Annotated in this window: 96 protein-coding genes, 2 tRNA genes, 1 other RNA gene and 1 pseudogene (1 of these 100 running past the window's edge); 30 read left to right on the top strand and 70 right to left on the bottom strand. The window is 57.9% G+C overall.

The window, feature by feature from the left end:
• The 3 genes from GE107_RS03585 to GE107_RS27375 all read left to right on the top strand — a co-directional run.
• Positions 1-319, top strand: the final stretch of a protein-coding gene (locus GE107_RS03585) for a sugar phosphate isomerase/epimerase family protein (RefSeq protein ID WP_219638123.1). 455 nt of this gene lie to the left of the window's left edge; 319 of the gene's 774 nt are visible here — the last part of the coding sequence; the start codon falls outside the window, past its left edge; its stop codon occupies positions 317-319.
• A 31-nt stretch (positions 320-350) separates the two neighbouring features.
• Entirely contained in the window at positions 351-1,373 is a 1,023-nt protein-coding gene (locus GE107_RS03580) for a Gfo/Idh/MocA family protein (RefSeq protein ID WP_219638122.1), read from the top strand.
• Positions 1,374-1,596: 223 nt separating this feature from the next.
• Positions 1,597-1,824, top strand: coding sequence for a YczF family membrane protein (locus GE107_RS27375; RefSeq protein WP_483298232.1), 228 nt, complete (start codon positions 1,597-1,599; stop codon positions 1,822-1,824).
• Between the two features lie 11 nt (positions 1,825-1,835).
• Here GE107_RS27375 and GE107_RS03575 read toward each other — a convergent pair whose 3' ends face one another.
• The 4 genes from GE107_RS03575 to GE107_RS03560 form a co-directional block, all read right to left on the bottom strand.
• Entirely contained in the window at positions 1,836-2,933 is a 1,098-nt protein-coding gene (locus tag GE107_RS03575) for a GerAB/ArcD/ProY family transporter (protein ID WP_219638121.1), read from the bottom strand.
• 41 nt (positions 2,934-2,974) lie between these two features.
• Positions 2,975-4,171: a Ger(x)C family spore germination protein gene (locus GE107_RS03570; protein WP_219638120.1), complete on the bottom strand. Its 1,197-nt coding sequence runs from the start codon at positions 4,169-4,171 to the stop codon at positions 2,975-2,977.
• Positions 4,161-5,660, bottom strand: coding sequence for a spore germination protein (locus tag GE107_RS03565; RefSeq protein WP_219638119.1), 1,500 nt, complete (start codon positions 5,658-5,660; stop codon positions 4,161-4,163). Before GE107_RS03565 ends, GE107_RS03570 begins: the two co-directional genes overlap by 11 nt.
• Positions 5,661-5,887: 227 nt before the next feature.
• Positions 5,888-5,974: transfer RNA gene (locus tag GE107_RS03560), tRNA-Leu, on the bottom strand.
• Positions 5,975-6,204: 230 nt separating this feature from the next.
• Here GE107_RS03560 and udk point away from each other — a divergent pair.
• A complete protein-coding gene (gene udk, locus GE107_RS03555) occupies positions 6,205-6,846 on the top strand; it encodes a uridine kinase (protein WP_219638118.1) in 642 nt (213 codons plus the stop codon).
• Positions 6,847-6,916: 70 nt separating this feature from the next.
• On the opposite strand, the gene GE107_RS03550 is transcribed toward udk, so the two are convergent.
• The 3 genes from GE107_RS03550 to GE107_RS03540 form a co-directional block, all read right to left on the bottom strand.
• Positions 6,917-7,120, bottom strand: a complete 204-nt coding sequence (locus GE107_RS03550; protein ID WP_219638117.1) for a hypothetical protein — start codon at positions 7,118-7,120, stop codon at positions 6,917-6,919.
• A 79-nt stretch (positions 7,121-7,199) separates the two neighbouring features.
• The gene (locus GE107_RS03545; protein WP_219638116.1) at positions 7,200-8,585 is read right to left on the bottom strand and encodes a (Fe-S)-binding protein; all 1,386 of its coding nucleotides are present in this window, start codon (positions 8,583-8,585) and stop codon (positions 7,200-7,202) included.
• A complete protein-coding gene (locus GE107_RS03540; protein WP_219638115.1) occupies positions 8,578-9,993 on the bottom strand; it encodes an FAD-binding oxidoreductase in 1,416 nt (471 codons plus the stop codon). The genes GE107_RS03545 and GE107_RS03540 overlap by 8 nt, the downstream gene beginning before the upstream one ends.
• Positions 9,994-10,115: 122 nt before the next feature.
• Here GE107_RS03540 and GE107_RS26965 point away from each other — a divergent pair, with 122 nt between their 5' ends.
• The gene (locus GE107_RS26965) at positions 10,116-10,823 is read left to right on the top strand and encodes a FadR/GntR family transcriptional regulator (protein WP_219638114.1); all 708 of its coding nucleotides are present in this window, start codon (positions 10,116-10,118) and stop codon (positions 10,821-10,823) included.
• A gap of 252 nt (positions 10,824-11,075) precedes the next feature.
• On the opposite strand, the gene GE107_RS03530 is transcribed toward GE107_RS26965, so the two are convergent.
• From GE107_RS03530 to GE107_RS03510, 5 genes and pseudogenes are all read right to left on the bottom strand, one after another.
• A tRNA-Leu gene (locus GE107_RS03530) sits at positions 11,076-11,162 on the bottom strand.
• Between the two features lie 258 nt (positions 11,163-11,420).
• A pseudogene (locus tag GE107_RS03525) lies at positions 11,421-11,744 on the bottom strand (carboxymuconolactone decarboxylase family protein); the annotation flags it as partial.
• Between the two features lie 59 nt (positions 11,745-11,803).
• A complete protein-coding gene (locus GE107_RS03520) occupies positions 11,804-12,019 on the bottom strand; it encodes a hypothetical protein (protein WP_219638112.1) in 216 nt (71 codons plus the stop codon).
• Between the two features lie 83 nt (positions 12,020-12,102).
• Positions 12,103-12,429 (bottom strand): hypothetical protein, encoded by a 327-nt coding sequence (locus GE107_RS03515; protein ID WP_219638111.1) that lies wholly within the window; start codon positions 12,427-12,429, stop codon positions 12,103-12,105.
• 97 nt (positions 12,430-12,526) lie between these two features.
• On the bottom strand, positions 12,527-13,099 hold the full coding sequence (locus GE107_RS03510; RefSeq protein WP_219638110.1) for a xanthine phosphoribosyltransferase: 573 nt from the start codon (positions 13,097-13,099) through the stop codon (positions 12,527-12,529).
• Between the two features lie 136 nt (positions 13,100-13,235).
• Between GE107_RS03510 and GE107_RS03505 the strand changes: the two genes are divergently transcribed.
• Positions 13,236-13,751, top strand: coding sequence for a DinB family protein (locus GE107_RS03505; RefSeq protein WP_219638109.1), 516 nt, complete (start codon positions 13,236-13,238; stop codon positions 13,749-13,751).
• A gap of 111 nt (positions 13,752-13,862) precedes the next feature.
• On the opposite strand, the gene GE107_RS03500 is transcribed toward GE107_RS03505, so the two are convergent.
• Positions 13,863-14,300 (bottom strand): HIT family protein, encoded by a 438-nt coding sequence (locus tag GE107_RS03500; protein ID WP_219638108.1) that lies wholly within the window; start codon positions 14,298-14,300, stop codon positions 13,863-13,865.
• A 203-nt stretch (positions 14,301-14,503) separates the two neighbouring features.
• Here GE107_RS03500 and GE107_RS03495 point away from each other — a divergent pair, with 203 nt between their 5' ends.
• Positions 14,504-15,571, top strand: coding sequence for a YkvI family membrane protein (locus GE107_RS03495; RefSeq protein ID WP_219638107.1), 1,068 nt, complete (start codon positions 14,504-14,506; stop codon positions 15,569-15,571).
• On the opposite strand, the gene GE107_RS03490 is transcribed toward GE107_RS03495, so the two are convergent.
• The 3 genes from GE107_RS03490 to GE107_RS03480 are packed head-to-tail and all read right to left on the bottom strand — an operon-like array spanning position 15,489 to position 21,350.
• Positions 15,489-18,845, bottom strand: coding sequence for an AAA family ATPase (locus tag GE107_RS03490; RefSeq protein WP_219638106.1), 3,357 nt, complete (start codon positions 18,843-18,845; stop codon positions 15,489-15,491). The genes GE107_RS03495 and GE107_RS03490 overlap by 83 nt on opposite strands.
• A gap of 33 nt (positions 18,846-18,878) precedes the next feature.
• Complete coding sequence (locus tag GE107_RS03485) at positions 18,879-20,162, bottom strand: metallophosphoesterase family protein (RefSeq protein WP_219638105.1); 1,284 nt, start codon at positions 20,160-20,162, stop codon at positions 18,879-18,881.
• Between the two features lie 18 nt (positions 20,163-20,180).
• Positions 20,181-21,350: a glycosyltransferase family 4 protein gene (locus GE107_RS03480; RefSeq protein WP_219638104.1), complete on the bottom strand. Its 1,170-nt coding sequence runs from the start codon at positions 21,348-21,350 to the stop codon at positions 20,181-20,183.
• A 109-nt stretch (positions 21,351-21,459) separates the two neighbouring features.
• On the opposite strand from GE107_RS03480, the gene GE107_RS03475 reads away from it, so the two are divergent.
• The 3 genes from GE107_RS03475 (at position 21,460) to GE107_RS03465 (ending at position 24,364) form a co-directional block, all read left to right on the top strand.
• A complete protein-coding gene (locus tag GE107_RS03475) occupies positions 21,460-22,644 on the top strand; it encodes a GGDEF domain-containing protein (RefSeq protein ID WP_219638103.1) in 1,185 nt (394 codons plus the stop codon).
• Positions 22,645-22,682: 38 nt separating this feature from the next.
• A complete protein-coding gene (locus GE107_RS03470; protein WP_219638102.1) occupies positions 22,683-24,068 on the top strand; it encodes an RsmB/NOP family class I SAM-dependent RNA methyltransferase in 1,386 nt (461 codons plus the stop codon).
• Positions 24,069-24,262: 194 nt separating this feature from the next.
• Entirely contained in the window at positions 24,263-24,364 is a 102-nt protein-coding gene (locus GE107_RS03465) for a sporulation protein YjcZ (protein ID WP_219638101.1), read from the top strand.
• A gap of 67 nt (positions 24,365-24,431) precedes the next feature.
• Here the strand turns inward: GE107_RS03465 and GE107_RS03460 are convergent, their stop codons facing one another.
• From GE107_RS03460 to GE107_RS03430, 7 genes are all read right to left on the bottom strand, one after another.
• On the bottom strand, positions 24,432-25,226 hold the full coding sequence (locus tag GE107_RS03460) for a Cof-type HAD-IIB family hydrolase (protein ID WP_219638100.1): 795 nt from the start codon (positions 25,224-25,226) through the stop codon (positions 24,432-24,434).
• A complete protein-coding gene (locus tag GE107_RS03455; RefSeq protein WP_219638099.1) occupies positions 25,223-26,050 on the bottom strand; it encodes a pseudouridine synthase in 828 nt (275 codons plus the stop codon). The genes GE107_RS03460 and GE107_RS03455 overlap by 4 nt, the downstream gene beginning before the upstream one ends.
• A 30-nt stretch (positions 26,051-26,080) precedes the next feature.
• On the bottom strand, positions 26,081-27,577 hold the full coding sequence (locus GE107_RS03450) for an RsmB/NOP family class I SAM-dependent RNA methyltransferase (RefSeq protein ID WP_255570154.1): 1,497 nt from the start codon (positions 27,575-27,577) through the stop codon (positions 26,081-26,083).
• A gap of 104 nt (positions 27,578-27,681) precedes the next feature.
• Positions 27,682-28,143 carry a hypothetical protein gene (locus tag GE107_RS03445; RefSeq protein ID WP_219638098.1) on the bottom strand — a complete coding sequence of 154 codons (462 nt, stop codon included), beginning with the start codon at positions 28,141-28,143 and terminating at the stop codon, positions 27,682-27,684.
• 88 nt (positions 28,144-28,231) lie between these two features.
• Positions 28,232-28,612: a DUF309 domain-containing protein gene (locus GE107_RS03440; RefSeq protein WP_219638097.1), complete on the bottom strand. Its 381-nt coding sequence runs from the start codon at positions 28,610-28,612 to the stop codon at positions 28,232-28,234.
• A gap of 51 nt (positions 28,613-28,663) precedes the next feature.
• Positions 28,664-29,467: a GTP diphosphokinase gene (yjbM, locus tag GE107_RS03435; RefSeq protein WP_219638096.1), complete on the bottom strand. Its 804-nt coding sequence runs from the start codon at positions 29,465-29,467 to the stop codon at positions 28,664-28,666.
• Between the two features lie 3 nt (positions 29,468-29,470).
• Complete coding sequence (locus tag GE107_RS03430) at positions 29,471-30,583, bottom strand: quinone-dependent dihydroorotate dehydrogenase (RefSeq protein WP_255570152.1); 1,113 nt, start codon at positions 30,581-30,583, stop codon at positions 29,471-29,473.
• A gap of 177 nt (positions 30,584-30,760) precedes the next feature.
• Here GE107_RS03430 and GE107_RS03425 point away from each other — a divergent pair, with 177 nt between their 5' ends.
• Positions 30,761-30,901 carry a hypothetical protein gene (locus GE107_RS03425; protein ID WP_219638094.1) on the top strand — a complete coding sequence of 47 codons (141 nt, stop codon included), beginning with the start codon at positions 30,761-30,763 and terminating at the stop codon, positions 30,899-30,901.
• Here the strand turns inward: GE107_RS03425 and GE107_RS03420 are convergent.
• The 10 genes from GE107_RS03420 to GE107_RS03375 all read right to left on the bottom strand — a co-directional run bounded on the left by GE107_RS03420 (position 30,898) and on the right by GE107_RS03375 (position 49,617).
• On the bottom strand, positions 30,898-32,376 hold the full coding sequence (locus GE107_RS03420) for a L,D-transpeptidase (RefSeq protein WP_219638093.1): 1,479 nt from the start codon (positions 32,374-32,376) through the stop codon (positions 30,898-30,900). The two genes, GE107_RS03425 and GE107_RS03420, sit on opposite strands and share 4 nt — an antisense overlap.
• A 57-nt stretch (positions 32,377-32,433) precedes the next feature.
• Positions 32,434-32,802 (bottom strand): response regulator, encoded by a 369-nt coding sequence (locus GE107_RS03415; protein ID WP_219638092.1) that lies wholly within the window; start codon positions 32,800-32,802, stop codon positions 32,434-32,436.
• A gap of 14 nt (positions 32,803-32,816) precedes the next feature.
• Positions 32,817-33,347: a chemotaxis protein CheX gene (locus GE107_RS03410; protein ID WP_219638091.1), complete on the bottom strand. Its 531-nt coding sequence runs from the start codon at positions 33,345-33,347 to the stop codon at positions 32,817-32,819.
• Positions 33,337-35,901 (bottom strand): ATP-binding protein, encoded by a 2,565-nt coding sequence (locus tag GE107_RS03405; protein ID WP_219638090.1) that lies wholly within the window; start codon positions 35,899-35,901, stop codon positions 33,337-33,339. The genes GE107_RS03410 and GE107_RS03405 overlap by 11 nt, the downstream gene beginning before the upstream one ends.
• 135 nt (positions 35,902-36,036) lie before the next feature.
• On the bottom strand, positions 36,037-40,230 hold the full coding sequence (locus GE107_RS03400) for an InlB B-repeat-containing protein (RefSeq protein ID WP_219638089.1): 4,194 nt from the start codon (positions 40,228-40,230) through the stop codon (positions 36,037-36,039).
• 115 nt (positions 40,231-40,345) lie between these two features.
• A complete protein-coding gene (locus GE107_RS03395; RefSeq protein ID WP_255570203.1) occupies positions 40,346-44,077 on the bottom strand; it encodes a cadherin-like beta sandwich domain-containing protein in 3,732 nt (1,243 codons plus the stop codon).
• 164 nt (positions 44,078-44,241) lie between these two features.
• Entirely contained in the window at positions 44,242-45,819 is a 1,578-nt protein-coding gene (locus GE107_RS03390; protein ID WP_219638087.1) for a stalk domain-containing protein, read from the bottom strand.
• A 98-nt stretch (positions 45,820-45,917) separates the two neighbouring features.
• The gene (locus tag GE107_RS03385; protein WP_219638086.1) at positions 45,918-47,789 is read right to left on the bottom strand and encodes a CHASE2 domain-containing protein; all 1,872 of its coding nucleotides are present in this window, start codon (positions 47,787-47,789) and stop codon (positions 45,918-45,920) included.
• Between the two features lie 181 nt (positions 47,790-47,970).
• Positions 47,971-48,207 (bottom strand): ferredoxin, encoded by a 237-nt coding sequence (locus GE107_RS03380; protein WP_219638085.1) that lies wholly within the window; start codon positions 48,205-48,207, stop codon positions 47,971-47,973.
• 138 nt (positions 48,208-48,345) lie between these two features.
• Positions 48,346-49,617, bottom strand: a complete 1,272-nt coding sequence (locus GE107_RS03375; RefSeq protein ID WP_370636229.1) for a DNA polymerase IV — start codon at positions 49,615-49,617, stop codon at positions 48,346-48,348.
• Positions 49,618-49,775: 158 nt separating this feature from the next.
• Between GE107_RS03375 and cimA the strand changes: the two genes are divergently transcribed.
• Complete coding sequence (cimA, locus tag GE107_RS03370) at positions 49,776-51,392, top strand: citramalate synthase (RefSeq protein ID WP_219638470.1); 1,617 nt, start codon at positions 49,776-49,778, stop codon at positions 51,390-51,392.
• Positions 51,393-52,230: 838 nt separating this feature from the next.
• Here cimA and GE107_RS03365 read toward each other — a convergent pair.
• Positions 52,231-52,818 (bottom strand): TlpA family protein disulfide reductase, encoded by a 588-nt coding sequence (locus tag GE107_RS03365; RefSeq protein WP_219638084.1) that lies wholly within the window; start codon positions 52,816-52,818, stop codon positions 52,231-52,233.
• Positions 52,819-52,984: 166 nt separating this feature from the next.
• Here GE107_RS03365 and GE107_RS03360 point away from each other — a divergent pair, with 166 nt between their 5' ends.
• Positions 52,985-54,295 carry an MFS transporter gene (locus tag GE107_RS03360; RefSeq protein WP_219638083.1) on the top strand — a complete coding sequence of 437 codons (1,311 nt, stop codon included), beginning with the start codon at positions 52,985-52,987 and terminating at the stop codon, positions 54,293-54,295.
• Between the two features lie 55 nt (positions 54,296-54,350).
• The gene (locus GE107_RS03355) at positions 54,351-54,797 is read left to right on the top strand and encodes a M67 family metallopeptidase (RefSeq protein WP_219638082.1); all 447 of its coding nucleotides are present in this window, start codon (positions 54,351-54,353) and stop codon (positions 54,795-54,797) included.
• On the opposite strand, the gene GE107_RS03350 is transcribed toward GE107_RS03355, so the two are convergent.
• From GE107_RS03350 to GE107_RS03340, 3 genes are read right to left on the bottom strand one after another with little or no spacing between them, the layout of a single operon-like run.
• The gene (locus tag GE107_RS03350) at positions 54,794-55,537 is read right to left on the bottom strand and encodes an exonuclease domain-containing protein (RefSeq protein WP_219638081.1); all 744 of its coding nucleotides are present in this window, start codon (positions 55,535-55,537) and stop codon (positions 54,794-54,796) included. The genes GE107_RS03355 and GE107_RS03350 overlap by 4 nt on opposite strands.
• A gap of 6 nt (positions 55,538-55,543) precedes the next feature.
• Positions 55,544-56,623, bottom strand: a complete 1,080-nt coding sequence (locus tag GE107_RS03345) for a DUF294 nucleotidyltransferase-like domain-containing protein (RefSeq protein WP_219638080.1) — start codon at positions 56,621-56,623, stop codon at positions 55,544-55,546.
• A gap of 48 nt (positions 56,624-56,671) precedes the next feature.
• Positions 56,672-58,033, bottom strand: a complete 1,362-nt coding sequence (locus tag GE107_RS03340; RefSeq protein WP_219638079.1) for an ammonium transporter — start codon at positions 58,031-58,033, stop codon at positions 56,672-56,674.
• A 389-nt stretch (positions 58,034-58,422) separates the two neighbouring features.
• Here GE107_RS03340 and GE107_RS03335 point away from each other — a divergent pair, with 389 nt between their 5' ends.
• Together GE107_RS03335 and GE107_RS03330 are read left to right on the top strand one after the other, a co-directional pair.
• Complete coding sequence (locus GE107_RS03335) at positions 58,423-58,878, top strand: MerR family transcriptional regulator (protein ID WP_219638078.1); 456 nt, start codon at positions 58,423-58,425, stop codon at positions 58,876-58,878.
• Between the two features lie 43 nt (positions 58,879-58,921).
• Positions 58,922-59,611, top strand: a complete 690-nt coding sequence (locus GE107_RS03330; protein WP_219638077.1) for a zinc metallopeptidase — start codon at positions 58,922-58,924, stop codon at positions 59,609-59,611.
• 77 nt (positions 59,612-59,688) lie between these two features.
• On the opposite strand, the gene gltC is transcribed toward GE107_RS03330, so the two are convergent.
• Positions 59,689-60,591 (bottom strand): glutamate biosynthesis transcriptional regulator GltC, encoded by a 903-nt coding sequence (gene gltC, locus GE107_RS03325; protein WP_219638076.1) that lies wholly within the window; start codon positions 60,589-60,591, stop codon positions 59,689-59,691.
• 150 nt (positions 60,592-60,741) lie between these two features.
• On the opposite strand from gltC, the gene tpx reads away from it, so the two are divergent.
• A complete protein-coding gene (gene tpx, locus GE107_RS03320; RefSeq protein ID WP_219638075.1) occupies positions 60,742-61,254 on the top strand; it encodes a thiol peroxidase in 513 nt (170 codons plus the stop codon).
• A gap of 98 nt (positions 61,255-61,352) precedes the next feature.
• Here tpx and GE107_RS03315 read toward each other — a convergent pair whose 3' ends face one another.
• The 4 genes from GE107_RS03315 to cshA all read right to left on the bottom strand — a co-directional run bounded on the left by GE107_RS03315 (position 61,353) and on the right by cshA (position 64,456).
• On the bottom strand, positions 61,353-61,736 hold the full coding sequence (locus GE107_RS03315) for a DUF1499 domain-containing protein (protein ID WP_219638074.1): 384 nt from the start codon (positions 61,734-61,736) through the stop codon (positions 61,353-61,355).
• A gap of 87 nt (positions 61,737-61,823) precedes the next feature.
• Positions 61,824-62,007: non-coding RNA, 6S RNA (gene ssrS, locus GE107_RS03310), on the bottom strand.
• Between the two features lie 43 nt (positions 62,008-62,050).
• Positions 62,051-62,818 (bottom strand): YesL family protein, encoded by a 768-nt coding sequence (locus tag GE107_RS03305; RefSeq protein WP_219638073.1) that lies wholly within the window; start codon positions 62,816-62,818, stop codon positions 62,051-62,053.
• 33 nt (positions 62,819-62,851) lie between these two features.
• Entirely contained in the window at positions 62,852-64,456 is a 1,605-nt protein-coding gene (gene cshA, locus GE107_RS03300) for a degradosome RNA helicase CshA (RefSeq protein WP_219638072.1), read from the bottom strand.
• A 180-nt stretch (positions 64,457-64,636) separates the two neighbouring features.
• Here cshA and GE107_RS03295 point away from each other — a divergent pair, with 180 nt between their 5' ends.
• Both GE107_RS03295 and GE107_RS03290 read left to right on the top strand, forming a co-directional pair.
• Entirely contained in the window at positions 64,637-65,476 is an 840-nt protein-coding gene (locus GE107_RS03295) for a YitT family protein (RefSeq protein ID WP_219638071.1), read from the top strand.
• A 202-nt stretch (positions 65,477-65,678) separates the two neighbouring features.
• Positions 65,679-66,869, top strand: a complete 1,191-nt coding sequence (locus tag GE107_RS03290; RefSeq protein ID WP_219638070.1) for a putative glycoside hydrolase — start codon at positions 65,679-65,681, stop codon at positions 66,867-66,869.
• Between the two features lie 593 nt (positions 66,870-67,462).
• Here GE107_RS03290 and GE107_RS03285 read toward each other — a convergent pair.
• The 13 genes from GE107_RS03285 to GE107_RS03225 all read right to left on the bottom strand — a co-directional run bounded on the left by GE107_RS03285 (position 67,463) and on the right by GE107_RS03225 (position 80,305).
• A complete protein-coding gene (locus GE107_RS03285) occupies positions 67,463-68,425 on the bottom strand; it encodes an ABC transporter permease (protein WP_219638069.1) in 963 nt (320 codons plus the stop codon).
• Between the two features lie 4 nt (positions 68,426-68,429).
• Entirely contained in the window at positions 68,430-69,506 is a 1,077-nt protein-coding gene (locus tag GE107_RS03280; RefSeq protein WP_370636228.1) for an ABC transporter permease, read from the bottom strand.
• Positions 69,503-71,029: an ABC transporter ATP-binding protein gene (locus GE107_RS03275; protein ID WP_219638068.1), complete on the bottom strand. Its 1,527-nt coding sequence runs from the start codon at positions 71,027-71,029 to the stop codon at positions 69,503-69,505. The genes GE107_RS03280 and GE107_RS03275 overlap by 4 nt, the downstream gene beginning before the upstream one ends.
• Before the next feature lie 144 nt (positions 71,030-71,173).
• Positions 71,174-72,334 carry a BMP family lipoprotein gene (locus GE107_RS03270; protein ID WP_219638067.1) on the bottom strand — a complete coding sequence of 387 codons (1,161 nt, stop codon included), beginning with the start codon at positions 72,332-72,334 and terminating at the stop codon, positions 71,174-71,176.
• Between the two features lie 135 nt (positions 72,335-72,469).
• A complete protein-coding gene (locus tag GE107_RS03265; RefSeq protein ID WP_219638066.1) occupies positions 72,470-73,303 on the bottom strand; it encodes a purine-nucleoside phosphorylase in 834 nt (277 codons plus the stop codon).
• A gap of 12 nt (positions 73,304-73,315) precedes the next feature.
• On the bottom strand, positions 73,316-74,644 hold the full coding sequence (locus GE107_RS03260) for a pyrimidine-nucleoside phosphorylase (RefSeq protein WP_219638065.1): 1,329 nt from the start codon (positions 74,642-74,644) through the stop codon (positions 73,316-73,318).
• A gap of 46 nt (positions 74,645-74,690) precedes the next feature.
• Positions 74,691-75,362 carry a deoxyribose-phosphate aldolase gene (deoC, locus tag GE107_RS03255; protein ID WP_219638064.1) on the bottom strand — a complete coding sequence of 224 codons (672 nt, stop codon included), beginning with the start codon at positions 75,360-75,362 and terminating at the stop codon, positions 74,691-74,693.
• A complete protein-coding gene (locus GE107_RS03250) occupies positions 75,359-76,324 on the bottom strand; it encodes a DNA-binding transcriptional repressor DeoR (RefSeq protein WP_219638063.1) in 966 nt (321 codons plus the stop codon). Before GE107_RS03250 ends, deoC begins: the two co-directional genes overlap by 4 nt.
• A 224-nt stretch (positions 76,325-76,548) precedes the next feature.
• Entirely contained in the window at positions 76,549-77,097 is a 549-nt protein-coding gene (locus GE107_RS03245) for an NADPH-dependent FMN reductase (RefSeq protein ID WP_219638062.1), read from the bottom strand.
• Between the two features lie 536 nt (positions 77,098-77,633).
• The gene (locus tag GE107_RS03240; RefSeq protein ID WP_219638061.1) at positions 77,634-77,852 is read right to left on the bottom strand and encodes a DUF3906 family protein; all 219 of its coding nucleotides are present in this window, start codon (positions 77,850-77,852) and stop codon (positions 77,634-77,636) included.
• A gap of 16 nt (positions 77,853-77,868) precedes the next feature.
• Positions 77,869-78,837, bottom strand: a complete 969-nt coding sequence (gene pfkA, locus GE107_RS03235; protein WP_219638060.1) for a 6-phosphofructokinase — start codon at positions 78,835-78,837, stop codon at positions 77,869-77,871.
• 30 nt (positions 78,838-78,867) lie between these two features.
• Positions 78,868-79,944 (bottom strand): tetraprenyl-beta-curcumene synthase family protein, encoded by a 1,077-nt coding sequence (locus tag GE107_RS03230; RefSeq protein WP_255570150.1) that lies wholly within the window; start codon positions 79,942-79,944, stop codon positions 78,868-78,870.
• 22 nt (positions 79,945-79,966) lie between these two features.
• Entirely contained in the window at positions 79,967-80,305 is a 339-nt protein-coding gene (locus GE107_RS03225; protein ID WP_219638059.1) for a hypothetical protein, read from the bottom strand.
• A 197-nt stretch (positions 80,306-80,502) separates the two neighbouring features.
• On the opposite strand from GE107_RS03225, the gene GE107_RS03220 reads away from it, so the two are divergent.
• The 3 genes from GE107_RS03220 to GE107_RS03210 all read left to right on the top strand — a co-directional run bounded on the left by GE107_RS03220 (position 80,503) and on the right by GE107_RS03210 (position 83,738).
• Positions 80,503-81,822 carry a multi antimicrobial extrusion protein MatE gene (locus tag GE107_RS03220; protein WP_219638058.1) on the top strand — a complete coding sequence of 440 codons (1,320 nt, stop codon included), beginning with the start codon at positions 80,503-80,505 and terminating at the stop codon, positions 81,820-81,822.
• A gap of 38 nt (positions 81,823-81,860) precedes the next feature.
• Complete coding sequence (locus GE107_RS03215; RefSeq protein WP_219638057.1) at positions 81,861-83,021, top strand: MFS transporter; 1,161 nt, start codon at positions 81,861-81,863, stop codon at positions 83,019-83,021.
• A gap of 69 nt (positions 83,022-83,090) precedes the next feature.
• Positions 83,091-83,738, top strand: a complete 648-nt coding sequence (locus GE107_RS03210) for a nitroreductase family protein (RefSeq protein ID WP_219638056.1) — start codon at positions 83,091-83,093, stop codon at positions 83,736-83,738.
• 64 nt (positions 83,739-83,802) lie between these two features.
• Here GE107_RS03210 and GE107_RS03205 read toward each other — a convergent pair whose 3' ends face one another.
• The 7 genes from GE107_RS03205 to GE107_RS03175 form a co-directional block, all read right to left on the bottom strand.
• Complete coding sequence (locus tag GE107_RS03205) at positions 83,803-85,431, bottom strand: glycosyl hydrolase (RefSeq protein ID WP_219638055.1); 1,629 nt, start codon at positions 85,429-85,431, stop codon at positions 83,803-83,805.
• Positions 85,432-85,454: 23 nt separating this feature from the next.
• Positions 85,455-86,738, bottom strand: a complete 1,284-nt coding sequence (locus GE107_RS03200) for a DHHW family protein (protein WP_219638054.1) — start codon at positions 86,736-86,738, stop codon at positions 85,455-85,457.
• An 18-nt stretch (positions 86,739-86,756) separates the two neighbouring features.
• Complete coding sequence (locus GE107_RS03195; protein WP_219638053.1) at positions 86,757-88,157, bottom strand: MBOAT family O-acyltransferase; 1,401 nt, start codon at positions 88,155-88,157, stop codon at positions 86,757-86,759.
• A gap of 419 nt (positions 88,158-88,576) precedes the next feature.
• Positions 88,577-88,738, bottom strand: a complete 162-nt coding sequence (locus tag GE107_RS03190; protein WP_219638052.1) for a hypothetical protein — start codon at positions 88,736-88,738, stop codon at positions 88,577-88,579.
• 72 nt (positions 88,739-88,810) lie between these two features.
• Entirely contained in the window at positions 88,811-90,151 is a 1,341-nt protein-coding gene (locus GE107_RS03185) for a hemolysin family protein (RefSeq protein ID WP_219638051.1), read from the bottom strand.
• 267 nt (positions 90,152-90,418) lie between these two features.
• Positions 90,419-91,741 carry a replication-associated recombination protein A gene (locus GE107_RS03180; protein WP_219638050.1) on the bottom strand — a complete coding sequence of 441 codons (1,323 nt, stop codon included), beginning with the start codon at positions 91,739-91,741 and terminating at the stop codon, positions 90,419-90,421.
• Between the two features lie 96 nt (positions 91,742-91,837).
• Complete coding sequence (locus GE107_RS03175; protein ID WP_219638049.1) at positions 91,838-92,896, bottom strand: CotH kinase family protein; 1,059 nt, start codon at positions 92,894-92,896, stop codon at positions 91,838-91,840.
• Between the two features lie 431 nt (positions 92,897-93,327).
• Between GE107_RS03175 and GE107_RS03170 the strand changes: the two genes are divergently transcribed.
• Positions 93,328-94,140, top strand: coding sequence for a hypothetical protein (locus GE107_RS03170; RefSeq protein ID WP_219638048.1), 813 nt, complete (start codon positions 93,328-93,330; stop codon positions 94,138-94,140).
• Positions 94,141-94,194: 54 nt separating this feature from the next.
• On the top strand, positions 94,195-94,851 hold the full coding sequence (locus GE107_RS03165) for a DUF2642 domain-containing protein (RefSeq protein WP_219638047.1): 657 nt from the start codon (positions 94,195-94,197) through the stop codon (positions 94,849-94,851).
• A gap of 175 nt (positions 94,852-95,026) precedes the next feature.
• On the opposite strand, the gene GE107_RS03160 is transcribed toward GE107_RS03165, so the two are convergent.
• Genes GE107_RS03160 through hisS form a run of 4 tightly spaced genes read right to left on the bottom strand, consistent with a single transcriptional unit; the run spans position 95,027 to position 99,571 of the window.
• Positions 95,027-95,686, bottom strand: coding sequence for a YdeI/OmpD-associated family protein (locus GE107_RS03160; protein ID WP_219638046.1), 660 nt, complete (start codon positions 95,684-95,686; stop codon positions 95,027-95,029).
• Positions 95,679-96,443 carry a tRNA threonylcarbamoyladenosine dehydratase gene (locus GE107_RS03155; RefSeq protein WP_219638045.1) on the bottom strand — a complete coding sequence of 255 codons (765 nt, stop codon included), beginning with the start codon at positions 96,441-96,443 and terminating at the stop codon, positions 95,679-95,681. The genes GE107_RS03160 and GE107_RS03155 overlap by 8 nt, the downstream gene beginning before the upstream one ends.
• A gap of 21 nt (positions 96,444-96,464) precedes the next feature.
• A complete protein-coding gene (gene aspS, locus GE107_RS03150; RefSeq protein WP_219638044.1) occupies positions 96,465-98,291 on the bottom strand; it encodes an aspartate--tRNA ligase in 1,827 nt (608 codons plus the stop codon).
• Positions 98,288-99,571, bottom strand: a complete 1,284-nt coding sequence (gene hisS, locus GE107_RS03145) for a histidine--tRNA ligase (protein WP_219638043.1) — start codon at positions 99,569-99,571, stop codon at positions 98,288-98,290. The genes aspS and hisS overlap by 4 nt, the downstream gene beginning before the upstream one ends.
• Before the next feature lie 697 nt (positions 99,572-100,268).
• Here hisS and GE107_RS03140 point away from each other — a divergent pair.
• Both GE107_RS03140 and GE107_RS03135 read left to right on the top strand, forming a co-directional pair.
• A complete protein-coding gene (locus GE107_RS03140; RefSeq protein WP_219638042.1) occupies positions 100,269-101,300 on the top strand; it encodes a LacI family DNA-binding transcriptional regulator in 1,032 nt (343 codons plus the stop codon).
• Between the two features lie 242 nt (positions 101,301-101,542).
• Positions 101,543-106,066, top strand: a complete 4,524-nt coding sequence (locus GE107_RS03135; protein WP_219638041.1) for a carbohydrate binding domain-containing protein — start codon at positions 101,543-101,545, stop codon at positions 106,064-106,066.
• 39 nt (positions 106,067-106,105) lie between these two features.
• Here the strand turns inward: GE107_RS03135 and GE107_RS03130 are convergent, their stop codons facing one another.
• The 4 genes from GE107_RS03130 to GE107_RS03115 all read right to left on the bottom strand — a co-directional run bounded on the left by GE107_RS03130 (position 106,106) and on the right by GE107_RS03115 (position 110,677).
• Positions 106,106-107,638 (bottom strand): coproporphyrinogen III oxidase, encoded by a 1,533-nt coding sequence (locus GE107_RS03130; protein WP_219638040.1) that lies wholly within the window; start codon positions 107,636-107,638, stop codon positions 106,106-106,108.
• Positions 107,639-107,678: 40 nt separating this feature from the next.
• Positions 107,679-107,861 (bottom strand): hypothetical protein, encoded by a 183-nt coding sequence (locus GE107_RS03125; RefSeq protein WP_219638039.1) that lies wholly within the window; start codon positions 107,859-107,861, stop codon positions 107,679-107,681.
• A gap of 155 nt (positions 107,862-108,016) precedes the next feature.
• Positions 108,017-108,460 carry a D-aminoacyl-tRNA deacylase gene (gene dtd / locus GE107_RS03120; RefSeq protein ID WP_219638038.1) on the bottom strand — a complete coding sequence of 148 codons (444 nt, stop codon included), beginning with the start codon at positions 108,458-108,460 and terminating at the stop codon, positions 108,017-108,019.
• A gap of 15 nt (positions 108,461-108,475) precedes the next feature.
• The gene (locus GE107_RS03115; protein WP_219638037.1) at positions 108,476-110,677 is read right to left on the bottom strand and encodes a RelA/SpoT family protein; all 2,202 of its coding nucleotides are present in this window, start codon (positions 110,675-110,677) and stop codon (positions 108,476-108,478) included.
• Between the two features lie 214 nt (positions 110,678-110,891).
• Here GE107_RS03115 and uraA point away from each other — a divergent pair, with 214 nt between their 5' ends.
• From uraA to GE107_RS03095, 4 genes are all read left to right on the top strand, one after another.
• On the top strand, positions 110,892-112,181 hold the full coding sequence (uraA, locus tag GE107_RS03110) for a uracil permease (protein WP_370636226.1): 1,290 nt from the start codon (positions 110,892-110,894) through the stop codon (positions 112,179-112,181).
• Between the two features lie 323 nt (positions 112,182-112,504).
• A complete protein-coding gene (locus GE107_RS03105; protein WP_219638035.1) occupies positions 112,505-113,302 on the top strand; it encodes an ABC transporter permease in 798 nt (265 codons plus the stop codon).
• A gap of 6 nt (positions 113,303-113,308) precedes the next feature.
• Positions 113,309-114,124, top strand: a complete 816-nt coding sequence (locus tag GE107_RS03100; protein WP_219638034.1) for an ABC transporter permease — start codon at positions 113,309-113,311, stop codon at positions 114,122-114,124.
• A gap of 21 nt (positions 114,125-114,145) precedes the next feature.
• A complete protein-coding gene (locus GE107_RS03095; RefSeq protein WP_219638033.1) occupies positions 114,146-115,132 on the top strand; it encodes an ABC transporter ATP-binding protein in 987 nt (328 codons plus the stop codon).
• Positions 115,133-115,343 lie beyond the last annotated feature (211 nt).

Raw genomic sequence — 115,343 nt, 5'->3', positions numbered from 1 at the left:
GACGCCGGAAGCCGTTCAGGTCGAGATGGACGTATGCTGGGTGCAGTTCGCGGGCGAAGATCCTCTCGTCTACATTCCGAAGTATGCCGGCCGTTTGCCGCTGCTCCATCTGAAGGATTACGACAAGGACGAAGAAGGCAAGATGCTCACCTTGGAGCTGGGCAAGGGCGTCGTCGACTTGCCGGCCGTCATTGAAGCGGCTTCCGGCGCAGGCGCTGAATGGTTGATCGTCGAACAGGACAACTGCCAAATCCCGCCGCTGGAAAGCGTCGCGAACAGCTATCAATGGGTCAAGCATAACTATTTGAACCGGTTTTGATCTCATCCGAACGATAAGGAGACCTATGCCCATGAGCAAAATAAAAGTAGCCGTCTTCGGCTGCGGCGCGATCGCGCAGCGAAGACACATTCCCGAGTACGCGGAAAATCCGAACGTCGAGTTGATCGCGTTCGCGGATCCGGTAATCGAACGCGCGCGGGAAATGGCGGAAACCTATGGCGGCAAAGCCTATTCCAGCTATGAAGAGCTGCTCGCAAACGAGAAGCCGGACGCGGTGAGCGTGTGCGCTCCCAATGATCTCCATGCGCCCATGTCGATCGCGGCGGCGAACGCGGGCGCGCACGTACTGGTGGAGAAGCCGATGGCCGGCACGGAGGAAGAAGCGAAACGAATGATCGAGGCCGCGGCGGGCAACGGCGTGTATCTCATGGTCGCGCACAATCAGCGCCTGATGCCCCCGCACGTGAAAGCGAAGGAATTGCTCGATTCCGGCAAGCTGGGCCGCGTGCTTACGTTCCGCACCGCCTTCGGCCACCCGGGTCCCGAGGGTTGGAGCGTGGACGGCCGCGACAGCTGGTTCTTCCGCAAGAAAGACGCGATCATGGGGGCGATGGGCGATCTTGGCGTCCATAAATCCGACCTGATCCGTTATTTGTTGGGCGACGAAGTGGCGGAAGTGACCGGCTTCATCGGCACGATCCATAAAGAAGGAACGGACGTGGACGACAACGCGGTTTGCATCCTTCGCATGAAGAGCGGCGCGATCGGCACTCTCACGGCCAGCTGGACGCAATATAAAGGCGGCGACAACAGCACGGTGCTGTGGTGCGAGAACGGCGTGCTGAAAATCGGAACCGTGAACGGCGACGAAGTGATCGTGGAGCTCACCAACGGCAGCGTGGAAACCTATCAAGTCGGCGCCATGGCGACGAACGAGAAACAAGTGCCGAGCGGCATCATCGACGCTTTCGTCGAGTCGATCGTGACGAAGACGCCTCCGAGCATCTCCGGCGAAGAAGGCTTGCGTTCCTTGAAGGTGATCCTGGCCGCTTTCGAATCCCAAGCAATGGGGCAAGTGATCCAATTAGGCTAAGCGACTGCCCAAGTAAAACGTCTGTCCGTCGTTTTCGGACGGATAGACGTTTTTTCGGAGGCGTTTCAGAAATAGATGGCCGATTTTATACTGTCTGAATCACGGATAAGGGCAAGGGGATCCCCCTTCGCTCTTTTATTTTCCGCCGAAGCTGCGATCCCGCAACGATAGGTATGAAACGGTTCCCGAATCCCAAAATAAACGTATCGGCGAAATTCGGGAGGTGGATTTTCGTTTGCTGAAATGGTTTCTTGTTTCGATTCTCTTCGTCTTGAGCGTTTGCTTTGTGTTCGTCATGGATCTTTTGCTCGGCTTACAACCGAATACGTCCATCCATACGATGCTTTCCCCTTTCCTCTTCATGCGCAAGAGTGAGGTGGTTGTCATCGTATTGATACTCCTCATTGTCTCAGCCTTGGAATGGGGCGATTTAGGAAGAAGGAAACCGTAAAGCTTGGCCTTTCATGGCGATTGCCGCAATGCCTTGCGTATCCAAGCCGCTCCCCACAACACAATGGGAATGACGACCCCGAACAGAAGAAACACGGTCATCAAAGCGAAGTTTCCTTCCTCGATATGTTCCGAAAAGTTAGCGGCGATAATGGCCGAGATGAACAAGATGATCAACCCGATCGGATAAACCAGCCTTCGATGGTCCCGGATACGGAATATATCGGTTGCCCCCTGCACAGCAGCGTAATAGAAGACAGCCACCTTGAAAAAATCTCCGATGATCAATGTCATGACGACAAGCACGTCCATCCGTTGAATGAACTCCTTGATATTGACCAGGCTGACCGCCATCAGAAGCGGGAACGTCGCCCTCCCGGCGATATCGACTCCCAGCACGGCAATGTCCATGGCTGAACTGAAACTGAGGACAAGACCGCCGGCCAATAAAGTCATCATCCCTAACTTGATCCCTTTGGCGGGCCTGTTCAGATAGGGAAGCAGCATGGTGAAACAAATCATTTCGGCGAATGGGAATTCGAACGATTGCGTGAGCGTCGTCCGGATGACGGGGCTCCATCCTTTTTCCAGCACGGGCAGAAGCCGGTCGATATCGATCACGCCGGATACGGCAAGCAGAAAATTGCTTAGCACACCCAGTATGATCAGCACGGCAAAGTAAATCTGGGCCGTTCTTGCCAGCACTTCGATTCCTTTATGCAGTACGTACCCCGTCGTCAGGATCATGATGGAGCTTACCGCGATCATCGGCGTTTGATCCAACACCGAGCTGATCAGCAGGTCCGCACCGTCCCGAAGATCTCTTGCAGCCCCGTAAATAAAAAACAGCACGTAAAGCAGGCCCAGAGGCCACCCGATCCATCTCCCCAAAATTATCCTTACGTAGGATGTTAATGGATGATCCGGGAATTGGCGGTAAAGCGAAACGTATACGCCAAACAGCCCCATACCTCCGGCCAAGCCCAATAGAATGGCAAGCCAGGCGTCTTTTTCGGCCTTCAATCCCAGGCTGACAACAAGCGCCGTTCCCATTTCGAACAAAAAAATCAATGCCGCCAATTGTCCCGGACTGATTTTCGCTTTCTCCATCCTGCCTCCACCGCATGAGCCTTGAACTGAACTGCCCCGCGCTATTTGCTGGACATGCTGGGTTTCGTCCTCATGCCCGTACGTAAAATTGAAGTCTCGGCTCTGACCACCACCTGGACCTCCGGGAAAATCATACTCCATTTGTCCTCGATTTTTTTCCATAGCTTTGGCTCGTCTCGTTGTACCGTTTCTCCGAATTCGAGAGCATCGCTGCCCATGTGTTGAACTTTCTCGATCGCCTTCTCCACTTCAAGCTTCGTTACTTTCTCCCACAATTTCTCAAGCTTCCGGATTTCGGCGGATTTCGTCAGATCGACTGGGCAATCCGCTTCTCCGACCTTTCCCGTTTGGCGAATGTCAATCTCGATCATCGGTTTCCCGTTTCGGATACGGGCTTTTTTCTTCGTTTTCGAATGGTAGGTCTCGATCGCGATGTTCCCCGGATTCCCGGCGCATTCCAGATTGACCACGGTGCTCTTCAGCTTATTGTTCGTCCATGATAGCCCGCGCGCGTCTTTGCCATACAGCCATCCCGTCAGCTTGCCATTATGAAATAACGCCATCCCCGCAACCGTAATCTTCGTCAACGAATCCGTCTGCTGCAAGTTGCTTCTATTTTCCCCGATGTCGGCATCACCCATAATCTTGAGGCCGCTAATGGCGAACCCGCCATTCTTCCGGTAAATGCCATGGATCGCGCTGGCGAGATCGACTTCGTAATTTTCCCCCAAGACCCTTTCCGAAAGCTTGATCTTGCCGAGGATGGCATTGGCCGGAATTTGATCGAGGGGAGTCAGTATTTTGAGAACTTGTTCCGAGTCGCTGCCCTTCGCGATATATACCCGGGTCGTCAGACGGGATTCATGATCGCGTTCCAATAAATCGAACAATTCCTTTACCCCTCCCCTTGCCAGCTCTTCCCCGATAACCAGATCCCTCAAATGCTGAAGATTAATCCGCCGGGAACCTTTCAGCGTGACATTGCGGATCGCTTCAAACATCGTTTGGCCTGTCCCGGTAAAAACGACGACCGGCACGCCACTTCCAGCCACATTACGTCCGGCAGCCTCTTTGGGGTTGACGACTTGCATCGCGACGCGATATCCGCCGGCATCCGTTTTATCGACTCCCATCGCCATCGCCAGCGAGAGCTCGTTCAGCTCCCGATAATCCCAGCAACCGGCAAGGATGACGGCACTGATCGACAACAAACTCAAAGCCCTGGCGCTACGTTTCATGACGTTCTCTTTCCGAATCGCCGCGGGCAGTTCCTTGTTTCATCGTGAGGTCAGGGCGTGTACGGGCCGTTTTGAGAGGAGAACGCCATATCGTATCCTTCTGACGCCATGGATCGTACGGCGAGAATGGATACAAATACGGAACGCCAAAGGATTTCAGGCTCGTCATGTGCGCGACCAGGAAAATCATCCCCATCATGAGGCCATAAAAGCCGAAAGTGGAAGCGAGCAGCATCATGGGAAACCGGATCATCCTTACGGCATTGCTCAAGGCAATGCCCGGTGTGGCAAAGCTGGCGATCCCCGTAAGGGACACGATGATGACCATCATCGCGGTGACCACGCCCGCTTCCACCGCGGCCGACCCCAACACGATGGCGCCGACAATCGAGACGGCCTGCCCGACAGCCCGCGGCATTCGGACCCCCGCTTCCCGCATGATCTCGAAAGCGGCTTCCATCAGCATCGCTTCGAAGAAGGCCGGGAACGGAATGCCTTCGCGCTGAGCCAGCAAGTTGATGACCAGGACGGTCGGAATCATCTCGTGATGAAACGTAGTCAACGCGATGTAGCTCGAAGGAAGCAGGAGCGTAACAAAAAAGCTGAAGTACCGGATGATTCGCATGAAAAAGCCAAAATCGAACCGTTGATAATAATCCTCCGTCGTCTTGAAAAATTGCGAGAAATTGGTAGGCGCAATCAAGATAAACGGCGTTCCGTCGACAATTACCGCTACCCGTCCTTCCAACAAATTCGCGACCGCCATATCCGGGCGTTCGGTGTTGAAAACCGTTGGGAAAGGAGTGAAGGTTTGATCGCGGATCAGTTCTTCGATATTTCCGGAGCCTTGGATCGCTTCGATTTTGATATCCGTCAGGCGATTTCTTACTTCCTGCACCAGAAGGTTATCCGCAACTCCATGGATATACAAGATGGCAACATCGGTTTTGGATATCCTTCCGATCGCAAACGTTTCCAGCCATAAATTGACGCTCTTCAGACGCCTTCTGACCAGAGCGATGTTCGCATCGATCGACTCGATGAAGGAGTCTTTAGGGCCTCGGACCGTAACCTCGGTCGTAGGCTCTGCGACGGCCCTCCCTTCGAATTTGCGCAGATCCGCGACAATGGCCTCGCCGCTGCCATCCAACAAGATGACAATATCGCCCGATAACAAGGCGTGCATGATGAAGTTCCAGTCGCCGCAAGCCTTGGCATCCCCCACCGTCGACGTTCTTTTTAAAACGACCTCAAGTACGCCGCCCTGGTTGTCCATCGAACGCAATTCTTCCTCCGAAGGCGCGAGCAGCAGCGATTGCGCTACGAATTCGTTGATTTTCCCTTTATCCGTCAGTCCGTCAATGTGAACGACCGCCATCCGGACCCCCGGATGGCTCCCCAACTGAAGGATGCGGACAATCACGTCAGGACTTCCGCCGAACGATTGTTTTACATAGTCGAGCGCATCGCCAATATCCAGTTGAAGCATCACAATCCCTCGTCGATTTCATTGATTCCTTTCCATTTCCATTGTTTTCATTTTTCAAAGCGGGTATTCACGCAAGCGGAAACCGTCCGGCTGTTGACGCAAAATAAAAAATCCCTCTTCGTGATTAACACGAGGAAGGAACACCTTGGAAAAACGATTCAAATATGAATATGCAAAAAAGCTCATAAATCACGTTTCCGTCATTTACGAGCCTGTCGTTGGTAAGATGGTGCGGTCGAGAGGACTCGAACCTCCACGGCTGTTACACCACTAGAACCTGAATCTAGCGCGTCTGCCAATTCCGCCACGACCGCATATTGAGCGTTGTTTTCTCAACGTCAATGATCAATATAGTACCATGGCGGATAGGACGTGTCAATCGCAATTTATGGCAAGCCCTCTTAAACATGATCATCCGTCCTGGGGACTTCGGCGCACATATCCAACGCGGCGGAGGAAATAATATGCGTCGATTTGCTTCGGATTTGTGTTACAATACAAGCTTGGAACCTGCAATCATCATGGGGAGGTTTAAGGAACCGCAATGCTCATCATCGGCATCGCCGGCGGCACCGGCTCCGGCAAAACGACGGTCGCGCGCTCCGTCATCGACCGCCTGGGATCGGACAAGGTCACGTTCATCTCCCAGGATAACTATTACAAAGACAATACCCATCTTAGCATGGAGGAACGCGAGAAGATCAATTACGACCACCCGCTCGCTTTCGACATGGAACTGCTTGTCCAGCACCTGCATTTGCTGAAAGCGCGCCGATCGGTGCAGGCGCCGCTGTACGATTTCACCATTCACACCCGCTCCGCCACCGAAACCGTCGCGCTAGAGCCGAACAATATCGTCATTCTGGAAGGTCTGCACGTGCTGTTCGACGAGAAATTGCGGGAAGTACTGGACATCAAGGTTTTCGTCGATACGGATCCCGACGTGCGCATCCTCCGCCGGGTCGTCCGGGACATCGAAGAGCGAGGACGGAGCATCCAGTCCATCCATGACCAATATTTGAACACGGTGAAGCCCATGCACGAAGCCTTCATCGAACCCTCCAAGAAATACGCGGACCTCATCATTCCCGAAGGCGGCTACAATCAGGTCGGGATCGAGCTTCTGTCGATCTTGACCGAGAAATATTTGACCGGCGACCGCGCGGCCGCGGGCATTAAGGAATAAGGGAAGGGGAAGACAGCGTTTCTTCCGCTCATAAGGAAGGCCTTCGACCGGTGTCGGAGGCCTTTCCGAGTTATTCCTGCGGTAACGGAGGCTGCTGCGCCATCTCGGCATAAGCGACTTGCGGGGATGCCGGGTCCAGGTCGGATTTGTTGTTCAGATTACGGAGCACCATGGGCATCTTCGCGCCCGCTTCTTTCGCTTGCTCTTCGCGCGGCTTGTCATGCGGGTTGGCCGACGTAAATCTCGCGGCGTCCATTCCGTCCATGATGTTCATTCGGGCGTCCCTCCCCCGGATCTGCGAATCGCTATTAGATTACCCTGAAGAGAGAGATCTCATGCCCATCCTGCGTGTTTCAGTCCGGCGGGCCGGACAATCTCCCGTACAGGAAATCGACGATATGCATCGCTTCCATGCCGGAGCCGTTCCCGTGTTTCATGACGCCCAGCCTCATCTGCAGCAGGCAGCCCGGATTGCTCGTGAGCAAATAGCGGGCTTTCGTCGCGTTCGCGTGCTCCATCTTATGCTCCAGGATTTGTCCGGCCATTTCCGGCTGCGTCACGTTATAGATGCCCGCCGAACCGCAGCAGCGGTCCGCTTCGCGCATTTCGGCAAACGTGACGCCCGCGACCCGCTTCATGAGGTGCCTAGGGGCGTCCGAGCTTCCCATCACGTTGCGCAAGTGGCACGAATCCTGATACGTGACGGTAGTCGTCTCCGCGGCCGATCCTGCGCCGGTTTCCGCGAAATCAAGCAGGCGGCCGCGTTCGGCCAGCAGCCGGCTGACGTCGATGACGCGCGATGAGAACGATGCGGCCAGCTCGCGATATGAGGGATCTTGCTGCAGCAGATGGTCGTATTCCGCCAGCAGAGCGCCGCATCCGCCTGCATTGGATACGATATAGTCGATACCGGCATCCTTGAACGCTTCGAGGTTCCGGCGGGCGAGGTCTCTCGCCGTCTCCAGCTCGCCGCTGTGCGCATGCAGCGCCCCGCAGCAAACCTGATCCCGCGGGATGACCACCTCGAAGCCGGCCTCCGCAAGCAGCTTCACCGTATGGACGTTCGTTTCCGCGAACAGCACGTCCATGACGCATCCCCGAAACAGCGCGACGCGCGCCACCTTCTCTTTGTTTGCCGGGTAGAAGGTCCCGATCCGCTCGATCACGCCCCTGCCGGTGGCCTCCGGCAATATCGACTCCATCTCCCGCAAATGCTCGGGGAACAGCTTCATCATACCGCTGCTCCGAACGAGCCGTCGCAGTCCGGATTTCTGATAGAAGGCGAGCGCTTTCCCGAGCAACCGAAGCCGCCTGCGGCTCGGGAAGATCCCTTGGAACAACAGCCGGCGGACCCCTCGGGCGGCAATGCCGCGTTCGGCGTGATCTTCAATGGCGTCACGGGCCTGTTCGATCAGCTGCCCGTATTTGACGTCCGCGGGGCAGACCGGCTCGCACGCCCGGCAGCCGAGACAATGGTCCATCTGGTCCCGAAACGCTTGATCCGGTTCCATCAGACCGTCCGCGACGGCCTTCATGAGGGCGATGCGCCCCCGAGGGGATTCCGGCTCCACGCCGGTTTCGCGAAAAGTGGGACAAGCCGGCAGACAAAATCCGCAGCGCATGCAATTGGTCAGCTGATCGTAATCCAGCTTGGCGAGCAACGTCCTGGACAGCGGATGGGCGTGGTCGATCGCCGGTTTCTTCGGTACCGCAGATGCGGCGGCCTTCGCCTCAGCCATGATCGATCACCACTCGTTTCCTCGCGGCTTTGGCGAATACTTTGCCGGGATTGAGCAGCTGATGCGGATCGAACGCGTTTTTGATGCCCCGCATGACCTCAATGCCCGCCGCGCCGACTTTCCATTCCAGAAAAGGGGCTTTTACCACGCCCACGCCATGCTCTCCGGTAATCGTTCCTCCGAGCTCGATCGCCGCTTCGAAGATTTCCTGGAACGCCTGTTCGACGCGGTGAATCTCTTCCCGGTCCCGGGCGTCGGTCGTTGCCGTCGGATGCAGATTGCCGTCTCCCGCGTGGCCGAACGTGGCGATCGAAACCCCATGCTTCCCGGCGATCTCGTTGATCCGGAGCACCATGTCCGCAATCCGCGAACGGGGAACCGTCGCGTCCTCCAGAATCGTCGTCGGCCGGATCCGGGCCAGCGCCGTGAACGCGCTGCGCCGCGCCGTCAGCAGCTTCTCCGCTTGCTCCCGGTTCTCCGCCACCTCGATCCGGTCGGCGCGCTCCGACTCGCAGATTTGCCGGATCCGTCCGATGTCGCGTTCGACCGTTTCCGGTTCCCCATCCTGCTCGATCAGGAGAATCGCCTCCATGTCGCGCGGGAGTCCCAGCTTCGCGAAATCGTCCACCACCCGGATCGTCGGGTTGTCCATGAACTCCAGCGTTGCCGGGATGATCTTCGCCTCGATGATGCGGGATACGGTCCGGGCTGCCCCGTACAAATCCTTGTACATCGCGAGCATCGTCTTCTTCGCGGCCGGAGGCGGCACCAGCTTCAGCGTCGCTTCCGTGATGATGGCGAGCGTGCCTTCCGAGCCGACCAGCAGCTTCGTCAAATCGTAGCCTGCCGCGTCCTTCATCAGCTTGCCGCCCGTGCGGATGATTTCGCCGCTGGCGAGCACGGCCTCGAGGCCGATCACGTAGTCTTTGGTCGTGCCGTATTTCAGCCCCCGGAGCCCGCCGGAGCCTTCCGCGATGTTGCCCCCGATCGTTGAAATCTTCATGCTGCTGGGATCCGGAGGATAGAAGAGTCCGAGCGATTCGACATGGGCGTTGAACGCGGCCGTGATCATCCCGGGTTGCACCGTGGCCGTCAGGTTCTCCAAGTCGACTTCCAGCAGCCGGTTCATCCGGTGCATGACCATGACGACGCCCCCTTCGACGGGAACCGTGCCCCCGCACAGGTTGGACCCCGATCCCCGGGCAATCAACGGCACTCGATGCTCCGCAAGGGCTTTCATGATCTCCGACACCTGCGCGGTATCCGCGGGATAGATCACCCCGTCGGGCAAGCTCTGGAGCATGGGCGTCCCGTCGTAGGAGTGGGCGACCAAGGCTTCCGGATCGTCCCGGTAGTGCTTCTCGCCGACGATTTGCCGCAGCCGCCTCGTAAGCGCCGCGTCGAGCATGGATAACTCCTCCCCCAAAATAGATCAGGTCATCTGATGACTTTGGCAACATTATAGGATAAACTTATGCTACTGTATAGATAAGATGGAGATATTTACAGGATCGGGAGGCTTTCTTTTCCGTGAAAATCGAAACCCAAAAAGGCCACGAAATCGTGGCGGAACATCTTCTCCGCCGGATTCGCGAGGGAGAATGGCAAGCCGGACAGCGGTTGCCTTCGGTCGTGGAGCTCGCCGAGAGCTACGGCGTCGGTCGATCCACGATCCGGGAAGCCGTGAGCGCCTTGAAGGCGACGGGCTGGCTGGACGTTCGCCAGGGAGGCGGAACGTTCGTCAAAACCGTTTTGCCGAACGAGGCGAGAACGGGAGCCGATCTTCTTTTCCAAGGCGCCGAATCTTTGATCGAATTGCTGGAGGTCCGCAAAGCGCTGGAGGTCGAAGCCGCGAACCTGGCAGCAGGCAGGCGAAGCGCAGTGGATTTGCGCCGGTTGCGTGAGCTGCTTGCGGTGATGGAGCGAAGCTTGGAGGGCGGGGATACGTCCGAGGGAGAACGTGCCGATGCCGACTTCCACATGGCCATCGCCGCGGCATCGGGCAACTCCCTCCTGTTGCAGTTGATGGAGTCCTTGTCGGAACGTTTCGCCGGGTCGATCCGGCAAACCCGCGAATTGTGGTTTTACGGGGAAAAGGCGACCGCTTCGCGTTTGCTCGGGGAACATCGGATGATTTACGAGGCGATCGAGAAGCAGGACGGAGCTCTTGCGGCAGAACGGATCTCCGGCCATCTTCTCAAGGTGGAGCAGGTTCTGAGAGGCGTTTTGACGAGTTAGAGACAACGCTGTCCATGCACTTGTCGATGACGCGGCACGGGCATTGACTCATCCAAAACGAATACAAATCGTTGTGAACGCATGCATATGAAATATTGCCATGAAACAAGTAAAAACGACTTCGTCGTCCTGCAGGGACATAGAATGTCGTTTTTAACGAAGATCATTCGGAAATGAATAGGCGTGAAACTTATAAATTCTGAATTATCAAAAAAGAAGCCTTGAATATCAAGGCTTCCGGAAACTTATGTATGGTGCGGTCGAGAGGACTCGAACCTCCACGGCTGTTACACCACTAGAACCTGAATCTAGCGCGTCTGCCAATTCCGCCACGACCGCATGCCACTTGTGAAGGCGCTCGGCAGAACCTGTCGCAATCACGAGACTTATCATAGCATGGGCCGAGAAGCCAAGTCAAGCCGGATCCGAAAGTTCAAATTTTCAGTCATCTGTCTCTCAATAGCTGGGAGAAACCGCGCCTTCCGAGCCGTATTCGACGTTCATCCGCCCGATTTCCCCGGCGAATTCCGTGTCCTGCAAATAATCCTGCATTCCCCCGAAGGACGGTTCCGGAGCCGCATGCCTTGCGTGCCCCTCCAACGCCCCCTGAACGCGAATCACGCCTTGCGACATCGCGTGCCCGCTTGCCGCGGCTGCCGCGACGGCCGCCGCCTCCATGATTTGCCGGTCTGTCGCCCCCTTGGCCAACGCTTCCTGCACATGATAATAAGTGCATACCTCATTGTTGGCGAACATGGAGATCCCAAGCGCGATTAACTGTTTCGTCCGTTCGTCCAGCTCCCCGGCGGCAAAACATTCTCCCGTGAATCCGTGGTACGCTTCGGCCACGTTCGGGAGCGTGCCGGCCAGCGCCGTCACTTCGTTTTTGTATCGAACCACTTTGTCCGTCGAAACCTCCATGCGGCAATCCCCCTTCCTTGACACCTAATCTTCCACAAGGAAGGGCCGGCCATACCCGGTTATTCCCCGATATCCCACGTCCGGGGCTCGTCCGCCGGCAGAATCCGGTATTTGCGCTCCACCTTCACGACGCGCCGGTTGGGACGCCTGATGAGGACGCTCGCGTCGTCCCACGCGACCACGATCCCGACGACGTCGTTCTGCTCGAGGGCGTCGCGGATGACCCTGACTTTCGTGCCTTCGATCCTGAATTGATCCAATTGCGCTTCGTCCATTCGAGTCCCTGCCTTCCCAACAAGTTAAAAGCCCGCGGAACGGAGGTTCCACGGGCCTTAAGCAACTGCAGCGTCCTGGATCATTACCCGACGTGCTCCATCGAATCGTTCGTCTCGTACCAATCGTCCAGCACTTTGCCGGACATGACGCGCCCGCGGACGTACTCCGCCTGGCGCTCGGTGAAGCGCTCCGCCCAAGGAATCTCGAGCTCCTCGCACATCTTCACGACGGTGAGCAATTCCGACCACGCGACATAACGTTTGTACCAGAAAAATTGCGGGTGTTCGATCATGTAAGGATACAGATCGTCGAACTCCGTATGTTTGCAGTCGAGCGCGCGCTCGAAATGGACTTTGGCGTCTTCCAACTTATGCGCGAAAAATTCGACGGACGGCTGAATGTTTCCCATTTGCTGCTCGCCTCCCCCTGCAAGTTCCCCTCTATTATACGTGATCCCGAGCGGAACGAAAAGGGTGTTTCACCCCGGACGGGTTGAACGATGCCTCTTATTCGCCGAACGAGATCACGCCGTTGTCGAGCGACTTGATTTTCACCAGCGTCTCGAGCCGGTAGCCGAGCTCCCGCAGCGTTCGTCCACCCGCCTGGAACGATTTCTCGAGCACGATGCCGATGCCCGCCAGTCGCGCGCCCGATTGCTCGACGATCCGGATCAAGCCGCGCGCGGCGTCTCCGTTCGCGATGATATCGTCGATGAACAGGGCGGAATCGTCCGGTCCGAGCAAGTGGCGGGAGACGATTAAATCGGTTACGATCCCTTTCGTAAAGGAAGGCACCCGTTCGCAATACGCGTCCGGCTCGCCGAGCAGCGTCCTCTTGCGGCGCGCGAAGACGAGCGGCACGCCCAGCTCCAGCGCGGTCGCGAACGCGACCGGAATGCCCGACGACTCCACCGTGATCACTTTCGTCACGGTTTCGCCGGCATACCTGCGAGCGAATTCCCGGCCCATTTCCATCGTCAGCTGAGGATCGACGCCGTGATTCAGCAGCGAATCGACCTTAAGCACGTCGGCATTCAGGACGCTGGCTTCCTTCAGAAGCCTCTCCTTCAAAATGTCCACGGTTCCACCCCGCCGTTCTTTTTCCGTTTAACGTACCATATCCTGCTTGAGTTGCGCAACCGTTTGTACCCGATCTTGTCCGAACCGCGGGGCGGGTGCTATAATTTTCTAAATCTTCGAAGGGGGCTGTAAGCTCATGAACGAACGTCCGAAGCCGGAAGAATATGGAGGGCATTTCGGCACTTATATCGGCTTGGTGCCGGAAGGGAACATCCTTGACATCTTGGCCGGGCAAGAGAAGGAATTGGCAGAGCTGCTGTCCTCCTTGTCCGAGAGCCGCGCGGATTACCGGTATGCGGAGGGGAAATGGTCGATCAAGGAAATCATCGGCCATGTTACGGATACGGAGCGCGTCATGGCGTACCGTCTGCTCCGGATCGCGCGGGGGGACAAGACGCCGCTCCCGGGTTTCGACCAGGATCTCTTCATGGAGCACTCTCCGTTCGGCAATTGGAGCCTGGAGCAGCTTGCGGATGATTATCGGGCGGTGAGGCAGGCGACGTTGACGCTGCTTCGCGGTTTGCCTGAAGAAGCCTGGTCCCGCAAAGGTACGGCCAACAACATCGGCATGACGGTCCGCGCGTTCGCGAACGTGATCGCCGGCCACGAGAAGCATCATGTCGCGATCATTCGGGAGAAATATTTGAAGTAGACGGAGTATCGAAATGACGGAAGGCGTTTAAATTGGCAACCAATTTGAGCGCCTTTTTTGTTTGCTATGAACCTAAGGCTTCGTAAAGGCGGTCGATTGATTTGGGGAGCGTTACGCGTTACCGTTTAGCTGATTCAACGAAGTTGACAGAACTTCCGCCGTTTCCTTTAACCTATCTTTGGCTTTTGTAGAGTCGATGGGTTCTACCCAGCTAAAACCGTCGGCATGATAACGAGGGAAGACATGCATGTGATAGTGGGTCAAATCATTAAATACACCATTATTTTGGATGATCGTGATTCCATCAGGCTTGTACTGCACTTTTAGCAACTTAGAGAGCATCTTGGATGCCTTCATGATTTCACTAGCCGTTGCTTCATCCAAATCATCGACATCATGATAGTGCCGTTTCGGAAGTATTAGAATGTGCCCTTCATTCAATGGCGCAAGATCAAGAATACAAGCAACGAATTCATTTTCATAGACAGTGTGCGTGTCAATCTTTCGATTTGCCAGCTTACACCCTAAGCATGGAGTCTCCGTCATCATATTTCCCCCTAGATTGCGTCATGATTCGAAGAGGCGGATCATGACATCCTTTGCGCACACCCCGAAAACTTATTCATATAAATAAAGGAGACGGAATTCGCGTTGACGCGGTTTCCGTTCCTTGCCGTTTGGATGGCATGTCCGCAGCAAGCGCCTCATATCTTGTTAGGAAGAGCGGACAAGACAAGGGGGAGCCTGCGGACGTGAAAACGTGGTGGCGAAGCTTGCAGGTGGCGTTTACGTTTATCGGAACCGTCGTGGGCGCCGGATTTGCCTCCGGCCGGGAAGTCATGCAGTTTTTCACGCGATTCGGCGAGTGGGGGCCGCTGCTGATTCTGCTTGCCACGCTGTTCTTCGTCTGGATCGGCTCGAAGGTCATGCTGCTGGCGGCGGAAATGAAAGCCGCTTCCTATGAGGATCTGAACAAGCATCTGTTCGGCGACAAGGGCGGCCGGCTCGTCAGCCACCTGATGCTGTTCCTGCTGCTCGCGGTCAACGCCGTCATGCTGGCGGGGGCCGGCTCCATTTTCTCCGAGCATCTGAACCTGAACTACCAAACCGGCCTTCTGCTGACGATGTTCGCATGCTTCATGCTGCTGCGCAGGGGCATATCCGGTATCTTGACGATTAACACCCTCGTGGTTCCGATCATGATCGTGTTCACCGCCGTTTTGATGACCGACACGCTAATCAGCCCTGGAAACGGCCGCTGGTTGTCGCTTTCAACGGATGCGTCTCCGTGGGCCGCCGGTTTGTCCCCTTTCTTGTACGCGGCCTTTAATCTCTCTATGGCTCAAGCCGTCCTTGTCCCGGTCGGCTCGCAGATCGGCGATCCGAAGATCCTGCGGCGCGGCGCATGGCTCGGCGGAATCGGCATCGGGCTGCTGCTGCTCGCCGGCCACCTGACGTTGTCGGCCCGCATGCCCGGGATCGCCCGGTTCGACATTCCGATGGGCGGAATCGCGCTCGAATTCGGCGCCTGGATCCATTGGACGTATATCCTGCTCATTTTCTTCGAAATCTTCACCACGCTCGTCGCCGACATCTACGGCCTGACGACCCAGCTGCGGGAGAGAACCCGCATTCCGGAATGGATGCTGACGGCCGGTTTGCTGATCGTTTGCTTCTTCGTGGGACAATTCGGTTTCGGCCCCTTGCTGTCGACGCTGTATCCGCTGTTCGGCATGCTCAGCCTGGGCTGGCTGTTCCTGATGAGCCGGGACCGCGCGCTTCGGAACGGGGCTCCTCCCGCCGCGCCTCCCAGTCGATGACGCGCGCGGCGGGCAAATCGCGGCGAACGGCTTCCGCGACATGGCGGTGGCAAGTGAACAGGATGACCTGCCGGGTTCGCGAAATTTCCGCCAGTACCGGCACCGTTTGACGAAGTCGCCGCTCGTCGAAATGGACGAACAAATCGTCGAGAAGAAGCGGAAGCGGCACGTCCTTCGAAGCCGCGTCCGCCAAGGCGAAGCGCATGGCCAGGTACAGCTGCTCCTGGGTTCCGCGGCTGAGATAAGCGCTGTCGATCCATTGGCGGTCCGTTGTCTCCGCGAGTACGGAGGGCGTATCCGCCGGCACTGCGATCCGGGTGTAGGCTCCTCCCGTCATCGCCGCGAAATAGCGGGACGCCAGCCGAAGCACCTCGGGCTGCCGTTCTTCCTCGTACACCGCCTTCGTCTCCTGCAGCAGCCGGTCGCTGACGGCCAAGACGGCATATCGTTCCGCGAGCCGTTCCAGCTTGCCTTCCCATTCCGCCAACCTCAGCAGCCGGTCTTCCGAATCCGCATCTTCTCGCAGCCGCTCGAGCTCCCGGCCCAAACGGCCCTTGCGGTCGAGCAGCTCCGTGCGTTCCCGTTCCGCGGCCTGCCAAGCCTCTTCGGCATTCCGGCATAACGCCGACAACGACGCTTCGTCATGACTCTCGAGCAGCCCGTACAGGGAGGCCGCCGCCTCTGTCGTTCGCCCCGCTTCGATCCGCAGCTCGATTTCCCTTCTCTCTCTTGTCAACGCCCGCCTTCGCTCATCGATCCGAAGCCGCTGCGCGTATTCAGCCTCGTCCGCCGCGCCCGCTTGCCGGAGTACGGCGAGCATTCCGGCTTCCGCTTCCCCGCAGGCGAGCCGGGCTTCCGTCTCCTCCGCTTCCGCTTCCCGGAGGGCTCGATCGGCGCGTTCCGCCTGTTCCTTCACCGCCCGCTGCTCTTCCGCAAAGCGATACAGCCAGCTTACCGCAAGCACGGGATCGGATGCCAGGGAAGGCGGCGGCGGATAGGCGGCGAACAAAGCCGCCCCCGTCTCCCGGAAGGCGGACTGGTACTGCTCCAAGGCGTGCCGGCGCTCCACCGCTCTTGCCCGGCGGCGCAATGCCGTCTGCGCTTGTTCGGCGAGCCCGAGCAGCTCCGGCAGGCTGTCCGGAGCAAGAGAGAGCGGCAGTTTGTACGTTCGCACCCACTCCGTCCACTCCGCCTGCAGCTCTTCCGACCGGGACGCGTTCCGTTCCAAATCCATCCGCAAAGCTTCGAACTCCCGGTCCAATTCGGAGAGCCTGCGCTGCCATTCTTGCTCGCGTACGGCATCCAACTCGCTGCGCTCCAGCGCGGCGAGCTTGTCTTGAACCGCCTGACGCATACGCCTCCACGCCTCGTCGGACAACGGCTCCGCTGGGTCCGGCTCTCCTCCGAACAGCGCTTCCGCCGCCTTCACGGGATCCGCGAACAGCTCGCGGAGACGCTCCTCCGCGCGCCGGCGGGATTCCGCCGCCCGCTCGGCCAGCCGGATCTCCCCGGCCGGCGAGGAAGGCCCCTTCCCTTTCTTGCTTCCCGTCCAGCCGGCTGCGGCGGAGAGAGCCGCCATCGCGGCGGCCCCCGCCAGGAAAGCCGGAGCGGCTGCGGAGGTCGGGAACCCGAGCATGGCTCCAGTCACCAGCAGAATCGAAGCAGCTCCCGCCAAGATCGATACCGCGATTCGAACGATTCTTCCGGAAGCCTGCGCGCTTCCTGCTCCGCGTGCCCCCGCTGCGCGTCGGCGTTCCGGCACTCGGGCTCCCCCGTACTCGGCGGAAGCGGAGGACGGGACTTCGACCCCGGACAGCATCGCATCGTAACGTGCCCGCGCGAGCATACGCACTTCGTCCTCAAGCGCATTCCAGGCGAGCTGGAGCGATTCCCGCGATTGCGGGCGGAAAGGACCGAACGGGCTCGCTTCCGCTTCGGATTCGAGACGATGCGAAGCTCGCGCGGATCCGCCCTGCCGCGACGACTTCATCTCGGCACGCAGGGCTTCGCGCTGCCGCCGGATCCGCCCAGCATCCGCTTCCAACCGTTCGTGCGCCCGTCCGGCTTCCTCCCAGGCCTGCTGCAGCCGACGAAGCGGCTCCCGCTCCGCGGTTACGGCCGCGAACGCTTCCAAGTCCGTCTCATGCCAGTCCGGCGACAGCCTCCGCAACAGCGTTTCCAGGGCATCGTCCAGCAGCCGGAGCTCGGAAGCGACGGATTCGCTCTCCTCCGACCTGGCCGCGGCCGCTTCCCGCATCGCCTCGAGCTTGTCCAGCTCGCCTGCGTGCGTCAGCAGGCGTTCGTCCCACCGGAGCCCTTCCCGTTCCTTGCGGCGCTCCCGGACAAGCGCTTCCGTCTTCCGGAGCCGCGCGTAAGCCGTCTCCTTCCGCTCCAGCCAGACGGCCCATTCCGCCGCCGCTTCTTCCGGCAGCGGAGGAGCGGCCGGGTCCGGCAGGCGGAGAGCCCATTCGCGCTCCTCGGCCAACAGCACCCGAAGCCGCAGCCAGAGCTCGCGCGCGTCCAAGGCGCCGCGCGCTTCGGCTGTCTTCTCCGCGAGCCGGGGAATGGCGATGTCCAGCTCTTCCAGCCGCGCACGCACCCTCGCAATTTCCATGGAGGCTTCCTGAAACGCCGCGACCGCGCCGCGGCTTTGCCGGATCTCGGCCTCGATCTCCTGGATGAGGGCGAGCAGCCGGTTCATTTCCTGGTTTGTGCCCTTCGGACGGTAGAGCTTGTCCATTTCCCCGGCGAGCTTGCGCCTCGCTTCCGCCAGCGAAGCCCCTCCGGCCAGGCCGGCATGGTACAGGAAATTGCCGATCTCGTCCCCCTGCAGCGTCAGCAGCTCGTGCAGCTCGTCGAGCGACACCGAGAACAGCTGCCGGAACAGGCGTTCCGATACGCCGCCTAGGACATGCCGCTCCCACTCGGCTTGCGTCCACCGCAGCTCGTGCCCTTCGGCGTCACGGACGAGTGGTCCACTCGGCGCTCTGCGCCCTCGTCCGCTGCCGTCCGCGTACCGTTCCACGGCCAGCACCCGTCCGTCCCGGGCCAGAACGGACATCCGGCCGCCGTGCCGACCGCCGTTAACGGGCTCGCCCCTTTCGACCGGGTCTTTGCGCGTCGGGATTCCGTAGAGCATGCTGCGGATGAAACGAAGCAGCGAGCTTTTGCCCGCTTCATTGGGACCGAACACGACCGTGACCGGCGTTTCGAAGGTTACGGCTGCGTTCCGCAGCGGGCCGAACCCTTCCGCTCGAAGCTCGCGTATGTACAAAGTCCGCTCCTCCTTCCCCGCCCGCGGGCTTCTTCATTCCGCTTCCCCGTTCCGAAGCATCGAGACGGCCAGTTCGGTCGCCCTGCGGACGACCGCCGCGCGTTCCGCGTCGCTTCGCGAAGCGAGCCATTCGCGGATTCTCGGCAGGCGGCGCAATGCTACCAACGCTTCTTCCTCCAGCATCCGGGCGACGGCGGGATCGGCCTCCGCCCGCAAGCCCCGGCGCACCAGCTCGCCCAGGAATCCGTCCTCGCCCGACAGCGCCGCCAAATCCACGGCTCCCGCCGTATGGACCGCGATCGATTCGGGCCACACCCAATCGTCCCGCTCTTCCGGGGAGCCAAGCCACTCCCGCAGCTCCTCAAGCCACTCGTCCGCGACGGACGCTTCTAGCAACGTCTCGTGAAGCGCGCCTCTGCCTGCAAACCGGAGCCGCAGGATGACCGGGCGTCCCGACGAACCGGCCCGGGCTTCTTCCGCGGCTTGAAGGAGCCGCTCCTTCAGCTGCTGCTCCCTTCCTATGCCTTCGATCGAGACGGTTGTCTCCATCCAGAGCACCTCCGCCGTGTCCCGGAAAGACAAGGAAACCTCGCCCGCTTCGGAAACCCGGACGACGTAAGCGCCTTTCGGCCCCGTTTCCCGGATGCTCCGGCCCTGGATATTCCCCGGATAAACGACATGCGGATATTCGTGCAGCACGCGTCTGTCGTGCACATGACCGAGCGCCCAATAGTCGAAGCCGGCACCGACCAGTTCCGTCAGCCGGCAGGGGGCGTAATTGTCGTGCCCGGGATTCCCGTCCACATTCCCGTGCAGCAGGGCCAAATGAAAAGGCGCCCCTTCCCGCTTCGAGAAACGGAGCGCCAAATTATCCGTCACCGCGGGCGTCGGATACGAGATGCCATATACGTAAGCAGCCAGCCGGCCGTCCCGGCGGTAAGCCTCCGCGCACCCTGCCTCGCCCGATTCGAAAACGCGCACGCCGGGCGGCCAATCCAACCTTGCCTGGCGCCCGCTTTCCGGATCGTGGTTGCCGTGCACGACGAACACGCCGATTCCTTCGCCGGCCAGCTCGGACAGCATCCGCTGCAGGCGCAGCTGCGCCCGGAGAGAGCGGTCGGCCATGTCGTAGAGATCTCCGGCCAGCACGACGAAATCGGCCCCTTCGCATATGGCGGTCTCCACGAGGCGGCGAAACGAACCGAACGTCGATTCCCGGAGCCGGTTCCTCACGGCGTCCGGCACTTTGGCCAGCCCCTTGAAAGGACTGTCCAGGTGCAAATCGGCCGCATGGACGAACGTAAACGGTACTCCCATCGCTCGTAAGCCCTCCGTTCAGCCTTCCGCGGGATCGGCCGCCGGTTCGGCCGCCGCCGTCGACCCGCCGAAGGAGACGTAGATTTGCTTCAGCTCGCCGATGACCCGGTTCAGCGAATAGGTCTTCTTCGCTTTGTTCCAAGCGGCGCGCGCCATCTCGTACCGGAAATGGGGATCCGCGATCACCGTTTCGAGCGCGTCGGCCAGCGCCGTCGGATTCTCGGGAGGAACGAGCAGGCCGTTCACGCCGTGGTCGATCTGCTCGGATATCCCGCCGACGTCCGTGCCGACGAGCGCAAGCAAGCACAGCGCGGCTTCGGCGAAGACGGAACCGAACGCTTCCGCGCGCGAAGGCAGCACGAAAACGTCGAAGAAAGGCATAAGCTCCTCGGGATGGAGCATGTAGCCGTAAAAAATCGTATCGTCGTAAATGCCGAGCTGCTTCGCCATCCGCTCCAGATCCTCGCGGATCGGTCCGTCCCCGATGATATGAAGGACGAAAGGACGGTTCCGTTTACGGAGCTCCGCGCAGGCCGCAAGCAGGATGTCCAGCCCTTTGGCCGGAACGAGCCGGCAGACGGTGATCAGCTGCGCGACCGCATTGTCGTGGGAAATCGGTTTGAACCTCTTCTCGTCGTAGCCGTTGGGGATCACCTTGATCCGCTCCGGATGCCGCATGTACTGCCCCAAATAAGAAGCGAAGGAATGGGACACCGTCATGAGCAGGTCCGCATGCCGCTCCAATTCCCCGTAGATCGACGTCAGAAAACGGTGCTCCGGCCCGTCCGCCGGGATCCGCCCGTTCAGGATCAGCTCTTTTTCGAAACTGGAGTGTACCGTCATGACCACCGGGGTATCGGGAAACACCCGCTTCATCGCCAGCGCGGCGATCGGATGGTGGGCATGGATCAGATCGTATTTCTGTCCCGTCAGCCGCAGCTTCGTCCACCAAATGTAATCCTTGAACGTCTGCACGTATTTGTCGACGACCGCATGGCCCTCGTACGGCCGCCAATCGAACGTTTCGAACGCGATATCATCATGGCCTTTGTTGCGGATTCGTTTCGGCAAGGAAAAAAGCTCCATTTCCCAACCGATTTTGCGGAACCGCTCCCTGATATAAGGAACCATGGACGAGACGCCGCCCGGCTGTTCCGGCGGGAAAAACAGCGCCTGCAAGATGTTCATGGGCGATTCCTCCTCTGCTTGCCGACCTACTCGGTCTATGGAAAATATGATATATTAGAACATATGTTTCTGACAAGAAAGGTTCAATTTCCGGCCAAAAGGAGCCCCTATGCCCTCAATCGACGTTTCCGCGCACATCCCGGGTCTTCTGTTCTCCTCGACCGTTTCCGTCGTCGTCCTCGGCCTGATGCTGTTCATGGCCTTCCGCTTATATGCCGGCAACCGGAGGCGCGCCTATCGGACGCTCCTCGTTTCGCTCGGTTTCATCTTTACCCATCACTCTCTGCAGCTCGCGTATTCGGCCGGCTGGCTGCCCGAAATCCCGGGACTGGGCTTCGCCGGCAAGCTGCTCCGGGTGTTCGCGTTCATCGTCCTGAACTTCGCCGTTTTCGAACTGTACTTCAAGCGGCGTCCCCGCACGAGAGTATGGTTCTACGGGCTGCTCGCCTTGGGCGTCTTCATCGCCGCCTGCGACTTGTTCCCCGGTCCTGCCGGGAACGCGTCTGCCTGGGCCGACCGGCTGGCGCGCACGCCCGCCCTCGACGGCTACCAGCTGCTGCTTCCTCCGCTGTTCGCGCTTATGTTCGGCCCTCATATCGGCCAGCGCCGCAAGTACGCCCTGGGTCTCGGCTGCGCGTTCGCGGCACAGGTTTGCGCGATCCTCGGCCAATACGGGCCGTCCAGCCGGGCCGGATTCGCCGCTCTTGCGGAAGTGCTTCATGTCGTCTATTACATCCTGCTGTTCATGCTGCTGTTCGAACGGGTCGTCGAGCTGCTCATGTCGGCGTACCGGTCCTCCATCACCGACGGGCTGACGAATCTGTACAACCGCCGGTACTTCTTGAGCCAACTGGAACGAGCTCTCCGTTCGGGCAAGCCGGTCGGGGCCATCTTCTGCGACATCGATAATTTCAAGCGGCTGAACGACACCCACGGCCATCACCGCGCCGACGGCGTTTTGAAGCAGGTCGCCTCGATCCTTGCGGAGGAAGCGGAGGGCATCGGTGTGGCCGGCCGTTACGGCGGCGAAGAGCTCGTCGCGTTCGTGGCGGGGCCGGCTCTGAAAGTCCTGCAAGCGGCGGAAGCGATCCGCGCGCGAACGGAGAAGGAGAGCATCGTCACGCTCAGCGTCGGCGTATGCGTTGCCGAGCCGGGCTCGGGCATCGCCGCGGAGGCGCTGCTCAAACAGGCGGACCAAGCCATGTACCACAGCAAGAAGACGGGGAAAAACAAAGTGACCGATTATGCCGGGATGCCTCTGACGGATAGGGCGCCGGCTGCGATGAAACGCTAGACGAAGGATGAGAGCAAGCCGGAAGGAGATTCGCACGCATGCCCGTATTGCCGCCCGATTTCGTGCGGAACATGACCCGCCTGCTCGGCGGGGAGACCGACCGTTTTCTGCGCAGTTACGACGAACCTCGAAGCTATGGCCTTCGCTTGAACCGCTTGAAGCTGGATGAACGCCACTCCTTGATCCCGGCGTTGACCGGGCTGTTCGGGCTTCGTCCCGTTCCCTGGTGCCCGGACGGGTACTTCTACGAAGCGTCGGCCCGCCCCGGCCGCCATATTTACCATGCCGCCGGGCTTTATTACATCCAGGAGCCGTCGGCGATGATCGCAGCCGAGCTGCTGGATCCCGTTCCGGGAGAAACGGTGCTCGATCTGGCTGCCGCCCCAGGCGGCAAAACGACGCAGCTGGCCGCCAAGCTGCGCGGGGAAGGCTTGCTCGTCGCCAACGAGATCCACCCCGCCAGGGCCAAGATATTGTCCGAAAACGTCGAACGCCTCGGCATCCCGAACGCGATCGTGACGCAGGCAGCGCCCCAGGAGCTGTCCGCCCGTTATCCGGAAACGTTCGACCGCGTGCTGCTGGATGCCCCTTGCTCGGGCGAAGGCATGTTCCGCAAAGATCCGGAAGCGATCGCGGAATGGTCGGAGGAAGCCGTGGAAACCTGCGCGCAGCGTCAGCGGGACATCCTTCCCCATGCGGCCGCGATGCTGAAGCCCGGCGGCACGCTGGTCTATTCCACTTGCACGTTCAACACGCTGGAGAACGAAGAGACGGTCGCCGACTTCCTCCAGCGCTTCCCGGAATTCCGTCTGCTCCGGGAAGAGAGGATGTGGCCCCATCTCGGACAAGGCGAAGGCCATTACGCGGCCCTGCTGCGCAAGGATGACGTTTCGCAGGAACAAGGTCGCCGTCCTGCCGGGATGCCGGCCCGACGCGAAGGGGGCAAACCCCGAAAAGGCAAAGGCGCCGAACCGCCCGAAGCCTCCGCCCTATCATCTTATGTCGCGTTCGCGCAAGAATCGCTTCCCGGATTCCGGCTGCCTCCGCACGGTCAGCCGCTCGTATTCGGGGACGCTTTGTTCTGGCTTCCGGTGCCGCCGGGATCGGCCGTTACGCCCGCATCGCTGCGCGGACTCAAGGTGCCGCGGCCGGGGCTGCACCTCGGGGACATCCGCTCCGGCGGACGATTCGAGCCGAACCATTCGCTCGCGATGGCGATTCCGGCCGAAGCCGCGCGTTTCGCCGCCGACTTTCCCGCGGGTTCCGCGGAGGCCGCCGCTTACTGGCACGGCGAATCCCTGCCGGCTCCCCCTGGCGCCAAAGGATGGGGGCTGGCCGCCGTGGACGGCTTCCCCCTCGGATGGGTGAAAGCCAGCGACGGACAATGCAAAAACCGTCTCCCCAAGGGACTGAGGTCGCCGTAAGGAGGCGATCCGGCACCGAGTAAGAAGGCCCGTCTACGCCCCTGCCCAAAATCGGACGGATCGGGGTAAGTGTCCAATCGGTGACCGACCTTCCTCATAGTATAAAGCAGACCGAAGTAAGGAAATGCCCGCGGATCCGTCCGACGGGCCTGCTTCGGCACTTGCCAACACTAAATCCTGAAGGAGGAATTGCCATGTCCGGTGTTGTCGGCGGCTACGGTTACGGCGGAGCTGCAGCCTTCGTCCTGGTTCTCTTTATCCTGCTCGTGATTATCCTGCGCGCTGGCATCTGGTAATCGGGAATCCGATAATTCCTTCCGCGCATAAAGCAAGACCGGCTGGTTCCAGCCGGTCTTGCTCTTGTTAGAAGATTCCCAATCGTTCCAGCGCGGCGGCGACGCCGTCTTCGTTGTTGGACAGCGTGACGGAATCGGCTTCCGCCTTCACCTCGGCGGGAGAGTTGTCCATCGCCACCCCGTGTCCCGCGAACGCGAGCATTCCGATATCATTGTAATAATTGCCGATCGCCAGCACCTGACCGCGGGGGATTCCCCGGATAGCGGCCAGCTTCTCGAGCGACTTTCCTTTGGAGGCATGGGGATGCTGAACGTCTATGAATTCGTCCCCGCTGCGGATGTATTGGAGGAGCTCGCGGTCCAACTCCCGCCATTCCCGTTCGACGCCGTCAAGCGCGACTTTCGGCGCGTATACCGACAGCTTGACCGTGTGTTCCGGCAGCCCTTCGGAGATCTCGCGAAGGATCGGTCGGGCATGCATCGCGGCGTACATCCGGGCCGCCTCGTCCCCGAGCCGGTTCACGAACAGATCGAAGGACGTATTCATGTCGAAATGGAGTTGCCGGTCCCGCAAATAAGCCAAGTACGGTTCTGCGGCTTCCGGGGAGATCGCGGTTTCGAACAGGACGGTCCGGGAGGCGCTGTCCACGATCGAGGCCCCGTTATGCGTGATCATCGTCCCTTGAAGGCCGAGTTCGTCGAGCACGGGAAGCGCGCTCGTGGAGCCCCGCCCGGTGCACAGCACGATTTCGGCGCCTCGGCGCGCGGCGGCCCGGACGGCCTCCCTCACGCGGGGGGTCACTTCATGGTCGTCATTCAGCAGCGTCCCGTCTACGTCGAGCGCAATCACTCGGTAAGTCAATGCTTCCCATCCTTCCGGTATTGCCTCAAGCTTTCGGTTTCTTCCTCCGTCAATTCCCGCCACTGTCCCGGGACGAGGTCCGGATCGAGCCGCAAGGGCCCCATGGATACCCGCCGCAAATAGAGCACCTGGCGGCCCACGGCTTCGAACATGCGCTTCACCTGGTGGAACTTGCCTTCGTGGATCGTCAGCTCGATCCAGCTTAACGTATCCGGGACGGCTTCCCGGAACCGGCCGGGAGCCATGCGGGCATAGGGCTCCGCGATCGCCGGATGCACGGCCGCTTCCGATGCCGGGGTTACGGCGAGCACGCCCAGCTGCGCCGGCATCGTCACGTACCCGTCGTCCAGCTCGACGCCGCGGCCGAACGCTTCCGCTTCCGCTGCGCCCACCTCCCCCGTCACGAGCGCGCGGTACGTTTTCGGAACGTGTTTCCGCGGAGACAGCAGATCGTGCGCCAGCTTGCCGTCATTCGTTAAGAGCAGCAGTCCTTCCGTGTCCTTGTCAAGCCGTCCGACGGGAAACGGCGAGAAGACGGCCAGTTCGGGACCGAGCAAATCCAGCACCGTGCGGTCGCGGAGATCTTCGGTCGCGGAAACGACGCCGGCCGGCTTGTTCAGCAGCACGTATACCGTGTCGCGGTACCGGATGATCTCTCCTTCCAGCGCGATCGTATCCTTCATGGGATCAACCTGCATGCCCGCGTCTTTGGCGCGTTCCCCATTGACGGTCACGGCTCCTTGGCGAACGAGCGTCTTGATGCCGCTGCGGGTGCCGTAACCCAGGTTCCCCAGCATTTTATCGAGCCTCATCGTTTGCTTCATGAGAGGTAGTCCTTTCCTTCGCGCGATTCGTCAGATCCAGCGCCAGCCCGGCAGCCGCTCGTTCTTGAGCACGAAGCCGTCCCATCGGCCCCACCCCGCCGGAAACCCGTCGACGCAGACGAGCATCCATCCCCGGCCCGAGAGCTGCCCGGCTTCCGGCTGCAACGTTTCCCCCTTAAGGTAGCGCAGGCAGTCGGGGTGGCCGGACGAGAGCCGCAGCACGCGGGTGGCGTCAAGTTCCCTTAACCCCATCGCCAGCGCTTGCGAAGGCTCGAAACGGTGCTTCGATGCCGCCCCCAGGAACCAGCCCGGACGAACCGTCTTCAAGCGGTCCAGGGAGGGCACCCCTTCCGGCTGCGAATAAACCGAGCTGCCTTGGACGACGAGTCGTCCGGGAGGATGCCAATCCGGCAGCGTCTCGGAGCGGAACGCTTCGAACTTGGCCAAGGTCTCGTCTTTCCCTCCGTCTTCCCGTAACTTGGCGAAACGACGGTTTTTTGCGGATACGGCGGCTTCGACCTTCGAGGCTTGCCCGCAGCCGGTGCCGTCCTCTTCCCGCACGGCACCGTCCGTTCCGTCCGCCCCGGCCATCCGCTCCAGGACCACAGCGAAATGCCCTTCGCCCCGGCATCTATGGGGCCACAATCGGATGGCGCCTGCCAAAGAAGCGAGCCTCTCCCCGGACAAGCCCTCGGCTTCCGGCACGTCCAGCCAGTCCGGCCTTCCCGGCGCCATCCCGCATTCGTCTCCGAAGGGGGACGGCACGACCCGGAAATCCGGAAACGCCGACAGAAAGCGGGCGATCGTCCCTTCGTTCTCCCGAGGCGAGAACGTGCAGGTGGAGTAGACGAGCTTGCCTCCTGGCGCGACTAGCCGTGCGGCATCCCGGAGAATGTCGCGCTGCATGAGCGAGCATTTCTCCACGGAATGACGCTCCCATTGGCGGATCATATCCTCGTCCTTGCGGAACATGCCTTCCCCGGAACACGGTGCATCCACGAGCACCCGGTCGAACCAGGCGCCGAACGCGTCCGCGATCCTTCCCGGTTCCTCGTTCAGAATCACCGCATTGCGGGCGCCGGCCAACTCGACGTTTTTGGCCAGCGCTTTCGTCCGTTCCGCCGCGTTGTCGTTCGTGACGAGCACGCCTTCGCCTCGCAGCTTGGCGGCCAATTGGGTCGTCTTGCCCCCGGGGGCAGCGCACAGGTCGAGCACCCGGTGTCCCGGGCGGACGTCCAACAGCTCGGCGGGCAGCATGGCGCTCGGTTCTTGTATGTAATAAAGGCCGAGGTGGTAGTGCGGGTGCTTCCCCGGACGGTCCTCTTCCTCGGTGTAAAACCCGCCTTCCGCCCAAGGAACGGGCGCTCTGGCCATGTCGGACATATCCCGAAGCCGGGCGGGCGCAAGCTTCAAACCGTTCGCGCGGAGACCGGACGTTCTGGGCTTGTCGTAGGAGGCGAAGAACGCGTCGGCTTCCTCTCGAAGCAGCTCGCGCATGACGCGGATGAATTCCTGTGGCAGTTTCATAAGTATGCTTACGTCTCCTTGCTGCCGGAACATCATTTCGGATGTTTTTTTCCGTTCGTTGCCGATATCGGGCGGAAGGGCCCGCCGGATGGCGAGCCCTTCGGTTATCTGCTCCGTTTCAATTCCTGTATGTCTGCGTCGTGCTCCATGTACCGGGCAGCTAAAGCGTGAAACATTTTCCGGTCTTCGAGTCGTTCGCGCCGCAAGAATTCTATGGATGCCGAATGCTCCTGTTGAACCGCATCGATTCGGACAACCGCCTCGTGCGTTTCCAAAACAGCCTGCGTTAATTCGACAACCGCATTCTCCAGTCGATCCAGTCTTCCTTCGATGTTGTCGAGCCTGGCGTCCACCTTGTCCAGTCTGGCGTCCACCTTGTCGAGTCTGGCGTCCACCTTGTCGAGTCTGGCGTCTACCTTGTCCAGTCTGGCGTCCACCTTGTCGAGTCTGGCGTCCACCTTGTCGAGTCTGGCGTCTACCTTGTCCAACTTGCCATCGATCCCGTCCAGCCTTCGATTCACGCCCTGCATTTCCAGCAAAATTTGCTGCAGCATCTGTTCGCTCACTTCAGTTTCCCTCCAAAAAAAGAATGTTGGTCATCCTCGTAAGCGAACCATCCCTGGCGGTCGGTTGGGAGGTGTGGCTTTTCTTTTATTATACCTGACGATCCGTGAGCTCGGCCAGATCCGGATCGACAATGATCAGCTCGAACGGCTCGAAGGGCGCGGACTCCGGCTGCTCAAGCAGCGCCTTAAGCGAACGGTCCAAACATTCGCGCAAATCGTCCAGATCGAGTCCCGCCACACGTTCCGGGTAACCTTCCAGCTTCCTACGCGACTGCTGCATCAATTTCACCGCTCCGGACCGGTTGCCGTTGCTCCAATGATACAGCCCGACCGCGGCTTGGAGCAGCCCTTGCAGCAGAGGATGGCGTCCCTCCTCCAGCCACAGCTCCTCCATCAGCTCGTGGCACTCGAAGTAATCCCGGTCCCCGTTATAATGGCGGACGAAATCGACGAAACGAGAATCCCTCATCACATCGGGACACCGGTTTCTTGCCCCTGCCGTTCCCTCGCCGGACAATCTTCAATTCCCCCCGCCCTTGTTCAGCCGGTTAAGCGCTTCGTGGATATCGATCGACAAGTCCTTGAGTCCCCGGATATCCTCCTGCTCCCACAGCTCGTTGAACCGGAGCTGGAATTGCGCGGCCTCCCGGATTTTGCGGAAGAAATACAGCTCCTGGATGGCGTTCAGGACGTTCCGGACCGTTCCCGCGCTCTCTTCGAATTCCTGCTGGGCATCGACGATCTCCTTGCGGATGCTGGACATTTCCTTATCGAGCAGAAACGCCGCCTCCGCCGCCGCGCGAAGCCGGTCGCGGACGTGCGGGGGCAGCTGCTCCTTATATTTGTAATTGAGGGAATGCTCGATCGTGGCCCAGAAATTCATCGCCAGCGTGCGGATCTGGATTTCGGCGAGCACGGGCATGGAGCCGAGCGACGTCTGCACCGGATACTCCACGATCAGGTGGTAGCTGCGGTACCCGCTCTCTTTGTAGTTCGTGATGTAGTCCTTCTCGTAAACGAGCTTCATGTCTTTGCGCTGGCGAATCATGGAGGCCACCCGATGGATGTCGTCCACGAATTGGCACATGATGCGGATCCCCGCGATGTCTTCGATCCCGGTCTCGATCGAGTCCAGAGCGACGCTCAGCCTCCGCGCCTTTTCCAGGATGCTCGAGATCCGCTTGACGCGGCCGGTCACGAATTCGATCGGCGCGTATTCTTCTCTGGCTTTCAGTTCCTTGCGCAGCGACTTGAATTTAATCTTCAATTCTTCCACCGCTTGCTGGTACGGCAGCAGAAACTTTCCCCAGTCCCGTCCGTCCATATTCTACCTCCTGACTGGCGAACTCCGATGATCGGCTCCGACCGCTTGCGTGATCCGGGTGAACCCGTCCCGCTCCAGCCTCTCGCGGAGTCCTTTATGCAGGCTGCGAAGCAGGCCGGGGCCCCGGTAGATCAGAGCCGTGTACACTTCGACGAGGCTGGCTCCCGCACGGATCTTGTCATAGGCGTCGTCCGCGTCGAAAATGCCGCCGGAACCGATGATCGGCATTTTCCCTTCGGTGATGGCATAGAGCGAGCGAATGATTTCCGTCGATCTCTTCGTCAGCGGCCGTCCGCTTAAACCGCCGGTCTGTTCGGCGTGCGGGTGGGTCAGTCCTTCCCGCCCGACCGTCGTGTTCGTGGCGATGATGCCCGACATGCCGCTTTGCACGATCGCGGCCGCCATGTAGCGGAGCTGCTCGTCCGTGTTGTCCGGGGCGATTTTCACCAGAATGGGCTTCGGAGCATCCCCGTGACGCTCCGCCTGGACGATCATTTCGTCCTTCACCGCGGCGAGAAGCAGGGCAAGCTCGTCCCCATGCTGCAGCGCGCGCAAATCGGGCGTGTTGGGCGAGCTGATATTCACGACGAAGAAATCCCCGTACGGATACAGCTTCCGGAGGCAGGCCCGGTAATCGTCCGCGGCCTTCTCGTTCGGCGTCGCCTTGTTTTTGCCGATGTTGACGGCGAGCGGAATACGCCGGCGCTTGAGTCGCGCAAGGCGCTCCGCCATGGCGTCCGCCCCTTCGTTATTGAAGCCCATCCGGTTGATGAGCGCTTCGTCCGGAGGCAGCCGGAACAGCCTCGGCGTCTCGTTGCCCGGCTGGCCCAACGGGGTGACGGTGCCGACTTCCATGAAAGACAGGCCGATGCGGGAAAATCCGGCGACCGCTTTGGCGTTCTTGTCCAGTCCGGCCGCGAGACCCACGGGATGGGCAAAATGCAGGCCGAACAAATCCACCGCCAGTTCGGGCGATTCCCCGACTCCCCAAGCGGCGGACAACAGCGGCAAGGCGCCGGGAACGCGCGCGGCGGCGCCCATGCCGTCGACGATCAAGTGATGGGCCGATTCCGGGTCCATTCGAAACAGCAGCGGTTTGGCGATCCGATAGAGCAATGAATTCGACATCCTTTCTGACCTTTCGGGTACCAGTTTAGCCTTTTCCGGGCAAAAAGAAAAGGGCGGAAGGCCCGACCAACTCGCGCCATTCGCCCTTGATCTGGCATTTTACGAGGAAAACGGTTACAATGAGGGCATACAACCCTAATTACGTTGGAAAGGTTGAGGAAGAACATGAGCCATGCGAAAAAGAAACCGCCCGTCACGCGCGCCAAACAACCGGAGCAGGTGAACAAAAAAGCGCTGATCTGGATCGGCGTCGCATTCGGCGTGATCGTCGTCGCCGTAGGCGTCATGCTGGCGCTTAACATCTAATTCAACCAATCGTAGATTTTGCGGGGGTTTGTCTCGTCCTGCGCCGCAGGCAGCCGGAAACGCTTCGCCGGCACGCGCGTCTCGGACGGCAAGCCCCCTTTGGTTATCGTCACCGGCGTTCCCATGGGTACGAGGTCATACAGCTCCTCGATATCGTCCTTGGCCATCCGGATGCAGCCCTGCGATTCGTCCTTGCCGATGCTGTCCGGCTCGTTCGTTCCATGGATGCCGTAACGCGTGTCCGAGAGCGTCATGCCGCGCGATCCGAACACCCCCGCAGGCTTGCCGTTCGGATCGCGGACCTTCTCCGAGATGACGAATCGCCCCTCCGGCGTCTTGTCTCCGCCCAAACCCACCGCGTAATTCCGCACCAGTACGTTGCCGCTGACCACCGCGAGCCGGTGATTCGTCTTGTCCACGAGGATTTGCATGGGTTCGGCAACGAGCGGAGCGAGCTGCCCGGCAGGCGTGCCGGACGGAGAGCCGGGTGCCGGCCGCTCCGGCCAACCGGCCGTCGTCGGGATTTTGCCATCCTTCTTGTTATCGAGAACGCCCTTGAGCTCATCGAACCACTGCGTCATCTCGTCCGTCCATCCGGCCACGGTATTGTCCGGGTAGGCGCCCGCGAGCGATTCCGGTTCCGCCGGCCATCGTCCCGTCCGGCTCCGGTAACTCTCCATCGCGGATCGAAGCAGCAGCTTCGCTTCCTGTGCCGGCTTCCAGGCTTCGACGGCGTGCATCGCTTCGTTCCCGTCCGAGGCTTGGCAGGCGCACCATTTGGGGTCATGCCAGAGAAGCACGGCCGATCCCGGAGCCGTGCCGGCAGACAAGCTGGCCACGGGGGTTCCGGCGCGGACCCAATCGGTCCATTGTCCGATCCGGGGGGACCGGATCAGGAGGGAATCGGATTTGCCGGTCCGGGCCGCCAGCTGCGCGAAGATCCGCGAGCCCTCCCCGTCCGGCTCCGCCGCTCCGGCGATCAGATCGTAACCGGCGCCGCTCCGGTTCCCGGCCGGTGACGGAACGCCCGGTTCCGCCGAGGCTTCATCCGCGGTACCCGCCTCCGCTTCCGCTGCCGGCAACGCCGCCGACTCCGACGGTTTGCGTTCGCGATCCGGAGCCGCCGCTTGACCGGCATAGAAGAGCACCCCCGCCGCAACCAGCAATGCCGCTCCGCCCGCCGCGAGCAAGCGCCTGCTTCTCCGTTTGGAGAGCGGCCCGGTCATCGTCCCATTTGGGGTCACGGGTGCGGTTTTATTTTCGAAGGCTTCGTAGATTTCCCCGGCTTGGCCGAAGCAATATCGCGCCTTGGCCTCCTGACCTTTGGATTCGTACTGCTTCCCCAGCAAATACCACGCCATCCGGCTGTCTTCGTGTTTAATCAGGTAATCCTTGAAGGGCAGCGCATCCTCAATATCCGGCACCTGGTCGTAAAACTCCTTGAGCCGCCGCTCCAGACGGTCATCCCCATTCAAGCCGGCCACCTCCTCCCGGGTACTCCCTATTTATATCGGAGCCCGAGGCCCGGAGGTTTACTTGTCCGCCTGCAACACTTTCTGAATCGTGCCGAGCAATACGGGGCCTTCGATCGGTTTGACCAGATAGGATTTGGCTCCGCTTTTGATCGCTTCGAGCACTTGGGCTTTCTGGCCCATGGCGCTGACGATGACGACCTTCGCTTCGGGAAAAACCTTAAGCAGCCCCCTCAAGGCTTCGATTCCGTCCAGATGAGGCATGCTGATATCCATCGTCACGACGTCCGGGGTGTGGAAAATATAGTGTTGCAGCACTTCCCGGCCATCCGCCGCTTCCCCCACCACCTCGTGACCCGCCCGTTCGAGAATCGCGCGGATGTTTTTCCTCATCACGCCCGAGTCGTCGACCACCATGATTTTCGCCATCCGTTTCCCTCCCGTTATCTCTCTTCGCCATCCGTGCGAACGGTCACGATGCTCGCCAGCTCGGTTTTGTCCATTTTCGGAATGCAAATCAGGCGGCATCGGCCTCCCGGCGCGGCATACGTCTGGGATTGATAGAAGCCGGCCCGCATCCCCATGTCGCGGGATAGGATCATCAGCGGGTTGCCGAGCAGAATCTCCCGATCCTCATGGTCCTTGAGCGAGTGCGCGGTCACGATATTCGCCACCTCGGCGACGACCTCCGACGCGTACTGGCTCGCCTCTTCCTCGTCGATCTCATCCACCATGAACAGCTTGGCCAGCTGGCACGACAAGCCATGGTCGACGGAGAGCAGGTATCCCCCTTGAATGCCGCCGCTCACTTGGATGAAAGCCGTCACGTCCTCCAGCTCCAGCTCGCTCGGACCGGATTCCTGCGCATCCAGCCGCCTGAAGCCGGCTAACCCCAAATGCTCCATATAACGCTCCGCGGCTGCCAGCAGCGATGGAAACAGGTCCGGCAACCCGTCCTTGGAATCAAGCGCCAATGCGATCCGCTCCTTTCTCGGTATCGTTCGGAATCCGGAAAATAAACACGGTGCCCGATCCCTTCGCCGTTCGGATTTCGATGTTGCCGCCCAGCCGATCGACCTCGTCTTTCACGACCGAGAGGCCGACGCCGCGTCCGCTCCATTCGCTCACTTCGCGGGCCGTGGACATCCGCTCCTCGAAAATCAGCCGCAACGCTTCTTCGTCCGTAAGATGATCGGTAGAGATGCCGCGTTTCGCGCCTTGGGCCCTGAGCGATTCGGGATCGATCCCTCTTCCGTCGTCCCCGAATAAGATACGAAGGTCATCTGGAGTCCTCTCGATGGCAAAGGAAACCGTGCCGTACTCCTCCTTGCCGCACGCGATCCGTTCCTCCGGCGGCTCGATCCCGTGCACGACCGCGTTCCGGACGACATGCACGAAAGCTCTTGCGAAACCGTACAGCCGGTCGGGATCGACCGGAACGTCGTCCCCCCGCAGCTCGACCGGGTGCAACCGGACGCCGGTTCGGGCCGCCAGATCCTCCAAATAGGCGGCATAGGGACGGAACAAAGTGCTCGCCGGACGGAAACGCCATCTGCGGAATTCTTGCAACCATTCTCGGTCTTCCGGGGAGATCAGCGTACGGTCAAGCACGGCTTCGATTTCGTTCCATTGCCTTCGGTCAAGCTTCACGCCTTCTTCCGACAGCAACGAGGGGTAAGACGGGCCCAATACGGAACGCAGCTGTTCCAGATCCGCCTCCAGCCACTTCTCCAGCCCCTGCTCGCGCAGATAACCGTAGAGCGCTTCAAACGTAAGCCCGGGATCTCCCATCCGTTCCTGCAAACCCGACTCCAGCCCGTGCAGCTGTGGCACGATGTGCAGGAATTGAAGGAAGGAGAAGCTGCCCTTGAACGTGTGGACCGTCCGGTAGAGAGAAGCCGCCTTCTCTTGAGGCGATTCGTCCGGAGCCGTCCTCTCCCATATTTCCGTCGTCCGGAAGCTCTCGAAATCCCGCAGCACGTGCGCGAAATCCTCCGGATGCGTAACGGACTGAACCACCATTTTCAGAATCCGCCTCTCCTGCTGCATCCGGTCCTCCAACTGACGCGTTTCCGTTAAATCGGTCAGGATCGCCATGATCGAATGGGCGGCGGCTCCGTCATCCCCGCGGCCGTCTTGGAGCGGGACGAACTCGATTTTGGCCGTGCGGTTGCCGATCTTGACCTCATTCGGAAGCAACGAGAAAATGAGCTCCTTCGCGAGCGGCGTCCGTTCCCCATAATAGTCCGTCAGAATGGACCTGAGCAGCCGGTTCTCTTCCGGATCGTCCGGGTACAGCAGATTCTGAATCGCAAGGCCTGCCGGTTCGCGGCCGAACAGCCGCACGCACTCGGCGCTGAATTCGTCCTTGACGCGCAGATCGGGGCCGAAAGACAGGAATCCTTGGCGCGCGTGATCCAGAAGGCTGCGGATTTCCGCGGTTCTGCGCTCCACGGTTTGTTCGAGCAGGCGATTCCATTGGATGATCTGCTGGAATGCCCGGACGATTTCCGCTTCCGCTTGAAGGACGTGTTTGGGAATCTCGTCGATTTGCTTGCCAGCGGCCACTTCCTGAAGCGATTGCGTAAACTGCCGAAGAGGCAGCACGATGCGGCGCCGGAGCAGATAGATCACGAGGGTGACGAGCAAAGTCAGAATGGCGGCGACGTAGATCATGAGCGTTCGTTGGTCATCCGCCGTCTGTGACGCGGAAACGGACGCGTATTGGATATGCAGGATGCCGACGATCCCGCCGGCCATATCTCTCAGCGGGGCGGCGTATCTCATCCTATACGTCCCGCCGTCTCGAGCCATGTCGAAGGACTCGCCGCCGCCGCCGCGAACGAATTGGGAATACAGTGGCATAAGTTCGGATCGGTTAAAGCCGTTCGGTGAGGAAATGGATTGACCGGCGTCTGTCAGGATGGATAGATCGGCCTGAAGCATCGCCGAGAGGGACTTCAGAATGTCTCCCGTCAGCAGCCTGCCCGTAATCAGCATGCCGAGCGGAGGCTTCGTTCTCTCCTCGTTCGTGACCGGCGCCACGGCGACTGCCGCCAGTCCCCGGGAGGTGTTCAAGATGCCGAAAAACTGTCCGACTGCGGTGAATCGGTCCATGATAACGGGATAGGCGACCTTGTTCTGGAATTCCTTCACGCCGCCGGCTTGTACGAGAATGTTTCCGTTTAAGTCCGCTTCGGCCACGAAGTCGATATTGGGCACGATATCCGGCATGTCGGCGACATTTTCTTTCAACCACTGGATGTCCCGTTTTTCAATCGCTTCCCGGTTCACTTCCCAGTAGGCGTTCGTCACCGTGATGCCGAGGATCGACTCGCCCAGGTTCTCGATCGCTTTCGCGGCCGACCGGCTCGTTGCCAGGGCCTTCTCCCGCTCCAACCGCTCCAAATGATCGAAGCTGCTGAAGTAGGAATAGATTTGAAATCCCATTACGGGAATGACGACGAATAGCAAAATCCAGACGAGCAGCTCGGTCGTGAAGCTTCTGCGTTTGCGGGCGTGGGACATCGAGGGCCTCCGGTGGGGTCATGGTTACACTCCACTATTATCCATCAGATTGTCGAATTCTGTCATCTATTTTCGACAAAAAAGCGTATCGCCGATCGGCGATACGCTTCTGCATGACTGAAGAAATACTTAGATTTATACCCCTCCTCCATAACGGTAAACTTCCAGGTTATAATAGATCTCCTGACCGCCATACTGCACTTTCACGATCACACCGAAGTAAGTGAGTCCAGGCGGAACATGAATATCGTATGATCCGTCGGGCTTCGCGATAACGGTTTCTCCATCTGCCATCACGCTAACCGTTGCCGAGGGATTCGCGGTTACGGGTTTGATCGTGACCGTGTTTTCGGATAAACCGATGTTCGATTGGTAAATGGACGGATGTTCGGTGACCGTAGCCCCCTGCAACTCCGTTAATTTCAAATCATCAGGCACGTAATCCAAGAAAAAATAATAATTGTACCCCTCTACTTTGAAAGAGTAGTTGGAGTAAACGGTAGCGACCAGCATATTCAAACCTGGGTTCAAGTGATCCGTCAGATTAAAGGTTCCGCTATCGTTCATCAACCTTATTCCGTTTAAGGTTAGGATGATATCTTCGGACGGGTAGCCGGTGAACGAGAGAGCCAATTTGTTCGTGTTCACTTGTGCAGAGTACTGGGAACCTACTACATTCAGTGAAAGAGGGACTGGCACTTCCCCGGAAATATCCTTAAGATTCACGAAAGTGGTATTGTCGTATAATACTGGTTCTGTATCGTCCCGAACCACGACCAGGTCGGTCATGTATGTTTGTCCGCTCACGACGGTTTTAAGAACGAAATGATTGACGCCCTCGTCCAAACCGATCGGTTGATACAGCCAACCTTCCCCTCTCAATTCACCAAGAAGCGTTCCGTCGGAGCGGTACAAGCTTGCGCTAGTCGTTGAACTATCCTGGAAGAGAAGCTTGAGTTTGAAATTCTCCGGTTCATACGTAGCTTCCGTGACGGAAACATAGTACCGGTCGCTGTCTTTCACTTTGTGCCACATTACATCGGCTCCGTCGACTACCGCATACCACTCCGCAATGCCTTTCGGCAAAATGCCGTTTTGAAGGATAAGGGTCTGAGGCGCGCCGATGACGTTATGATCCGTGTCGTACATCGTTAAAGATAAGTAAACGATTCCGGTTGGCAGATTGCTAAGAACCAGCCTTTGTCTGTCGGAATAAGGCACGGAGTTAACAGTGCCGCCTTCATAGTTGACGACAGCCGAATCGATCCCGTACAAATCCAAAGTAAGCTCTTCCGAATAGTTTTGTAAAACGGACTGGAACGTGTTGACTCCGCTCGGTTCCCACTCAACGTATGCTTCGGTATCGTTTCTGGTCGTCCAATCCGTCAAGCCGTCCGGCAATATAGACCGATAAACCTGGAACGTATAATAGACGAGACTGCTATTCGTCGGATCGGTGGATAACCGGACGCCGACCGTAATAGAATTGGAAATCTGACTCAAGGAAAGCCCGTATATCCCTTCCGTATCCGGACTTACCGTCGTGCCGTTTACGGCAACGGAGCGAATGACGGAACCGGCTTGCGCCACGGGTTTCACTTTCATGAGCAGTCCGTTGGCGGGTACGTTAAACGAGGGATATGCCAATTGAACCGGATCAAACGCAAGCATGTCCGGTCCAACCGTACGGAATCCTCCCGTTGCGGTTGGGTCGTAGTATTGCATGTTGATGGAGCTTAACACGCCCCAAGTCCCCTCCGCCATCCATTTCGCATAAAGCGTGATGTTGCCGGTGATCGGTGTCGTAGAGAAGACGAACGGGATCGTCAGTTCTATATCTTGATACCAGCCCGCGAACGAATAGCCTGACTTCGTCGGAGCGGTCGGCTCCACGGCGATCCCCCCATGGTTCACCGTCTGGCTCTCAATCACTGAACCGCCGTTGCTTTCGAAGGTTACCGTGTAGCTGTTCTTCGTCCATTTTGCATAAAGCGTGATGGTACCGGTGATCGGCGTCATGGAGAAGATGAATGGGATCGTCAATTCCGTATCTTGATACCAGCCCGCGAACGAATAGCCTGACTTCGTCGGAGCGGTCGGCTCCATGGCGATCCCCCCATGGTTCACCGTTTGGCTCTCAATTGCCGAACCGCCGTTGCTTTCGAAGGTTACCTTGTATTTCGGGATAGAGACGATAGGAGTATAGCTGACGAATTGCGTAAAATGCTTTGTCCAGATCGCCAGATCGCTTCCTGCCGTGATCTTAGCGTCTCCACCATTGCCAATTCCGTCCGCGACAGCCTGCGAATCTGCAGTAAGTGTTGTCGTGATCTCATTGAATTGGCCAGCTCGCACAAATCCAGCCGATTTACCGCCTTGCCCAGGAATCAGCAAACGCACCGCCTTGTCGAAAATCAGCGAATCATTCGATGAACCAACCTCGATAACGGCGCTTACGTTGCCGCCCGTGACCGGTACGCTGGCGGCAGCTAATAACCGGGGCAGTTGGATGATGCCGTCCCAGCCGGCAGGACCGGAAACCATCGTTCCGGCTGGAATCGTCAGACCTATTTCACCGAGGGAGGTGGATGCCTGTACTTCGACCAAAGGAAGAGTCGCGGTCTTCCTATCACCTATCATAGTCGTTGAAACGGCAATCGAGGCATCCGTTACATTCGCTGGGACGAAAATGCTGACAGGATCGTTCGATACCGTAATTGGAGATCCTGAACCTGCCGTTTGCAAATCAACCCGTGTGACCTTTACGGTATAGGTTTTCGTTGTGCCGTTTTGCGCCGTGACAACAATCGAAATCGTATTGCTGCCTACATTCAAATTGATCGCACTGCTATTTAAGCCGCTTTGAACGGCTGCGCCGTTTACCTTAATCGTCGCGTGCGATTCGTTTGCCGTCAGCATCAGTTTTACCGAGTCAACGCTATTCGCTACTCGTGTAGAATAATCCGTCGTTCCAGAAGCAAATGTTGGACTAAGCGCAACGGAGACGTTTCCGTTTGCGTTTGTCATGGACAAACCGGACAAAGTCGCGTCGTTTGAAGGAGCAGAGCTCGGGCTCGGGTCCGAGCTCGAGCCGGAGCTTTGATTTCCATTTGCGCTCGGATTTCTGCTTGGTTGCGAAGCGGCTTGATCCCGCTCGAATCTTTCTTTTTCCGTTTCGGAAAGCTGGCTCAAGTAGCCGCTCAATGCTTTGGCTTTCTTCTGCTCTTCCGTTAACTCGTTCGCTTGATGAAGTGCATTGCGTTCCGTTTCCAGCTTTTTGAGGAGTTCCTCGTTTTTCGCGCGCTCTTCCTCTTCTTTCGCTCTACGCTCTTCCGCGGCTCTCCGCGCTTCCTCTTCTTTCCGCCTCTGTTCTTCTTGTTTGAGCCTCTCTTCGTCCGTGAGCTGAAGCTCATCCTTCTTCAAATCGACGGTGATACCGGTTTGCTCCTGAACCTCTTTGACGAGCTGATTCACCCGTTCTTGCGAGATCACGCCGGAATCTACGGCTTGGCCGACAATGGCTCCGAGCAAGTTTTCAATGTTCTTCTTACGGCGCTCTTGTTCAGACGAGCTGTCGTTACCGTATTGGTCTATGTATTGGTCCATTTTCTGATTGTTTTCTTTGATGATTTCCCCTGCCGCTCTCACGATCGCTTCGACGATCGACTTGTCGCTTTGGTCCATCAGCAGCTCCAAATCGACGGGAGCAATCGTAATTTCCTTGTCTCCTCGGGAATCTTCCGAGATCAAGGCGTTTTCGGTCGGGTACACGTCGCGCCGGTCCGGGTTGTCATGGTCTGTCGTCTGGGTCGATACGACACCGGCTGCAACGGTCAGAAACGTCGAGCCGGAAACCGGATCTACGCTCACGAGCAAGTGGGTTCCCCGCACCCCCATGATCGCGGTCGGCGTCTCCAACGTAAATTCGTCGTTTTTGGTGGCGATCGATTTGACGTCGACCCAAGCCGAACCGTTGAACATGCTTACCTTCGTACGCGTTCCTTTACGGTCGGATAATTTGGAAAAAGTAAGAGTCGTGTTCGCGGAAACGGACATCTTATCGTCTTCGGACGTTCCGTTCGCGAACTGCAGGACGGCCGAGCTGCCTGCTCCGGTCGTCAAGACATCGCCCTCGTTCAGGCTCATTCTGGCAAATGCTTTGAACTGCTTGGATCCTCCCGCTTTCTTGACTTGCACGGTTCCCTTCAATTCTTTGATAACGGCCACGCGCGAAGTGGCAGCAGATGCTTGTCCCGAAAAATGGCCTAGAAACGGCAATATGACAAGTATAAATGCCATAAATTGAATAAGACTTTTGCGGAATGTCATGAACGTCACTCCCTAACTACTATTTTTTCTATTATCTACCATTAGGTCGAAAATTGTCACTACAGGGTTTCGACAAAAAAGCGTATCGTGTTGTCGATACGCCTAAAATTGAATATCAAGTCGGAAGAGTGGGGCGGAAAATCATGAAAGTATATTCAAGCGTTTTATGGTCTTGGGATTCAACGATTACTTTGACTGCGTTATTGCCGTAGTTCAACGGAACGGTGAAGTTGCCTGAAGAATCCCTTGTACCTGTATAATCCGTACTGCCATTGGTGACTTTTATCACGGTTCCGTGGGCGGCTACAGGTTTAAAGACAATGGTTTGGTCTGAAGCAGAAACTCTGTACCAATAGTTCAGTACGATCGGACTAAAATCAAAGTTGAAAAGATCCGGGGAGGACGAAACCGTCCCGCTAATCTCGCTTAAAGTCGCGTCTCCTGCTGCTCCCAGAAAACCGCGGCGATCGATTGTGTAATAATAAGTTACATGTTTCGACCAGTCTGACGAATAAACAGTCACTTCCAGCTTATGAACCGTTGTGGTTAAAGGTAAAGTGTACTCACCAGAAATAGATGCAGAAACGATCTGATCGTCATACTCGACAGAGATCGGCGAGTTGGCAAAGGCGGGATCCACTCTCAAACGGAGCTCGGTCGCCGTTACATCGGTAAAGGTGTAGTTCATAACGCTCGGACTAAATCCATAGTCCGGGACTTCGCTAAACCAAATCCCGTCGACCTCGGAACCGTTAGCTCCTGAAGCTTCCCGAATCATTTGTATCGAGTAAGTCATCTCTTTCCCGTCCACTGCCGATACGTGAATCGTGATGATGTTTTCCGATCCGACGTTTACGTGAATAGGACCTGACTCCGTATTGTTGGCAACCGATACCCCATTCACGGTAATCGATGCCGTGTTATCTGCTGCAAAGGGCTTCACGGACACATAATAAGTGGCACCCGTTACGGTAGCCGAGTACGTTTCTACATCTGGTTTAAATCCGGTGATCTCGAATCCGGTTGTAGACAACGATTGCAACTCAGCGCTTACGCCTTTGTAAATATAAACTTCATAATAACCGCCATATATTTCGGTAGATCCTTCCACTAGGGACAAGCTCCGTCCGGGCGAGTAACTAGAACTCGTGTTGTAAACGATGAATTTATTGCTACCCTGTTGTAAATCAAGATCGTACTGATTCGTTCCAGACGCATCCAATTTCTCGCCATTGGAATTATAGACGATCCATTTCCCTTGGACATCGTTCGTCGTAAAGTTCATCCGAGCCGTAGACATCTCCGCGGGAACATGGGTTTCAAAAGTATCCGTGGCAGCTGAATAAATGGAAACGTTATTTACCTTCAAGTCAGTCAACTGCGGAGTTGCATATTCTCTATTCATCACGATGCGATAGACATTCAACGGTGACGTACTGTTCCCGTTACTTGGCCTTACTACGACATCATAAACATTCGCGCCTGCACCGACACGAGCATGCGATGGATCGGCAATGAGGGTTCCGTTCCGGTAGATTTTGATGTCATAATCGCTAAGCGAGTGACCTTGCATTGCCTTCGGCGTAATCGACAAGGTCGAAATTTTCGGGTCTGCAATATCATCCTCAAAGTATTGGACCACTGATGCATCATAATCCACCGGGTTATCAGTGTATTTCACTTCAAAACCAGCTAACTTAAGGTTGTCGGTGTTGCCTTTATAAACCGCAAGTTGATAATCTTCTTTCCACTGCGCATTCACGTCTGGCAACGTGTCTTCCAAGTGGAAATTGATATTCGTCATACCGGGTTTCTCATCCGAGTTCCATTTTAAAAGGAAATTCTTATTGTAATCGTATTGACTGACATCGCTCAGGATGGATCCGTTGTCGCCAGTAACAGACCATTTCATTGGTAGTAAGTAATTACCGTATAAGGAAGAAGCGAAAATCCCCGCTTCGGAAACCGTATCATTCAGATTGGTGACGAAGTTGCTCGGACCGGTTTGGACGATGGGAGTATTCCCACCGGCATACCATCCCAGATGGAATGGAAGTACCGCCTTCTGAACGCTCAGAAACGCGATTTGAGGGATCGATGTTCCATCTACCGAATTAGGAATGAGAACCAATGCGTACAGGTTTGGTCCGTTAACAGGCAGCGGAACCGTATCCGTTGATCCGCTGGTTTTCCATGTCGCCACTTCCATGAACGGGAAATACCAGCCGCTTGATGTTCCGCTAACCGAGTTCACAGTCAAGGCGTTCGACATTAGATCCAGTGCAGGTTGGGAAACGGAGTAGCCCGAGTTTAGTTGCCGTGTAGCTTGAGAACTCAGACTCATACCTTTATACAAAGAGTAGACCCTAGCCGTATATTTCGTTTGGTCAAAGTTCAACCTCATGTAGATATCTTGTACGTCTTCTGTAACATTCGCTAGCAAAAACTCATGAGAACTGGTGGCGCTCGGTTCGGGATCAGGGAGATTCATCTTTGTCCACTGGATGGGATTGCCGCTCCCGTCGGTCGTTGCCCAGCTGCTAATGAAAGACGGGGTTTGAGAACTGCTGCCGGAACCGCCGTTACCGGAACCGCCGTTACTGGAACCGCCGTTACCGGAACCGCCGTTACCGGAACCAGAACCGGCTGTCTCCGAAAGTTTTTTGTTGTCTTCCTGAAAACGTGCCTTGTCTGCATCGGAAAGCTGGCTCTCATAATCGATCAGCGCTTTTTTGTTCTTCTCTTCTAACGCTTTTCGATTGGCTTCTTCCTGCGCTTTGCGTTCCGCTTCAAGTCTCTTGAACAGGTCCTCGTTCTTCGCTCGTTGTTCCGCTTCTTTCTTCTTCTGCTCTTCTGCCGACTTCCGTGCTTCCTCTTCCTTCAGCTGTTGCTCCGCCTGCTTTCGTTTCTCTTCGTCTGTGAGTTGGAGCTCTTTCTTGGATAAGTCTATGACCACTCCGGTTTGAGTCTGGGCTTCCGAGACGAGTTGATTGACGCGGTCCTGGGAGATCAAGCCGGCTTTGACGGCGTTATCGACGATCGCGCCAAGCAGGTTCTCCACGTTGCTTTTCTGCCGAGCCAATTCGTCGGTGCCTTGCGTTCCGGACTGCTCCAGATACTGACCAAGCTTCTCCTTGTTCTCCTTCACGATTTCGCCGGAGGCTCTGACGATCGCTTCGACGATCGATTTGTCGCTCTGCTTCATCAGCATCTCAAGATCGACCGGCGCAATCGTGATTTCTTTATCGCCTAGAGAATCTTCGGAAACCAAAGCATTTTGCGTCGGGTATACATCGCGGTTGTCCGGGTTTTCTTGATCCGTCGTTTGCGTCGAGACGACACCTGCAGCGACGGTCAATCGTGTCGAGCCGGAGACCGGATCTACGCTGACGAGCAAGTGCGTGCCGCGCACGCCCATGATGGCCGTCGGCGTTTCCAACGTAAACTCATCGTTTTTGGAGGCGATGGATTTGACGTCCACCCAAGCCGCCCCGTTAAACATGCTGACTTTCGTGCGAGTCCCTTTACGGTCCGACAGCTTGGAGAAGGTTAATGTCGTATTCGCCGCAACGGACATTTTGTCATCTTCCGAAGTACCGTTGGCGAATTGCAGCACTGCGGTGCTGCTCGCGGATGTCGTGAGAATATCTCCTTCGTTCAGGCTCATTCTGGCGAAGGCTTTGAACTGTTTGGAACCGCCGGCTTTCTTGACTTGAACGGTACCCGTCAAGGATTTGATGACGGCAACGCGGGATGTCGCGGCGCTGGCATGACCCGAGAATAGCCCGAGAAACGGAGACAATGCGATAAGAACGGCTAGGAAAGGCATGAGTCCTTTTCGGAGCATCAATTGAACATACCTCCATCGGTATACGAATGAATTTTCATGCTGACAGGATAGACTTGTCCTCATTTTGATTATAGAACCCCTATTTCAACCATTTCTGTAATCGACGTCACAAAAATGAAAAGAAAGGCGCCTATGAGCAGGCGCCTGACTCATAGCGGGGCTTAGAACGTTTTGTTTCGAATGACGACAATGCGTGCCTCGTTATCCCATTGGATGTCCAAATCGTTCTGCTCCGCGAAAAATCTCACCGGAAGGAACATGCGGTCTCTCGTGATAAAGGCAGCCGCGTTCAAAGTCAGTGTCGTCTTCTCGCCTTTGACCGATTTGACGACCGTATTGCTGCCGTTCTTAACCGTAAACGTAACATCGCCCTTGGTCAGGAACGCTTCACCCGTCTTGTTGTTATTCTTCACGGTATAACCCAAGGATTCCGTAACGGCTCTTACCGGGAGAAAAATATAATTCGATCGGTTTTGTGCCGGAACATCCGAAGATAGCAGTTTGCCATTCAACAAAACAGGGATTGTGCCAGTCGGCAGGTTGGCCGGTTTGGCATATTTCTGCAGCACGCGAACTTTGTTGCCGTACTCGTCGGCAATCGCCAGTCTTCCGTCTGCCAATACGGTAACGTCCGTCGGGTGATTAAATTGGGCAGACCCGGTGAGGCCGTCGGTTTGCCCGAATTCGGTTCCGACTCCGGCGAGCGTGGTAACCTGGCCTGATTTGATCAGACGGATGGCATGATTCAAGCTGTCCGCAACGACGACGGTGCCGTCTGAAGTGACGGTCAACCCTTCCGGCGCGTTGAAACGCGAAACGGATGCTGCGCCGTCCACGTAATCGCCTTCCACGTAGGAGGCTTGCTTTCCGTAATTGCCCCCGCCGGCTACGGTCGTGACTTGGCCGGTAGAGAAATCGATGTAGCGAATCCGTTGATTTCCGCGGTCGCTAACGTACAAATTCCCCTTGTCATCGACTGCCAAGCCGCTCGGTTCGTTGAACTTGGCGGTTGCGATCGGACCGTCGAGAAAATCCCCTGCATCTTCTACCGCCCCCGGGAAGTATTCCACCACCCGGGTGGAAGGAGCCGTCAAAGTCGTGACCCTACCGTCTGCCGCCGCGATTTTCCGGATGGCGTGGTTTAACGTATCCGCCACGTATACGTTGCCTCTTGCATCGACGGCAACGTCCGAAGGATGATCGAACGTGACCTCGGATCCGATTCCGTTGGTCAAGCCGATTTTGCCGTTTCCGGCCAGCGTGGTGACTTTGCCTTCTTTGTTGATTTTGCGGATCGCGTTGTTGCCCGTGTCCGCAACGTAGACGTTGCCTTGCGAATCGATCGCCAACCCGGACGGTTGTTGAAACGCGGCCGTGGATAAAGCGGCGTCATGGAAGGCGCCGATGGGCAATCCTGCGTCGTCTTCACCCAGGGTAAGACCGGCGTAAGCGGACACTTGCTCGGCAGTCAACGTGCGGAGCAAATGATTGCCGTTATCCGCTACGAGCAGTTTTCCGTCCGGCAAGCCGACTACCGAGCGCGGATGGAAGAAACTTGCCGTTTTGACCGAACCGTTCGCGTGACCCCAATCCGATTTCCCGGCCCAGGTGCGAATCTCGTAAAGCTTGGAAGAGGTTGTCCAACCGGTATCGGCCGCCGCGAAAGAAGAGGTTGCCCAAGATAACGCTAACGTAAGACCCAAAGTCAAAGACGTAACGTTTTTCAGCTGTTTTTTCATGTTAAGGCTCCTTCATATGGTTTATTTTCATAAGAATATGTATTGGGGATCTGCGCATTGCTTCTCATTTTTCGAAACTTGACACCGGTATGTTTCGCTTAATCTGCCTTCGAAACCGCAGCCTCTTCCAGCGCGCGAGCCCCTTCGAGCTTGCCCAAAACCTCGTACACGCGGATCGGATGGGATTTGCCCTTGAACATCCGGTCCTCTCCTTCATCGAACGAGAAATAGTCCTTTGCCAGTTCATGCACGTGCTCCGATACGTGGATCTGCCCTTTCTTCGTCTGCGACTCGATCCGGGCCGCGATGTTGACGTTGTCTCCGATCGCCGTGTAGTCGACCCTCAGGTAGGAGCCGATGTTGCCGACGACGACGTTGCCGGTATGGATCCCGATGCCGACATTGACCTCCACGCCGTATCTCTCCAAGATCTCGTCGCGAATCTTTTTCATCGATTGCTGAATCTCGTAAGCCGTCTTGACCGCCATGACCGCGTGATTCTCCACGTCGAGCGGCGCGTTGAACAGGATCATCGCCGCGTCCCCGATGAATTTGTCGATCGTGCCGCGGTTGCGAAGCGTCGTCTCGGTGATCATGTTGAACATGGTATTGAGCGTATCGACCAGCTCCGGCGGCGTCAGCTTCTCGGACAGCGGAGTGAACCCGCGGATGTCCAGGAACAGGATCGTGATGTTCTTGGAATCGCCGCCCAGCTTGATGTCGATGTCCTGCGCCACGATTTGCTTGACGAGATCGGGCGATATGTATCGGCCGAATTGCCGGGTTACGAAGCTTTTCTGCGAGCTTTCCAAGTAGGATTTGAGAGAAACGTTCGTTAAGTAAGCCAGCGTGATCGCCAAGATCACGTCTGCCGTCTTCACGACCGTCGTGGACTCTTGATAGTACAAGTACTGGCCGAACAGAATGCCTGCGACCACAGCCAGAAAAACGAGAATCGAGTAAATATTCTTCATTCGCCAAGGGACGAGAATGAACAGCGCGAACAGCAACAGCCCTGCCAAAACTTCGATCCAAACCGCCGTATGATGCACTAACGTCCCTTTCAGCAGCTGGTCGACGATATTCGCGTGAACGTATACGAGCTTCATGTTCTTCTCGATCGGGGTCGTCCCCGAGTCTTGCCCGGCGTCGTCGGATAACCCGACCGCCGTAAAGCCGACGAGCACGATCGCGTCCTTGAACACGCTCGGATCGATCTCCCCGTTCAGCACCCGGCTGAAGCCGACGGTGAGGAAATCGCTCGTCACGTTCTGGTAATCGATCGTTAACGTATTTCGGGCCGACTTCTTTCCGGGCTCGGAGTTCGGGTCCGTCAAGGCGTCATACCGGCTCAGGTCGGCTCCGTACATCTTGGCCGCTTGATACGCGAGGGAAGGAACGACTTCTCCGTCCTTCGTCCGGATTTTCAGCCACGTCTGTCGGATCACCGCGTCGTTGCTGATCACCCGGTTGATATGCGCAAGTTCGACATGGTCGGCGATCGTCGGGATCGGCTTGCTGAGGCTGTAGACTTCAGGCCATTCCTTCGGATTGACCGTGATCGTATTGAAGACGTCGCCTTCCGTATTGCCGACGACCGGCAAGATCACGTTGTTATATTGCGAAAGCCCTTCCGCGAATGCGGCATCGCTGTCGGCGTTCGATTCCTCGTTGAACAGGACGTCGAACGCGATTGCCTTGGGCTCGCTGCCCGGCTGGTTGATCATATCCAGAAATTGCGGATAGACGGCGCGGTCCCAGGGAAATCGGCCCAGCTCCTGAAGCGATTCGTCGTCGATCGCCACCACCACGATGTGCTCGTCCGGATGACCTTGTTTGGCCTCGGTCATGTTGTAATCGAGCAGCAGGTTGTCGATGCTGCGCAGAAAGTGGCTTTGGTAAATCAAAGCAAGCGCAATGAGAACGACCGCGTTCAGAACGATGGCAATCCGCTTAATTTTTTCCCGCAATGGTTATCCCCGCCTATGTAAATCGTACCAGTCCCATTCTCGATTATAGCTTACAATCTTAAATTTTTGTTTAAATTACGTAAAATCATGACGAAACATGACGACAGTCATAATCGATATGACAAAAAACCCCCGCCTGGGTCGTTAGACCTAAGCGGGGGTTTCTCGTTCGCATAGCCTATTACTTGTTAAAAGGGGCGTCCGCAACTTTGATGGAATCGGTCGGGCAGCCGTCAGCCGCATCTTGCAGATCGTCATACAAATCTTCCGGAATTTCCGTATTTCCGTGGTTGCCGTCGCCCTTGAAAATGACTTCGGCAAGGCCTTCATCGTCGTAATCGTAAATGTCGGGAGCCGTTGCGCCGCAAGCGCCGCATGCGATGCAAGTGTCTTTCTCTACCCAAGTAAACTTGGCCATCGGATACCCTCCTAAATTCTGATCCGTCGGTTTCTGTGTCAACATTAACCTTCCACTGTCCAATATAATACAAAAGTACGCGGAGATCAAACGAAAATGCAGATGATACCGATCGTTTTCCGTTCTTAATAACCATTCTCACTGTCCGTCGGAACCTCGCAGAAAATCTTTTTCGAGCGACGTTCCCCGAACTTTTTTGTTCCGGATGAGCGCGGACGGGTCGTCTCCCAGCATGCCGGCCGTCAGCAAGGCGCTTTCCCCGAATTTGTCCCGCAGCCGGTCCATGACCGTCACCAGTTTATCCCGCTTCGGCGTTTCCTCGTACGAGAACAAATCCAGCTGCACGGCCGTCTCCTGCTTGGGACTCAGCCCCTGCAGAGTCACGCCCAGCAGGCGAACGGGCTTGCCTTCCTTCCAGTTCGCGTCCATCAGCCGGCAGGCTTCCTTATAGATGACGTCCGGATCGTCGGTGGGAACGCCCAAACCCGCGGCTCTCGTAATGGTTTTCATCGAAGGATCGCGGATTGTGATTTGGACCGTGGAGCACATCATGCCTTGGCGGCGCAAACGCCTGGCCGTCTGATCGGCAAGGTTGAGCAGCACCCGCCGGTATTGGTCCCGTTCGGTCAAATCGGCCGGCAGCGTCGTGGTATGGCCGATCGACTTTGCCGCGTCGGACAGCGGCTGAACCGGCGAGTCGTCAAGTCCGTGGGCCGCCCGCTTCATCCACGCTCCGTAGACGCCGAAACGTTCGGTCAGCATTTTCTCGTCCGCCGCGGCCAGCTCGCCGATCGTGTTGATATTCAGCCTTCTTAGCTTCTCCGCGGTTTTCGCGCCGATTCCGTACAATGTTTGGCAAGGCTTCCCCCAGAGCAAGACGGGAACGTCCCGCCGGCGGAGCACGGTGACCGCGTCCGGCTTGCGCATGTCCGAAGCCATCTTGGCCAGCAGCTTGTTAGGCGCCACCCCAATCGAGCAAGGCAGCGACAACTCCTGGCGCACGCGTTGCCGGATCGTCTCGGCAATCTCGACCGGCGTGCCGAATTGCCCGCTCCCCGTAACGTCGAGAAAGCATTCGTCGATGGACACCGCCTCCACGAGGGGCGTAAAGTTCCCCGCGATCTTCATGAACGCCCGGCTGTATTTGCGGTAGAGATCGAAATCCGGCGCGATCAGTATCAGGTCCGGGCACGCCGCCATCGCCTGGCGCACCGTCATGCCGGTTCGGACGCCCTTGGCGCGAGCTTCGTAAGAGCTGGTGACGACGATGCCTTTGCGCAGCTCCACGCTTCCGGCCACCCCGGTGGGCTTCCCCTTGTACAATTCGGGCTGTTCGGCGGCGTGCACGGAGCAATAGAACGCGTTCATGTCGATATGGAGAATGTACCTTCTTCCCGTTTCGGTCATCATCGTCCTCCTCCTCGTCCGCGCGAACACCCATTCGTCAATTCCATTATAATAGCCCTCGCAAGAAGGCGGCAACAAAGACGTGCGCTCTCTACATTTGCGGCTCCGCGTGCTATAATAGTTTCACCTGTTCGAGATCAAGGAGGAAGTTCGTTTTGGGCATGTCAACACCGATCACCATCTTCGACACAACGCTCCGCGACGGCACGCAAGGCGAAGGCATCAGCCTGACCGCGGAAGACAAAGTGAAAATCGCCCTGAAGCTTGACGCGCTCGGCGTCCAATATATAGAAGGCGGTAATCCGGGCAGCAACGGCAAGGATATCGAGTTTTTCCGGAGAATCCGCGAGATGAACCTGCGGGCCAAATTGACCGCGTTCGGGAGCACCCGCCGCAAAAACTCCCGGTGCGAGCAGGACATCAACCTCAAGCACTTGACGGAATCGGGCGCGCAGGCGGCCACGCTCGTCGGCAAGACATGGGATTTCCACGTGCATACCGCGCTGCAGACGACCTTGGAAGAGAACCTCGCCATGATCCTCGAATCGCTCGCCTTCGTGCGCAGCCGCGGCATGGAGGCTTTGTTCGACGCCGAGCATTTCTTCGACGGATACAAAGCGAATCCGGAATACGCGCTGGCCGCCTTGCGGAAAGCGAAGGAAGCCGGAGCCTCCTGGATCGTGCTCTGCGATACGAACGGCGGAACGCTGCCCGAGGAGATCCGCGACATCGTCTCGAAGGTCGTAGCCGAGATCGACGCCCCCATCGGCATCCATACGCATAACGATTGCGAGCTGGCCGTCGCCAACTCCTTGGCCGCCGTGGCCGCAGGCGCACGGCAGGTGCAAGGGACGATCAACGGATATGGGGAGCGTTGCGGCAACGCCAACCTGTGCTCCGTCATTCCGAACCTGCAGCTCAAAATGGGGTACCGCGCCGTCAGCGACGAACAGCTCAAAATGCTGACCAGCGTTGCCCGGTACGTCAGCGAAATCGCCAACGCGCATATGCCCGTGGGCCAGCCTTACGTCGGCAACGCGGCGTTCGCCCACAAGGGCGGCATCCACGTTTCCGCGATCATGAAGGACTCCAAGACCTACGAACACATCGAACCCGAGCTCGTCGGCAACAAGCAGCGGGTGCTGGTCTCGGAGCTGTCCGGCCAGAGCAATATTCTTTCCAAGGCGCAGGAGCTCGGCCTAGACGTAAATGCGGAACAGGCTCGCTCGCGGGAAGTGATCGAGCGGATCAAGGAGCTGGAGCATCAGGGCTACCAATTCGAAGGCGCGGATGCATCGCTCGAGCTGCTGCTCCGGGATGCCTATGGGGATACCCAGGACATTTTTACGGTCGAAAGCTTTAAAATGATGGTGGAAAAGACGGCGGCGGGACTTGTCTCGGAAGCGATCGTCAAGCTGACCGTGGGCGGACAGCAAGCGTACACCGTTTCGGAAGGCAACGGGCCGGTCAACGCGCTGGACAATGCCCTGCGCAAAGCGCTCGTTCAGTTTTACCCGGACATCAACCGGATCCATCTAACCGATTACAAGGTCCGCGTGCTGGACGAGAAGGACGCCACGGCCGCCAAAGTCCGGGTATTGATGGAATCGACCGATTTCAAAGACACCTGGAGCACGGTCGGCGTGTCCTCCAACGTCATCGAAGCAAGCTGGGAAGCGCTGATCGATTCGATCCGTTATGCCCTCCTGGGCATGGTGAAGAAGGACGCGGCGCCCGAAGATCAGCCCCGGGAAGAACTCGGCTTGGTCAATCTGTAATAGATCGTATAGCAATACGGGCTTAAAAATGGAAGAGCGCGCAGGTTGGCGGAGTTTAAGCTCGTGGGAGAGGCTTTAACTCCCCGGAGCGCGCAGGTTGGTGAAGTTTAAGCTCGTGAAAGGGGCTTAAAGTCCCCGGAGCGCGCAGGTTGGCGGAGTTTAAGCTCACAGGAGAAGCTTAAAGTACCCGGAGCGCGCTGATTGGCGAAGTTTAAGCTCGTGGGAGTGGCTTAAAGTCCCCGGAGCGCGCAGGTTGGCGGATTTAAGCTCGCAGGAGAGGCTTTAACTCCCCGGAGCGCGCAGGTTGGCGGATTTAAGCTCGTGGGAGAGGCTTTAACTCCCCGGAGCGCGCAGGTTGGCGGAGTTTAAGCTCGTGGGAGAGGCTTAAAGTCCCCGGAGCGCGCAGGTTGGCGGATTTAAGCTCGTGGGAGAGGCTTTAACTCCCCGGAGCGCGCAGGTTGGCGGAGTTTAAGCTCGTGGGAGAGGCTTAAAGTCCCCGGAGCGCGCTGATTGGCGAAGTTTAAGCTCGTGGGAGTGGCTTAAAGTCCCCGGAGCGCGCAGGTTGGTGAAGTTTAAGCTCGTGAAAGGGGCTTAAAGTCCCCGGAGCGCGCAGGTTGGCGAATTTTTAAGCCTGCCTGACCGTCGAAAGTGCCAGGAAAGCCTCGGCCGGCGGAGTTTAAGCCTGCCTGATTGTCGAAACTGCCTGGAATGCATCGGTTGGTGAAGTTTAAGCCTGCCAGACATTAAAGCACCAGCAGTGCCCGGTCGGCGGAATTTAATCCTAAACTTCTTTTTTAACAGCAAAATCCATCCCGCGCCGGGATGGATTTTTTGCTGCTTAACTTTCTTTCGTCGCCTCGTCCAGATACTGTTCCCACGTCGCGAGCGGAATCGTTCCTTCGATCCGCTCCAGGATCCGGCCGTCCCGCCCCACGATAAAGCTCGTGGGATAGGAGAACACTTTATACGCGTCTCCCGCGGTTCCTTCGGCATCGGTCAGCACCGGGAACGTGAAGGCTTTCTCCTTCACGAATTCTCTTGCGTTGCGCAGCCTGTCGTAGTTGGTCGCGTTCACCGCGTACAAATCCATCCGGTCCTTGTACTTGTCGTACAAGGCGACCAAATCGGGCGCTTCGCGGTCGCAAGGACCGCACCAGGAGGCCCAGAAGTTGACGACCAGCACTTTCGCGCGTTCCCCGCCGATCTTGTAGCTCGTTTTCCCATCCAGGCTGGCGAGCTCGAAAGACGGCGCGGCGGAGCCTTTTTTGGGCGCGGACGCGGGCAGCGCCTCCGAGGTCGCCCCCGGGCGCGGCTCCGAGACGCCGCTGGCAGCCGGAGAATCCGAGTCTTTCCCCATCCGGTTGCCGAGCAAGACGGCCGTGACGGCCGCCAGGACGGCAAGGAGGATGATCCAGTTCCGTTTCATATGTCGATACGCCTCGCTCTTGTTCGAATGCCGCAACTTCGGCGGCCTTCCTATTTTACCTCATTTCCGGCGGGCGCACCAACTCTTGCGCCGAATGGCTCGCGAAGCGGCAGGGCACCTTAATCGATGGTTGACTTGCCGCATCGAATGACAAGGAGGAGCCGAAATGGACGCAGCCCGAACGAAACGGAAGCTCGGGGTCACGTTTACGAGCGACATGGAGGACGATGCCGCTTGGGAATCCCAGGAGCGCGCAAAGCAGAAGGAAAAGCCCGAGGGCGGCCGCAAAAACAAGGTTTTGGAATATGTCGCCTTGGCTACCGTTCCGGTCGTGCTTGTGCTCGGCAATTCCATGCTCGTTCCGATCCTTCCGACCATGCAGCGCGAGCTCGGCATTTCCAAGTTCCAATCGAGCCTCGTGATCAGCCTGTTCTCCGTGGCGGCCGCCATCATCATCCCGATCGCCGGATACTTATCCGACCGGTTCAGCCGCAAAGCCGTCATCCTTCCCGCCTTGGTCCTCTACGGCGGAGCCGGCATCTTGGCCGGCTTCGGCGCGGTATGGCACTCGTACCCGACGTTGATCGCGGCACGCGCGCTCCAGGGGATCGGCGCCGCCGGAACCGCACCGATCGCGATGGCGCTCGTAGGCGATTTATATAAGGACGGCAAGGAAAGCCAGGCGCTTGGGCTCATCGAAGCGTCCAACGGGTCCGGCAAAGTCGTCAGCCCCATTCTCGGTTCCCTTCTGGCCCTGTGGGTATGGTATGCGGCTTTCTTCGCCTTTCCGGTCTTCTGCCTGCTCTCCTTGCTCGCCATGATTTTTCTCATCAAGGAACCCGAACGCACCGCAGAACCGAAACCGATCAAGGAATACATCCGCTCGGTCAAAAACATCTTCGCCAAAAACGGCCGATGGCTGCTCTCGTCTTTCTTCAGCGGTTCGCTCGCCTTGTTCATCCTGTTCGGCGTGCTGTTTTTTCTGTCCAACGTCCTGGAGAAACCGCCTTATTCCATCAATGGCGTTTGGAAAGGGCTGGTGCTCGCCATTCCGCTGTTCGGCATGGTCGCCACCGCTTACATCACGGGCACGGTAATCCGCAAGAACGGCGTCCTCATCCGCTGGCTGATGAACATCGGCCTCGTGCTGATGGTCGTTTCGCTCGCGCTCGCGATCTGGCTTAACAAGAACCTGTATGTTTTCATCGGGCTTCTGACGCTGAGCAGCATCGGCACGGGTTTTCTTCTCCCCTGCCTCAACACCATGATCACGGGAGCAGTGGAAAAATCGGAAAGGGGCATGATTACTTCCCTGTACAGCAGCCTCCGTTTTTTCGGGGTTGCGTTCGGTCCTCCCCTTTTCGGCTGGATGATGGGCATCTCCCATCAGACGGTGTTCATCACGGTATCCTGTCTGTCGCTCATCGCCTTGGGACTCGTTTTTTTCTTGGTGAAGCCCGGAAAGCAAGTTCAGTGACGTTGCTTCCCTGCGGGCCATCCCCCATACTGGAGTAAGGAAAGGGGAACTCGCAATGGAAAACGTGGAATTCGCGACGATTCCGTTACGGCTGCTACGGGAACTGGAAGACACGTGCGGGAGAAGGCGGCCTTATGAAACGTGCGGGGTGTTGTTCGGACATTCTACGGGCACGGAGATGCATGTCGACGGATATGCGCTTGTCCGCAATGCGGCCTCCGATCCCGAGGGCGCGTTCGCCTTCGATCCGAAGGATTGGGTCCGAACCGCCTCCGAAGCGCAAAAAAACCAACGAAGCATCGTCGGTTTTTTTCACTCGCACCCGGCAGGCTCCGCTCTTCCGAGCCGAAGAGACGTACAAGGCCGGCCTCCCGCGGGTACTTATTGGATTGTCGGATGGATAGAGGAAACGTGCGAAGTCCGCGCCTACCGCATGACGGGAGAGTCCGGCTGGAAGCCTTTACCGCTACTCATCGGTACGGAAGCATCCCCGTCGTCTTAATGTCTGCTCAAATAGGCGTACAAATCGCCCAGCGTAACGACTTGCCGCGATTGGATCATTTTCAGGAACGTAAAGTAAAGCTTGGCGGTCATCATGGAATCGTGCAAGGCATGATGCCTTTCCGTAATCTCGATTCCGTAGCTTTCGAGCAATTCGTCCAGGCCATATTCCCCGCGTTTCGGATCGAGCCATTTGGCGATCATCATCGTATCGACGACGCGGTGGGTCAAATTCACCTTGGACGTGCGCCACAGCGCCGCGTTCAGAAATTGCTTGTCGTGCCCGCTACCGTGCGCGATCAGCACCCGCTTGCCCGTAAAATCCATGAAATCGTGCAGCACCTGCATGAGATCTCCGGCTTCCTGGGCCATTTCGTTGGTGATGCCGGTCAATTCGACGATGTGCTTGGGAATTTTGCGCTTCGGATTGACAAGCCGGTAGAACGGTTCGATTTCCTGAAATTCGCCGCCTTTGATGCATACGCCGCCGATCGAAATGATTTCGTCGCCGTTATAGGGATGGAAACCCGTCGTCTCCAAATCGAACACGACGGCTTCCATCTCCGCCAAGGGCGTATCCAGCGTGCTTTCCTTTCTTTGCTCCCGCGACATGGACCGGATGAAGGCCATCTGCTGAGCATTGGAAGAACCCATCATGGAAGCGATCGCGGGCGTCAGCCCCCCCATTTTATACAAGTGCCACATTCGCCCCATCGGAGAGTTGCCCTTGGGTTCTTTCATCCATCATCACCTCCCGCCGAAGCGGTCCTGCATTTCGCGCTCTACCCTGCGCTGCATCCTCTTGCCGAATTTGAGCGCTTTTTTCAGCAAATGCGTAAGCTCCTTGGTCAGCTGCTTCTTCGGGATTTTCCCGCTGCCGATCCACTGGCTGCCTTCTGTTTTCACCGCCGTCAGGAGCCTCATCCTGAGCAGCAGCGTGAATGCGGATGACGCCTGCTCCGCTTCCACCAGAGTCAGCTTCTTCTCGTGCGCCAGAGCGGCGATCCGGCCCAGCGTGCTCGTTTCGCGGATGCCCGCTTGGACGGCCAGCAGCCGGAACAGGTTTACCATCGGAATGTAGGCACCGTATTTGATATCCAGTCCGCCCGCATTCTCTCCGTATCTCTCCCGCAGCAATTGCCCGAAAATCCCGACCAAAACCTTATGACGCAGCGTATTCTCCATCATTCTTCTGACGATGACGGGCGACTGAAGCATGTCGGTGAAAAAACGGTTTTTCAATACGTCGGCAAGCCCGGCATCGCCTGCCACGGCCCGTCCGTCGGCGATAATGAGCAAGTAGCGGACGTTCTCCCAGCTTGGTTCCGCGAACCAGCCGTCCAATTTGCTCTCCCATTCCCGCAGCGGAAGACACCACTCCGGATTCGTCGAGATCACGTTCCCTTCGCACGGCGGATAACCGAGCTCGATCAAGAATTCGACCGCCGTTTCAGCGAACTTCCGGAAATAAGAAGCGTACGTTTCCGCCTCTTGCGCCGTCTCGGGATTCGCGAAGACGATCCCGCTGTCTTGGTCGCTCGAGAACGTCTGCTCGAACCGTCCTCCGCTCCCGAACAGCAGATACGCATAAGGCACGGGAGGGGCGCCAAACCCCAACCGTGCCAATTCCGTTTCCACAAGCTCAAGCGCCCGGTTTATCAATGCGTCGTGAAGTTCGCTAAGCGAATCCAGAGCGGCGTTCACGGGAGTGGAAGAAAGCGCGGCCGACAGCCGGTCCTGCTCCGATTCCCGGATGTTGCGGAGTGCGTGCACATCCGTGGCCTCACGTATAGCCTGGTGCCTATTCTCCCGATTGCGACTGGACATGTCAGCTATAGCCCTCCCGAAGTTGAACGCCTGACCGCGCCGCGTCGATTACAACGAGCCGGTTTTTTTCAGATGCTCCGGATAGCCGTAGGAGCCGTGTTCGCTAAGGTCAAGACCGATGATTTCTTGCTCTTCCGTTACGCGGAAGCCGATGACTTGCTTCATGATCCACAGCAGGATGAACGAGGCAGCGAATGCGTAAGCGCCGCAAACGACGACCGACTCGAATTGCACCCACAGCTGGTGGCCGCCGCCGCCGTAGAACAAGCCCGCCTGACCGACGTTCACTTTGGCTGCCAATTCTTTGGTCGCGAACAAGCCGTTCGCCAGCGTACCCCAAACCCCTGCCGCGCCGTGTACGGACATCGCGGAGATCGGGTCGTCCACGCGGATTTTCTCGAAGAACTTCGCGCTTACATACACCAGTACGCCTGCAATCAGACCAATAACGACTGCCGCCCAAGGCTCGACGTACGCGCAGGATGCGGTGATGGCGACGAGACCGGCGAGAGCGCCGTTCAGCATCGTCGGAATGTCCGCTTTGCCGCTGAACATCCAGGAGACAAGCAATGCCGCTACGGCACCGCCGGCTGCGCCCAATTGGGTGTTGAACGCGACGTAACCGAAGAATCCGTCGCCGACCGCAAGCGCGCTGCCTGCGTTAAACCCGAACCAACCTACCCACAGCAGCAGAACCGACAGGGCCGAGAAAACTTGGTTGTGGCCCGCGATTTGGTTCGCGGATCCATCCTTGTTGTATTTGCCGATCCGCGGTTTGAGCAGGATCGTCGCCGCCAGGGCGCCCATCGCGCCGGTCAAGTGAACGACCGTGGAGCCGGCGTAGTCTTGCGCGCCGTCCGCAGCCAGCCAACCGCCGCCCCAGATCCAGTGGGCGATGACCGGATAGATGATCGAGGAGAAGAGAATCGTATAGATCAGGTAAGAAGAAAGTTTCGCGCGCTCCGCGAAGCCGCCCCATGCGATGGAGAGCGATACGGCCGCGAATGCCAATTGGAAAACGAAGAAAATCGTCGTCGGATAGTTCTCGCCTTCACCTGCAGCGACAGCCGGATCGAAGAAGAAGTTGCCGATGCCGATGAACTTGTTGAGCCCTGCCGCCGCTTCCGTACCGAAGGAGAAGCCGTAGCCGACCGCCCAATAAATCAGGGAACAAAGACCTACGGTGAAAATCGTCTTACCCGCCACGTGACCTGCGTTTTTCATCCGGGTAGAACCGGTTTCGAGAAGAATGAACCCGCCTTGCATCAGAAGTACCAGAACGCCTGCGATGAGGATCCACAGGGCGTTCAGACCCATGTTAAGCGTTGCGGCGGAAGGATCTTCCGCGAACGCCGCCGTTGGGAATAGGACCAACAGCGCACCCAACGCGATTAAACTTTTCTTCACCAATCCGACCAACTCCCTAATTGTTATATTTCATGACATCAGAAGAAAGGCTTGATGTCATTATAGGATGATGATCGGCATTTGACAATACGTTTTTTGTTAACAATCGCTTTATTTCGTTCAAATATCTAACATTAAGCATCAAAATCATGTTGAATGTTAGGAAATTGCTTCATTGATCCGTTATGAAGTATTCAATGGATGTGATTTCCAATCACACGTACACTTCCATAATGAGGCATCGCTTCAACACTGTGTTAAGTTATGTTCCATTATAGCACGCGTTTGCCATAATGTAAGGGTTTTTCGCAAAGCATAACGTTTGACTGTATGGTTATGCTTTGAGTAAGATAAGAATAGATTGGCGATACGGAAGAAAGAAGGTGTGATCGATGCGACATGCACCGAACGAGCCGCCCAGGCTTTACCGGATCGGGGAACTCTCGCAGCTCGCCGGAGTCAGCCCTCGTACGATCGATTACTACACGGGTCTAGGGCTGCTGGCGCCCGCCAAACGGTCTGCCGGCAATTATCGGCTGTACGATGATGAAACCTTGACGCGGATTCGCCGTATTGAACATTTGAAGGCTCAAAAATTTTCCCTGGAGGAGATCCGCGAGCAGTTCGCCGCCCTGAGCCGCGTAACGGCGGATGAGATCGTAAGCCGCAAGCTCACGGAACTGCAAAGCCACCTGACGCAGTTGGAGAGGGAAGTGAAGGAGCTGGAGCCCGTGTTGGACCAGCTGAAGCCGAACCAGGCCAAACGGCTCTTCCGGGCCATCACGCCCCAAACCGCAGCTTGCGTCGAAGCCTTGCTCCTTCTCTTGGGCAAAAGCAATCTGATGTGATACGCGAAGCGCCGCGTATCCCAATCACGGAGGGACAACTTTCATGATGCTTTTTTTCCACCCCATGGACTTTCTGATCATCCCGGCGTTCCTGCTGTCTCTGTGGGCCCAATTCCGCGTAAGCGGCACCTTCAACAAATGGTCGGAGGTCCGGGCTTCGAGCGGCATGACCGGGTACGAAGCGGCCCGGCGGATGCTTGACCGCAACGGACTCCACGACGTACCGATCGAACCGGTGCCCGGCAAGCTGTCCGACCACTATGATCCGATCGCGCGCGTCGTCCGGTTGTCCGAACCGGTTTACTACGAGAACTCGATTTCGGCCATCTCCGTCGCGTGCCACGAAGTCGGCCATGCCATCCAGCACCAGCAGCATTATCCGGCGCTTGTGATGCGCCACCGCATGTTCCCGGTCGTCCGATTCGCATCCGGCATCGCGCCTTTCCTTCTGATTGCGGGATTCCTGTTCCAAGCCACCGGATTAATCGGCGCCGGCATCATCTTCTTCGCCGCCGCCGTGGCCTTCCAGCTCGTGACGTTGCCCGTCGAATTCAATGCCAGCAACCGGGCCCGCGATATTATGGTGGCGGAAGGCTTCATCCGCAGCGACGAGGAACGGGGCGTCGCCAAAGTGCTGAACGCAGCAGCCCTCACGTACGTCGCGGCCGCGCTCATTTCGTTGCTGGAGCTAATCAAGTATATTCTGATCTTCACGCAAAGCCGGGAAGATTAAGAGCAAACGAAGAACGGTAGGCTGCCTCGGGTCTGATCAGACCTGCAGGCAGCCTTTATTTATGTAACGGCGGATGGTTATCGAGGAGTATATTCGTTCTTGAAGTAGTCCAGCAAGAAGGAATGGAACATCTGCGCCACCGTCGGCAGCTTCTCCCCGCCCCGGCGAATCAACCCGATCGTACGCGTAACATGCGGTCGGCTGATTTTGACGACGGCCGGCATCATGGCGCTCGTCTGGTACAGCGCCATCTCCGGCAGCAAGCTGACGCCCATGCCGGCGGCCACGAGTCCGCGAATGGTGTCCGTCTCCTCCCCTTCGAACCCGATCTGGGGCGTGAATCCGGCTTCCTTGCATGCGTCCCATACGAGAGACCGGAGCGAGTAGCCGGGACTGAACAAGACGAATGTTTCGTTCTTCAGCTGGGCCAGGTCAAGCGACACCTCCAAGGCCAGAGGATGGTTTTCCGGGAGGATCGCGAACAGCTCCTCGGTCAGCACCACTTCGCCGGTTACTTGATCGTTTCTTTCCGGATGAGGGGAGATGAAGGCCAAATCCACTTCGGCGTCAAGCACGTCGCGGATCAAGGACGCGTACATCCCTTGCCGGAAACGGAACTTGACGTTCGGATGAAGCTTGCGGAAAGCCGCCACGACTCGGGGAACGAGATGGTAACCCAAGCTGTGGGGGAACCCAAGCCGGATTTCGCCCGCTTCCGGATCGAGAAACTCGTGGATTTCCGTCACGGCCCGGTCCAGATCGGTAAGGATCGACTCGGCGCGGCGGAGAAACAGCTGTCCGACCGGCGTCAGCTGAACGTTGCGGCCCTTCTGCATGAACAATTGCGCGCCCAGCTCTTCCTCGAGCCGGTGGATTTGGCGGCTGACCGCCGATTGCGCGACGTGAAGCTCCTCCGCGGCTTTGGTGACGTGCTGGAGCCTGGCGACCTTCACGAAGTATTGCAGCTGCCTGAATTCCACTGATTCGTCGCATCCTTCCCTAAAAACGACATGCGCTACCCGTAGGAAAGACGAAGTCGCATTTACTCGTCCGATGGATTGGACTTTAGCATTCTTAAACGATTATAATGATAACCGCAAGGCTATTCAATGAAGGAGGTATTTCCAGTTATGGCACAAGAACGCTCCGCGAAACTGAAAGGGAATCCGATTACCCTGATCGGTCCCGAGTTGAAAGCCGGCGACCAAGCGCCGGATTTCAACCTCAACAAGAACCTCCTGGAGACCGCAAGCTTGAAGGACTACGCCGGCAAAATCAAGCTGATCAGCGTCGTTCCTTCGATCGACACCGGCGTATGCGACGCCCAAACCCGCCGTTTCAACGAAGAGGCAGCAGGGCTGGGCGAGAACGTCGTCATCCTGACGGTCAGCGCCGACCTTCCGTTCGCGCAATCCCGCTGGTGCGCGGCGGCAGGCGTAGAACGCGTCGTGCTGCTGTCCGACTACAAAGGCAACACGTTCGGGCAAGCTTACGGCGTTCTGATCAAAGAACTCGCACTCGATATGCGATCCATTTTCGTCGTCGATGCCAACGACAAAATCACTTATGTGGAAGTGCTCGAGGAAATGACCGAGCATCCGGATTACGACGCGGCGATCGCCGCCGTCAAAGCGCTGCTCTAATCCCGGCCCCATAGAAGGACTCCCGGAAATGCGAAAAAGCGAGGCAAGGCGATACCGCCTTCCTCGCTTTGTTTATGTGGCCGATAGCCGAAACGGAATTACACGCGATAGTTGGAGAGCTTGCGGTCCAGCACGGCGTAGATCTCCTGGATGACGCGGTAATTCGCCCCCAAGTCGCCCAGCGACCCGCGGGATGCGGAGTAGATGTCGACGGCGGACACGCCGGGAGACGTACCGACGATCTGAACCGTGATATCCATCGTACGGCCGGCCATCGTCCGCTTCTCCATGACGATTTCGCCGATGTTCGGCACTTCGTGAAGCACCTTGTAGCCCTGCATCTTCTTGAGGACGGACCCCACCTCTTCGAAGGCGCGATCCTTGGAAAGCCGATAGTAATGTGACTTCAGCTTAGGGTCTTTCGCCTTGTCGCCGGTATGTTCATGGCTTCGGAGCAAACCGACCAACACTCGCTTCAGCAATACTCTCTCTCCCTCTCGGTGCAATTGCGCGTCACATTCTATGATAACATGGTTGCCCATAATTTTATAGATCCGCTACCGAAAAAGAAAAAACCCGCCTATGCCGTCCGACGTGCTTGTTTCTGAACCCGCTATGGCAGGTGGGTGTCCGCAGCTCCGGTTTTTGGCTACCCGTTTCGGGGGCTTGCCAGCTGCCGGGCAATGTTGAACTCCCGTGGAAACAGCAATGGTTCAAAACATGTGAGCGCCGTAACGTACATCGCAGGATTAGTTCCATTATAAGCAGAATGGCTTGCCGAGGCAACCTGGACGCGCTAGCTTTTCATTTCCTGATCTTCCTCGGCCGCTCCATCCGATGCGGACAGCTTCTCCGCGTTCGCCATCATCTTGGTGATGATCAGGTTGAAGTTGTAGAACGTGAAGGTCGCGATGATGCTGCCGAAAAAGAACGGAATGAGAAACGTGAAACGGGTGCTGATGAACAGGATCGCTACGGTGCCGAGCGTCATGATGATGGAGCGGATCGGACGGCCGATCGTCAGCACGAGCGCGTTCTTCAGCAGCTGCAGCGTTTTCATGTGAAAATGCGACAGCAGGGAGAAGAAATGATGCAAAGAGACGAGCAGAAGCAGCATCAGCGCGATGAACAGATAGGCGATGACTTGCAGGTTCTCGATCTTCGTCAGGTAAACCTGATAATCGATGATCAGAATGGTCGACAGCAGCGAGTAAAGAATGCCGCCGAGCATCGCCTGTTTGAAGTTCGTCTTGTAGCTTCGGAAAAACGTTTTGAGGAGCGGCACGTCCGTATCGCCCATGACCCATTTCCGGGCGACCGAGAACATGGCCGAGGTCGCCGGGAAAAAGGTGAAGGGTGACAGAACCGCCATGATGATGACGGTCGATTGAAGCATCCCCGTCATTTGCGCTTCGTCAGCCGCGGCATTCATGTTCAGAAAACCGATGAACCCGAATAACCAGAAAGGCAAGGAGCAGAGGAGCCATAATACGTTGATTACGGCCAGCCTCATGATCCACTCGGACAGTTTGTAGAATCCGCCCATCATGCCCCGCATTTCCACCTTGTTTTCCTCCCTGACGACCTGGCTTTGTTCTTAGATGTTCACGTAATCTTCGCTGTTCGATTTCCGCGGCTCCGGTCTGCCTCCCCGGGAACCCCCGTCGCGGTAGCCGCCTCCGTCTTCGCGGTACGTACGTCCGCCGCCGCCGTAAGTCTTGCGCTGTTGTCCGCCCGAACCGCCGTAGCCGCCGCGTCCTCCGCCATAGCCGCCGCCGTAGCCGCCCCGGCCTTGGCCGCCCGGACCGCCTTGCCCGTACCTGCGGTTGCCGCCTTGGCCGCCATACCCGCCGCGTCCGTCAAATTTGCGCTTCTTGCCGCGGATCGGGTCCTCCGGCGTCAGCTCGATTTCGACGTCTTTCTTGTCGCCGGTCAGCAGTTTCATGGCCGCAGCCAGCAGTTGAACGGAATCGTACTGCTCCAGAAGCTGCATGGCAACCCATTTGTAAGGATTGACTTCCTCTTCGCCTTTGAGGGTATCCATGATCCGTTCGGCGACGACCCTTTGTTTGCCTTCCATCGCCTCCGACAGCGTAGGAAGCGGTTTTTTGGCAATCCGGTGGCGCGTGATTTTCTCGATGAAGTGCAAGTGATCCGTCTCGCGGGGGGTCACGAACGTCCAGGACGTTCCTTCCTTGCCCGCGCGCCCCGTCCGGCCGATCCGGTGAACGTAGCTCTCCGGATCCTGCGGCAGGTCGAAATTGATGACATGCGTGACGCCGCTGACGTCGAGACCGCGGGCCGCCACGTCCGTGGCGACGAGCACGTCGATGCTCCCGTCCCTGAATTTCCGCATAACCGCATCGCGCTGGTTCTGCGACAAGTCCCCGTGCAACCCGTCGGAAGCGTACCCCCGTTTGGCGAGCGCTTCGGACAGCTCGGCGACCCGGCGCTTGGTGCGGCCGAAGACGATCGCGAGCTCCGGCGGCTCCATGTCGAGCAGACGGCACAGCGCGTCGAATTTCATCCGTTCTTGAACTTCGATGTAAAATTGCTGAATCAGCGGAGCGCTAACCTGCTTCGGAATGACGGAAATGTGTTCCGGATCGCGAAGGAACTGCTGGGCCAGCTTCTGGATATTCGTCGGCATCGTAGCCGAGAACAGCAGCGTCTGGCGCTCTTCCGGCACGAGCTTCAGAATCGATTGGATATCGTCCATGAAGCCCATATCCAGCATTTCGTCTGCCTCGTCCAGCACGACCGTCCGGACGTCGTCAAGGCGGATCGTCTTCCGGTTGATATGGTCAAGCAGCCGTCCGGGCGTTCCGATGATGATCTGCGGCCTTCTTCTAAGCGAGCGGATCTGGCGGCCGATGTCTTGTCCCCCGTATATGGCCAAGGAGCGCAGCCCTTTAAACCGTCCGAGTTTCTCGATCTCCTCGGCCACCTGAATGGCCAATTCGCGGGTCGGCGCCATGACCAGAGCGACAATGCGGTCTTCGGACGCCGAAATTTTGTTGATCAAAGGGATTCCGAAAGCGGCGGTTTTCCCCGTGCCCGTCTGGGCCTGGCCAATCATGTCCCGGCCTTGCAGCGCAACGGGAATCGCCTTGGCCTGAATCGGCGTCGCTTCTTCAAACCCCATTTCGGAGACGGCTTGAATAACGTCCGGATCCAATCCAAATTCATTAAATGTACTCAATTTCTCTAACTCCTTCTGTATTGGGCCTTCGTTCACGGCTTCCAAAAAATATACAGTCCATTATAGCATAAACGAATGCGCAAACACCAGCACGGTGAAAACCGGATCCGCGCATGCCGCTTCTTTCCCGGGGAAATCTAGGAAAAGAAAGAAATACGCTGCCGGAGTGTGGAATCGCATATGCGGAAATGGCGGGTCAAAATCGCCGGAGCGGGTCCCTATATCGTCATGGTGCTCGGGGGAGCGGCCGTTGCCCTCGGGTTCAACTTGATGCTGATCCCCGTCAAGCTGCTGAGCAGCGGAGTTTCCGGGATCGCGATGATCCTCGGTTATGTGAGCGGCCTGAATATCGCCTTGCTGTATTTTGCCCTGAACGTCCCGATTTTGTACTGGGGTTACCGCGTGCTGGGGCGCCGCTTCATCCTGCTGAGCATCGTGAACGTTCTGGCCACCTCGTTGTTTCTCCAGCTGCTGCCCGTGCTTGATCTGACCCAGGACCGGCTCCTCTCGGCCGTATTCGGAGGGCTTCTCGTCGGCATCGGTTCGGCGGGCGCCCTGCGTTACGGCGGTTCGACCGGGGGCGTCGACGTCGTGGCTTCCATCATTTCCCGGTACAAAGACGTCGCGGTCGGGTTTATGATCGTCGCCTTGAACACCGGAATCGTCGCGGCGCTCGGCTTGCTCAAGCACGATTGGAACGCTGCCCTGTATTCCATGCTCTCGATTTACCTGACGGGCAAAGTGATCGACGTCGTGCACACGCCGCACCGCAAAGTGACGGCCTTCATCGTCACGAACCGTTCCCAGGAGCTTGCCTCGCGCCTTCTCACCCTGCCGCGCGGCGTCACGATCCTGAAAACCCGGGGGGCGTTCACGAGCGAGGAAAGAGACCTGCTCATGACCGTCACGACCCGCTTCGAGCTGGCGGAGCTTCGCAAAATCGTGAAAGGGGTCGATCCCAAAGCGTTCGTCAACGTCGTCCAAACGATCGACGTCATCGGGGAATTCCGCCGGTCGTAAGCGCGGCCGTCCCCGCTGTCATGGCCCTCCCCGCACCCGCATAAAATGTACCCGCGACGTTCGGCTGCGGGTTCCGGCTGCGGGTTCCGTCTGCGGTCCTCCCCTTGTCCGCCACCATACCGCAAAATCCTACAAAATACCCCTGTCTCCGCCGTCGCAACTCGTTTATAATCGGGTTAAGAGCTTACGGGGAGAGGGATTCATGGAAATTTTTATGACGTTGTTCCTGCTGCTGCAATCGGCATTGGGCGGCAGCCATCACGAGCAAGACAACCTGGGAAAAATTTGGAACACGGCGCACAGCATGACGCAGCAACCGACTGCCCCGGAACCGGCCGGAGGCGGAACCGCACCCGCGACGCCGCCATCGACGACGCCGGTCAAAGCCGGGGATCCCCAGAAGGACGCCCCGAAGGTCAAAGGCATTTATGTCACGGCTTACAGCGCCGGCGGAGCCAGGATGGCCACTTTGCTGGATCTTGTCGACAAAACGGAATTGAACGCGATGGTCATCGACGTCAAGGACGATAACGGCTTCATTACTTACAAAACCGACAACCCGGAACTGACGAAGCTGGGAACGCCCCAACCGTTCATCAAAGACGTGAATAAGCTGATGGCCACGCTGAACGAACATAAGATTTATCCGATCGCCCGTATCGTCGTTTTCAAGGATACCGTATTGGCCAAGAAACATAAGGAGCTCTCCTACTTGAATCCCGACGGTTCCGTCTGGAAGAACGGCAAAGGAGACAGCTTCGTCAACCCGTACCGCAAGGAAGTGTGGGAATACAACGTCGCCGTGGCCAAGGAAGCCGCCAAGCTCGGCTTCAAGGAAATCCAATTCGATTATGTCCGTTTCCCGGAAGGCTTCGAGAAGAAAGCCGAGCATCTGAAGTTCACGAAAACGGATCAGAGCCGCGTGGACGCGGTGGCGGGATTCGTGCAATACGCGCGCAAAGAACTGGAGCCGCTCGGGGTGAGGGTTTCGGTCGACATTTTCGGTTATGCCGCTTCCGTTCCCGCGGCGGAAGGCATCGGACAGGACTTCGTCAAAATCTCCAACGCGGTGAACGTCATTTGCCCGATGATCTACCCCAGCCATTACAGCACCGGATGGTTCAAGCAGAAGGATCCCGACAAGGCGCCTTACGCGACGGTCAAAGGCGCAATGGACGATACGCATAAGAAGCTGGATCCGCTCGGAGACGCCAAACCGATCATCCGTCCGTGGATTCAGGATTTCACGGCGAGTTGGCTTGGCAAAGGACATTACATCCCCTACGGAGCAGCGGAAGTATCCGCCCAGGTGAAAGCCTTGAAGGAAAGCGGAATCGATGAGTTCCTGCTGTGGAACGCCGGCAACAAATATTCTGCCGGGGCGCAATATTGAGAGCAAGACCGCAAGCCGGCGCAATCGCGCCGTTTTTTTTACCCGCAAATATATGCCCCATGGGCACTAAATCGAGCGATACTTTGTCGAAGCGCCGAAATAACGCCCCACGGGCACGAAATCGCTCGAAGTCCTGTCGAAGCGCCGAAATAATGCCCCACGGGCACGAAATCGCTCGAAATCCTGTCGAAGCGCCGAAATAATGCCCCACAGGCACTAAATCGCTCGAAATCCTGTCGAAGCGCCGAAATAATGCCCCACGGCACTAAATCGCTCGAAATCCTGTCGAAGCGCCGAAATAATGCCCCACGGGCACGAAATCGCTCGAAATCCTGTCGAAGCGCCGAAATAATGCCCCACAGGCACTAAATCGCTCGAAGCCCAGTCGAAGCCCGAAAAGAGAACAAACTTAAACTTTAAGTAACGCAAGAAATAACGACATCGTCGTCCACTTGGTACAGAGAAAGTCGTTTTTATCGAAGATCATTCAGAAAGGAATAGGTGCGAAACTTATAAATGCCGAATGATTCAAAAAAGCGGGCTCCCGAAGGAGCCCGCCTGCGTAAGAAGCCGTCAAGCGGCTCTCTTTGCTTCTAACGTTTGCCCACGTCATACGGTTCCCCCGCCGCTTTCGGCGCGCGGGAAGACTTCGAGAACACGATGAGCGCGAGCAGAGTCACCGCATACGGGAATACCTTGAGCACGATCGGCGGAATGACCGCCAGGGAAGGAATGACCTGCGACACGTTCGCGACCGTTGTGGCGATTCCGAAAAACAACGTTGCGGCCAGAACGCCCAGCGGCCTCCATTGGCCGAAGATCAGCGCCGCGAGCGCCAGGAAGCCGAGCCCCGCCACGCTTCCGGTAAACTCGCCCGCGTACGTCATGATGATGATGGCGCCTCCGAGGCCGGAGAACGCGCCCGAGATCATGACGCCGATGTACCGCATTCTCTTCACGTTGACGCCGGCGGCCTCGGCCGCATGCGGATGTTCGCCGCAAGCGCGCAGCCGCAAGCCGAAGGCCGTTTTGTACAAGAGGAAGGAGCTTAACGCCAGGATAAGCAGGATCAGCCAGGTGGTCCAATAGGTCTTGGTGAAGATAAGAGGGCCGATGATCGGAATATCCGAAAGCGGCAGCCACTTCCAATCCATGTCGAAAGGCGAAAAGCCGCTCACCCGGATGTTCCCGCTTCCGGTCATGTTCCGGGCCATGAAGATCGTGATCGCCCCGGCGATCATGTTGATCGCGGTGCCGCTGATGACCTGGTCGGCACTTAAGTTAATGCTGGCGAACGCGTGCAGCAGCGAGAACAGCACGCCGGCCAGCACGGCGACAAGCAGGCCGACCCAGGGTACCCAACCTTCGTTTGCATAGGACTCCTGCAATTTGAAGCTCGTGAAAGCGCCCGCGAACGCTCCGACGACCATCAAGCCTTCCAGTCCGATGTTGACGACGCCGCTCCGTTCGCTGAACAAGCCGCCAAGCGCCGTAATCAGCAAGGGAATGGTGTAAATAATGGCGTACGGAAAGATTTGTTCGATCGTCGTCCACATGCGATTATTTCCCCTTCCCTTCCTGCGCGGCGTTCAGCTTCGCGTTCGCCCTGCGGCGAATCGCCCAGCGGATCAGCCGTTCGACCAGAATGCTGGTGGCCGCGAAGTAGATGATGATGGCGATGATGGAATCGGCGATCTCCGGAGGGATGTCCGTCATCGCGTTCATGAACCCCCGGCCGGAATATAACAGCCCGAAGAAGATCGCGGACAGAAGCACGCCAAGCGGATGGTTCGCGCCCAGCAAGGAAACGGCAATCCCGTCGAAGCCTTGCGACGGCAGAATCCCGATCTGGATGTTCGACGCGTTGCCGGCATACAACGCCACTCCTCCGAGCCCCGCGATCGCGCCCGAAATCGCCATGGAATACACGATGCTGCGGTTCACGGTAATGCCGGCATATTCCGCGGCGTCCCGGTTATGTCCGACGGCTTTGAGCTCGTAGCCGAACGTCGTTCTGTTAATGACGAAAGCGACGGCGAGGACAACAACGATCGCAAGCATCAAACCCAAGTTGATGAACGATCCGTCGAACAGGTCCGACAACCAGGACGCCTTAAGCGTCGCGGCGTCGGGCAGGGGCATCGATTCGGTTTCGCTGGACGGATTTTTGATGAACGATTGCACGCCGTAATAAACCGCCCAGAAGCCGATCCAGTTCATCATGATGGAAGAGACGACTTCATGCACGTTAAACCGCGCTTTCAGCAATCCCGGAACGACCGCCCACAAGGCGCCGCCCAGCGCCCCGGCGATCAGCATGGCCGGGAGCAGCAGCACTTGCGGCAAATCGAGGTTCAAACCGACGACCGAGGCGACGAACCCGCCGACAAGCAATTGACCGGCGACGCCGATGTTGAACAACCCGGTCCGGAAAGCGAAAGCGACGGCAAGTCCGCTGAAAATGAGCGGCGTGGCGGTGGCCAGCGTGTTGCCGATGCGCTCCGGGTTCTTGAGTCCGCCTTCGAACAAATAGGAATAACCGCTTGCCGGGTTATGCCCGGTGGCCAGCATGAGGACGGCCCCGGCCAACAGGCCGAACGCGACGGCGCACAGAGAGATGATCAGATTGTTTTTCACGCGCCTGCCTCCCGTCTGACGCCGGCCATCATGAGGCCGATTTCGTTCTCGTCCGTATCCGCCGCCCGGACGACGCCGACCAGTTCCCCGTTGTTCACGACGGCAATACGGTCGGAAACGTTCAGGATTTCATCCAGCTCCAGCGATACGAGCAGAACCGCATTGCCCTTGTCCCGATGCTCGATGAGCCGTTTATGGATATATTCGATCGATCCGACGTCAAGCCCCCTCGTCGGCTGCACGGCGACAAGCAGGACAGGGCTCCGTTCGATTTCCCGGCCGATGATCGCCTTCTGCTGGTTGCCGCCCGACAGGGATCTGGCCTTCGATTCGGCGCCTTCCCCCGAGCGGACGTCATAGCTGGAAATAATATGGTCCGCATATTGCCGAATCGATTGCTTCTGCAGGATGCCCCGGCGGGAGTACGGCTCCTTGTGGTATACCTCGAGCACCATATTCTCGGCGATCGAGTAGTCCAGCACGAGTCCTCTGCGCTGCCGGTCTTCGGGGATATGGCCGACACCGCTTTCGATACGATCGCGAATCGTCAAACCGGTGATTTCTTTGCCGTTCAAGTAGATATGCCCCGATTCCGCTTTCCGAAGCCCCGTGATCGCTTCGACCAGATCGGATTGCCCGTTGCCTTCCACCCCGGCGATGCCGACGATTTCGCCCGCCCGCACTTCCAGCGAGAAATCGTTCAGCGCGATCGATTTCCTGCCGCTCTTCACGGTCAGGGAATCGACCTTCAGCACGATGTCTTTCGGCCGGCTTTCGGCTTTCTGAACCTTGAAAGACACCTGTCGCCCAACCATCATTTCCGCCATGGCGGCTTCGCTCATCTGTGCCACTTCCACCGTCCCGATCGTCTTGCCCCGGCGGATGACCGTGCACCGGTCGGCGAATTCCTTGATTTCCTTCAGCTTGTGCGTAATCAGGATAATCGATTTGCCTTCGGCGATCAGGTTTTTCATGATCTTGCCGAGCTCCTGGATTTCCTGCGGGGTCAGCACCCCGGTAGGCTCGTCCAGGATCAGCACTTCCGCTTTCCGATACAGCATCTTCAGAATCTCGACCCGTTGTTGCATGCCGACCGAAATATCCTCGATCTTCGCGTAAGGATCGACGTTCAAGCCGTACTGCTTGGACAGCTCTTCGATTTTCTTGCCCGCTTGTTTCACGTCCAGAACGATGCCCCATTTGCGCGTTTCGCTGCCCATGATGATGTTCTCGGTGACCGTGAAATTCTCGACCAGCTTGAAATGCTGATGCACCATGCCGATTCCCAGGTCGTTGGCGACGTTCGGACTTGCGATCCGGACTTCTTTGCCGTTCACCTTGATCGTGCCCCGGTCGGGCTGGTACATGCCGAACAGAATGCTCATGAGCGTCGACTTGCCCGCCCCGTTCTCGCCGAGCAAAGCGTGGATTTCTCCCCGCTTCAGCCGCAGCGTGATATCGTCGTTCGCCACGACGCCGGGAAATTCTTTTCTGATGTTCAGCATCTCCACTACGTAGTCCATGGAATGCTCCTCCTCAAGACGTTAGAAACGCGCTCCTCATAACACACGCATATGGAACGAACAGGGAGAATCCTCGCGAGGATCCTCCTTCATTCTGCCCGAATTACAAAAAAAGACGGGAGCCCGTCTTTTTTTGTATTCGACTTACTTGATGAGATCTCCTTGTTCCGCGGCGACCTTGATTTCGCCCGATTTCAGCTTTTGCAGCACATCGTTCACTTTCGCGACCGTTTCCTGGCTGAGGTTCGGGTTGTCTTTCGGCAGGCCGACGCCGTCTACTTTCGAATCGAATACGAGCGTTTGGCCGCCGGGGAATTTGCCTTCCGTCTCCGCCTTGACCATGTCATATGCGGCTTGGTCGATTTTCTTCATCGCGGAGGTCAGAATGATCGATTTACCGTCTTTCTTCATGCCTTCCGCGTATTGGTCGACGTCAACGCCGACGATCCATACTTCCTTGCCGGCATTGCCGCGCGTGACGGCTTCCTTGATCGCGCCTACGCCTACGCCGCCGGCTGCCGCGAAGATCACCTTCACGCCGCGGTCGTACATTTGAGCCGCGATTTGCTGCCCGGCCGCCGTGTCGCTGAACGTGCCTTGGTAGATTACGTTCTCTTTCTTGATCGTGATTTTGGTGCCCAGGTTATCGTTCGCGTATTTCACGCCTTGCTGGAAGCCCCAGTTGTACTTCTGAACCGGCGGAATTTCCATGCCTCCGATAAAGCCTGCCTCGCCTTCTTTCAATTGGAGGGCGGTCGCTACGCCGGCCAGGAAGCCGGATTCTTGCTCGGCGAAGAAGATGGATACCGTGTTCGGTTTTACGACAGGCGTATTGTCGTCCGCTTTGTGCGGAGCGCCGTCGATCAGAACGAATTTGGCGTCTTTATATTTGTCTTGGGCCGCAAAGATCGCCGTTTCGAACTTGAAGCCCGGCGTCACGATGAATTTGAACCCCGCGTCGTACAGGTTGCCGATTTGATTGAGATAATCGGCTTCCGTCGTGCCGGTCGGCTTCAGGTATTTGTCCTTCAGCCCGAGATCCTTGGCTGCTCTTTGCACGCCTTCCCAAGTGCCTTGGTTAAAAGACTTGTCGTCGATCGTGCCGGAGTCCGTAACCATCCCGACCGAGAAGTCGGTGTTGGCTGCGGGTGCAGGAGATGCACTTTCGGTCGCCGCCGGGGAGCTTGCCGCCGGGGAGCTTGCCGCCGGCGTAGTGGCGCCGCCCTCGTTGTTTTTCTTGCCGCATGCCGCGAGCACACTGATGACCAGAGCTAGAATGGCTAACACGACTACACTCTTTTTCATTCCGTTTGCCTCCCGTTTTTCTTATGATTTATATGGTGTTGCTGTAAAACCTTATCTTGAGCGTTTGTGAGCGTTGTTGAACCCTCTCTGAATCCATTGTTTCCCGTTCCCGGGAAAACCATCCCGTACGCCACATTACCTTAAGGATGGCAGACCGCCGACGATGGCTTTGACCAAGGAAATGAATTTCGGCTTCGTCCGGCCCGCGACCTCCATCACCTGCTCGTGCGTCAGCGGCTCGAGCTCGTCGGCGATCGCCATGTCGGTCACGCAGGAGATCCCGATGACCGCAAGACCGGCATGGCTGGCCACGATCACTTCGGGAACGGTCGACATCCCGACCGCGTCGCCGCCCAGCAGCCTCAGCATTCTCAGCTCCGCTGCGGCCAGGTAGTTCGGTCCGGATATCCCCGCGTAGACGCCTTCCTGCACCTCGATGCCTAGCGATGCCGCGGTCGCCTTGGCGAATTCGGCAAGCTCCGGCGTATACGCCCGGCTCATGTCCGGGAAGCGCGGCCCGAGCGTCGGTTCGTTCGGCCCGATCAGCGGGTTGGCGCCCGTCATGTTCAGATGGTCGCGGATGATCATCAGATCGCCGGCCTTGAACGCGGGATTCATGCCGCCGCACGCGTTCGTCACGATCAGGGTTTCGACCCCGAGCTCCTTCATGACGCGCACGGGATACGTCACTTCCTGCATGGAGTAACCTTCGTAGTAATGAAAGCGACCCTGCATCGCCACGACCGGTTGGTTTTCCAAATGGCCGAAGACCAGCATTCCGGCATGCCCTTCCACGGTGGAAACCGGAAAATGCGGGATGTTCCCGTAGTCTACGGCGACCGCACGATCCAGTTGATCGGCAAGCTCGCCCAGACCCGAACCCAGGATCAATCCGATTCTCGGGCGGATCTCCGTTCGGGACGCCAAATGCGTCGTCGTTTCCTGCAGCCGTTCAAGCAATCGTCCCATTCGTATCCCTCCTTATCGAATCCCGCCGTTGCCGTCTTGCCCTTCCACAACCCCGTAAACGAGCGGAGGCGCGGCTGCCGGCTGCGAACCGATGGCGATGGAAGCGTAGAGGTTTTCGAGCACTTCTTCCACCTGTTCCTTGTTCGCATGGATCGTCGCCAGCGATTCACCTTGCCGGACCCGATCGCCGACCTTCTTGCGCAGGACGATGCCGACCGCCAAATCGATCTCCGAATCTTTCGTCGCCCGGCCGGCGCCCAGCATCATGGCCGCCGTCCCGATCCGTTCGGCTGCCATTCCCGATACGTATCCTTCCGATCGCGCCGGAACCTCGATCCGGTACGCGGCTGTTGGCAGCCGCTCGGGTTGGTCGACCACGGAAGCGTCTCCTCCTTGGGCGGCAAGGAAAGTTTTGAATGTCTCCAGGGCACGGCCGGAAGCGACGGACGCTTCCAGCAGGCGGCGAGCTTCCTCTGCGTCGGCCGCTTTGCCGGCCAGCACGACCATGTGGCTTCCGAGCGTCAGGCTGAGCTCGTACAAATCCGCCGGCCCTTGCCCTCTCAGGGTATCGATCGCTTCCCTGACTTCCAGGGCATTGCCGATCGCATAGCCGAGGGGCTGGCTCATGTCGGAGATGACCGCGATCGTTCTCCGGCCAACCCGGTTGCCGATATCGACCATCGCCTGCGCCAGCTCCCGGGTATCCTCCATCTTTTTCATAAACGCCCCGTCGCCGGTCTTCACGTCAAGCACGATGGCGTCGGCGCCCGCCGCGATTTTCTTGCTCATGATGGAGCTGGCGATAAGCGGGATCGACTCGACGGTTGCCGTTACGTCCCGGAGCGCGTAGAGCTTCTTGTCGGCGGGTGTCAGATCTCCGCTCTGGCCGATGACCGCGAGCCCGTTCCGGTTGACCAGTTCTAAAAATTGCTCGTTGTCGATTTCCACGTGGAAGCCCGGCACGGACTCCAGCTTGTCGATCGTCCCTCCCGTGTGGCCGAGACCGCGGCCGGACATCTTCGCCACGGGCACGCCGACCGAAGCGACGAGCGGGGCCAGCACCAGCGTCGTCGTATCGCCGACGCCGCCGGTGCTGTGCTTGTCGACTTTGATGCCGGTGACCCCGGACAGATCGATGCGGTCGCCCGAATCGACCATGGCCATCGTGAGGTCTGCCCGTTCCCGCGGCGTCATGCCTTGAAAATAGACGGCCATCGCAAGCGCGGACATTTGGTAGTCCGGGATCGCCCCGTCGGTATAACCGCGGATGAGGAACGCGATCTCCTCTTGGGACAGTTCGCCCCCGTCGCGTTTTTTCGCGATCAAATCCACCGTTCTCATGGAATGCCTCCTTTCCTTCCGTCCGTACGCTTCGTTATCCGATTCCCTAATAGCCTTCGCCTTTGCCGCCGGTCACGATGGCGACCGAGGCGCTGGCTCCGAGCCGCGTCGCGCCCGCTTCAATCAGCTTCTCGGCGAAATCGAGGCCGCGGACGCCGCCGGAAGCCTTGATGCCCATCTCCGGTCCGACGACCGCCCGGATCAGCTCGATATCGGCCACGGTGGCCCCTCCCGTGCCGAAGCCCGTCGACGTCTTCACGAAGTCCGCCCCCGCTTCTTTGCAGATGAGCGAAGCTTCCCGCTTCTCCTCGTCGGTCAAGTAACACGTTTCGATAATGACCTTCACGGCCGCTTTCCCGCGGCAAGCCTCGACGACGGCTCGCACGTCGCGCAGCGCCGCCTCCCGGTCTCCTGACTTGAGCGCTCCGACATTCAGCACCATGTCGATTTCGGTCGCCCCGGCCTCCACCGCATCCTTCGCCTCGGCGGCTTTGATTTCCGTCCGGCTCGCGCCCAGGGGAAATCCCACGACCGTGGCGACGCCGACGCCGCTTCCAGCCAGAGCTTGGACGGCAACCGGAATCCAATAAGGATTGACGCACACCGTCGCAAAGCCGTATTTTCTCGCCTCGCCGCAGATTCTCAGGATATCGTCCTTCGTGCTCACGGCGCTGAGCAGCGTGTGGTCGATCATTTTCGCGATTTGTTCCGGTTTCATTTCGTTATCGACTCCCGTCGTTCCCATTTGTCAAGCAATTCCCGAGCCGTTATCTGGTCGGTGATCAGCGTGTTGCCGTACCGTCCCTGCAGCGCGCCGAAAATCGCGTTCACCTTGGCTGCGCCGCCGGCCACAAGAATGGCGTGTTCTTTGCCGCGGAGATCCGCCAGTTCGATGCCGACCGTCCGGTCGTTCAACTCGGGAAGGCAAATCTCCCCGTTCTCGTCGAAGTAGCGGGAGCAGATGTCGCCGGCGCCGCGCGCGCGGATCGCCTCCAATTCATCCTCCCGAAAATAGTTCGAGCCGAGGAGAACGGAATCCGGCGTTGGCGCCCCCGCCGTAAACACGGCCACGTTCGCTTGGACTCCCATGTCCATGACCCGGCGGATGTGCCGGTCGGACAGCATCGCTTGCTTCACGAGAGTATGATCTACAATCGCAGGCAAATACATGAAATAAGGCGTGACATGGAAAGCCTGCGCGAACCGGTGGACGATTTCCGAAGGGGATATCCGGACATCGGCGTCGCTGACGCCCCCGTTCAATTGGACGACAAAGGAGTTTTTGAGCGTCCTCGATTTCAAATGCCGGGCGACCTGGTACATGGTGGAACCCCATGAGGCGCCGATCGTGTCCCCGTCCCTCAGGATTTCCCCCAAATAATCCGCCGCTGCCTGCCCGATGCACTTCTTGACGAGCTCATCTTCGTAGGTGGGGGTATTGGCCACGATCGCGTCGCGCAACCCGAACTTGTCCTTGAGAGCGGCCTGCAGAGATTCGACGTCTTCGGTCGGATCCCTGATTTCGATCCGGACGATCCCTTCCGCCTTCGCCTGCTGCAGAAGCCGCGACACGGTCGGCCTGGAAACGCCGAGCAGCTCCGCGATCTGGCTCTGGCTGTAGTCCAGCTGATAATATAGCTTGGCCGCTTCCAGCGCTTTTTTGATTTTGTCGTTATCCAACGAATGTCACACGCTTTCATTCATCGAATTATTGTGAAATTCTGTTCAGCAAGTGTGAAATTCTGTTCGGTCCCGATTCGTAGCTATTATAATGGAAAAATCGCCCGATTTCAACGTCTGTCCTGCAGGATTCTGTCGCCTTTGCCGAATTCTTTCCCCATTTTCGGCCGAATAAAAACAGCCTTCCGAATAAAGAAGGCTGTTCCAGTACGAAATGTTCGGATTTAAGGTTGAGGGATGCTTGCGCTCAACTGCCGGCTCATCCGGACAAACGTTTCCAGGACGTTCTCAATCCGAAGTCTCATTCGTTCGTCGAGCGGATTTCCTTCGGCATCGAAACGTCTCTGGTCGCCGCCGACGGAGATCCAATCCGGGCAGTTGATGCCGTGCAAGTTCCGGACGATCGTTTGAAGGTGCGTCAGCGAACTGACACCCACCGCTCCGCCTGCCGCGCTTACCGACAGGACGACTTTTCCGTCAAACTCTTCCGCGCCCAAATAGTCCAAAGCGTTCTTGAGAACCCCGGACAGGCTGCCATGGTATTCCGGCGTTGCCAGAACGACGGCATCGCTCTCGGCGACCAGCTGCGCCAGCGCGCGGGCCGGCTCCGGCACCGCATCTTCGTCCGGATCGTACAGGGGAAGCGGCGTCTCCCGCAAATCGAAAACGCGGGCATTGTGCCCGAGGGCGTTTAGTCTCTTGCCGATATAGCGGGCGACTTTCGTGCTGGCGGATTCTCGGCGGGCGCTCCCCGCCAGGATGGCGACGTTCATTGGGAAAACCTCCCTTTCTCAACTTTACATACATATTAGTATGTAAATTGTCGCATGTCAATTCGTCTTGTGAAGAATAAGTGAATCTCCCTTCCGGCTGAGTCACTTATCCTTTCGAGTCACGGTGGCGTTCTGGCCGTGAGCCAGCAGTGACTCTCACGCAATCGAGGCACAATCGGCTAGGAACGGTTGACTCGAGATGGAATCGTATGTATTCGAGGCATCGGGAACAACGAATAACTTGTCAGCGCCTCGCCTTTTATTCAATTGAGACTCAACGTCACGACTCCTCATTGACTTGGAAAACCTCCCATTAATTCCGTTTGCAAACCCCATACGGACTTTAGCTGGAAAGCCACCCGCTAATTTCAGCCATCTTACACGAGTAACCCGGGTCGCAGCGGGTTAGTGGTAACCTTCCCGTTAATTTGCTTCTTGAGGCGTAATCCATGGGATTTAGCGGGAGTTTACCAACTATTCTTGGAATCCCTCAAAATAAAGCGGCTTCGATGGTTACGATCAAACAAAAAAACAGGCTACGTCTCGATGACGTAACCCGCTCCCTTGTTCGCCCTGCGTTTCTCGATCAAGACGATTTCCTTGATCTCCGGCGCCCCGATAAAATGCTTGGACAAATGAACCTCAGCCTCTTCCATCGCCTCGAGATCCGTTTCCGCCAAAATGACCAACACGGCCTGCCTGTCCGGCATTTGCGCTTCCAGCTTGTACAAGTACAACGGCATGCCCTCCGCCATTCGCTATCCGCTTCTCTTATTGGGACAGCCGTCTGGCCAATTCGTACATTTCGATGTCGAACGGCTTCTTCGACTGGCAGACCACTTCGATGTCCGTCGCGACAAACTCGCCCTTGACGAGGCCGAGAGCTTTGCCGGAATCACCCTCAATCAGACGCTGCACCGCGTAATCTCCCAGCCTCGACGCCAGGATGCGGTCATTGTGCGTCGGAGATCCGCCGCGCTGGATATGGCCGAGCACGGTCACGCGAGGCTCGATGCCGCTGTGCTCGGTGATTTGGCGGGCGATGCTCTCGCCGCTGCCGACGCCTTCCGCGACGACGATGATGCCGTGGCGCTTGCCGTTCTTGAAATTTTGTTTCATATGAAGAGCGATTTCCTTGATATCGAAAGGCACTTCCGGCACGAGGATCGCTTCCGCGCCGCTGGCCAGTCCCGCGTACAGCGCGATGTCGCCGCAGTGCCGGCCCATGACCTCCACGACGGAGGCGCGCTCGTGGGAAGTCATCGTGTCCCGCAGTTTGTTGATCGCGTCCACCACGATGCTGACCGACGTATCGAAGCCGATCGTGAAATCCGTGAACGGAATGTCGTTGTCGATCGTGCCGGGCAAGCCCATCGTCTTGATCCCGAGACGGCTGAGCCGAAGCGCCCCTTGGTAGGATCCGTCGCCGCCGATCACGACGAGGCCGTCGATGCCGAATTCGCGCAGGATGTCGGCGCCGCGCTGCTGTCCTTCCGGCGTCATGAATTCCTTGCAGCGAGCCGTCTGCAGGATGGTACCGCCCCGCTGGATGATGTCGCCGACGCTCCGCAGGTCCATTTCCCGGATTTCCCGGTTCAGAAGCCCCTGGTATCCCCGCTGGATCGCGTAAACTTCCAAACCGCGGTATAAACCGCCGCGGACGACCGCGCGGACGGCGGCGTTCATGCCTTGAGAATCCCCGCCGCTCGTCAGAACGGCAATCCTTTTGACTGCACTCATGTTCGTAGTCCTCCCCATTCTAGTCGCGAGCTACATGGCTTTGCGTATCCAATGGCTGTTCAGCCAGAAAAACAAGCGGGTCCACGGGCTCCCCTTCATGAGCAGGCCGGCCGTTCGTCGAACCTGGCTCTGTCCTTTCACTTTGGGGTCCGATAAATAAAGGGCGATCAGCCCTTCGACGATCATGCGGTGGAAAGACGGGTTCGGCAGGCGGTCCGCCGACTGGCGCGCCGACCGGACCATCCGCAGCATGCGCTCGTCCAGATGCTCTTGGCTGTTGAAATAGCTGCAGAAATTCAAGTCTCCGCCTTCCCGGTCTTCGGCCTGGTCGATCAAATAATCGAGCAAGATATGAAGCCCGCAGATCGACGGAAAATAGGTTTTCCGGATGTTGTCGGCCATTTCCGGCGTCAGATCCGGATCTCCGGCCGCGAGGAACAGCATGAACATGCCGAGGGTCGATCCGGTCGCCGCGGCGAACTCGTTCCAAAGCAGTTCCGGATACTCGGATCTATGCCGTTCCCACCAGGCGAGCAGCTCGGGCTCCCGCTCCGGCTTGGCAATGTGCTTGTACACTTGCAGGTCGCCGTACAATCCGACCAGGTCCCGGACATGCGCCTGCACCCGGCCGTAGGCGGGAAGCTCGGCGATCGACGCTTGGCATCTGCGCACGAGGGCATGGAGGTAGCCGCCGTCGTCGTTCTCCCGCCGCAGCGCGTAATAATCGGTCAGAGGGGCCCCGGGGGTAACCGCGTCGAGCATGCTGCGGTGAAGCAGCCGGAAATCTTCCGCGTCGAGCGAAGTGCTCCTGTCGCACAAATTGTCCAAGTAATCGCTGATCGTCTGCAAGGCCACGATGAGCGGGATCAGAACGTCCCGCAAATCCAGCCGAGCCGCTGCGTAGACCGCTCCGCCCTCGCAGTGAAACTGCTTCCCGTTCATGCTGTCGAGCGCCTGCTTGCGTAGCTCGGGATCCGGGATCGCTTCCGCCGCGGCGCGCCACCCGGCAAGCTCGGAGCGTACGCCCGGCAAGATATACTTGTATACTCGCGACATCAGCGAGACCGGTCCCTTCGGACATCGGCCCGCCATGCGATCGTGTTCCATTCCGCGTCCTCCGCTTGCTCGGTCAGCCATGCCTCTTGGTGTCCTCGTCAAGATCCTGCTGGGTGCGAAACCAGATGTGCAAATCGTTGATCCGGCTGGCCAGCTCGGCGATTTCCCCGTTCAGCCGGCAGGAAGCGCCAAAATCTTCTTCCGCCGACAGGCGATCCTGTTTGACTTTGATTTCTTCTTCGAACCGCTTGACGCGGTCCGGAATCGTTCCCCTAACGTTCTCCCAAAACTCGAGCACGGCCGTTTGCCGCTCGCGGCCGAGCGAATCCCAATCCGTCTCCAGGGACGGCAAATGAATGCCGAGCCGTTCGCTCCATGCGAATTGACGGTCCAGCCACCCGTTGTCTCCCATCGCCATTCCTTCCGTTTTCGCGCTCTAATTGAAGTTTGGATGAAAGCATCATCCTATAATGTATCACTACGGCCATGTGAAATCCAGCGCAAATGTTCTGTCCGCGTTCTGTTAAACGGACGTAAAAAGCTGTCGGAATCTGTTATAATACTAGCATTCGCACAACCTGAACCGATCCGGGCAAAGGAGCCTGAACCATGAAACCTTCGGACGGCCCGGTCACCATGAGGCGGCTGTTTCTTTTTTTCATTCCGATGGGATTGTCCGTTGTCCTGATCAATCTATCCCATGTCATCATCAACGGCACGCTCGCCCGCGCGCCCGATCCGGAGACGATTCTGGCCGGGTACGCGCTCGGCATGAGCCTGCTGGCCGTGACGGAGAGACCGGCGGTCCTGCTCCGCCAGACCTGTTCGGCGCTTGTCCGGGATCGGACCTCGTTTCGCGCCGTTCGCACCGTCGCATTTTGGGTATTCGGATCCTCGCTCGTCTTCGGGGCGCTGACCGCATATAGCCCGGTGGGACATTGGGTGTTCGGAGTCGCCTTCGGCGCCGACGCCCATGTGCGCGCGGAAGCCGTGCGATCTTGGCAGGCGCTCATGTTCCTGTCGGTTTTTTCCGGACTGAGGTGTCTCTTTCAAGGGGTCATCATCTATCGGATGAGAACGAAGTGGCTGACCGTCGGCATGGTGTTCCGCTTGACCGGGATGGTCATCCTTTCCCAACTATTCATCCGCGCCGGCATCACGACCGCTCTGCAAGGAGCCGTCATTTTCGTCTTCGGCATGATCATTGAAGCTACGCTCAGTTGGATCGAATGCCGCAGGCTGGTCAAGCAATTGCCCGATCGCGCGGAAGAGAGCACCGTCGCGGGTCCGAAGCAGGTGCTTCCCTTTTACAATCCGCTCCTGTTCTCTTCCCTGATCGTCGTGTGGGTCATGCCGATCCTGAACGCGGTGCTCGGAACCACCGAGCGGGCGACGCTGGCGATCGCGTCCTTCGCCGTCGCGGGCAGCCTGATGAACCTGATGCTGGGCTTCTTTACCTATTTCCATCAAATCGCGCTGCACTTCGGCAAGACGGATCCCGGCCAAGTCCGCAGGTTTACGCTCGCGCTCGGCTTCGTGCCGGCGGTGTTCCTCGTTCTGCTCGCCTATACGCCGGCAGGCCCGTGGATGCTCGCCCACGCGCTCGGCGTCCGCGGAGATCTGCTCGAGGAGAGCTTGCTCGCCCTCCGGGGCTTTTTGCCGTTCGTGCTCGCGTTTCCGTGGCTCGATACGTTAAACGGCTTCGTCATGTCCCGCGGGGAAACGAAGCTGATGTTCGGCTCCCAGCTCGCCAACGCTTCCGTTACGGCCTTGCTCGTCGCCGCGCTTGCAGCGATGCTCCCCCACTGGAGCGGCATCCTCGGGTCGCTCGCCCAATCGGGCGGCTTGGTCGCCGAGCTGGCTCTGCTCTCGTGGATGTACCGACGCAATCGTATCAAATCGCAGTCTGCGTTCGCCCAGTCATCCTAGAATCGCAACAGCAGGAGAGGAACAGGAGAAAACCAACGATGAAAGTTAACGCCGCCCCGTCCCGTCAAATGACCGTATTGCGCTCGCTGCATTTCGCTTCCTACGCCACGATGGTCCTGATCATGACTTATTTTCCGCTCTATTTCTACAGTCTGGGCTTCTCCAAGCTGCAGATCGGGGCGATCTATTCGGTCGGCCCCGTGCTGTCGATCGTGTCCAACCTGCTCGTCGGCATTCTGAGCGACAAGACCAAGAGCCTTCGCCGGATGGTCAGCCTCCTGTACCTCGGTCAAATCCTGGCGCTCGCCCTGCTGCTTCCGCAGCGGGAATTCGGCATCATGTCCGCCGTCATGGCGCTCTTCTATCTGTTCCAGACACCCATCAACTCGATGCTGGACAGCCTGACGCTGCTGGCGGCCGACCGCATGAAACGGAGCTTCCCGTCCATCCGGATGTTCGGCTCGCTCGGCTACGCGATTAGCGCCGTTATTTTCGGTTACCTGCTGAAAACGTACGGCTCGGACCTCACGATCTCCCTTGCGCTCGGGACGGTTACGGCTTCGCTCGTATTCTCCCTGTTCGTGGCGGATTACCAGGCGTCCATGCGCAAGTTCGAATTCCGCGCGTTATGGGCCGTGCTGCGCCGCCGAGAAACGTTCGGCTTTTTCGTCTTCATTGCTCTCGTATCCGTCTCCCACCGAATGAACGAAGGATTCCTCTCGGTGGCGATGCGAGACAATGGCGCGCCGGATTCGGTCATCGGGATCGCGTCCCTCGCCTCGTCCGCCAGCGAGATCCCGGTGTTCTTCCTGCTGTCCAAATTCGGGCATCGGTTCCGCGAATTCCCGCTGCTGGCGGTCGCCTGCTTCATGTACGTCGTTCGGATGCTGCTGCTCAGCGTTACGACGGAGCCCTGGGGCTTCGTCGCGATCCAGGCGATGCACAGCGTGACCTTCGGCATCTTCTATATCACGGCGCTCCGTTGCCTTCAGTCCCTCATACCGGAGGAATACCGCGCTTCCGGACAAGCCGTGTTCGGCGTCGTCTGGACGGGCATCGCCGGGCTGCTGGCGGGAACGGTCGGCGGCTGGCTGTACGACGCCTTCGGCCTCGCCGCCCTGTTCCGGGCGGGAGCCGTATTCGCCCTGCTGGGCTGCGCGGGCTTCCTGTTGTTCCACTTCCGGCGCACCGCGCCTTAACCGGCGGATTCGCTTCTTGATCGCCCCTCCCCCCGCCACTATAATAGGGGGGAAGGAGAGAGAACAACGATGGAATACAGCGCACTCAAACAGCTTATCCAGGAACGGCGAAGCATCCGTAAATTCGCGGACAGGCCCGTATCCGAAGAGGACATTCGCGAACTGATCGATTGCGCGCGTTACGCGCCCAGCGACACGAATTCGCAAACGTGGGAGTTCGTCGTCGTGACGAATCCGGACAAAATCTCGGCGATCGAGAAAATGACGTGGGACGAGCTCCACAAGCGGGCCCAGGAAGCCGAGGAACGCGGCCTCTCCCGGGAAGGCCGGCTGCTCGTCAAATCGTTCGGCCCTTACGCGACGGCTTTCTCGGACGCACCCGCCCTTATCGTGTGTCTCGCGACCCCGTACCAGTCGAAATTCCGCGAACGGATCTTCGATCCGATCGGCCTCGTGAACGACGAAGTATGGCGCGAGGAAGGCATCAAAAGCAGCTGCCTCGCTTCGATGAACCTGATGCTGGCCGCCCACGCGCGGGGAATGGCGACCTGTCCGATGACCGGCCCCGTCCTGCTCGCGGAGAAGCCGCTTCGCGAATATCTCGGCATCGACGAGAGCCGCCAAGTGAACATGGTCATCGCGCTCGGCTATCCGAGCGAAACGCCGGGTAAACTGCCCCGCAAAGAAATCGACGAAATCCTCACGATCGTAAAATGACCCGCTAAGCGAACAACCGACCTTGCAGCCTGAAATATCCAGGCGGAGGTCGGTTGTTTTTGTTTCATCGAACCGTCAGCTTATCGGTTTTGGAAGAGACGATAACGCCCTTGTCATCGAATGCTTTGACCGTCAGATCCACGGTTTTGCCTTTGAACGAAGTAAAATCGTAATCGAACTTCCAAGGCGCCGACGTGACCGTCGCCGCTTTCTTCCCATTCACCCAGTACTCCGCTTTGCCGAGAATCGGCGACACCGTCTTGATGTATGCGGCGATCGTCTGCCGGCCGGCTGTGATCGTACCCGATGCAAGCGGCTTGAATGCGGCCACCGATTCTTCGCCGACGGCGGATAAATAATACGGGTTCCCGATCGATTGCTTGTAGGCCCCGAGCAATTCCGAACTGGCTGACAGCGTATACGAGTTCAGCCGTCCTCGTTCCTTCTTCGTGGCATCGAACCACACGACCGCCTTGACGCCCGGATAGAGCAGAGGCAAGCTTTCATAGAATACCCGGGTCTGATAAGCGGCCCAAGCGTTGCGGTCGGTATGCATGACGGGATCCGTATACGATACGGCGCCCTCGGACAACATGATCGGCTTTTTCTTGGCATAGAGCTTATAGATTCGGTCGAATTTCTCGACGTAGCTGGAGCGGTCGACCGATTTCTTCAGAGGGTCCAAGCTGCCGTTAAACGTCTGGTACATGCTGACGCCGACCCAATCGACAGCGTCGTCGCCCGGGTAATATTTCTCGATGTTATCCGGGGGGAAATAGTTCGGCGACCACACCATGACGACGTTCGGCGCTTCTTCGTGAAACGCCTTGGCTACCACGCGGAACTTCTCGATGTAGGTCGCGGGATCGGGCGAATACCATTCCACCCAATCGCCGTTCATCTCGTTGGCGAAGCGGAGGAAGATCGGAATGCCCGCTTCTTTGGCGGAGCGGGCCAGCTCCCTTAAATAGCCGTCGTCCTCGACCTGATCCAGGCCTTTGCTCGGTTGCAGGGCAACCTCCAGCGCCACGTTTTCCCGTTTGGCGATCTCGATATGGCGCTTGTAGGACTCGAAGAAGTTCGTGCCCGCATCCCGGTCATACACCGTATATAACAGGTACATGGCATGTTTCTTCCCCGTGAGCTCGGGGAAGTCGGTCATGTAAAACTTTTCTCCGTTTTTGCTGGCATGGACCGCCGGGTCGTTTTCGGCATAAGCGCCGATCAGAGCGCCGTTCTTCGGTTCATACTTCACGCCGTGATAAACGGAGCCGGCTGCCGAACCGTCCTGTACGAACAGCTCGAACCGGCTGCGGATCCAGTCCGCCTTGCGCTTCGCCGCAATGGATTCCTGCGTTTTCCCGCCCATGGCCCAGGCAGCGGCTTCGAGATCCCACGAGGCGACCGCGTCGTCGTACAAACCGAGTTTGGATTGAAGGTCGCCGGCATTGTTGTACATCAGGGCGGCATTGTTGTAATCCTTCTTCTCGGCAAACAGCGGAGCGATCTGCAAATACTTGGCAATCGCGGTCTTGTAGTCGTTCTTTCCCTTCGCCTTATTCGCCTCGCCGTATACTCTCCATACATTCACTTTGGCCGCCAACGCCGCCTCGGCTTGCGGCGACGCGGTTGTCGTCCATAGCAGCGCGGCGGCAGCCAGACTAAAACAAACCCGAACCATCCATCTCGTCAACGAAAGACTTCCTCCCCTGCCCATCACGCTTTATAAGCCAATTTCTCCTCGATCAGCTTCGCAATGCCGGAATACGTCGTGACGACCGGCCCATTCAGCAGCAGAACGTCCGTGATTCCGCGTTTCTCGATCTCCGCGGCCAAATTCCCTTTGAAATAACGAGGGTCGACGATCTCGATCTCTTGAAAATGGGGAAGCAGGAACGGCACGACAGCGTTGGCATAGGAGTCTTTGATGATCATCAGCTTCTTGCCGTTCTTGACGTCAGTCGTAATCCGGCTCATGGCGAAGTCCCCGCCGAGGAACACGGCGTAACCTCCGCGGCCGTCCGCCGGAATCTTGTTCTCGACCAGCGTTTTCTTCACTCCGTGAACCCCGTCGCGATATACCTTATATTCGTGCTTCACGGTCGGCTGGTATGTCGCAATCGTATCCGGATTCTTCTTCAACTCCGCGTTCAAGGTCGCCGCGTACGCCGTACCTAGGTAGCCGGGAAGCTCCTTCTTCGGGTAAGCGCTCAGCGGAACCGGCTGGAACCCCATCGTTTTCGCGATCGCTTCGTATCCGTAATAAGCGCCGAGTGCCGTCCAATGATGGTCGGTCCGGAAATAGACATAGTCCTTTTTGTGGGCTTCCACGTTGGCATACGCGGGAACGGTTCGGATCGGCGCCTTCAACGACTCGTAAACGTGCTCGAAAGCCTGCTTCTGGGAATCGGACAGTTTGCGCAGCTTCTCGGATTCGACGAATTCGACCTGCGAAGGAACCAACATCGAGTACACGCGGATATCCGGGCCGATCATGCTTTGAAGGTGGTTGATCGCCTTGGCGTACGCTTCCGCGCTCGCGGCGGAATACTGGTACAGCAGCATCGCCCGATCCTTGATGACCAAATATTTCGAAGCTTCGGCGGCGACGACTTCGCCCTTATCGTCTTCCGCTCCAGAAGCGCCCGCCGCTCGAGCGCCGCCGCCTCCGAGCGCTTCGCCCATATTATTGCCGCCTTTGTTCACCACGAGGGAAACGCCGTCGGAACCTTTGCTTCCTTTCAGCGCTTTAACGGACGTGCCGAGCTCGACGAATGCGTTTCGGAAGGCGAAATGATCTGAAAAATAATTGTCGTACTCCTTAAGCAAGCCGCCATGGAACAGCTTGTCCAGCGAAAACGACGGCCAGGCCTGAAGCTCCCGTTTTTCCATGTCGGACAATTGCGCCTTGCCGCCGGGTTGGGCCAGGTTCAGGACGGACATGACGGCGACGGGTATGAGGAATAACGCGATATTCCATCGAGAATGGCGAGACTGCAATTTGCTTCGCTCCTTTGTTTAGAACCTGAAATACAGAAATGGATTATACGTGCTGCCAACCAACAGGACGGTCGACAAGGCCAACAAGATGAAGTTGTACACCGGGGCGGCGTACGCGACGAAGGCCCTTGCGCCCCGCCTTGCCGCCAGCTTGTCCGCCAGCTTCTTCATGAGCGGGGTAGCGGCGATCGCGGCCACGAAGAACAAGTACATGTTTTCGCGGAAGAAGTAGAACGATTCCGACGTGACGAAAGGCCGGTACTCCGCACCGAACATGATCTTCAGCGTCGTCCAAGCCTGGCTCAAGTCGGTGAAATAGAACCATACCCAACCGACCAGCATAAGACCCAGCAGGTATAGATGCGAGACGAACGAAGGCAATTTCTCCAGCCATTTTTGCAGGAACAGTCTTTCGAGCAGAATCAGTACGCCGAAATAGAGTCCCCATATGATGAAGTTCCAGCTTGCGCCGTGCCAGAGACCCGTAAGAAACCAGACGACGAACAAATTCCGGACCATGCGCTTCCGATTGCCTCCGAGCGGAATATAGACGTAGTCGCGGAAAAATCCGCCCAGCGATATGTTCCATCGGCGCCAGAATTCACCTGCCGACTTCGAGATGTACGGATAATCGAAATTCTCCTTCAGGGTGAAACCAAACATTTTGCCCAGCCCTACCGCCATATCGGAATAGCCCGAGAAATCGAAATAGATTTGCAGGGCGTACAGGCAAACGCCGAACCAGACCCCCAGGAAAGAATCGGAGCTGTCCGGGCCGATCAGGTTCGGTACGATTTCGCCAACGGAGTTGGCGAGAATCACTTTCTTGCCGAGGCCGATCACAAAGCGGCTGACCCCCTGGCTGAAACCGGCCATCGTAATCTTCCGGTTGTCCATCTGCTCTTCGATGTCGGTAAAGCGGATAATGGGACCCGCGATCAGATGCGGGAAGAAAGACACGTACAGGAACATCTTCATCGGCGAGCGCGGAGCTTGCAAGGCGCCTTTATGGACATCGGTCATGTAGCAGATGATTTCAAAGGTAAAGAAGGAAATGCCGATCGGCAGGGCGATGTTCGGAGGTGCCGCTCCGAGGCCAAACCATGCGTTCAGATTGTCGACCACGAAACCCGTATATTTGAAAAAACCGAGCATTCCGATAATAAAGCAAATCGACAGAACGTATACGATTTTCCCCTTGCGGGTACCCCTATGAACGTCAATGTAGAGGGATGCCAGATAACCCAGCAGGGAAGCCGCGATCAGCAAGAATACCCACACCGGTTCTCCCCAAGCGTAGAAGGCGAACGAAAACACGATGAGGATCCAGTTGCGGACCTTGGTCTTCGGAACGGCAAAATAGACGAGCAAAAGCAGAGGAAAAAAGAAATATAAAAAAAGAATACTGGAAAATACCAAAAAAGCGCCCTCCCTAGACGAAGTTCTTTGTATTTTAACATAAATCATCGGAATCAGGGGCAACCCAAGGCGACACGAAGGCGAGAAAAGGCTGGTAAGCATATTCCTTGCCTGACCGGAAAACAGCGGAACACAGTGCGGTAATTCGTTTTTTCTCGCTCGTTTTTTCTCATCTTAGCGTGTTCCTCCAAAACAGCACAGTAAGAAATTGTTATTTATTTCAGGGATTGCCTTACTAGTGACTGCATTATGTTGCGATTAACCGACACATTGTAACAAAAAAACTCGGCGACCTTTCCCCGGTTGAAAACCCGGGATCGGTCGCCGCTTCCCAACGTCTCATGTCCAAAAAGACCTCTGCGTCATTCGATCCTCTCATACGAGGAATTGTGCAAGGCTTTGTACACGCCGCGGCGGGCCTATAGCCTTGCGGCCGCTGATTTCGTGTACTCCCGAACGTATTCGCCGCAATCTACCCGCTCGAGAAGCTCGGGCTCGCTTGCCTGCTCCGCCTTCGGAAATGTCCCGATGGCTGTCCGCAGCGTATCGCGAAGCTGCCGCCGGCGCTCCTCCCTGCTCAAGGAATCGGACTTTACCCGATGAAAAGCCCATGCTCCGGCTCAGCGAAGCATGGGCTTTGTTTTTGGCGCGGCCTATCCGGTTTCCGCCTGCGTATCCCACAGGGTTTCGTCGGTCCGGGTCACCGTGACGCGGGAGACGCGAAGATGGTCGGTCTCCTCGATAATGAAGCGAACGGCGCCGTCTTCCGTCTCGACGACCTGGTTCTTCTTCGGCGGAATTTCGATCTGGGAGTAAATCCATCCCCCGATCGTATCGTAATCGTCCGACGGGATATCCAGGTTGAAGAGGCTGTTCACTTCCTCGATCAACAGCAACCCGCTGATCGAATACGTACTCTCATCCTTCTTCTCGATGTCGGGACGTTCCTCGTCGAATTCGTCCTGGATTTCCCCGACGATTTCTTCCATGATGTCCTCGAGCGTCACGAGTCCGGCCGTTCCGCCGTATTCGTCGATCAGCATCGCGATCTGCGTCTTCTTCTTCTGCATCAGCTTCAGAAGCGCGCTGATCGGCATGCTTTCCGGCACCGAAGTAATCGGCCGCATCAGCTCGCGGATGTCCGGATTCGCATCATCCGGTACCTTCAGCAGATCCTTGATGTGGACGAAGCCGATGATGCTGTCTTTGTCGGTCTCGCAAACCGGATAACGCGTATGCATCTCCCGCAGGGCGATCGCTTTGTTCTCCGCGAAGCTCATGTTGCCGTACAAGCAGATCATCTCGGTGCGGGGAATCATGATTTCGCGGGCGTTCGTGTCCGCGAAATCGAAAATATTGTCCACGAGGGTCAATTCCGTTTTGTCGATCAGCCCGCTCTTGTGGCTTTCCTTCACGAGTATCCGGATCTCTTCCTCGGTATGGGCGGAGTTCGAATCTTCCCTCGTATCGATCCCGAAAGGACGAAGCAGCAGGTTGGCGGTTCCGTTCAGCAGCCAGATGAAAGGGCTCATCAGCTTGCGGAACAACACGAGCGGCCATGCCACCAGCAAGGTGACCGTCTCGGCCTTGCGGATCGCGACCGATTTGGGAGCCAGTTCGCCAAGCACGATATGCAGTACCGTAATGAACGTGAATCCGATGAAGAACGCGAGAGGATGCACGAGCGACTCGCTGATGTTCATCGCTATGAACGCCGGCTCAAGCATGCGCGCGATCGCCGGTTCGCCGATCCAGCCAAGTCCCAGGGAAGAGAGCGTGATCCCGAGCTGGCAAGCGGATAAATAGGCGTCCAGGTGATTGGTCAGGTGGGAAGCGAACGATGCCCGCTTGTTCCCTTCTTGGACCAAGGTGTCGATGCGCGTGCCTCTGACCTTGACCATGGCGAATTCGGCCGCCACGAAGAAGCCGTTCATGAAAACCAGCAATGCAATGATGACCAAGTTCACGCCTAGCGGAAAAGGGTCACTGTCCAAATATTCCCTATCGCCGGATTTCCGGAGATAGGTACACCTCCTTTGTTGAAGAAAAAAGATAAATATGGAAAAAGGGAAAGAAACTTTATTCTAGCTTAGTCGTTTTGATGTTCTCCGTCAAACGGCGATTGCCTGCGCAAAACGCCGTAGTACCCATCTGTATTCGCGCCAGCTTGCTCCCTATGCCGAAATTTCCGGTGAGAACGCCCGAAATGGAGGTCTGAAGCCGATGAGCGAAGTTCGCATCGGCAACGCCACGCGTACAGGCTATTTCTCCGTCCCGTTCCGCCCGCGGCGCTTGGCCTGATTTTGGCGGATTTTGTCCTCCATTCCCTGCTCCGTCGCTTCGTAAAACACCCGTTCCCGCAGCTTGTCCGGCAAATATTGCTGTTCGACGTAATGCCCGGGATAATCGTGAGGGTAACGGTAGCCGACGTGCCCGAGCATCTTCGCTCCGCTGTAGTGCGCGTCCCGAAGGTGAAGCGGCACTTCCGCGGACTTCGTTTCCTCGAAGGCCGACATGATGTTGCCGACCGCCAGCGCGATCGCGTTGGATTTCGGACTTTCCACCGCGAACAGGATGGCTTGGGCAACGATATATCTCGATTCCGGCCACCCTATACGATGATATGCTTCCATGGCGCTGACGGCTTGCACGAGCGCCTGCGGGTTGGAAAGTCCGATATCCTCGCTGCAGGCCACTGTAAGCCGCCGCAGGAATGTCATCGGATCCATGCCGAGCTTCTCGACGGCGTAGAGAAACCAGTATAGCGCCGCGTCGCTGGATCCCCTTACGCTCTTATGGAAAGCGGAGAGCACATCGTACTGCGTCGACTCGTCTGCGATCACCGTCGGCTGGCGGATCGATTCTTCGGCAATGTCCAGCGTGATGCGGACGCTTCCGTCCGGCTCCGAAGGCGTCGTGACGGCGGCGAGCTCGAGCGCGGTCAGCGCCCGCCGGATGTCGCCGTTCGCCATGGATGCGATATGTTCGAGCGCCTCTTCGTCGACCGACAGCTTCATGAAGCCGAGCCCTTTGACGGGATCGGCGAGGGCCCTTCGCATGGCGATGAGCGAATGCTCCCTGGTGAGCGGCTGCAGCCGGAATAACGTGGAGCGCGACAGCAGGGCTCCGTTCACCGAATGGAACGGATTCTCCGTCGTCGCGCCGATGAAGACGATGATGCCCTTCTCGACGGCCGGCAGCAGCGCGTCCTGTCTGGCGCTGTTGAACCGGTGCACCTCGTCCAGGAACAGGATCGTTTTGCGGCCGTACATGTTTTTGTTCCGCTCGGCCTGCTCGATCACTTCGCGCACGTCCTTGACGGACGCGTCCACGGCGTTCAACCGGACGAAGTCGCCTTCGGTCCGCTTCGATACGATATGGGCCAGCGTCGTTTTCCCCGAGCCCGGGGGACCGAAGAGCAGGATCGAGGTGACCGCGTCCCGTTCGATCGCCCGGCGCAGCAGCTTGCCGGGACCGACGATATGGTCCTGTCCGATATACTCCTCGATCGTTTCCGGCCGCATCCGGTCCGCCAGCAGCCGGCTGCGCGGCTCCGTTTCCGCGCGGTAGCTGAACAAGTCCATCCTTCTCCCGCCTTTCTCTCTACCCCATCATAGCAGAAAGATCCCGGCATCGGAAGGCGGATAAGAACGCACGTTCCCTCAAGCGGCGCCGTGCCCTCACAAAAGCCCATCCAGCTCCCGGGTCACGATTTCCCTTCGGACGCGGATATGCCGCCGGATCAGCTCCGCTTCACCGAGAAATTCGGAATACGACCACCGGCTCAACACGTCCTGGCGGACATGGGGACTCAGCTCGGACAGCATTTTGTTCGCGATCGGCATGATCTTCCTCTCCGTGAACGGCCCTTTCAGCGCTTGGATCAGAATGTCGCGGTACATCCGCCGATAAGGGCGATAGTCCAACAGCCTTCTCGTAAGCTCGTTGTACCCGCGGATCGGCACGAGGTCGTCGTCCTGGATTTGCCCGTAACAATTGCGTCCCCAGGTACCCTCGTAATCCCAGGGGATGATCCGGTACTTTCCCGTTCGGCTATGTCGATAAACGGCGTAATTCTGTTCGAAGCCGTCGTAATTGCCGGTCAGCACCGCACCCGCGAGCCATCGCAAATAATTGTCGACGTCCAAGCTTCTGCTCAGGCCGGCCGCAGGCAGCCGCTCATCCGTGTTGTTGACGCTCCGGATGAAGGACGCGAACCGTTTGCGCTCCTCCTCTCCGCCGAACCGGTACTCGTATCCGGACAGCAAGGAAGACTTCGGGCTTTCCGAGTTATGGCGGTAGAGCCCGAAATTCGCATTGTTGTTCACCGCGTAAAAAAGGGAAAGCGCGCCGATCCCCCGCCGCCGGAAAAACCGTTTGCCCACGCTTTCGATTTCCAGGTACACGCCCTGCGGATCGCCGTTGCGATACAGCAGCACGTGCCGGCATCGGGGCGCGGGAACGCCCAGCATCGGGAAAAAGGCGAAAGAAAGCGCGTTTCGGATCATGGAAGGATCGTCGAACTCCGCGTTGTAATGGTAGGTTTCCCCTCCAAGGACGACATCGTAGGACCGCTTCGGATATTCGCGGGTGTGTCCGCCCCGGTACCGGACCATCGTCCGCTCCGTTTGTCCGTTCACCCTCATCGCGCACGTAACGTATCGGTCGGTCCAGAGATTCCTCTCGAGCTCTCTGTCGGCTGATTCGCTGAGTTTAAGCGTTCTGACCGGTAATGCCATTCCGTTATCCGCCTTCCTCCCGTGACTGACGCTTTATCACCCAAGTGCTTCAGCGTATGTCCTGCCGGTAAAGGCGGAAACGGCAAACGTCTAGATCGGGGCCGGCGTTTCGGTCCGCGCCGCGGGAAATGGGTTCGTATCCGTGGTGCCCCGACGGACTTCCGCAGGAGGGGGTATTTTCATATGCCGTTTAGCGGATTTTTGCGACAGTATCGGACAACCAACCGTATCTCTTTTTTCCGGGCACACATAGAAATGAAGTATAAATTCACTTCCCCCGCAAGTGTAAAGGAGGGACCAATCCCGAGGAACATTCGCGCAGGCCATACGTTCGCTCAAGTCATACAAGCAGGTCCGGCTCGTCCGGCAGGCGCATTCCCGCAGGCGGCTCGCGCCGCGTTACAACCTATGATCCGGAAGGAGACTGAACTATGTTTTATAACGGCCAGCAATACCCGGTGCATAATCTGGAATACCGGGAGCCGCAACGCTCCAGCAGCAGGAGCATGAACAGAAGCACCAGCATGAACAGAAGCTCCAGCATGAACAGAAGCACCAGCGTCCAAGTCGAAGCCAAGCAATGGATCGGACGCTCGGTCAAAGTAAACCGCGGAGGCCCCGACAGCATCGAAGGCACGCTGCTCGCGGTCAACGGAGACGTCATCGTCCTCGTTTCCTCGAACAACAACAACAACAACAACAACAACAACAACAACAACAACAACAATAACAATAACAACAACAATAACAACAACAATAACAACAGCAATAACAACGTCGTCTACTACGTGAACGCAAGACACGTCAAAAGCATTTCGGAAGGCGGCAGCAAAAACAACAACAATAACGGCGGCGACAACGGTTTCGCGAACGTAAGCTACATCTCGGCCAGCAGTTTCTCCGGCGTCTTGAGCGAAATGCGCCAGCAGTTCGTCCAAATCAACAACGGACCGGACAAAGTCGAAGGCTTCCTGGCCGAAACCGGAACCGACTTCATGCTCATGATCACGAACGACCGCGAATACGTCCGCGTTCCGGTGTACCACATCAAATCGATCTGCTTGTCGACGAAAAGCAATAATAACAACAATAACAACAACAACAACAACAACAACAACAACAATAATAACAACAATAAGAACAAAGACAGCAACAAAAACAGCAAAAACGACGGCAAGAACAGCAGAAGAAGCAGCAAAAAAAGCAGCAAGAACAAATCCGGAGGCAAACGCAACAGAAACTAACGGCCTAGCGACCGTTAATCTCGATGCGTTGCAAAGGAGGTGTTCCGCCGAGCTATGGAAATGTACTTGAAACACCCCGTAAAGCTCATCGTTTCCGGAAGCCGAGCCCCCGTCAAAGGCATCCTGATCGACCTGGGTAACGACATTCTCGTTCTCCATAACGGGGCTCAATTTCTCTACGTGCCGCTCGTCCATCTGCAGCAACTGACCCGCTGCCCCGCATCGGAGTCCAACTTCGGATCGCCACCAGAGCCACCTCTGGAAGGGGCGGCGGACCTGTCCTACCGCAAAGTGCTGATGAACGCCAAAGGGATGTTCTCCGAAGTCTATATCACCGGCAATCAATCCGTGCACGGCTACGTAACCAGCATCATGAACGACTTTTTCGTTTTCTACTCTCCCATGTACCGTTCTCTCTACGTCTCCATGCGCCACCTGAAAACTTTGATCCCCTACGACGACCAGACAACCCCCTACGCGCTGGAACAGGAGAAATTTCCGGTAAACCCGACGACGGCTTCCCTGGCCCGGACGTTCGACCAGCAGCTTAAAAAATTCGAAGGCGAGTTCATCGTCCTCGACCTGGGAGAACAACCCGGCAAAATCGGCCTGCTCAAATCGGTATCGGGCAACCTGCTCGAGCTCGTGACGGCCGACGGCGCCAGCACGTTCATCCACCTGGACCACGTCAAGACGATTCACAAGCCTTGAACGGTCTTCCGAAAAACGGGTCTCAACAGCAACGCAAAGCCCTCCTGACCTTCCGGTCATGGAGGGCTTTGCGTGATGGAGGAAAATAGACGGAAAAGTTCACATTCATTTGCGTCGTTGGGACGAGGACGTGCGATTAGAGGGAAACCGGGTGCGAAACTCGTCCTTTTCCCGACTATCCCTTGTCCGAGGGACGTTTCAAGCCTTTGCCGAGCTTGTCCACCGCCTTCTCGATCCGCGAGGCGCGCGTTTCCGCCTTCTTGGCTTCCACGATCCAGGAGATATATTCCTTCTTGTGGGAGGGGGCCAGCTTGTCGAAAACGGCGGCGGCTTCCGGCACGGTGTCTAGGGCACGGCGCAAATCTTCCGGCGTCTCCAGGGGAGCCGCGGTCGGCCTGTCCGCTGCGGCAGCCCGGCGTTCGGCCGGGGACGGCCGCGTCTTGCCGACGGCCGAGGCGGGACGGAACCGCATCGACGACCAGGTGTCGTCAAGCGAGACAAGGGCGATGCCCTCCCAGCCCGCATCGGACACCGGTTTCCAGCCGGTATCCCGGTTGATGTCGGTTTTCAGCTTGGACGTTCCTTTCGGGTAACACATCCAGAGCAGCCCGTCCGGCTTCACCGCGCGGATAGCCGCCGGGGCGAGCCGCTGCACGTCGGCGGAATTCCGGGCGAAAACCTGTACGAAGTCGTAGGAACCGGCGGCGGCGTCCGCATCGAGCCGCGTCTCGTCCGTCCCGAGTCCGACGGAAGCCAAGTACCCTTCGGGAGGTTCCAGGACGGCGATCCTGCCGCCGGCCGGCAGCCTCAGTTTCTTGACCAGCGCTTCATCCATGGGATTCCGCCCCTTTGCGCTCCAGCAGCTCCCGGATGACGACGCTGACCATGATCAGCCCGGCAACGGGGGGCACGAACGCGTTGCTCGCCGGCGGCTGCTGGGCTTTGCGGATTTCTTTGGGCGCATTCTCCGGTACGATGCGCTGCGTAACGTCTTCCCGCGGCTTCATCGGCTCCTCGGTCGAGAACACGACCTTGACGCCCTTCTTGATCCCGTCTTTGCGCAGCTTCTGGCGGACGACGCGGGCGATCGGATCCATCGTCGTCTTCGAGATATCGGCCACCTGGAACTTCGTCGGGTCCATCTTGTTCGCGGCGCCCATGCTGGAGATGATCGGGATCTCCCGCTTCAGGCATTCCTTGATCAGATGGATCTTATACGAAATCGTATCGGAAGCATCGATCACGTAATCCAGCGGATACTTGAACAGCTCTTCCGCCGTTTCTTCCGTATAGAACATCCGAAGCGACACCGCGTCGCAATCCGGGTTGATCAGCAGAATGCGGTCGCGCATCAAATCCGCTTTGGGCTGGCCGACCGTCGTTGTCAGGGCGTGGATCTGGCGGTTGATGTTCGTGATGTCGACGACGTCTTTGTCGATCATCACGATCCGACCGACGCCCGTCCTCGCCAGCGCTTCCGCGGCAATCGATCCCACCCCGCCGATGCCCAGCACCGCCACCGTGCTGCCTTTCAGGATCTCGAGCCCTTCCGGGCCGATGGCCAGCTCCGTCCGGGAGAATTGATGAAGCATCGTACGATCCCGCTCCTTTGCTTAAGACTGGACGGCCGTTTCGGGAGCCGCCGCGGCCCCCGATTGTTTCTGCTGGGCGGCGATCGCCTTGGCGGACAGCCGGATGTGCAGGTCCTCCAGCTGGCGCTCCGTTACCTTCGAAGGCGCGTCGGTCAATAAGTCGGTCGCGCTCGCCGTCTTCGGGAACGCGATCGTCTCGCGCAGGTTCGTGCGGCCGGCCAGCAGCATGACGAGCCGGTCCAGGCCGAACGCGATGCCCCCGTGCGGCGGGGTGCCGTATTCGAACGCATCGAGGAAGAAGCCGAACTTCTCCTTCGCTTCCTCCGGCGAGAAGCCGAGCGCCTTGAACATCTTCTCCTGCACTTCGCGGCGGAAAATCCGCATGGAGCCCCCGCCCACCTCATAGCCGTTCAGCACGATGTCGTACGCTTGCGCGCGGATCGCGCCCGGATCGGTGTCGAACAGAGGCAAGTCTTCGTCGCGCGGGCGGGTGAAAGGATGATGCTCCGCCACCCAGCGCTTGCCTTCCTCGTCCCAGCCGAGCAGAGGGAAATCGACGACCCACAGGAACTTGTAAGCGTTGTTGTCGATCAGGCCCAGATCTCGCCCGACCTTCAGCCGCAGATTGCCCATGACGTCCGCTGCCGTTTTGAGCTTATCGGCAGAGAAACAAAGCAGGTCTCCCTCTTCGACGTGCAGCTTCTCCGTCAGCGCGGCGATTTCTTCCGGCTTGAAGAATTTCACGATCGGGCCGCGCCATTCGCCGTCCTTCACCGTAATCCATGCGATACCTTTGCCGCCGTACCGCGCCGCGAACGGCTGCAGGTCGTCGAGCTCCTTGCGGCTCCAGGAAGCGCAGCCCTTGGCGTTGAGCGCCTTGACGACCCCGCCGGACGCGGCTACGGAAGCGAACACCTTGACCTCGCTGTTCTTGACGATGTCGGTGACGTCTTCGATCTCCAGGCCAAAACGCAAATCCGGCTTGTCGGAGCCGTACTTGTGGATCGCGTCATGGTACGTAAGCCGCTGGAACGGGGCCTCGATGTCCACCCCGATCGTTTCCCGGAACAACCGGACCATCAGGTCCTCCATCATGCCGAGGAGCTGGTCCTGCGACAGGAACGACGTCTCGATGTCCACCTGCGTGAACTCCGGCTGCCGGTCCGCGCGCAAATCTTCGTCGCGGAAGCAGCGCGCCACTTGGTAGTACCGCTCCAGTCCTCCGACCATGAGCAGCTGCTTGAACAGCTGGGGAGACTGCGGCAGGGCGAAAAACTCGCCCGGATGGACGCGGCTCGGCACCAGGTAGTCGCGCGCGCCTTCCGGCGTGCTCAGCGTCAGAATCGGCGTCTCGACATCGATGAACCCGTTCTCGTCGAGGTAATCGCGGAACACCTTGGTCGCCTTGGAGCGAAGCAGCAGCGTCTTCTGCATTTCCGGGCGGCGAAGGTCGAGATAGCGGTACTTGAGGCGGAGCGATTCGTCGACTTCGACGCCGTCCTCGATCGGAAACGGAGGCGTTTTGGCGGCGTTCAGGATTTCCACTTCGGTCACCTGGACTTCGATTTCGCCGGTCGCAATGTTCGGGTTGTACGTTTCGGGATCGCGGTCGACGACTTTCCCCTTGACGGCGAGCACGTACTCGTTGCGCGCCCGGCTCGCGATATCCAGCGCCTCGCCGGAGAACGCCGGATTGAAGACGATCTGAACGATGCCGGTGCGGTCCCGGAGGTCAATGAACAGGATGCCGCCGAAATCGCGCCAGCCTTGCACCCATCCGTTCAGGACGACGGTTTCTCCTACCTGTTGTCTGGACAGCGTTCCGCAATCGTGGTTTTTGAGCATCATTGGTTTTCGTTCCCCTTTTTCTGTTCGGTTATGATCGTTTTTACGCTTTCGGCCAATCGGGCCAGCGCTACCTGCACCTGCTCGCCCGTCGCTAAGTTTTTCAGTCCGATTTCCCCGCGCTCCAGCTCGTCGTCGCCGAGAATGGCCGCGTACCGCGCGCCCGCCCGGTCGGCTGCCTTGAACAGCGCCTTCGGCTTGCGTCCCTGATAATCCCGTTCCGCCGACAGGCCGCCCCTCCTCAGCGACTGGACGAGCCCGGGCAGCTCCCGCTCCGCGCGCTCGCCGAAGCCGATCAGATAAACGTCTACGCCCGCTTCGATCTCCGGCTTGACATTCTGGCTCTCGAGCAGCAGCATCGTCCTCTCCAGTCCGAGCCCAAGCCCGACGCCCGGACGGTCGTCCCCGCCGATTTCGGCCACCAACCCATTGTAGCGGCCGCCGCCGCCGATCGTGTCGATCGAGCCGATGCCTTGCGCCTTGTATTCGAAAGCGGTGTGCGTGTAATAATCGAGCCCCCGCACCATCCGCGGATTGACCCGGTACGGAATGTTCATCGCATCCAGACACTCCCTCACACGCGCGAAATGCGCCGTGCAAGCCTCGTCCAAGCTGTCGAGAATGGAGGGCGCGCCGTCGAATTTGTCCTGGTCCGTCTTGCAGTCCAGCACCCGCAGCGGATTGCGGTCCATCCTCGACTGGCAGTCCTTGCACAGCTCACTGCGCATGGGTTCCAGGAATTCGAGGAGTTTGGTGCGGAATGCCGCCCGGATCGCCGGCGTTCCGACCGAGTTGATCTCGACCGTGATGCCGGACAATCCGACTTCCTTGTAGAATTGGTACCCCAGGGCGATCACTTCCGCGTCCAGGGCCGGATCCTCCGAGCCGATCGCCTCCACCCCGAACTGGTGGAACTGGCGGTAACGGCCGGCCTGCGCCCGCTCGTAGCGGAACATCGGGCCGATGTAGTACAGCTTGGCGATGTCCGGCTCTCCGTACAATTTGTTCTCGACGTAGGAACGGACGACGCCCGCCGTGCCTTCCGGCCGCAGCGTCATGCTGCGGTTGCCGCGGTCCGTGAACGTGTACATCTCCTTCTCGACGATGTCCGTCGTTTCCCCGACCCCGCGCTGGAACAGCTCGGTCGTCTCGAATATCGGCGTGCGGATTTCCCGATAGCGGTAACGCCTGCAGATGTCCCTCGCCGTCTTCTCCACGTACTGCCAGACCTCGACCGTGCCGGGAAGCACGTCCTGCGTGCCCGGAGGCTTCTGAAACGCCATGATCTTCATCCTTTCCGAATAACCAAAGATACAAGTAAAAACGACTTCGTCGTCCTGAAGGGACATAGAATGTCGTTTTTATCGAAGATCATTCAGAAATGAATAAGCGTGAAACTTATAAATTCTGAATGATCAAAAAAAGCCTCCGCCCCAAACGTTCATGTCTGGGACGGAAGCGTCGTCTGCTTCCGCGGTACCACCCGTGGTTCGACCCCCCGCGGTCCGCGCGGTTGTCGCTCTTCATTGCCGGGTAACGCCCGGTGGACGCCTCGAAACTACTGGGTCCCAATCGGACCGTTCGCATCGGGTTCTCGGGGAGGTCGTTCGTCCGCTCATCGCCGGAAAGCTTGCAGCCATACTGCAACCGATAGCCAGCGGCGCTCGCCGCACTCGGTTAGCAGAGGACTTTCCTCTCTGGGGGCTTGGGGGCGGAGTACTCGTTCCCGTCATCGAATCTGGAGCAGGATACAATTGCCTTATATTGTACCAAAGAAAAGAACCTGCCGTCAATTCGGCAGGCCCAACATAAATCTATAAGAAAAAGGGGGTCTTCTTTATCCTAGTCCATTTGTTTTAAACGCGCGTGAAGAAGGCATTACAATTGCGTTACAAAACCGTTTTTCGTTGACCCTTAGAGGCGGAATGGCTAGACTTGAGGTAACGAAACCAACTTTGAGGGAAGATCGGACGTTTCCACATGAACATTTTCGACATCGCCCGAATGGCGGGTGTCTCGCGAAAAACCGTGCAACGAGTCCTCAACGGATCGCCGAGCGTCAGGCCCGAAACGAAAGCCCGAATCGAACGGATCATGGAGGACAACCATTACGAGCCGAGCGAGACCGCCCGTAATTTATCCGCCAGAAGAACGAGAACGATCGCCGTATTTATCGTTCAGAACAAGCTGCAATACGAGCTGCACACGGACGACCTTTACTTCGGGGCCGTAATCGGCGGCATCGTAAACGAATGCACCGCGAAGAATTACAAGACGCTCATCACGACGTTGGACGTCTCGAACCCGGAGCCTCTGCTCAGCGTATACAAGCAAAGAATCGCGGACGCCGGCATTATCGTCAGCTGGTCGAACGTGCAATCGATCGTCGATCGCGTGACGGATGCCGGATTCCTGATCGGGGTTTTCGATCCCGGCAACATTTCCCCCCATACGTCTCCTATTCCTTACCCCGCGTTCGACAATCGCGCCAGCGCGCGGGAAGCCGCAACGTACTTGATGGATCTCGGCCATACGGACCTGGCGATCGTCACGGGAGACCTGTCCAATGCCGCAGCTGCCGAGCGGCTGCGGGGTTTCCTGGAAGCCGCAGCCGAACGCGGCATCGCGGTTCCGGAATCCCGGATCCATTACGGTCAATTCGTCGAAGGAGACGGAGTACAAGCTGTCGAGCGGTGGATCGCAGCCGGCGACTTGCCTCGCGCGCTATTTTGCTCCAACGACCTCATGGCCTACGGTGCGCTCAAGGCGCTTATCAAGAACGGGATTCCCGTCCCCGAGCGGATTTCCATTCTCGGATTCGATGACCTGCTGATTTCGCAATACACGCATCCCCCGCTGACGACCATGCGGGTGCCCCGCGTTCTAATGGCGGAAAACTTGGCGGAACGGATGATCCGAATGCTGGAAGAATCGGCGTCACGCGAGGGGGGCGACCCCGACCGACGGTTTACCGCGGAGCTGGTCGAGCGGGAATCGTGCCGCACCGTTTGAAGAATCGATTGACAAGTGCTTCCTGTTGTCGCTATTGTTAAATTGTTTCCAAATGTCCCACGAGAGACATTTTTATTTGTTTCATGTCTCACGAGGGACATCGCCATGCAACCAAGTATTTCCCCGACTTCTTTGTCCCACGTGCTTCATCCAACCCCATCTCGTCACAAGGAGGCGATGTCTGCAATAAATCGATCCTGCAATATCCAACTCAAAACGGACATTGAAAGGAGTATGAGCCCATGCGATTCATTAGGTACCGATCATCTTGCGCGGCATTGCTGGCAAGCATCATGACGTTTTCCTTGTTTGCCGGCTCTGTAAGCGCTTCAACGAAGGAGGCGCCCGCTCCCGCCGCCAAGGATGTCACCGCCGCTCATTGGGCAGCAGGAGCGATCTACCGATGGCAGCAAGCCGGCGTGATCAGGGGTTACCCGGACGGCACCTTCCGCCCTTCTACCGGGATTTCGCGCGCTGAATTCGCTTCCCTCATGAACCGGACCTTCGGCTTGCCCGCCGTTGAAAACGCTTCCTCATATCCCGACGTGAAACCCGGAAGCTGGGCTCAAACGGAAATCGCGACTGCCATCGCCGCCGGTTACTTGAAGCTGGACGCGCACGGGCTGGCCCAGCCGAACGCGAAAGTTTCCCGCGCCGACGCCGCAAATGCGCTCAACGATCTATTCCGGTTCGACGTGCCGCAAACGGCAGACGCCGCCAAGTTCAGCGACATCGGCAGCCTTGATGCCGGCACGCGGGACAGCATTGCGGCCCTCGCTTCCCGCGGCTACCTGAAAGGCTTCGAGGACGGCACTTATCGTCCGAATCAGCCGATCACCCGTGCCGAAATCGCCGCCTTGCTCGATCGATTGATTGGCTTGCTGGTAAACAAAGCCGGCACTGCCACCTCCGCAACCCCGGTTGGCAATGTTGTCGTCACGGCGCCGGGTGCAGCTATCAAAGACGCGTTAATCGAAGGCAACCTGTATGTCACGCCGGGAGTCGGCGATGGGGATGCGGATTTCACCAATGTCACCGTCAAAGGTACCGCGTTCGTTGAAGGCGGCGGCGAAAACACGGTCACCTTCGCCGATTCGAAGCTGACGCGGATGAACATCGACAAGCCCGACGACAAAGTCCGCGTCCTCGTGACGGGCAACAGCGGCGTCAGCGAAGCAAAAGTGCAGTCCGGCGCCATCGTCGAAGGCAGCTTCGACCGGGTGACCGTCGTGCCGGACGCCTCCGGCAACGGACCGGCCACCGTCATCGTCCGCGGCACCGTGGACGAGTTGACGCTGGACAGCCGAGTGAGGCTGGTGCTGGAAGAAGGCGCTGTCGTCAAGCATTTGACCGCGACGCCGAACGCCGGCCAGTCTTCCATTGAAGGCACGGGCAAAGTCGAGAAAATCGACAACAAGGCAGACGGCCTGCGGCACAACGGCAAACCAGTGCCCGTTGCGATAACGCCGATTCCGCCCGCAACCGGAGGGAACGGCGGAACGCCGACGACGCCTTCCGATCCATGGACGCTCGTGTGGAGCGACGAGTTTAACGACGGCACCATCGATCCGGCCAAGTGGACGTACGACACGACAAACGGCGCTTCCGTCGGCAACCCGGGATGGGGCAATAACGAGCTTCAATACTACACGAATCGTCCGGAAAACGTGAAGGAGCAGGAAGGCAAGCTCTTGATCACCGCGCGCAAAGAACCGCAGAAATACGAAGGCTTCGATTACACTTCGGCGCGGATCAAAACGAAAGGCCTTTTCGCCAAGAAGTACGGCAAATTCGAAATTCGCGCAAAAGCTCCGACGGGGAAAGGCTTGTGGCCGGCCATCTGGATGCTCCCCGAGAACAACGTTTACGGCACCTGGGCCGCGTCCGGCGAAATCGACATCATGGAAGGCTGGGGCAGCCGTCCGCACGATATCGCCGGCACGATTCACTTCGGCCGGCAATGGCCCGGCAACACTTATTCCGGCAAGGAGTATACGTTCGCCAACAGTACGACCCATGACTTCCATACTTATTCCATCGAATGGGAGCCCGGCGAAATCCGCTGGTACGTCGACGGCCTGCTCTACTCGACGAAGAACGATTGGTACAGCAAAGGCGACGGCAATCCGGCGAACTTTGCGTACCCCGCTCCGTTCGACCAAGAATTCCACTTGATCATGAACCTCGCGGTCGGCGGCAATTTCGACGGAAATCCGACGCCGGAGACGCCATTCCCGAGCACGCTGGAAATCGACTATGTCCGCGTCTACGAACTGACGGGCCGTCCGTATCGGGATCCGGTGCCGGTGGCCATTCCCAGGGAAAACTACTTGCCTGGCGCCAACCTGCCCCAGGGCATCGACAAGGATCTCGTTTATAACGCCGACTACACGGAAAACATCGAAGGCGACGCGGGCATGGGCATTCCGGGAACCGCGCACTGGGAGCTGTTCAACGGCGAAGGCGGCGCGGGGAACGTAACGATCGATACGATCGACGATACCCGGTATGCCAAAGTCAACATCTCGTCTGGCGGAAGCCAGCTCTATTCCGTGCAGCCCAAAGCGATCGTATCACTGGCCAAAGGACGTTATTACAAGTTATCCTTCCAGGCGAAGTCAGACTCGGCAAGAAGCATGAACGTCAAGGTGACCGGAGGATCGGCTCGCGGATTCTCGGCCTACTCTCCTTCGCTTGACGCCAGTCTCACCGGCGATTTTCAAACTTACGAAATGTCGTTCCAGATGAAGCAGGATTCGGACAATGCGGCGCGCATCGAGTTCAACGTGGGCACGAACACAAAGCCGGTGTGGATTGGCAAAGTGAAATTAGTCGAAATCGAAGGCATTGCCTTCGATCACGATCTTCCCAAAACGCCGCTCGGCGACGGAAACCATATTTACAACGGAACGTTCGATCTCGGAGATCCGTACAGCCTGCAGAAAGCGGATCGTTTGGTCTATTGGCATTTGCTCGCCTCGGGCGGCGCCGCAGCGAATGCATCCGTCGATCCCGCTGCGCGCAAGCTGAAAGTGAGCGTAACGAACGGCGGCTCCGATTCCGGTCAAATCCGGCTTGTACAAAATGGAATTCAGTTGATACAGAACCAACGGTACCGGCTTACCTTTGAGGGAAGCGCGACGCCCGCCAAGCCGGTCGAAGCCGTTTTACTTAGCCAGGACGGGACGCAAGTGTACGCCTCCGAATCCGTCAACTTAACCGCTGCCGGCTCGGAAAGTGTCGTTTCCTTCACGATGAACGGCGCAACCACGAATGCGGCCCGACTGGTGCTGAAACTCGGAGGTTCTTCGGGCGAAATCCAATTGGATAATATCAAAATGGTCCGGACCAGCGCATACCTGGACCCTTCCGTCGTCAAGTTCCCGCTGCAAAATGGACAGTTCGACGCAGGAATGGCACCATGGCAAACGATTGGCATGGATGGCGCAACGGTTGCATCTTCGGTGTATCAATCCGAAGCCCGGCTGACCATCGGCTCCGTCGGCATCAATCCCTGGAGCGTCATGTTGCTGCAGGACGGTTTAACCGTGTCGGGCGGCGTCCAATACGCGGTTGAGTTCGACGCGCGGTCGACCGTGAACCGCACAATGGAAGTCATCCTCGAGAACAGCGCTTATCAACGCTCCTTCGACCAAACGGTAGACTTGACGCCGGGCAATCAGCGTTACCGCTTTGAATTTACGAAAGCCGGAAACGAGACGGTTTCGCTCAAGTTCCTGCTTGGCAACGTTCCCGGCGGCGCTCCTTCGGTAACTCATGCCGTCTATATCGACAATGTTGTCGTCGAACCGAAGCTGTCGGTTATGCTTGACAACAAGCTTCCTAACGGCGCGTTCGACACCGGAGTCAGCGGTTGGACGTCCTTCTTCGCGGATTTCCAAGGCGTGAGCGGAACCCTTGCTGCGGCGAACGGGGAAATGAAAGCCGCTTTGAGCGGCAGCGGGCCGGAATTCTGGTCGGCACAGATCGATTGGGAGAATATCGCGGTCGAGCAGGGCAAAAGCTATCGGCTCACTTTCGACGCCAGATCGAGTGTGAACCGGGACATCCAGGTGACGGTCGAGCACAAAGGCGGAGACTACGCGAAATATCTCGACTTGCGGCCGCTTTCCTTGACCGGCGGCATGAAAACGTACAGCTACACCTTTACCGCGGGTGCGACGGACAGCGGAGCCCATGTCAATTTCTTGCTCGGCGCGATTAACGGCCAAACGATTTCCGAGGCGCACGACGTCTACTTCGACAACATCAGTCTGGTGGAGGTGACGCTGCCTCCGGCGGAAGGGCACGCCCTCCGAAACGGAACGTTCGATTCGGATACGAGCGGATGGTCGCTCGGCACGGCGGACGGATCGAATGCGGCGATTTCGGTGGACGAACAACGGCTCAAGGTCCATTTTCCGAACTACGACGGCTGGTTCCAGTGGTCCACCATCGTGAATCAGAACGGCTTGCTGCTGGAAACCGGCAAAACGTACCGTTTCTCCTTCGAAGCCAGCTCCACTCTGGCAAAGCCGGTGCTTGTCGAAATCAAACGCGGTGATTCCGGATTCCATTTGACTACGCAAACCGTGAATTTGTCGACGGTTCCCCAGACGTTCTCCTGGGATTTCACCGTCACGGGCGCAACGGATCCGAACGCGCTTCTGCAGTTCCTGCTTGGCAGCAATAACGTGCCTGGAGAAAACTTCACGTCCCATAGCATTTTCATCGACAACGTCAGCTTGACCGAACTTCCTTCATGACGAAGCAATCCCCTTCGGACAACCGAAGGGGATTGCTCTTTAACCGACCGTGATGCCCTGCCGCCGCGAAGCGTTCCACTTCTCCAGCTCCGCCAGCTTCAAGTCGATGTACTTCCGGTACGTGTCGATATAAGCTTTCGGCTCCTTGGGATTCGCGAGCCTCGAGATTTCGCCCGTCCGCGCGTCCACCCATTTGCTCGTCGCCCCGCAGCCGAGTCCGACGATGGACTGCATCTCCTCGATGATGAGAATGTTGTACAGGCTGTCCATGCCTGGAAGCGCGTATCCGACGTTCTCGAGGTTGCCCAGGATGTTCTTCTGCCGGTACAAATAATAAGGCCCGTACCCGTGCTCCTCCGTCCACCTTGTCGCGTCCTCCATCATCCGGCCGATCTCCTCCCTCGTCGCCACCCGGAATTTCTCTTCGCCCCGATGCTGCGTCATTTCCGATGCCCGCTTGAAGCTGAGCGTGTGCACCGTGAGCGATTCCGGCATGAGCTTCTCCGTCTCGGCCAGCGTAAACGCGAAATGCTCCGGTCCCTCGCCGGGCAGCCCGATGATGAGATCCATGTTGATGTTATTCATGCCCGATGACCGGGCCAGCCGGAACTTGTCGATCGTTTCTTGCACGGTATGATGGCGTCCGATCACATCGAGCGTTTGCTGGATGTAAGACTGGGGATTGATGCTGATCCGGTGGATATTCCATTTCTTCAGCACGTCCAGCTTCTCCGGCGTAATCGTATCCGGGCGGCCCGCTTCCACGGTCAGCTCCCGGATGCGGTCCACGTCCGGGAACGATGCGTGCATCTCGGCATACAGCCTGTCCATCTCCTCGGCCGTAATGCTTGTAGGCGTGCCGCCTCCGAAATAAACGGTCGTGATTCGAACCCCATGGTCGCGCAGCCATCCCCCGATGACGCGGATTTCTTCATGCAGTCCGTGCAGGAACCCGTTTACCGAGCCCTGCCGACCGTTGATGTCATAAGCGGGGAACGTGCAATACGCGCACTTGGTCGGACAGAACGGAATACCGATGTAGACGCTCACTTCTTCGCGCAGGTCGTATAAATCCGGGAGAGAAGACAGCTGCCGGTCCACGATCCGTTCCATAAGCGCGATTTTCTCGTCCGTGACCAGATACTCCTCCCGCAGCGTCCGCCGAACCTCTTCCCTCGGCTGCCCCCGGCGCAGCCCGTCGTGGAGCAGCTTCGTCGGCCGCACGCCGGTCAGAATCCCCCATGGCTGCACCAGACCGGACTCCCGAGTCAGCACGTCAACGAGCGCGCGGCTCGCGGCCAGCCGAACGGCTTTGCGGCGCTCTTCCGGCGAGGCATTCCGCTCGAAACGGCCCGACCGTTCGGACGTATGCCGATCGACTCCCGCCGTCCGCAGCTTGGCCCACGCGAACGCCTCGCCGTCCTTCTCTTCATGGGATAGTTCGATTTCGATGTCCGCATCGGGCTTGCTTTCGGTTCCGAAGGTCACCTCCGGATTCTCGTAAAACAGCGGCACAATGTGGCAAAGCGCCCGCTCGTTGGAAGGATCGGCCGCTCTCAGATGGATTTTCATTTCGACTTTCTTCCCCTCTCCCGGCCCGTCGTTCGCCGGTCTATCCCCGCCCGCCCGGAGGCTGGCGTCTGCCGTTGCGCGTGCCTGCCGCAGGGCCGTTTCCCCACTCCTCCGCGAACTCCGTTCCCGGCGACTCGGGAAACGCCATCGCTTCCCTGCGCTCGGGATTCATGCCTTCCCTGGCCATCCGTTCGATTTTCGCTTCTTTGCGCGATTGCCGCATGCCGTTCATCCTCCGGTATCCCAAAGTTTCCCGACATTTAGTATGGCCGCGCCGAAGCGTCCGCAAACGATGGCAGCCTTGCAATTCGTTCCAGGAACGGCTGTCGACATGATCCTTCAACAAAACATGCGATTCGGAACGGGGCCTTTCAACCGTCAGCCGCGACTGTCCACGATCAGCGTCACCGGACCGTCGTTCACGAGCGCAACGTCCATCATGGCGCCGAATCGCCCGGTTTCGACCGGTACGCCGCGTTCTCCGAGCATTCCGTTGAACCGCTCGTACATCGCCTCTGCCGTCTCGGGACGCGCCGCTCCCATGAAATTGGGACGTCTGCCTTTGCGGCAATCGCCGTACAACGTGAACTGGGAAACCGACAGAATCGCCCCTCCGACGTCCGTCACCGACAGGTTCATCTTTCCGTCCGCGTCCTCGAAAATCCGCAGCCCCGTTAATTTGTCCGCCATCCAGACCAGATCGGACTCCTCGTCCTCCTGTCCGATGCCGACGAGCAGGAGAAGCCCCTGACCGATTTCGCCGACCGTTTGCCCCTCGACTTTGACATTCGCTTGCGACACCCGCTGAACGACTACTTTCACGATGTACCTCCGATTCTATCCTTGCATCATCCGCTGAACGGAGAAAATGTCCTTGACCCGCTTGATCTTCTCCACGACCGATGCCAGATGGTCCTTGTTGCGGATGAGAATGGTCATATGGATGATCGACATCTTGTTTTTGTCCGACCGTCCCGATACGGCCGAAATATTCGTCTTACTCTCCGAAACGGCCTGCAGCACCTCGTTCAGCAAACCGCGGCGGTCATGGCCGAGAATTTCGATTTCCACGCTGTAATTCGCTTCGACGGCATCCTCCCATTCCACCTCGATGACGCGGGCCGCTTCTTCGCCTTCCGCCGCCGCCGGGATGTTGGAGCAATCCGTCCGATGGACGGATACGCCCCGGCCGCGGGTGATGTACCCGGTGATGTCGTCTCCCGGAACGGGATTGCAGCACCTGGCGAAACGGACGAGCAGGTTGTCGGCGCCCCTCACCCGCACGCCATGGGTAGGCCGCTTGCGCATGGCGGCAGCCGCTCCCGCGTTCGGCTTCAATTCCTTGACTTCGGAAGTCAGCTGGATTTGCTGCGCTTCCTCGGCTTCCTTGCGAAGCTTCTCCGTCAGGCGGGTGCAGATCTGAGCCGCGGTGATGCCGCCGAAGCCGATCGCGGACATCATGTCCTCCGCGTCGTGGAACGTAAATTTTCGCGCGACCTCCTGCAGCTTGTCTTCGGTCATCCATTCCGGCGGTTCAAGTCCGATCCTCCGCAGCTCCCGTTCGAGCATGTCCCGGCCTTTGGCGACGTTCTCCTCGCGTTTCTCCTTCTTGAACCACTGGCGGATTTTGGCCCTCGCGTGGGACGATTGGGCGATCTTGAGCCAGTCCTGGCTCGGTCCGTAGGAATGCTTGGACGTCAGGATTTCCACGATATCTCCGGTCTTGAGCTTGTGGTCGAGCGGCACGATCCTTCCGTTGACTTTGGCGCCGATCGTGCGGTTGCCGACCTCCGTGTGGATCCGGTACGCGAAATCGAGCGGGACGGAGCCCGCGGGCAACTCGAACACCTCGCCCTTCGGCGTGAAGACGAAGACGAGGTCGGTGAAGAAATCCATTTTGAGCGATTCCATGAATTCGGCCGCGTCCCGCGTCTCTTGCTGCAGCTCGATGATTTCGCGGAACCAGTTCATTTTCTCCCCGAAGCTGCCCGGCACGACGCCCTGCTCTTTACCGTCTTTGTAAGCCCAGTGGGCGGCGATCCCGAACTCGCTCGTCCGGTGCATTTCGTACGTTCGGATTTGCACCTCGGTCGGTTCGCCGTTCGGGCCTACGATGGTCGTATGCAGGGACTGGTACATGTTCGCCTTCGGCATGGCGATGTAATCCTTGAAGCGCCCCGGCATCGGCTTCCACAGCGTATGGATGATGCCCAGCGTCGCGTAGCAGTCCTTCACGTTGTCGACGAGGATCCGGATCGCGAGAAGATCGTAAATCTCGTCGAATTGCTTGTTGCGCGTCGTCATTTTCTTAAACACGCTGTAAATATGCTTCGGACGGCCGCTGAGATCGCCCTGGATGCCCATTTCGCTGAGCTTCTCCTGGATCTTCGAGATCAGTTCCCCGATATAATTCTCCCGTTCGGCGCGCTTCATTTTCATCAAATGGGCGATCCGGTAGTACTGCTGGGGGTTCAGGAAACGGAGCGCGATGTCTTCCATTTCCCACTTGATCGTGCTGATCCCGAGCCGGTGGGCGATCGGGCAATAGATTTCGAGGGTTTCGTGCGCGATGCGGCGCTGGCTCTCCTCGGATTGGAACTTCAGCGTGCGCATGTTATGGAGCCGATCCGCAAGCTTGATGAGAATGACGCGGATGTCGTTGGCCATCGCCACGAACATTTTGCGGTAGTTCTCGTTCTGCTGCTCTTCTTTGGAGCGGAATTGGATGCGTTCGAGCTTGGTGAGGCCGTCGACGAGCCCCGCCAGCGTCTCGCCGAAACGCGCCTGCAAATCTTCCACCGTCACGTTCGTGTCTTCGACGACGTCGTGCAGCAGAGCCGCCTCGACCGTCACGACGTCCATTTGCATGCCCGCCATGATTTCGGCTACCGCGACGGGATGCAGGATGTAAGGTTCTCCGGATTTGCGCGTCTGTCCGCGATGCGCTTCCTCCGCGAATTCATAGGCGTCCCGTATCCGCTTCAGATCCTGATCTTTCATATAGGAAGAAGCTTTTTCGAGAAGCTGCTCGATGCCCATTTCTTCTATCCTTTCCGGTGGCTGTCCACCGAGAGTTCCCCATGAGATATTCCTTCCATTATGCCTCTTGGCGGCGGGAACCGTCAACCGTCGACGCTCGCGGAACGGCCTGCGGGACGCAAGAAACCGCTGGAAGACGATTACCTACCCGAACGTTGTCAAAAGATGTAAGATGGGAAAGACTTTTCGATATGACGCTGTGGGAGGATCACTTGTGAAAAGAGAAATCGGAGTACACGAAAGGCCGCCGCTCGGCGCGAGTTGGTTTCTGAGCCTTCAGCACCTGTTCGCGATGTTCGGCTCGACCGTACTGGTCCCGTCTTTGCTCGGCGTGGATCCCGCGGTCTGCCTGCTCATGAACGGCATCGGCACGCTGCTGTACATTTGGATCTGCAAGGGCCGTATCCCGGCTTACTTGGGTTCGAGCTTCGCCTTCATCGCGCCCGCGGGCGCGGTCATCGGAACGGCCGAAGCGCCCGGACTCGGCTATCCGGCCGCACTCGGCGGATTCATCGCGGCCGGTCTCGTGTTTATTGCCGTCGCGCTCCTCGTCCGCTTCGCCGGCACGAAATGGATCGGGGTCGTATTTCCCCCCGCGGCCATGGGCGCCATCGTCTCGGTCATCGGGCTCGAACTCGTTCCGGTCGCAGCCCGCATGGCAGGCTGGATATCGGACGGCAAGCCGGATTGGACGCCGAACCCCGATCAGATCCTGCTGTCGACCGCGACGCTGGCCGTCACCGTCATCGGTTCCGTCGTGTTCCGCGGGTTTCTGAAAATCATTCCGATCCTGTTCGGCATCATATTCGGCTACGTGCTCGCTTGGGCGATGGGGATGACGGACTTCTCGGGAGTGGGCGAGGCTTCCTTCTTTACGTCTCCGACATTTACCGCTCCCGAATTCAAATGGATGGCGATCGCGACGATCGTTCCCGCTTCCCTGGTCGTCATCGCGGAGCATATCGGCCATCTGATCGTGACGGGCAACATCGTGGGCAAGGATCTGTCCAAGGACCCCGGTCTTCACCGCTCCATGCTGGGCAACGGGATCTCCACCGTGATTTCCGGGTTCGTCGGCTCCACCCCGAATACGACGTATGGGGAAAACATCGGCGTTCTGGCGATCACCCGGGTGTATTCGACCTTCGTCATCGGCGGTGCGGCGGTTATCGCGATTCTGCTGTCCTTCCTGGGCAAATTCTCGGCGCTCGTGAAGGGAATTCCGGTTCCGGTCATGGGCGGCGTATCGCTGCTGCTGTTCGGCGTCATCGCGGCCTCCGGCCTCCGGATGCTCGTCGAAGCCAAGGTGGATTACGGACGCCCCTCCAACCTGCTGCTCACGACGGTCGTTCTCGTCACCGGGCTGTCGGGCGTGAAAATCACGATCGGGGACTTCTCGCTGTCGGGCATGGCGCTCGCCACCGTCGTCGCGATCGTGCTCAGCCTGCTGTTCAAGCTGTTCGAAATCAGCGGGCTCTCGAACGACCGGGAAGCGGGACATTGAGTTTCGCCATCCCCCTAAGGGATCGCCATCCCCGTTGAGTCCCCCTTCCCCGGAAGGGGGATTCCGAGACGCTGCGCCCTCCGGACACCCGCGACTCGGGTTTTGGAGCTCTAGGGGGACTGAGGTGCGGGGAGATGCTATTCCGCCTGCGAGTGACTTTCAGATCGAAAGAACCGAAAGATCAAAAGAACCGCTGCTCCTGACTTTCGCGGAGACGGCGGTTTTTCTTTTTTGAGAAGCAAATTTTCCATTGTCACCCCATCGGATTTCTCTTATACTTGGGAATATTTACACGAGCTCGATTGCGATATGGGAGGGAGAGCATGCTGCAGGCTTACGCGTATATCACCAAAATGCGCATTCTAACCAATCTAGCCTACCGTTTCGAAGTTTTCGCTTCGATCGGGTCCAACCTGATCCTGCTCGTCGCTTCCGTATTCTTGTGGAAGGCTGCGTACGGCGGAGGCGTCGTGCGATCGGGCGGTATCGGCTTGCAAGACATCGTTACCTACACCATCGTTTCCGTGCTTCTGGCATCCATATTCGTGTGCGGCGTGCAAGACACGATCTACTATAAAATCCGGGAAGGCCAGATCGTCACGGATTTGTACCGGCCGATTCCCCTGCTCGCCGGTTACCTCGCCGACGACTTGGGCAGCATGGCGAGTGCTCTCGTGAATAAAGCGATCCCCCTGATCGTGTTCGCCTCCCTGTTTTTCGGCTTTCCGCTTCCGCACTCCGTCTCCGGCCTTCTCCTGTTTATCCCAAGCTGCATGTTCAGCTATGCGATCTTATGGCTGCTCAGCGCACTCGTCGGATTGGTAGCATTCTGGGTCATGGAGCTCGGCAACATGGGCAGCGTGAAGGACGCCATCGTCCGGGTGCTGTCCGGCAGCCTGGTGCCGCTCTGGTTTTTCCCGGAGGGGGTGCAGACCGTTTCGAAATATCTCCCATTCCAGTATACCTATCAGACGCCCATCGGCATTTACATCGGCGCTGCCGGCACATCGGAAGCGCTGCAAGCGATGGCGGTGCAAGGATTATGGATCGGGATCCTCTTTGCGGCGGTCGTCCTGTTTTGGAAAAAAACGAAAACCAAAACGTTGATCCAGGGGGGCTGAGACGCGATGTTGCAGACATTGAGACATTACGGCTCGGTTGCCGTCTGCTTCGCCCGGTTGGCCATCCAGCGACAATTGGAATATCCCTTGTTCCTCGTCAGTTGGTTCCTCATGATTCCGATCCAATATTTCTCGGGTATCTGGATGCTCAAAATCCTCGTCGATCGCTTCCAGCCGCTGAACGGATGGGACTTTCCCGAGCTGGCCTTCGTTTATGGGCTGGGATTGATCAGCCACGGCATCATGGTCGTCTTGTTCATCAACACGTGGCATATTGACAATATGGTCATTAACGGACAGTTCGACAGGCTGCTGCTTCGTCCGATGAACGTATTCTTTCAATTGGTCTCGAGTTATTTCAACTTTATCGGGCTGATCGACCTGATACCGGGAACCGTCGTATTTCTGTACGGCTGCCACCTCGTCGGGTTCGAATGGACGTTCGCGAATATGATCAAGCTCATCCTCGTCCTTATCGGCGGGGTGCTGATCCGAGCCTCGTTGTTCATTGCATTGGGCACGATCGCCTTCCGGACCAAAAAAAACGCGTCCATGGTCGGATTCGCCTTGTCCTTGCTCGAGCGCGCGACGATGTATCCGCTCAGCATTTATCCGTATGTCATCCAAGTATTATTTACGTTCGTCATTCCGATCGGGTTCATCAGCTTCTACCCGGCGGTCGGTTTCCTCGGCAAAAGCAGCGGATTTCAAATTCCGTTCGATCTGGCGCTATGGACGCCTGCGGTCGGCATCGTCTGTTTCCTGCTTTCGCAGCAGCTGTTTAAAAGCGGTCTGAAACATTATGAAAGCTCCGGTTCTTAAAAGGGACGAGAGGTGATAGAAATGGCAGCCGTTATCGAGGTCAAAGACATCGTCAAAGAATACGTGGTCGCCAAAAAGGAGAGCGGATTGCGGGGAGCGCTCAAAGGGCTGCTGTTTCCGGACAAGAAGGTCGTGCGGGGAGTCGACGGTATCAGCTTTTCGATCCAACCCGGCGAAATCGTCGGCTATATCGGTCCGAACGGAGCCGGCAAGAGCACGACGATCAAAATGCTCACGGGAATCCTCCATCCGACCTCCGGCTCCATCCGGGTGTGCGGCATTTCGCCGCAAGCGGACCGCAAAGCCGTCGTGCGCAAGCTGGGCGTCGTCTTCGGGCAGCGTACCCAGCTTTATTGGGACCTGCGTCTCGGCGAGTCTTTCGAGCTGCTCCGTCGCATCTACCAGATCGATGTCTCCGTCTACGAAGAAAACCTGAACGAACTTAGCCGCGTGCTCCGGTTGGAGGAATTCATCGACACGCCGGTCCGGCAGCTTTCGCTCGGTCAGCGGATGCGGGGAGATTTGGCGGCCGCCATGCTGCATTCCCCTTCCGTGCTATTCCTGGATGAGCCCACGATCGGACTCGATGCGGAAGCCAAACACGCAATCCGCTCGTTTATTAAGGAAATGAACCGGCTTCGGGGCGTAACGGTCATCCTCACGACGCACGATCTCGATGACGTCGAGCAGCTTTGCGACCGCCTTGTCATCGTCAATCACGGCAAAGTCGTCGAAGACGGGCCGATTGACGCGTTGATCGGCAAGCTGACCCCGCGCCGGATGCTCGTCATCGACCTGCAGGAGCCCCGTGACGATTTGACCCATCCGGCAGCGGAAATCGTCAAGCAAGAAGGATTGAAGGTGTGGTATCAGTTCGAGAAAAGCCGAATCTCGGCCGCCGAATTGATCGCCGACTTGTCGCGCAAGCTGCCGATTCAGGATTTGAGCGTGAAAGAACCGGACATCGAGGACGCAATTCGGGAAGTCTATAAGGGGCCGAGCGCCTAAGCCCCCTTCGGGAATTCCGCCAACCCCCAATGCCCCCCTTCTCGGGATCGCCATCCCCCTAAGTCCCCCTTCGCGGGATCGCCATCCCCCTAAGTCCCCCTTCGCGGGATCGCCATCCCCCTAAGTCCCCCTTCGCAGGATCGCCATCCCCCCATGTCCCCCTTCGCAGGATCGCCATCCCCCTATGTCCCCCTTCGCAGGATCGCCATCC

The sequence above is a fragment of the Cohnella sp. CFH 77786 genome, assembly GCF_019400745.1.
Lineage (GTDB): Bacteria > Bacillota > Bacilli > Paenibacillales > Paenibacillaceae > Cohnella.
Note: the sequence above shows the minus strand (reverse complement) of the source record. Positions and strands in the feature narration are given on the sequence as shown.

Excerpts from the sequence above, each read along its gene's own strand:
- GE107_RS03165 (WP_219638047.1), top strand. The coding sequence starts at position 94,195 with ATGGAAATGTACTTGAAACACCCCGTAAAGCTCATCGTTTCCGGAAGC.
- GE107_RS03290 (WP_219638070.1), top strand. The coding sequence starts at position 65,679 with ATGGAAATTTTTATGACGTTGTTCCTGCTGCTGCAATCGGCATTGGGC.
- GE107_RS03400 (WP_219638089.1), bottom strand. The coding sequence starts at position 40,230 with ATGACATTCCGCAAAAGTCTTATTCAATTTATGGCATTTATACTTGTC.
- GE107_RS03125 (WP_219638039.1), bottom strand. The coding sequence starts at position 107,861 with ATGCGGCAATCGCGCAAAGAAGCGAAAATCGAACGGATGGCCAGGGAA.
- GE107_RS03140 (WP_219638042.1), top strand. The coding sequence starts at position 100,269 with ATGAACATTTTCGACATCGCCCGAATGGCGGGTGTCTCGCGAAAAACC.
- GE107_RS03515 (WP_219638111.1), bottom strand. The coding sequence starts at position 12,429 with ATGGGAAACATTCAGCCGTCCGTCGAATTTTTCGCGCATAAGTTGGAA.
- GE107_RS03365 (WP_219638084.1), bottom strand. The coding sequence starts at position 52,818 with ATGAAACGGAACTGGATCATCCTCCTTGCCGTCCTGGCGGCCGTCACG.
- GE107_RS03240 (WP_219638061.1), bottom strand. The coding sequence starts at position 77,852 with ATGGCGGAGGGCATGCCGTTGTACTTGTACAAGCTGGAAGCGCAAATG.
- tpx (WP_219638075.1), top strand. The coding sequence starts at position 60,742 with ATGGCACAAGAACGCTCCGCGAAACTGAAAGGGAATCCGATTACCCTG.
- GE107_RS03265 (WP_219638066.1), bottom strand. The coding sequence starts at position 73,303 with ATGGGACGATTGCTTGAACGGCTGCAGGAAACGACGACGCATTTGGCG.
- GE107_RS03570 (WP_219638120.1), bottom strand. The coding sequence starts at position 4,171 with ATGAAACGTAGCGCCAGGGCTTTGAGTTTGTTGTCGATCAGTGCCGTC.
- udk (WP_219638118.1), top strand. The coding sequence starts at position 6,205 with ATGCTCATCATCGGCATCGCCGGCGGCACCGGCTCCGGCAAAACGACG.
- GE107_RS03395 (WP_255570203.1), bottom strand. The coding sequence starts at position 44,077 with ATGCTCCGAAAAGGACTCATGCCTTTCCTAGCCGTTCTTATCGCATTG.
- GE107_RS03425 (WP_219638094.1), top strand. The coding sequence starts at position 30,761 with ATGAGCCATGCGAAAAAGAAACCGCCCGTCACGCGCGCCAAACAACCG.
- GE107_RS03100 (WP_219638034.1), top strand. The coding sequence starts at position 113,309 with ATGTTGCAGACATTGAGACATTACGGCTCGGTTGCCGTCTGCTTCGCC.
- GE107_RS03170 (WP_219638048.1), top strand. The coding sequence starts at position 93,328 with ATGTTTTATAACGGCCAGCAATACCCGGTGCATAATCTGGAATACCGG.
- GE107_RS03475 (WP_219638103.1), top strand. The coding sequence starts at position 21,460 with ATGCCCTCAATCGACGTTTCCGCGCACATCCCGGGTCTTCTGTTCTCC.
- pfkA (WP_219638060.1), bottom strand. The coding sequence starts at position 78,837 with ATGAGTGCAGTCAAAAGGATTGCCGTTCTGACGAGCGGCGGGGATTCT.
- GE107_RS03130 (WP_219638040.1), bottom strand. The coding sequence starts at position 107,638 with ATGAAAATCCATCTGAGAGCGGCCGATCCTTCCAACGAGCGGGCGCTT.
- GE107_RS03405 (WP_219638090.1), bottom strand. The coding sequence starts at position 35,901 with ATGTCCCACGCCCGCAAACGCAGAAGCTTCACGACCGAGCTGCTCGTC.
- GE107_RS03215 (WP_219638057.1), top strand. The coding sequence starts at position 81,861 with ATGAAAGTTAACGCCGCCCCGTCCCGTCAAATGACCGTATTGCGCTCG.
- GE107_RS03415 (WP_219638092.1), bottom strand. The coding sequence starts at position 32,802 with ATGGCGAAAATCATGGTGGTCGACGACTCGGGCGTGATGAGGAAAAAC.
- GE107_RS03580 (WP_219638122.1), top strand. The coding sequence starts at position 351 with ATGAGCAAAATAAAAGTAGCCGTCTTCGGCTGCGGCGCGATCGCGCAG.
- GE107_RS03390 (WP_219638087.1), bottom strand. The coding sequence starts at position 45,819 with ATGAAAAAACAGCTGAAAAACGTTACGTCTTTGACTTTGGGTCTTACG.
- GE107_RS03155 (WP_219638045.1), bottom strand. The coding sequence starts at position 96,443 with ATGCTTCATCAATTCTCCCGGACGGAGCTGGCCATCGGCCCGGAAGGG.
- GE107_RS03375 (WP_370636229.1), bottom strand. The coding sequence starts at position 49,617 with ATGATGACCGAAACGGGAAGAAGGTACATTCTCCATATCGACATGAAC.
- GE107_RS03210 (WP_219638056.1), top strand. The coding sequence starts at position 83,091 with ATGGAATACAGCGCACTCAAACAGCTTATCCAGGAACGGCGAAGCATC.
- GE107_RS03095 (WP_219638033.1), top strand. The coding sequence starts at position 114,146 with ATGGCAGCCGTTATCGAGGTCAAAGACATCGTCAAAGAATACGTGGTC.
- GE107_RS03260 (WP_219638065.1), bottom strand. The coding sequence starts at position 74,644 with ATGAGAACGGTGGATTTGATCGCGAAAAAACGCGACGGGGGCGAACTG.
- GE107_RS03470 (WP_219638102.1), top strand. The coding sequence starts at position 22,683 with ATGCCCGTATTGCCGCCCGATTTCGTGCGGAACATGACCCGCCTGCTC.
- deoC (WP_219638064.1), bottom strand. The coding sequence starts at position 75,362 with ATGAAACCGGAACAAATCGCGAAAATGATCGACCACACGCTGCTCAGC.
- GE107_RS03520 (WP_219638112.1), bottom strand. The coding sequence starts at position 12,019 with ATGGACGAAGCGCAATTGGATCAATTCAGGATCGAAGGCACGAAAGTC.
- GE107_RS03225 (WP_219638059.1), bottom strand. The coding sequence starts at position 80,305 with ATGGGAGACAACGGGTGGCTGGACCGTCAATTCGCATGGAGCGAACGG.
- GE107_RS03455 (WP_219638099.1), bottom strand. The coding sequence starts at position 26,050 with ATGAAGCAAACGATGAGGCTCGATAAAATGCTGGGGAACCTGGGTTAC.
- GE107_RS03275 (WP_219638068.1), bottom strand. The coding sequence starts at position 71,029 with ATGGACTACGTAGTGGAGATGCTGAACATCAGAAAAGAATTTCCCGGC.
- GE107_RS03440 (WP_219638097.1), bottom strand. The coding sequence starts at position 28,612 with ATGAGGGATTCTCGTTTCGTCGATTTCGTCCGCCATTATAACGGGGAC.
- GE107_RS03350 (WP_219638081.1), bottom strand. The coding sequence starts at position 55,537 with ATGAAAGAACCCAAGGGCAACTCTCCGATGGGGCGAATGTGGCACTTG.
- GE107_RS03575 (WP_219638121.1), bottom strand. The coding sequence starts at position 2,933 with ATGGAGAAAGCGAAAATCAGTCCGGGACAATTGGCGGCATTGATTTTT.
- GE107_RS03175 (WP_219638049.1), bottom strand. The coding sequence starts at position 92,896 with ATGGCATTACCGGTCAGAACGCTTAAACTCAGCGAATCAGCCGACAGA.
- GE107_RS03245 (WP_219638062.1), bottom strand. The coding sequence starts at position 77,097 with ATGAACGTCGCCATCCTGGCGGGGAGCGCCCGCCGAGAATCCGCCAGC.
- GE107_RS03565 (WP_219638119.1), bottom strand. The coding sequence starts at position 5,660 with ATGCTTCAACTGGATATTGGCGATGCGCTCGACTATGTAAAACAATCG.
- GE107_RS03230 (WP_255570150.1), bottom strand. The coding sequence starts at position 79,944 with ATGGAACACGATCGCATGGCGGGCCGATGTCCGAAGGGACCGGTCTCG.
- GE107_RS03160 (WP_219638046.1), bottom strand. The coding sequence starts at position 95,686 with ATGGATGAAGCGCTGGTCAAGAAACTGAGGCTGCCGGCCGGCGGCAGG.
- GE107_RS03485 (WP_219638105.1), bottom strand. The coding sequence starts at position 20,162 with ATGGGAGTACCGTTTACGTTCGTCCATGCGGCCGATTTGCACCTGGAC.
- GE107_RS03355 (WP_219638082.1), top strand. The coding sequence starts at position 54,351 with ATGGAAAACGTGGAATTCGCGACGATTCCGTTACGGCTGCTACGGGAA.
- GE107_RS03270 (WP_219638067.1), bottom strand. The coding sequence starts at position 72,334 with ATGAAAAAGAGTGTAGTCGTGTTAGCCATTCTAGCTCTGGTCATCAGT.
- GE107_RS03135 (WP_219638041.1), top strand. The coding sequence starts at position 101,543 with ATGCGATTCATTAGGTACCGATCATCTTGCGCGGCATTGCTGGCAAGC.
- GE107_RS03545 (WP_219638116.1), bottom strand. The coding sequence starts at position 8,585 with ATGGCTGAGGCGAAGGCCGCCGCATCTGCGGTACCGAAGAAACCGGCG.
- GE107_RS03220 (WP_219638058.1), top strand. The coding sequence starts at position 80,503 with ATGAAACCTTCGGACGGCCCGGTCACCATGAGGCGGCTGTTTCTTTTT.
- GE107_RS03500 (WP_219638108.1), bottom strand. The coding sequence starts at position 14,300 with ATGATGACGGAGACTCCATGCTTAGGGTGTAAGCTGGCAAATCGAAAG.
- GE107_RS03335 (WP_219638078.1), top strand. The coding sequence starts at position 58,423 with ATGCGACATGCACCGAACGAGCCGCCCAGGCTTTACCGGATCGGGGAA.
- GE107_RS03450 (WP_255570154.1), bottom strand. The coding sequence starts at position 27,577 with ATGAAACTGCCACAGGAATTCATCCGCGTCATGCGCGAGCTGCTTCGA.
- cimA (WP_219638470.1), top strand. The coding sequence starts at position 49,776 with ATGTCAACACCGATCACCATCTTCGACACAACGCTCCGCGACGGCACG.
- GE107_RS03345 (WP_219638080.1), bottom strand. The coding sequence starts at position 56,623 with ATGTCCAGTCGCAATCGGGAGAATAGGCACCAGGCTATACGTGAGGCC.
- GE107_RS03465 (WP_219638101.1), top strand. The coding sequence starts at position 24,263 with ATGTCCGGTGTTGTCGGCGGCTACGGTTACGGCGGAGCTGCAGCCTTC.
- hisS (WP_219638043.1), bottom strand. The coding sequence starts at position 99,571 with ATGGCGTTTCAGAAGCCTCCGGGCACGCAGGACGTGCTTCCCGGCACG.
- GE107_RS03295 (WP_219638071.1), top strand. The coding sequence starts at position 64,637 with ATGCGGAAATGGCGGGTCAAAATCGCCGGAGCGGGTCCCTATATCGTC.
- GE107_RS03360 (WP_219638083.1), top strand. The coding sequence starts at position 52,985 with ATGGACGCAGCCCGAACGAAACGGAAGCTCGGGGTCACGTTTACGAGC.
- GE107_RS03505 (WP_219638109.1), top strand. The coding sequence starts at position 13,236 with ATGAACGAACGTCCGAAGCCGGAAGAATATGGAGGGCATTTCGGCACT.
- yjbM (WP_219638096.1), bottom strand. The coding sequence starts at position 29,467 with ATGGACGGACGGGACTGGGGAAAGTTTCTGCTGCCGTACCAGCAAGCG.
- GE107_RS03105 (WP_219638035.1), top strand. The coding sequence starts at position 112,505 with ATGCTGCAGGCTTACGCGTATATCACCAAAATGCGCATTCTAACCAAT.
- GE107_RS03180 (WP_219638050.1), bottom strand. The coding sequence starts at position 91,741 with ATGGACTTGTTCAGCTACCGCGCGGAAACGGAGCCGCGCAGCCGGCTG.
- GE107_RS03330 (WP_219638077.1), top strand. The coding sequence starts at position 58,922 with ATGATGCTTTTTTTCCACCCCATGGACTTTCTGATCATCCCGGCGTTC.
- GE107_RS03480 (WP_219638104.1), bottom strand. The coding sequence starts at position 21,350 with ATGAACATCTTGCAGGCGCTGTTTTTCCCGCCGGAACAGCCGGGCGGC.
- GE107_RS03380 (WP_219638085.1), bottom strand. The coding sequence starts at position 48,207 with ATGGCCAAGTTTACTTGGGTAGAGAAAGACACTTGCATCGCATGCGGC.
- GE107_RS03285 (WP_219638069.1), bottom strand. The coding sequence starts at position 68,425 with ATGTGGACGACGATCGAACAAATCTTTCCGTACGCCATTATTTACACC.
- GE107_RS03540 (WP_219638115.1), bottom strand. The coding sequence starts at position 9,993 with ATGCTCGACGCGGCGCTTACGAGGCGGCTGCGGCAAATCGTCGGCGAG.
- GE107_RS03550 (WP_219638117.1), bottom strand. The coding sequence starts at position 7,120 with ATGAACATCATGGACGGAATGGACGCCGCGAGATTTACGTCGGCCAAC.
- GE107_RS03115 (WP_219638037.1), bottom strand. The coding sequence starts at position 110,677 with ATGGGCATCGAGCAGCTTCTCGAAAAAGCTTCTTCCTATATGAAAGAT.
- aspS (WP_219638044.1), bottom strand. The coding sequence starts at position 98,291 with ATGATGCTCAAAAACCACGATTGCGGAACGCTGTCCAGACAACAGGTA.